This window comes from Streptosporangium oxazolinicum, assembly GCF_039537505.1.
Lineage (GTDB): Bacteria > Actinomycetota > Actinomycetes > Streptosporangiales > Streptosporangiaceae > Streptosporangium > Streptosporangium oxazolinicum.
Window position 1 is genome coordinate 621856 of the sequence record NZ_BAABAQ010000001.1, and the last position, 114975, is coordinate 736830.

Annotated in this window: 98 protein-coding genes, 1 tRNA gene and 2 pseudogenes (2 of these 101 cut by a window edge); 46 read left to right on the forward strand and 55 right to left on the reverse strand. The window is 70.9% G+C overall.

The window, feature by feature from the left end; all coding sequences use genetic code 11:
- The 4 genes from ABD817_RS02955 to ABD817_RS02970 all read left to right on the forward strand — a co-directional run.
- Positions 1-133, forward strand: the 3' portion of a protein-coding gene (locus ABD817_RS02955) for an S-adenosylmethionine:tRNA ribosyltransferase-isomerase (RefSeq protein WP_344914665.1). The gene continues 917 nt to the left of window position 1, outside the view; only the last 133 of its 1050 coding nucleotides appear in the window; the start codon falls outside the window, past its left edge; the stop codon is at positions 131-133.
- A 91-nt stretch (positions 134-224) separates the two neighbouring features.
- Positions 225-764, forward strand: a complete 540-nt coding sequence (locus ABD817_RS02960) for a hypothetical protein (protein ID WP_344914667.1) — start codon at positions 225-227, stop codon at positions 762-764.
- A gap of 202 nt (positions 765-966) precedes the next feature.
- On the forward strand, positions 967-1107 hold the full coding sequence (locus tag ABD817_RS02965; RefSeq protein WP_344914669.1) for a hypothetical protein: 141 nt from the start codon (positions 967-969) through the stop codon (positions 1105-1107).
- 317 nt (positions 1108-1424) lie between these two features.
- On the forward strand, positions 1425-2105 hold the full coding sequence (locus ABD817_RS02970) for a response regulator transcription factor (RefSeq protein WP_344914671.1): 681 nt from the start codon (positions 1425-1427) through the stop codon (positions 2103-2105).
- Positions 2106-2265: 160 nt separating this feature from the next.
- Here ABD817_RS02970 and ABD817_RS02975 read toward each other — a convergent pair whose 3' ends face one another.
- A complete protein-coding gene (locus ABD817_RS02975; RefSeq protein WP_344914673.1) occupies positions 2266-3135 on the reverse strand; it encodes a lysophospholipid acyltransferase family protein in 870 nt (289 codons plus the stop codon).
- The gene (locus tag ABD817_RS02980) at positions 3132-3977 is read right to left on the reverse strand and encodes a GNAT family N-acetyltransferase (RefSeq protein ID WP_344914675.1); all 846 of its coding nucleotides are present in this window, start codon (positions 3975-3977) and stop codon (positions 3132-3134) included. The genes ABD817_RS02975 and ABD817_RS02980 overlap by 4 nt, the downstream gene beginning before the upstream one ends.
- A gap of 115 nt (positions 3978-4092) precedes the next feature.
- Here ABD817_RS02980 and serB point away from each other — a divergent pair, with 115 nt between their 5' ends.
- A complete protein-coding gene (serB, locus tag ABD817_RS02985) occupies positions 4093-5316 on the forward strand; it encodes a phosphoserine phosphatase SerB (protein ID WP_344914677.1) in 1224 nt (407 codons plus the stop codon).
- 62 nt (positions 5317-5378) lie between these two features.
- On the opposite strand, the gene ABD817_RS02990 is transcribed toward serB, so the two are convergent.
- The 5 genes from ABD817_RS02990 to ABD817_RS03010 all read right to left on the reverse strand — a co-directional run bounded on the left by ABD817_RS02990 (position 5379) and on the right by ABD817_RS03010 (position 12165).
- Positions 5379-7490, reverse strand: a complete 2112-nt coding sequence (locus tag ABD817_RS02990; RefSeq protein ID WP_344914679.1) for an FUSC family protein — start codon at positions 7488-7490, stop codon at positions 5379-5381.
- Positions 7491-7565: 75 nt separating this feature from the next.
- The gene (locus ABD817_RS02995; protein ID WP_344914681.1) at positions 7566-8039 is read right to left on the reverse strand and encodes a SixA phosphatase family protein; all 474 of its coding nucleotides are present in this window, start codon (positions 8037-8039) and stop codon (positions 7566-7568) included.
- A gap of 181 nt (positions 8040-8220) precedes the next feature.
- Positions 8221-10551 (reverse strand): sodium-translocating pyrophosphatase, encoded by a 2331-nt coding sequence (locus tag ABD817_RS03000; protein ID WP_344914683.1) that lies wholly within the window; start codon positions 10549-10551, stop codon positions 8221-8223.
- Positions 10552-11365: 814 nt separating this feature from the next.
- Positions 11366-11812, reverse strand: coding sequence for an ATP-binding protein (locus ABD817_RS03005; protein ID WP_344914685.1), 447 nt, complete (start codon positions 11810-11812; stop codon positions 11366-11368).
- 2 nt (positions 11813-11814) lie between these two features.
- Positions 11815-12165, reverse strand: a complete 351-nt coding sequence (locus tag ABD817_RS03010; protein ID WP_030916965.1) for an STAS domain-containing protein — start codon at positions 12163-12165, stop codon at positions 11815-11817.
- A gap of 254 nt (positions 12166-12419) precedes the next feature.
- Here ABD817_RS03010 and ABD817_RS03015 point away from each other — a divergent pair, with 254 nt between their 5' ends.
- A complete protein-coding gene (locus tag ABD817_RS03015; protein ID WP_425583236.1) occupies positions 12420-14873 on the forward strand; it encodes a DEAD/DEAH box helicase in 2454 nt (817 codons plus the stop codon).
- Between the two features lie 45 nt (positions 14874-14918).
- Here the strand turns inward: ABD817_RS03015 and ABD817_RS03020 are convergent, their stop codons facing one another.
- The 8 genes and pseudogenes from ABD817_RS03020 to ABD817_RS03055 form a co-directional block, all read right to left on the reverse strand.
- A complete protein-coding gene (locus tag ABD817_RS03020; protein ID WP_344914687.1) occupies positions 14919-15560 on the reverse strand; it encodes an Rv3654c family TadE-like protein in 642 nt (213 codons plus the stop codon).
- A gap of 194 nt (positions 15561-15754) precedes the next feature.
- Positions 15755-16087, reverse strand: a complete 333-nt coding sequence (locus tag ABD817_RS03025; protein ID WP_344914689.1) for a TadE family type IV pilus minor pilin — start codon at positions 16085-16087, stop codon at positions 15755-15757.
- A 140-nt stretch (positions 16088-16227) separates the two neighbouring features.
- Positions 16228-16464, reverse strand: a complete 237-nt coding sequence (locus ABD817_RS03030) for a DUF4244 domain-containing protein (RefSeq protein ID WP_329088924.1) — start codon at positions 16462-16464, stop codon at positions 16228-16230.
- 285 nt (positions 16465-16749) lie between these two features.
- Positions 16750-17388: a type II secretion system F family protein gene (locus ABD817_RS03035; protein WP_344914692.1), complete on the reverse strand. Its 639-nt coding sequence runs from the start codon at positions 17386-17388 to the stop codon at positions 16750-16752.
- 510 nt (positions 17389-17898) lie between these two features.
- Positions 17899-18603, reverse strand: coding sequence for a type II secretion system F family protein (locus tag ABD817_RS03040; RefSeq protein ID WP_344914694.1), 705 nt, complete (start codon positions 18601-18603; stop codon positions 17899-17901).
- A gap of 419 nt (positions 18604-19022) precedes the next feature.
- Positions 19023-20186 (reverse strand): annotated as a pseudogene (locus tag ABD817_RS03045) (TadA family conjugal transfer-associated ATPase); the annotation flags it as partial.
- Positions 20183-21229 carry a septum site-determining protein Ssd gene (ssd, locus tag ABD817_RS03050; RefSeq protein WP_344914695.1) on the reverse strand — a complete coding sequence of 349 codons (1047 nt, stop codon included), beginning with the start codon at positions 21227-21229 and terminating at the stop codon, positions 20183-20185. The gene ssd and the pseudogene ABD817_RS03045, both read right to left, overlap by 4 nt.
- A 1656-nt stretch (positions 21230-22885) precedes the next feature.
- Positions 22886-23677, reverse strand: a complete 792-nt coding sequence (locus ABD817_RS03055) for a Fic family protein (RefSeq protein WP_344914697.1) — start codon at positions 23675-23677, stop codon at positions 22886-22888.
- A 438-nt stretch (positions 23678-24115) separates the two neighbouring features.
- On the opposite strand from ABD817_RS03055, the gene acs reads away from it, so the two are divergent.
- The 5 genes from acs to ABD817_RS03080 all read left to right on the forward strand — a co-directional run bounded on the left by acs (position 24116) and on the right by ABD817_RS03080 (position 29647).
- A complete protein-coding gene (gene acs, locus ABD817_RS03060; RefSeq protein WP_344914698.1) occupies positions 24116-26101 on the forward strand; it encodes an acetate--CoA ligase in 1986 nt (661 codons plus the stop codon).
- Between the two features lie 892 nt (positions 26102-26993).
- Positions 26994-27461: a phage holin family protein gene (locus ABD817_RS03065; protein WP_344914700.1), complete on the forward strand. Its 468-nt coding sequence runs from the start codon at positions 26994-26996 to the stop codon at positions 27459-27461.
- Positions 27458-28381, forward strand: coding sequence for an alpha/beta fold hydrolase (locus ABD817_RS03070; RefSeq protein ID WP_344914702.1), 924 nt, complete (start codon positions 27458-27460; stop codon positions 28379-28381). The genes ABD817_RS03065 and ABD817_RS03070 overlap by 4 nt, the downstream gene beginning before the upstream one ends.
- Positions 28382-28508: 127 nt before the next feature.
- Positions 28509-28949: a DUF309 domain-containing protein gene (locus ABD817_RS03075; RefSeq protein ID WP_344914704.1), complete on the forward strand. Its 441-nt coding sequence runs from the start codon at positions 28509-28511 to the stop codon at positions 28947-28949.
- Positions 28950-29158: 209 nt separating this feature from the next.
- Positions 29159-29647, forward strand: coding sequence for a GNAT family N-acetyltransferase (locus tag ABD817_RS03080; RefSeq protein ID WP_344914705.1), 489 nt, complete (start codon positions 29159-29161; stop codon positions 29645-29647).
- Between the two features lie 64 nt (positions 29648-29711).
- Here the strand turns inward: ABD817_RS03080 and ABD817_RS39530 are convergent.
- Positions 29712-29813, reverse strand: a pseudogene (locus tag ABD817_RS39530) (IS5-like element ISMt1 family transposase); the annotation flags it as partial.
- 96 nt (positions 29814-29909) lie between these two features.
- Entirely contained in the window at positions 29910-31109 is a 1200-nt protein-coding gene (locus tag ABD817_RS03085) for a MarP family serine protease (RefSeq protein ID WP_344914707.1), read from the reverse strand.
- Positions 31110-31181: 72 nt separating this feature from the next.
- On the opposite strand from ABD817_RS03085, the gene ABD817_RS03090 reads away from it, so the two are divergent.
- Positions 31182-31709: a HEAT repeat domain-containing protein gene (locus tag ABD817_RS03090; protein ID WP_344914709.1), complete on the forward strand. Its 528-nt coding sequence runs from the start codon at positions 31182-31184 to the stop codon at positions 31707-31709.
- Positions 31710-31722: 13 nt separating this feature from the next.
- On the opposite strand, the gene ABD817_RS03095 is transcribed toward ABD817_RS03090, so the two are convergent.
- Complete coding sequence (locus ABD817_RS03095) at positions 31723-32367, reverse strand: NUDIX hydrolase (protein ID WP_425583237.1); 645 nt, start codon at positions 32365-32367, stop codon at positions 31723-31725.
- 119 nt (positions 32368-32486) lie between these two features.
- On the reverse strand, positions 32487-33206 hold the full coding sequence (gene nth / locus ABD817_RS03100) for an endonuclease III (protein ID WP_344914711.1): 720 nt from the start codon (positions 33204-33206) through the stop codon (positions 32487-32489).
- A gap of 45 nt (positions 33207-33251) precedes the next feature.
- Between nth and ABD817_RS03105 the strand changes: the two genes are divergently transcribed.
- Positions 33252-33974 (forward strand): Crp/Fnr family transcriptional regulator, encoded by a 723-nt coding sequence (locus ABD817_RS03105; RefSeq protein WP_344914713.1) that lies wholly within the window; start codon positions 33252-33254, stop codon positions 33972-33974.
- 161 nt (positions 33975-34135) lie between these two features.
- Here the strand turns inward: ABD817_RS03105 and ABD817_RS03110 are convergent, their stop codons facing one another.
- The 4 genes from ABD817_RS03110 to sp36 form a co-directional block, all read right to left on the reverse strand.
- The gene (locus tag ABD817_RS03110; protein ID WP_344914715.1) at positions 34136-34942 is read right to left on the reverse strand and encodes an MBL fold metallo-hydrolase; all 807 of its coding nucleotides are present in this window, start codon (positions 34940-34942) and stop codon (positions 34136-34138) included.
- Complete coding sequence (locus tag ABD817_RS03115; RefSeq protein WP_344914717.1) at positions 34939-35775, reverse strand: NUDIX hydrolase; 837 nt, start codon at positions 35773-35775, stop codon at positions 34939-34941. Before ABD817_RS03115 ends, ABD817_RS03110 begins: the two co-directional genes overlap by 4 nt.
- 367 nt (positions 35776-36142) lie before the next feature.
- Complete coding sequence (locus tag ABD817_RS03120) at positions 36143-36613, reverse strand: RidA family protein (RefSeq protein WP_344914719.1); 471 nt, start codon at positions 36611-36613, stop codon at positions 36143-36145.
- Positions 36610-36765 (reverse strand): Sp36 family protein, encoded by a 156-nt coding sequence (gene sp36 / locus ABD817_RS03125; protein ID WP_344742745.1) that lies wholly within the window; start codon positions 36763-36765, stop codon positions 36610-36612. The genes ABD817_RS03120 and sp36 overlap by 4 nt, the downstream gene beginning before the upstream one ends.
- 460 nt (positions 36766-37225) lie before the next feature.
- On the opposite strand from sp36, the gene bagA reads away from it, so the two are divergent.
- Both bagA and bagB read left to right on the forward strand, forming a co-directional pair.
- Positions 37226-38230, forward strand: a complete 1005-nt coding sequence (gene bagA, locus ABD817_RS03130; protein ID WP_344914721.1) for an ATPase BagA — start codon at positions 37226-37228, stop codon at positions 38228-38230.
- Positions 38227-39354, forward strand: coding sequence for an ATPase BagB (bagB, locus tag ABD817_RS03135; protein WP_344914723.1), 1128 nt, complete (start codon positions 38227-38229; stop codon positions 39352-39354). Before bagA ends, bagB begins: the two co-directional genes overlap by 4 nt.
- Positions 39355-39532: 178 nt before the next feature.
- Here bagB and ABD817_RS03140 read toward each other — a convergent pair whose 3' ends face one another.
- Positions 39533-39829, reverse strand: a complete 297-nt coding sequence (locus tag ABD817_RS03140) for a WhiB family transcriptional regulator (protein ID WP_012887233.1) — start codon at positions 39827-39829, stop codon at positions 39533-39535.
- Positions 39830-40146: 317 nt separating this feature from the next.
- Here ABD817_RS03140 and ABD817_RS03145 point away from each other — a divergent pair, with 317 nt between their 5' ends.
- Positions 40147-42366, forward strand: a complete 2220-nt coding sequence (locus ABD817_RS03145; RefSeq protein WP_344914725.1) for a transglycosylase domain-containing protein — start codon at positions 40147-40149, stop codon at positions 42364-42366.
- Between the two features lie 264 nt (positions 42367-42630).
- On the opposite strand, the gene ABD817_RS03150 is transcribed toward ABD817_RS03145, so the two are convergent.
- Positions 42631-43089: a GatB/YqeY domain-containing protein gene (locus tag ABD817_RS03150; RefSeq protein WP_344914727.1), complete on the reverse strand. Its 459-nt coding sequence runs from the start codon at positions 43087-43089 to the stop codon at positions 42631-42633.
- A gap of 80 nt (positions 43090-43169) precedes the next feature.
- Here ABD817_RS03150 and ABD817_RS03155 point away from each other — a divergent pair, with 80 nt between their 5' ends.
- Positions 43170-44093: a metallophosphoesterase gene (locus ABD817_RS03155; protein WP_344914729.1), complete on the forward strand. Its 924-nt coding sequence runs from the start codon at positions 43170-43172 to the stop codon at positions 44091-44093.
- A gap of 35 nt (positions 44094-44128) precedes the next feature.
- Positions 44129-44202, forward strand: a tRNA-Pro gene (locus tag ABD817_RS03160).
- Between the two features lie 242 nt (positions 44203-44444).
- Here the strand turns inward: ABD817_RS03160 and ABD817_RS03165 are convergent.
- The 4 genes from ABD817_RS03165 to ABD817_RS03180 all read right to left on the reverse strand — a co-directional run bounded on the left by ABD817_RS03165 (position 44445) and on the right by ABD817_RS03180 (position 48592).
- A complete protein-coding gene (locus ABD817_RS03165) occupies positions 44445-44945 on the reverse strand; it encodes a GNAT family N-acetyltransferase (protein WP_344914731.1) in 501 nt (166 codons plus the stop codon).
- A 397-nt stretch (positions 44946-45342) separates the two neighbouring features.
- Positions 45343-46512 carry an NAD-dependent formate dehydrogenase gene (locus ABD817_RS03170; protein WP_344914733.1) on the reverse strand — a complete coding sequence of 390 codons (1170 nt, stop codon included), beginning with the start codon at positions 46510-46512 and terminating at the stop codon, positions 45343-45345.
- A 112-nt stretch (positions 46513-46624) separates the two neighbouring features.
- Complete coding sequence (locus ABD817_RS03175) at positions 46625-47575, reverse strand: LysR family transcriptional regulator (RefSeq protein ID WP_344914735.1); 951 nt, start codon at positions 47573-47575, stop codon at positions 46625-46627.
- A gap of 93 nt (positions 47576-47668) precedes the next feature.
- On the reverse strand, positions 47669-48592 hold the full coding sequence (locus ABD817_RS03180) for a cation diffusion facilitator family transporter (RefSeq protein ID WP_344914737.1): 924 nt from the start codon (positions 48590-48592) through the stop codon (positions 47669-47671).
- 89 nt (positions 48593-48681) lie between these two features.
- Between ABD817_RS03180 and cmtR the strand changes: the two genes are divergently transcribed.
- The 4 genes from cmtR (at position 48682) to ABD817_RS03200 (ending at position 52213) form a co-directional block, all read left to right on the forward strand.
- Positions 48682-49014, forward strand: coding sequence for a Cd(II)/Pb(II)-sensing metalloregulatory transcriptional regulator CmtR (gene cmtR / locus ABD817_RS03185; protein WP_344914739.1), 333 nt, complete (start codon positions 48682-48684; stop codon positions 49012-49014).
- Between the two features lie 130 nt (positions 49015-49144).
- Positions 49145-49603 (forward strand): hypothetical protein, encoded by a 459-nt coding sequence (locus ABD817_RS03190; protein ID WP_344914741.1) that lies wholly within the window; start codon positions 49145-49147, stop codon positions 49601-49603.
- Between the two features lie 148 nt (positions 49604-49751).
- Positions 49752-50939, forward strand: a complete 1188-nt coding sequence (locus ABD817_RS03195) for a PLP-dependent cysteine synthase family protein (protein ID WP_344914743.1) — start codon at positions 49752-49754, stop codon at positions 50937-50939.
- Positions 50936-52213, forward strand: a complete 1278-nt coding sequence (locus tag ABD817_RS03200) for an MFS transporter (protein WP_344914745.1) — start codon at positions 50936-50938, stop codon at positions 52211-52213. The genes ABD817_RS03195 and ABD817_RS03200 overlap by 4 nt, the downstream gene beginning before the upstream one ends.
- Positions 52214-52310: 97 nt before the next feature.
- Here the strand turns inward: ABD817_RS03200 and ABD817_RS03205 are convergent, their stop codons facing one another.
- On the reverse strand, positions 52311-53111 hold the full coding sequence (locus tag ABD817_RS03205) for a methyltransferase domain-containing protein (protein ID WP_344914747.1): 801 nt from the start codon (positions 53109-53111) through the stop codon (positions 52311-52313).
- A gap of 28 nt (positions 53112-53139) precedes the next feature.
- Between ABD817_RS03205 and ABD817_RS03210 the strand changes: the two genes are divergently transcribed.
- Positions 53140-53547: a MerR family transcriptional regulator gene (locus ABD817_RS03210; RefSeq protein ID WP_344914749.1), complete on the forward strand. Its 408-nt coding sequence runs from the start codon at positions 53140-53142 to the stop codon at positions 53545-53547.
- 45 nt (positions 53548-53592) lie between these two features.
- On the opposite strand, the gene ABD817_RS03215 is transcribed toward ABD817_RS03210, so the two are convergent.
- From ABD817_RS03215 to ABD817_RS03230, 4 genes are all read right to left on the reverse strand, one after another.
- Positions 53593-53874 carry a metal-sensitive transcriptional regulator gene (locus ABD817_RS03215; protein WP_329088848.1) on the reverse strand — a complete coding sequence of 94 codons (282 nt, stop codon included), beginning with the start codon at positions 53872-53874 and terminating at the stop codon, positions 53593-53595.
- A 79-nt stretch (positions 53875-53953) separates the two neighbouring features.
- The gene (locus ABD817_RS03220; RefSeq protein WP_344914752.1) at positions 53954-54652 is read right to left on the reverse strand and encodes an isochorismatase family protein; all 699 of its coding nucleotides are present in this window, start codon (positions 54650-54652) and stop codon (positions 53954-53956) included.
- 57 nt (positions 54653-54709) lie between these two features.
- Positions 54710-55858, reverse strand: a complete 1149-nt coding sequence (dhbC, locus tag ABD817_RS03225; RefSeq protein ID WP_344914754.1) for an isochorismate synthase DhbC — start codon at positions 55856-55858, stop codon at positions 54710-54712.
- Between the two features lie 83 nt (positions 55859-55941).
- Positions 55942-56706 carry a 2,3-dihydro-2,3-dihydroxybenzoate dehydrogenase gene (locus tag ABD817_RS03230; protein ID WP_344914756.1) on the reverse strand — a complete coding sequence of 255 codons (765 nt, stop codon included), beginning with the start codon at positions 56704-56706 and terminating at the stop codon, positions 55942-55944.
- A 453-nt stretch (positions 56707-57159) separates the two neighbouring features.
- Here ABD817_RS03230 and ABD817_RS03235 point away from each other — a divergent pair, with 453 nt between their 5' ends.
- Positions 57160-58074 carry a hypothetical protein gene (locus tag ABD817_RS03235; protein WP_344914759.1) on the forward strand — a complete coding sequence of 305 codons (915 nt, stop codon included), beginning with the start codon at positions 57160-57162 and terminating at the stop codon, positions 58072-58074.
- A gap of 223 nt (positions 58075-58297) precedes the next feature.
- Here the strand turns inward: ABD817_RS03235 and ABD817_RS03240 are convergent, their stop codons facing one another.
- Both ABD817_RS03240 and ABD817_RS03245 read right to left on the reverse strand, forming a co-directional pair.
- On the reverse strand, positions 58298-59218 hold the full coding sequence (locus ABD817_RS03240; RefSeq protein ID WP_344914761.1) for a DUF1996 domain-containing protein: 921 nt from the start codon (positions 59216-59218) through the stop codon (positions 58298-58300).
- Between the two features lie 96 nt (positions 59219-59314).
- Positions 59315-61042 (reverse strand): discoidin domain-containing protein, encoded by a 1728-nt coding sequence (locus tag ABD817_RS03245; RefSeq protein WP_344914763.1) that lies wholly within the window; start codon positions 61040-61042, stop codon positions 59315-59317.
- Positions 61043-61471: 429 nt separating this feature from the next.
- On the opposite strand from ABD817_RS03245, the gene ABD817_RS03250 reads away from it, so the two are divergent.
- Together ABD817_RS03250 and ABD817_RS03255 are read left to right on the forward strand one after the other, a co-directional pair.
- A complete protein-coding gene (locus ABD817_RS03250) occupies positions 61472-62467 on the forward strand; it encodes a LacI family DNA-binding transcriptional regulator (protein WP_344914765.1) in 996 nt (331 codons plus the stop codon).
- 1439 nt (positions 62468-63906) lie between these two features.
- Entirely contained in the window at positions 63907-64248 is a 342-nt protein-coding gene (locus ABD817_RS03255; RefSeq protein ID WP_344914767.1) for a hypothetical protein, read from the forward strand.
- Positions 64249-64420: 172 nt separating this feature from the next.
- Here ABD817_RS03255 and ABD817_RS03260 read toward each other — a convergent pair whose 3' ends face one another.
- From ABD817_RS03260 to ABD817_RS03270, 3 genes are all read right to left on the reverse strand, one after another.
- Positions 64421-64822 (reverse strand): hypothetical protein, encoded by a 402-nt coding sequence (locus tag ABD817_RS03260; protein WP_344914769.1) that lies wholly within the window; start codon positions 64820-64822, stop codon positions 64421-64423.
- Between the two features lie 195 nt (positions 64823-65017).
- Positions 65018-65242, reverse strand: a complete 225-nt coding sequence (locus ABD817_RS03265) for a hypothetical protein (protein WP_425583239.1) — start codon at positions 65240-65242, stop codon at positions 65018-65020.
- A 259-nt stretch (positions 65243-65501) separates the two neighbouring features.
- The gene (locus tag ABD817_RS03270) at positions 65502-66779 is read right to left on the reverse strand and encodes an aspartate aminotransferase type Ic (RefSeq protein WP_344914770.1); all 1278 of its coding nucleotides are present in this window, start codon (positions 66777-66779) and stop codon (positions 65502-65504) included.
- A 342-nt stretch (positions 66780-67121) separates the two neighbouring features.
- On the opposite strand from ABD817_RS03270, the gene ABD817_RS03275 reads away from it, so the two are divergent.
- A complete protein-coding gene (locus ABD817_RS03275; RefSeq protein ID WP_344914772.1) occupies positions 67122-68009 on the forward strand; it encodes a DUF4429 domain-containing protein in 888 nt (295 codons plus the stop codon).
- Positions 68010-68116: 107 nt separating this feature from the next.
- On the opposite strand, the gene ABD817_RS03280 is transcribed toward ABD817_RS03275, so the two are convergent.
- The 4 genes from ABD817_RS03280 to ABD817_RS03295 form a co-directional block, all read right to left on the reverse strand.
- On the reverse strand, positions 68117-68842 hold the full coding sequence (locus ABD817_RS03280; RefSeq protein ID WP_344914774.1) for an HNH endonuclease family protein: 726 nt from the start codon (positions 68840-68842) through the stop codon (positions 68117-68119).
- A gap of 106 nt (positions 68843-68948) precedes the next feature.
- Positions 68949-69617 (reverse strand): response regulator, encoded by a 669-nt coding sequence (locus tag ABD817_RS03285; RefSeq protein ID WP_344914776.1) that lies wholly within the window; start codon positions 69615-69617, stop codon positions 68949-68951.
- Positions 69614-72223, reverse strand: coding sequence for a sensor histidine kinase (locus ABD817_RS03290; RefSeq protein ID WP_344914778.1), 2610 nt, complete (start codon positions 72221-72223; stop codon positions 69614-69616). Before ABD817_RS03290 ends, ABD817_RS03285 begins: the two co-directional genes overlap by 4 nt.
- A 128-nt stretch (positions 72224-72351) precedes the next feature.
- Complete coding sequence (locus ABD817_RS03295; protein ID WP_344914780.1) at positions 72352-73317, reverse strand: magnesium transporter CorA family protein; 966 nt, start codon at positions 73315-73317, stop codon at positions 72352-72354.
- A 222-nt stretch (positions 73318-73539) separates the two neighbouring features.
- On the opposite strand from ABD817_RS03295, the gene ABD817_RS03300 reads away from it, so the two are divergent.
- Entirely contained in the window at positions 73540-74013 is a 474-nt protein-coding gene (locus ABD817_RS03300) for a hypothetical protein (protein ID WP_344914782.1), read from the forward strand.
- A 13-nt stretch (positions 74014-74026) separates the two neighbouring features.
- Here ABD817_RS03300 and ABD817_RS03305 read toward each other — a convergent pair whose 3' ends face one another.
- Positions 74027-75265 carry a benzoate/H(+) symporter BenE family transporter gene (locus ABD817_RS03305; protein WP_344914783.1) on the reverse strand — a complete coding sequence of 413 codons (1239 nt, stop codon included), beginning with the start codon at positions 75263-75265 and terminating at the stop codon, positions 74027-74029.
- A gap of 92 nt (positions 75266-75357) precedes the next feature.
- Here ABD817_RS03305 and ABD817_RS03310 point away from each other — a divergent pair, with 92 nt between their 5' ends.
- Positions 75358-76221: a helix-turn-helix domain-containing protein gene (locus ABD817_RS03310; protein ID WP_344914785.1), complete on the forward strand. Its 864-nt coding sequence runs from the start codon at positions 75358-75360 to the stop codon at positions 76219-76221.
- Between the two features lie 61 nt (positions 76222-76282).
- Complete coding sequence (locus ABD817_RS03315; RefSeq protein WP_344914787.1) at positions 76283-77506, forward strand: MFS transporter; 1224 nt, start codon at positions 76283-76285, stop codon at positions 77504-77506.
- A 99-nt stretch (positions 77507-77605) separates the two neighbouring features.
- On the opposite strand, the gene ABD817_RS03320 is transcribed toward ABD817_RS03315, so the two are convergent.
- Positions 77606-78352, reverse strand: a complete 747-nt coding sequence (locus tag ABD817_RS03320) for an MBL fold metallo-hydrolase (RefSeq protein ID WP_344914789.1) — start codon at positions 78350-78352, stop codon at positions 77606-77608.
- Positions 78353-78510: 158 nt separating this feature from the next.
- Between ABD817_RS03320 and rho the strand changes: the two genes are divergently transcribed.
- The 3 genes from rho (at position 78511) to ABD817_RS03335 (ending at position 82577) form a co-directional block, all read left to right on the forward strand.
- Positions 78511-79743, forward strand: a complete 1233-nt coding sequence (rho, locus tag ABD817_RS03325; RefSeq protein WP_344914791.1) for a transcription termination factor Rho — start codon at positions 78511-78513, stop codon at positions 79741-79743.
- Positions 79744-79803: 60 nt separating this feature from the next.
- Entirely contained in the window at positions 79804-80634 is an 831-nt protein-coding gene (locus ABD817_RS03330; RefSeq protein ID WP_344914793.1) for a putative RNA methyltransferase, read from the forward strand.
- A gap of 176 nt (positions 80635-80810) precedes the next feature.
- Positions 80811-82577 (forward strand): S9 family peptidase, encoded by a 1767-nt coding sequence (locus ABD817_RS03335; protein ID WP_344914795.1) that lies wholly within the window; start codon positions 80811-80813, stop codon positions 82575-82577.
- Between the two features lie 255 nt (positions 82578-82832).
- On the opposite strand, the gene ABD817_RS03340 is transcribed toward ABD817_RS03335, so the two are convergent.
- Positions 82833-84371, reverse strand: coding sequence for a PP2C family protein-serine/threonine phosphatase (locus ABD817_RS03340; RefSeq protein WP_344914797.1), 1539 nt, complete (start codon positions 84369-84371; stop codon positions 82833-82835).
- Between the two features lie 120 nt (positions 84372-84491).
- On the opposite strand from ABD817_RS03340, the gene ABD817_RS03345 reads away from it, so the two are divergent.
- Positions 84492-88664 (forward strand): HAMP domain-containing protein, encoded by a 4173-nt coding sequence (locus ABD817_RS03345; protein WP_344914799.1) that lies wholly within the window; start codon positions 84492-84494, stop codon positions 88662-88664.
- Positions 88665-88667: 3 nt separating this feature from the next.
- Positions 88668-89300 carry a response regulator gene (locus ABD817_RS03350; RefSeq protein ID WP_344914801.1) on the forward strand — a complete coding sequence of 211 codons (633 nt, stop codon included), beginning with the start codon at positions 88668-88670 and terminating at the stop codon, positions 89298-89300.
- A 194-nt stretch (positions 89301-89494) separates the two neighbouring features.
- Here the strand turns inward: ABD817_RS03350 and ABD817_RS03355 are convergent, their stop codons facing one another.
- Positions 89495-90739 carry an NYN domain-containing protein gene (locus ABD817_RS03355; RefSeq protein ID WP_344914803.1) on the reverse strand — a complete coding sequence of 415 codons (1245 nt, stop codon included), beginning with the start codon at positions 90737-90739 and terminating at the stop codon, positions 89495-89497.
- 398 nt (positions 90740-91137) lie between these two features.
- Positions 91138-93873: a zf-HC2 domain-containing protein gene (locus ABD817_RS03360; protein ID WP_344914805.1), complete on the reverse strand. Its 2736-nt coding sequence runs from the start codon at positions 93871-93873 to the stop codon at positions 91138-91140.
- 176 nt (positions 93874-94049) lie between these two features.
- On the opposite strand from ABD817_RS03360, the gene pyrE reads away from it, so the two are divergent.
- Complete coding sequence (gene pyrE, locus ABD817_RS03365) at positions 94050-94586, forward strand: orotate phosphoribosyltransferase (protein ID WP_344914807.1); 537 nt, start codon at positions 94050-94052, stop codon at positions 94584-94586.
- 125 nt (positions 94587-94711) lie between these two features.
- Here pyrE and ABD817_RS03370 read toward each other — a convergent pair whose 3' ends face one another.
- Positions 94712-95137 (reverse strand): hypothetical protein, encoded by a 426-nt coding sequence (locus ABD817_RS03370; RefSeq protein WP_344914809.1) that lies wholly within the window; start codon positions 95135-95137, stop codon positions 94712-94714.
- A gap of 329 nt (positions 95138-95466) precedes the next feature.
- Here ABD817_RS03370 and fbaA point away from each other — a divergent pair, with 329 nt between their 5' ends.
- From fbaA to ABD817_RS03390, 4 genes are all read left to right on the forward strand, one after another.
- Positions 95467-96489 (forward strand): class II fructose-bisphosphate aldolase, encoded by a 1023-nt coding sequence (gene fbaA, locus ABD817_RS03375; RefSeq protein WP_344914811.1) that lies wholly within the window; start codon positions 95467-95469, stop codon positions 96487-96489.
- Between the two features lie 101 nt (positions 96490-96590).
- Positions 96591-97010 (forward strand): DUF3151 domain-containing protein, encoded by a 420-nt coding sequence (locus ABD817_RS03380; RefSeq protein ID WP_344914813.1) that lies wholly within the window; start codon positions 96591-96593, stop codon positions 97008-97010.
- Between the two features lie 307 nt (positions 97011-97317).
- A complete protein-coding gene (locus ABD817_RS03385) occupies positions 97318-98601 on the forward strand; it encodes an adenylosuccinate synthase (protein ID WP_344914815.1) in 1284 nt (427 codons plus the stop codon).
- Positions 98602-98685: 84 nt separating this feature from the next.
- Complete coding sequence (locus ABD817_RS03390) at positions 98686-99612, forward strand: glycerophosphodiester phosphodiesterase family protein (RefSeq protein ID WP_344914817.1); 927 nt, start codon at positions 98686-98688, stop codon at positions 99610-99612.
- Between the two features lie 68 nt (positions 99613-99680).
- On the opposite strand, the gene corA is transcribed toward ABD817_RS03390, so the two are convergent.
- Positions 99681-100865, reverse strand: a complete 1185-nt coding sequence (gene corA / locus ABD817_RS03395) for a magnesium/cobalt transporter CorA (protein WP_344914819.1) — start codon at positions 100863-100865, stop codon at positions 99681-99683.
- 497 nt (positions 100866-101362) lie between these two features.
- Between corA and purD the strand changes: the two genes are divergently transcribed.
- From purD to ABD817_RS03420, 5 genes are all read left to right on the forward strand, one after another.
- A complete protein-coding gene (gene purD / locus ABD817_RS03400; RefSeq protein WP_344914821.1) occupies positions 101363-102595 on the forward strand; it encodes a phosphoribosylamine--glycine ligase in 1233 nt (410 codons plus the stop codon).
- Positions 102596-102691: 96 nt separating this feature from the next.
- Entirely contained in the window at positions 102692-103726 is a 1035-nt protein-coding gene (locus tag ABD817_RS03405) for a hypothetical protein (protein ID WP_344914823.1), read from the forward strand.
- A gap of 298 nt (positions 103727-104024) precedes the next feature.
- On the forward strand, positions 104025-105293 hold the full coding sequence (murA, locus tag ABD817_RS03410; protein WP_344914825.1) for a UDP-N-acetylglucosamine 1-carboxyvinyltransferase: 1269 nt from the start codon (positions 104025-104027) through the stop codon (positions 105291-105293).
- Between the two features lie 225 nt (positions 105294-105518).
- Positions 105519-106808, forward strand: coding sequence for a GTP cyclohydrolase IIa (locus tag ABD817_RS03415; RefSeq protein ID WP_344914827.1), 1290 nt, complete (start codon positions 105519-105521; stop codon positions 106806-106808).
- Between the two features lie 425 nt (positions 106809-107233).
- A complete protein-coding gene (locus ABD817_RS03420; protein ID WP_344914829.1) occupies positions 107234-108175 on the forward strand; it encodes an EamA family transporter in 942 nt (313 codons plus the stop codon).
- A 102-nt stretch (positions 108176-108277) separates the two neighbouring features.
- Here ABD817_RS03420 and hisC read toward each other — a convergent pair whose 3' ends face one another.
- Entirely contained in the window at positions 108278-109339 is a 1062-nt protein-coding gene (hisC, locus tag ABD817_RS03425; RefSeq protein ID WP_344914831.1) for a histidinol-phosphate transaminase, read from the reverse strand.
- Positions 109340-109419: 80 nt separating this feature from the next.
- On the opposite strand from hisC, the gene ABD817_RS03430 reads away from it, so the two are divergent.
- On the forward strand, positions 109420-110055 hold the full coding sequence (locus ABD817_RS03430; protein WP_344914833.1) for a Uma2 family endonuclease: 636 nt from the start codon (positions 109420-109422) through the stop codon (positions 110053-110055).
- A gap of 33 nt (positions 110056-110088) precedes the next feature.
- On the opposite strand, the gene ABD817_RS03435 is transcribed toward ABD817_RS03430, so the two are convergent.
- From ABD817_RS03435 to ABD817_RS03450, 4 genes are all read right to left on the reverse strand, one after another.
- A complete protein-coding gene (locus ABD817_RS03435; protein WP_344914835.1) occupies positions 110089-110757 on the reverse strand; it encodes an NUDIX hydrolase in 669 nt (222 codons plus the stop codon).
- 19 nt (positions 110758-110776) lie between these two features.
- Entirely contained in the window at positions 110777-112609 is a 1833-nt protein-coding gene (locus ABD817_RS03440) for a DUF4434 domain-containing protein (RefSeq protein ID WP_344914837.1), read from the reverse strand.
- Positions 112610-112687: 78 nt separating this feature from the next.
- Entirely contained in the window at positions 112688-113776 is a 1089-nt protein-coding gene (locus ABD817_RS03445) for a glycosyltransferase (protein ID WP_344914839.1), read from the reverse strand.
- A gap of 19 nt (positions 113777-113795) precedes the next feature.
- Positions 113796-114975: the 3' portion of a nucleotide sugar dehydrogenase gene (locus tag ABD817_RS03450; protein ID WP_344914841.1), read on the reverse strand. Its footprint extends 86 nt past the window's final position; the window shows 1180 of its 1266 coding nt (coding positions 87-1266); its start codon lies beyond the right edge, outside the window; it ends in the stop codon at positions 113796-113798.

Genomic DNA, 114975 nt, shown 5'->3' on the forward strand with positions numbered 1-114975 from the left:
GCCGCGCTCCAGCCACCTGCTGATGCTGTCGGCGATCGCCGGTCGCGACCTGCTCTCGCGGTCGTACGCGGAGGCGCTCGGAGAGGGCTATCTCTGGCACGAGTTCGGCGACGTCCACCTGATCATCGGCTAGCCGGCCAGTCAGTCACAAGGGTTTTCCAAGTCGGGTCTCGCATGCTGACCGGTATTCGACGGGATCGACGAAATCCGACTGGAGTAAAGAAATGCGCCGGCACCTGACCGCCTTCGCCGCCTTCGCCCTGGCGGGAGGCATGCTGCTCACCCCCGGGACCGCGAACGCCGAGGCTCCCCGGATCACCGCGCCGCAGGAGGCCGCGAACCAGCCGCTCGCGCCGCTGAAGACGACCGTCTTCTACCCGCGCAGGGCCTGGGCGGGTGACTCGTACGTCTACACGCTCAAGATCAAGAACGTCGGCAGGTGGTACACCGACATCGCCTACGTCGGCGGAGACCTTCCCTCGCAGGTCTCCCGGGTCCGCATCACGGACAAGCCCTCCGGCTCGTACTGCGAGGTCTCGGGGCGCGAGGTGGGCTGCCTGCTCGACACCCTGAACCCCGGCAGGACGGCCACCCTCACGGTCAGGGTCTGGCTGAAGAACGGCGCCCGGGGCACCGCGACCGCCAATTTCGGTTCGGTCTCGATCGACGTCCCCGCGGGCGGGCTGGAGACCCTCGACATCCACGGCATCGACATCGGCACCGACGTCAAGTACGTGCGGGTGAAGACCCGGGTCCTCCGCTAACCGCATATTTCATGCGCGACCTTCTGACCAGGGGCGATTACCGAAATCCAGGAAATCGCCACCCCCGGAAACGCTCGGAAACGTCCCGGGCGGTAACGACGCGGCCACGCGGGACGCGCTCGCGTGAGGCCTCATACCGTTCGGTGAGGACGGGTTCTGGTGCTGGGCTCCCAACATCGTGGGGGTCGGCGACTACGAGACCATGGCGATCACGGTGAAGCTCGGCAAGAAGTCGGGCCGGACCGCCGAGGCCATCCTCGGCGTCGACAGCTATGACGTCCCGACCGGCGCCGAGACCCTCTCCAGGGACGGGCTGGAGCGCATGGGCCTCAAGCACTGGTAGTTCGTGAAGAAGGTCAAGACCCAGATCACGCGCTGACCCCGTCCTTCAAAAGGCGCCGTCTCAGGAGGCCCTGTCCTACAGCAGGCCGGGGCCTCCGCCCTTTTCTGGCCCCTCTCCCTCCGGGCCCCTTCGCGCTCTTGGACTTTTCGCTCGGGAACGTCACCCTCGTCCCCCGCGTTCGGTTCAGCGTCCGGATCCGCCGGAAAGCCGCTGTCCGTGGCCCCGGTCTCCGGCAACCGTGCGGGCAACCTCATATACGCCGCGCCCGTGGACCGGGCAGGATCTCCCCATGGCGAGTTCAGGACGGTACGCGATCCATGGCTGAACTGAGAGTCGTCCTGGCCGAGGACCACTACCTGGTACGTGAGGGCACCCGCAGGCTCCTGGAGACCTCCGGCGAGATCGAGGTGGTGGCCGCCGTGGGCACCGCGGACGAGCTGCTCGACGCCACCAGGCGGTTGCGTCCCCACGTGGTGGTGACCGACATCCGGATGCCGGGATCGGCCGATCTCGTCCGCCCGGGGATGGAGGGCATCGACGCGGCACACCTCATCCGCGCAACCTCACGGGACATCGGGGTCGTGGTGCTCTCCCAGTTCTCCGACGCGATGTTCGCCCTGGACCTGTTCAGGGACGGCACCGAGGGGCGCGCGTACCTGCTCAAGGACCGGGTCGGTGACATCGACGAGCTGCTCGGCGCGATCAGGTCGGTGGCCGGGGGCGGCTCGGTGATCGACCCCAAGGTGGTGGAGGGCCTGCTGGCCAAGCGCGGGGTACGCGGCAATCCTCCGCCCGCGGAGCTGACGCCCAGGGAGCTGGACGTGCTCAGGGAGATGGCGCACGGCCTGTCCAACGGGGGCATCGCCCGCGCCCTGCACCTGTCGGTCTCCGCGATCGAGAAGCACGTCAACTCGATCTTCATGAAACTGGCCCTGGAGAACAGCCCCGACACCCACCGCCGGGTGGCGGCCGTCATCACCTACCTGGGCTCGGCTTAGCCAGGGCCGGGACGCTCTGGGCTCGGCTCGACCGGGACCGAGGCATGGGACCGAGACATGGGGACCGACGCGGAAACGATCCGGTCACCACATGCCGGTACGCGCCGTGAGCACCGGTACGCAGCGGTACCCGCCGGTGGAGACCGGTCCGCCGCGCGGTTCAGGCGGCGACGGGGAGGCCGTGCGCGGCTCCGGCGACCAGCACCGAGGCGACGGACGACTCGGCCGCCCAGGCCAGTTCCCTGCGGTCGCGTCCCCGGACGACGGGCAGCATCGTCACCTCCACCGTCAGCCGCCGGACGGCCACCACGCGGCGGATCGAGGCCCACAGAAGGTCGTCACCGACATAGGCGGGCCCGCTGGCCAGGCCGTCCTCCCCTTCCAGATACCTGATCGCCACCGGCCTGACCGGGGCCCCGGCGTCCAGGGCCGCCTGGAACACGGCGGGCCTGAAGGAACCCATCCCGCGCCCGCACCAGGTCGTCCCCTCGGGGAAGGCCCCCACCGGATGACCGTCGGCGAGCGCCTCGGCCACACCGCCGACGGCCTTGGGCAGCGCGAAGAGCCGCTCCCTGTCGATGAACAGCACGCCCGCGCCCGCCGCCAGCAGGCCGACCACCGGCCACGCCCGGACCTCGTGCTTGGCGAGTACGCGACACGGCAGGACCGCCGCCATGACGAGCGGGTCCAGCCACGACACGTGGTTGGCCACGATCAGCGGAGCGGCCCCGGACGGCCCGTCGACGACCGGACGGGACCCGGAGACCGAGCCGGCCATGAACGCGAACCCCCGCCGCACCTCGACCCGTACGCCGACGGCCCGCAGCACCAGCCGGGACCAGGCACTCGTCAGCCGGATCCTGCCCGTCGTACCGAGCCCTCGGGCCGCGAGCGCGAGCGCCACCCCGGCCAGGACCACCAGTACGGCCGCCACCAGCCGCAGCGCCCTGCGCGGCCCGGTGGCCCTCGATCCCGGCGGGAACAGGCAGGTGGCGGGCGTGCACGGCGCCACCGGCACCCACGGGCTCACGATGTGGCTCCCAGGAAGTAGCGCAGGTAGCGGGGGTCGGCCTCGGCCATCGAGAGCAGAACGAAGAAGTCGGCCGTACCGAAGTCGAGGTCGTGGGCGGGCGGGCCGCACACCCAGGCGCCCAGCCGCATGTACCCGCGCAGCAGCGGCGGCAGCGGCGTCCGTCCCGGCCTCGCGGCGGCCGTACGCTCCGAGGTGTCCTCCCGCTGCGGCGGCACGGCCCCGGCCCCGACCGGGGGTGCCGCAACGAACCCGGAGCCGGCCGGGAGAGCCGAATCGTCTCCCCTGCGCGAAGGGCCGGAGGCCGGGTCCGCCCGCCAGGGGCGGTGCGGCGTGACGCGGTAGCCCGGCGGGGAGAGCGGCACCCGCTCCATGATCCCGGCGGCCTCGGCCACCGGTACCGAGCAGCTCCCGGCCAGCCAGCCGTACCCCCCGGCCACCATGTAGCGGGCGATTCCCGCCCACATCAGCCCGAGCACCGCGCCGCCCCGGTGGCTCGGGTGCACGCAGGCCCGCCCGGCCTCGACCATGTTTCCCCGGATACCGGCCAGCGCGCCGAGATCGAACTCGGAGTCGGAGTAGAGGCGATCGGCCCGCCGGGGGCCGAGCAGCCGATAGGTGCCGACGACCTCACCCGTGTCGTCGCACCTCACCAGAAGGTGATCGCAGTAGGCGTCGAGCGGATCGACGTCCAGGCCGGTGATGGGACTGTCCAGCCGGGCGCCCATCTCCTCGGAGAAGACGCGGTGGCGCAGGCGCTGGGCCTCACGCATCTCGACGGCGGTAGCGGCCAGCCCGACGCTGTAGCGGGCGAGGCGCGGCTCCATGGGAAGGGTCGTCATGGGTTCATGAAGACAGTCGCAGGTGACACGGGACCGGAGGGCCCCGCGAACTCCAGGCGTCCGGATGATGAACCGCATTCACGGCCGAATCCAGAGCCAAGTACCGTAGGAACCGATGAACCAGCGCACGCTTCTGATCACGTTGAACGGCCCCGATCGACCAGGCGTGACCTCACGCCTCTTCTCGGTCCTGGCCGGCTTTCCCGTCATCGTCGCCGACGTGGAGCAGGTCGTCATCCGCGGCCGGCTCACCCTCGGCGTCCTCGTCTCGTACGCGGGCGACACGCCGACCGGCACCGGCGGCACCCTCGGCGCCCTCTGGACCGCCGTCGAGCGGACCGCGGAGGATCTCGGGTTGCAGGTGGAGCTGTCCACCGGCTCCGACCCGAAGGAGAAGCGGCGCAGGGGGCGGCTCGACGTCACCGTGCTCGGCTCGCCGCTGCAGCCCGCCGCCATGGCGGGCATCGCGGGGCGGATCGCCGCGGCCGGTGCCAACATCGACAGGATCGAGCGCCTGTCCAGCTACCCGGTGACCTGCATCGAGCTGTCCCTCTCCGGCGCCGACCCCGACACCCTCAGGGCGGAGCTCGCCGTCGAGGCGCACGCCCAGCAGGTCGACGTGGCCGTGCAGCGGACCGGCCTGCACCGCAGGGCCAAGCGCCTGATCGTGATGGACGTCGACTCGACGCTCATCCAGGCCGAGGTGATCGAGCTGCTGGCGGCGCACGCCGGCTGCCTGGAGGAGGTCGCCAGGGTCACCGAGGAGGCGATGCGCGGCGAGCTCGACTTCGCCGAGTCGCTGCGCCGCCGGGTCGCGCTGCTCGAAGGTCTCTCGGAGGAGGTCTTCGAGAAGGTACGCAAGGAGCTCGTGCTGACTCCCGGCGCCCGGACGCTGGTACGGACGCTCAAGCGGCTCGACTACCGGTTCGCGATCGTCAGCGGCGGGTTCACGCAGCTCACCGACGCTCTCGTGGAGGACCTCGGGATCGACTACTCCGCGGCCAACACCCTGGAGGTCGTCGACGGCGTGCTGACCGGGCGGGTCGTCGGCGAGATCGTCGACCGGCCGGGCAAGGCGCGGGCGCTGGAGCGCTTCGCCCGCGAGGCGGGGATCCCGATCAGCCAGACCGTCGCCATCGGCGACGGCGCCAACGACCTCGACATGATCGCGGCGGCCGGTCTCGGCATCGCGTTCAACGCCAAGCCGGTGGTCCGCCGCGCCGCCGACACCGCGGTCAACGTGCCCTACCTCGACTCGATCCTCTACCTGCTCGGTATCCCCCGCGCCGAGGTGGAGGACGCCGACGCCGAGGACGGTGTCACCCCGGCGGACCGCTGACCGGACCGGGCTCCCGGAATGATCACGGCCACCGGCTTACCTGATCAACCGGCTTCTCCGGGCTATCGACTCCTCGGGGTGGTGAGGGAGGCCAGCCGTACGGCCTCGGCGCCGATACCCCGCAGGGCGGGCTGCGCGGCGGCGGCGTGCCTGATGCGCCGGCGCAGCCCGGTCATCCTGTCGGCCGCGTCCCCGTGCAGATCGGCCAGCTCGGCGAGCTCGTCCAGGCGGCGGGCGGCCAGCGCGTCCACGTGCGCGCCGAGCTCGTCGAGCACGGCGTCGAGATCGTCGGGCGGCACTCCGGCCCTCTCCGTCCTGACCGCCTCGGCGACCTTCTCCAGCCGGTCGGCGACGAGGTCGAGGACCGTCACCGTGGGCCCCGCCCCCTCCTCGGGCGGCGGCACCGCCATCAGCGCGAGCGCGTTGTCGCGCAGCCGCCTGGCCGCCGTCAGCGCCTCCCTGAGCCGCCACGGCGCGCTGCCGCCCGGTTCCTTGTCCAGCAGGTCCAGGGAGTCGGCGAGCCGCCCGGCGGCGTCGGCCGCGGCGAAGCCCCGGGAGTCCACCTCGGCGGGGTCCTGGTCGATCAGCGACCGTACCAGGGCGGCGTGGCTGTCGAGCATCTCCGCGATACCGGTGGTCAGCCGGGCCCGGTGCCCCCTCGGCCACAGCAACCGGGCGAAGAGCAGCGCCAGCGCGCCGCCCGCGACCGTGAACCCCACCCTGGCCGTGGCCGCGCCCCAGTCGAGCGGCAGGGAGAAGTCGGACAGCAGCAGCGAGAGCGGCGTGGAGAAGATCGCCCAGTATCCGTAGCCGGACCCGCGCAGCGCGAAGCCCAGCGCCGCGCAGACGGAGATGAAGAGCGTCAGGTACAGGTGACCCGGCGCGACCGCCAGCACCACCGCGGCGGCCACCGCGCCCACGGCCGTGCCCAGCACCCGCAGCAGCACCCGTTCCACCGTGTCGCGGTAGGCGGGGCGGAGGCTGACCGCCACGGTCACCACGAACCACTTCGCGTAGTGCTCGTGGGCCAGCACCATCAGCGTCATGGCCGTGACCACCGCCAGCCCCACCCGGACCGGGTGGTGACCGGCCATGATCTCCGGCTTGCGGGGCCGTACGAGCCTCGGCGGGCGGAGGCCCACCTCGACGCCCCCGGCGGCCTGCCGCGCCACCGAGCGCACCGCCATCGTGATCCGGTCCACCCCCCGGCGGATCTGCCCCAGCAGCACGGCCGCGGGCAGCGGTGCCTCGCCCGCGCGGGCGGTTCCGCGGATCTCGTCCACCCGATCGGCGAACCGCCCGATGGCGGCCAGCGCCTCCTGGAGCTCCGGCGAACCGCCGGGCAGCACCGCCTCCCGCAGCGCGCGGGCCAGCACCCCGACCGCCTCGTCCAGCTCCCGCTCCCACTCGGTCCCGACGCCCGTCTCCACGACCGCCGCGCGCAGTACGCGCAGCGCGATCGTCTGCTGGAAGACGCGGGTCAGCGCGGCAGGTAGCCGCTCCGGCGACCGGTCGTCCTCCACGGAGATCCGGTAGAGGGAGAGCGCCCTGTCCAGGTCCTTCAGCGCGGTGACGGCCCGCCGGCGCAGCGGCTCCCAGCTCTCGTCCGCGAGCGGCGCCCTTCCCCCGGCGGCCAGGAGGTCGGCCAGCGCCGTACCGGCCTCCTCCACGGCCCTGCGGAGCGGCCGGAGCCGCCGTACCGGCCAGACCGCCACGACCAGCAGCACGGCCAGCAACCCGCCGGCGGCCGTGGTCCCCAGGTGGAGCGGCGCGCTCATGCCGGGAGGCGCGAAGTACGTCAGGGTCACGGAGAGCACCGCGGGGGTGCCCAGCGCCGGCCAGTAGACGCCCGCCGCCGCGACCAGGCCGACCACCACGACGGCGACCGGCCAGGGGCCGGGCCGGACGAGCTCGCCGAGACCGACGCCGCACGTGACCGTGGTCGTGGTGACGAGCAGCCTGCGGACGCGATCACCGTACGGCTGTCCCGGTGCGTCGCCGAAGAGCGTGAGATAGCCGCCCAGGGCCACCGAGGCGCCCTCCTGGAGGTGACCGAGGAGGACGCCGAACATCAGGGGGAGGCAGATGACCAGCGCGCACAGCAGGCCGTAGCCCCAGGCCGGACGGCCGGAGAGCCGGAAGTCGGCGCGCAGCGCGCCGATGAGCCCTCGCATGCCACCCCCGATCGCGCCCCTCGCGCCTCCCCTCCCGGGACCGCGCCGGACCTCAGTGCTTGTTGGGGGTCAGTCTCAGTGCTTCTTGGGGTTCCAGTGGGCGATCTCACGACCGGCGTCGAGCCCGGCCCACTCGCCGTCGACCTCGATGACGGCGAACGAGCCGGGCGGGAACCCGGCGTCGCCGTCGACGTCGGCGAGCTGCCTGACCAGCTCGTGGACCCCGGGATTGTGGCCGACCAGGACCAGCGTGCGCACCTCGGGGTCGCTCCGCCGGATCAGCGTGAGCAACTCGTCGGGGTAGGCCTCGTATATGGCCGGTTCGATCAGGGTCTCGGCGTCGGGGAGTGCCAGGTCGGCCGTCTGCCTGGTGCGTACCGACGGCGAGCAGAGCACCAGGTCGGGGGTGAGGCCCATCCCGGCGAGGGCCGCGCCGACCTTGAGCGCGTCGCGCTCGCCGACATCGGTGAGGGGACGCTCGCGGTCGGCGAGGCCGGAGGTGTGAACCGCCTTGGCGTGGCGCAGGACGACGAGTGTGCGCGCCGTCATCGCGACGCCCACACGGCCAGACCCACGATCACCGCGAACACCGCGGCCATCGCCAGCAGGATGAGGACGAGTGTCTTGCCTCCGGAGGGCTGCTGTTCCATACCGGCCAGTTTCCCATCGGGGTGGTCCGCACACGCCGAAGGGGTGCACGCGGCCCGTGCACCCCTTCGTCAAACATTGCTCAGCTGGAGACCTGCTCCGGCTCCCGGTCGGGGTTGACCTCCTCCGTCGGGGCGATGCCCGCCGAACGACGCTTGGAGACGACGACCGCGCCGATGACGACGCCCACCGCCAGCACCGTGATGCCGATGCGGAGCGCGGGGTTGTCGGCGTAGGCCACCACGGCCGGGGCGATCAGCAGCGCCACGAGGTTCATCACCTTGAGGAGCGGGTTGATCGCCGGTCCTGCGGTGTCCTTGAACGGGTCGCCGACGGTGTCACCGATGATGGTGGCCTCGTGGGCCTGCGAGCCCTTGCCGCCGTGGTGACCGTCCTCGACCAGCTTCTTGGCGTTGTCCCAGGCACCACCGGAGTTGGCCAGGAACACCGCCATGAGCGTGCCGCACGCGATGGCACCGGCCAGGAACGCGCCGAGCGGGGCGTACCCGAGGGCGAAACCGACGGCGATCGGGGTGAGCACGGCGAGCAGGCCGGGTGTGGCGAGCTCCCGCAGCGAGTCGCGGGTGCAGATGTCGACGACCCTGCCGTAGTCGGGCAGCTCCGTCCCGGCCATGATGCCCGGCTTGGTGCGGAACTGCTCGCGCACCTCGAAGACCACCCGCCCGGCCGCGCGGCCGACCGCCATGATCGCCAAGCCGGAGAACATGAACACCACCGCGGCGCCGATGACCAGACCGACCAGCACGTTCGGGGAGTCGACGCTCAGGCTGAACGCGCTGAACGAGCCCAGCGCCTCCTTCACACTCGCCGTCGCGCTCGTCAGCTGGGTCTCGACCGCCGTACGGAACGCGCCGAACAGCGCGGTCGCGGCGAGTACGGCGGTGGCGATCGCGATGCCCTTGGTGATCGCCTTGGTGGTGTTGCCGACGGCGTCCAGCGAGGTGAGGACCTGGGCTCCCTCGCCCTCGACGTCGCCGGACATCTCGGCGATGCCCTGGGCGTTGTCGGAGACCGGGCCGAAGGTGTCCATCGACACGATCACGCCGACCGTGGTCAGCAGGCCGGTGCCCGCCAGCGCCACGGCGAACAGCGCGATCGTGACGTTGCCGAAGCCCAGCAGAAAGGCTCCGTAGACGGCCGCTCCGATGATCAGCGCGGAGTAGACCGCCGACTCCAGGCCGACGCTGATGCCGGACAGGATGACCGTGGCGGGTCCCGTACGGGAGCTCTCGCCGATGTCCCGCACCGGACGGCGGTTCGTCTCGGTGAAGTAGCCGGTGAGGATCTGGATGGCACTCGCCAGCACCAGGCCGATGAGCACCGCCCCGACCGCGATCAGGCGCGGGTCCGAGGTGACCGCGGCGATCTCCGGGCTCACACCCGTCAGCCCGGAGAAGCTGGCCGGCAGGTAGAGGTAGGCCGCGACGGCGACGAGGATCGCCGAGATGGCCGCCGAGATGAAGAAGCCCCGGTTGATCGCGGCCATCGCGTTGCGGTCGCCGGCGCGCGGAGCGGTGACGAAGATGCCGATGATCGCCGTGATCACACCGATCATGGGCACGATCAGCGGGAACACCAGTCCCTCGACGCCGAAGGCCACCTTGCCCAGGATCAGGCTGGCGACGAGCATGACCGCGTAGGACTCGAACAGGTCGGCGGCCATGCCCGCGCAGTCGCCCACGTTGTCGCCCACGTTGTCGGCGATGGTGGCGGCGTTGCGCGGGTCGTCCTCGGGAATGCCCTGCTCGACCTTGCCGACCAGGTCGGCGCCGACGTCGGCGGCCTTGGTGAAGATGCCTCCGCCGACTCGCATGAACATGGCGAGCAGCGCGGCGCCGAAGCCGAAGCCCTCCAGCACGGCCGGGGCGTCGCCCCCGTAGGTGATCACCACCACGGCCGCACCGAGGAGGCCGAGGCCAACAGTGATCATTCCGGCCACGCCGCCGGTGCGGAAGGCGATCCGCATGGCGACCTTCTCACCGGCCGTACGGGCCGCGGCGGCGACGCGGACGTTGCCGCGGACCGCCAGCCACATGCCGATGAATCCGGTGAGCGCGGAGAACAGCGCGCCGACGACGAAGAACGCCGACCTGCCGATCCTCACGCTGGTCGTCTCGGCCGGGAGAAGATACAGCAGGAACGGGATCAGAATGACGAACAACGCGAGCGTCCGGAACTGCCGCGCGAGATACGCGGAAGCCCCTTCCTGGACGGCTCTCGCGATGTTCTGCATGCGTTCGGTGCCTTGGTCGGCGGCCAGCACCTCCCGCACCAGTGTGCCGGCGACGGCGAGTGCGAGCAGGGCGACGGCGGCGACCACGATCACGATGGTGGAGTGGTAACCATTCAGGGACACCGCTGGCTCTGCAGCGGCGAGATGGAGCACAGACATCCGACTCTCCTTGGCAAGACGGGAACACGTCCTGCCCGGAGTGCGCTGCGGTGAGTGTTAGGCGGCTGAAGCGGCGCACATCCGGGATGGTTGGCAGTGCCGCTTCCAGTTGCAGACCCCCACGGGGTGCGGCTCGCGTACGGGCCGCTCCGAAGGATAAACCTTGGCCGGTTCCGGGAGTCTACGCAGCGACGACGCGGATATGAAGCCTCTGCCCACGGCCAATTGACGACACGACGGGTGCCTCCCGGTGCCCGACCTGCTTACGAGGTCATTTCACCCGTCACACCTGTCCCTCAGCCCTTGTTTCTCCCCAGTTTCAGGCAAGAAACATCTAAATTAAGCTTTGACCGAAATTGGAATCACCTCGGAGGACCGCCAGGCGCGCCACGGAAGATCCTCCGGCTGACGGTCACCCCGCCGGACGCGTCCGAGTGAACGTCATCGGCGCCCTCCCTGCGATGTCCATGTGGACGTCAGGGACGTCAGGCCGTTCACTCCCGGACCGAACCATGTGATCCGTTCCCGGACCGCACAATGCGAACGGACACCACGCGCACGGACACCTCCGCCCCCGGAGCGCACCGTGTGGACATCACCGGATCGCACCATGTGATTCGCCCCCGGACCGCACCATGTGGACGTCATCGGCGGTCCTCCCGCCGGGCGACCGGGCGGCGCCCCGTTCCCCCGTCGTCCCCGCTCCCCGGCGAACAACCGGGTATGTCCGGGCGGGCTCACCGGCGGCGCACCCTCTCCAACGAACAGCCGGGCGCGTCCACATGGACACGCCCGGCCGCCGAAGTCTTCTTTGTCAGACCGGAGACATCCCGTTCGTCGCCGCCGGCCAGCTCATGCGAATGCACATGCCCTTCTGGCTCGGGTAGACCTGAACGTCGTCGGCCAGCCCCGCGATGACCGCGATGCCGAAACCGGCCATCAGGTCATCGGGAAGCTGCCCGAACGGATCGTCGAACCCCAGAAAGCCGCGATCATGCTCCAGCTCGTCACTGGGGGCGGAGTCGGTGACCGTCACCTCGAAACGCCCCAGATCATCACGTAGCTCGATCCGGATCGGCTCTCCCGGACAGTGGAGGCGATGTGCCTCCACAGCCCGCGAGCACGCCTCTCCAACAGCGAGCCTTACCTCGTCCAGCAGCGACTCCTGCACGCCGGTGCGCCTCGCGATGGCCGTGGCGACCAGGCGCGCCGTCCGCACATGCGCGGGGAGAGCGCTGAACGTCAGCTCGACGGTAGCCACGACTACTTGTCTCGACCGTGAGCTTCCTTGGCCTCGTCGACCGAGGCGTAGATCCCGAAGACCTTCGTCAGCCCTGTGATCCGGAAAATCTTCAGGATGCGCTCCTGGGTGCAGACAAGCTCCAGTGAGCCATCGTGCGCCCTGACTCGCTTGAGCCCGCCGACCAGGACACCAAGGCCCGTGGAGTCAAGGAAGTCGACCTTCTCCATGTTGACGAGCAGGTGGAAATTCCCCTTGTTGACCAGGTCGATCAGGAGCTCACGCAATCTGGGCGCGGTGTAGACATCGATCTCACCCTCGACCTCAACGATGGTGAGACGGTCCTCGGAATGGTGGTCCAACTTCAGATCCACAGATCCTCCAGCGCCTTGCCTGCGAAAGTACCGATTCGAGCATGCCTTCCTGGGACCGGGTGACCCCCGGACGACAAGCCCCGACGCGCGGCATTCAACCATGCGTACGCTCAGTGTCTATACGAAATCACGATTCCCGGCGACTCTGCCCACAGATGTGAGACTGGAAACCAGTGACCCCGCCCTCATCCTCGCCCCTCAGAGCGGGCACCGCCCTCAGCCGCCTCCTCGACGTTCCCGCACGTCGGGAGCGTGTGACCCACGTGGAGCATGTTCCCGCACGTCAGGCGGGTGAGACCCGATGGCCCGACTGGGTCGACCAGCGGCTGGTTACGCGCTGGGCGAACCACGGTATTTCCGGCCTGTGGCCACATCAGGCCGAGGCCGCGGACCTGATCTACCGTGGCCAAAACGTGATCATCTCCACGGGGACCGCGTCAGGCAAGTCCCTCTCCTACCTGGTCCCGGCGCTCTCCTCGACGCTCGACGGCGGCACGATCCTCTACCTGTCGCCCAGCAAGGCTCTGGCCGCCGATCAGCTCCGCGCGCTGCGCGAGCTCGACCCTCCCGGGCTCCGGGCCGCCACCTACGATGGCGACACCTCCTTCGAGGAGAGGGCCTGGGTACGCAAGCACGCCAACTACGTCCTCACCAACCCCGACATGCTCCACCGCGGCCTGTTGCCCCGTCACGCCCAGTGGTCGCTCTTCTGGCGACGGCTCCGGATGGTCGTCGTGGACGAGTGCCACGGCTACCGGGGCGTCTTCGGCTCCCACGTCGCGCAGATCCTGCGCCGCCTGCGCCGGATCTGCGCGCGCTACGGCTCCCAGCCGACGTTTCTGCTCTCCTCGGCGACGGCCAACGAGCCCGGGATCTTCGCGAGGCGCCTGACGGGCCTCCAGATGGCCGAGGTGACCACGGACACCTCACCCCGGGGCGCGACCACCTTCGCGCTGTGGGAGCCACCCCTGACCGACCTGCGCGGTGAGGGCGGCGCCCCCGTCCGTCGCCCCGCGACCGCCGAGAGCGCGGACCTCCTTGCCGACCTCGTCGCCTCCGACGTACGGACCCTGGCCTTCGTCCGCTCCCGCAGGGCAGCCGAGACCGTGGCCCTCACCACGCGGGCCAGGCTCCAGGACCTCGTCGTCGACGGGGAAGTGCCCGCGGACCTGCCCGGCAAGGTGGCGGCCTACCGGGCGGGATACCTGGCCGAGGATCGCAGGAGCCTGGAAAGGGCCCTGCGCTCCGGCGAACTGCTCGGCCTGGCGACGACCAACGCGCTGGAACTCGGCGTCGACGTCTCCGGGCTGGACGCCGTGCTCATCGCGGGATGGCCTGGAACCCGCGCCTCCCTCTGGCAGCAGGCCGGACGGGCCGGGCGCGACGGCCAGGACGCGCTGGCGGTGCTGATCGCCAGGGACGACCCCCTGGACACCTACCTCGTCCACCACCCGGAGGCCCTGTTCGGCCGTCCCGTGGAGACGATCGTGCTCGACCCCGGCAACCCGTACGTGCTCGGGCCCCACCTGTGCGCGGCGGCGGCGGAGATCCCGCTCACCCACGACGAACTGGACATCTTCGGCCCGACCACCAAGGAGGTGCTCGCGGACCTGGTCAAGGACGGCCTGCTCAGAGAACGCGCCGCAGGCTGGTTCTGGACCAGCCGGGGACGCGCCACGGACCTCGCCGACATCCGGGGAGCGGGCGCCGCGCCCGTCCAGGTCGTCGAGATGTCCACCGGGCGACTGCTCGGCACCGTGGACGAGCCCTCGGCTCACTCTGCCGTGCACACCGGCGCCGTCTACGTGCACCAGGGGGAGACGTTCCTGGTGGCCGAACTCGACCTGGAAGCGGGGGTCGCGCTGGTCGAGGCCGGGAGTCCCGACTACACGACCTTCGCCAGGGATGTCACCGACATCTCTGTCATCGAGTCCCTTCGCTCGCACCCCCTCGGGCAGGGAGAGCTCCATTTCGGCGCGGTCGAGGTGACAAGCCAGGTCGTGGCCTATCTCAAGCGCCGGGCCCAGAGCGGCGAGCTCATGGGGGACGAGCCCCTCGACCTGCCCCCGCGCACGCTGCGGACCCGTGCCGTCTGGTGGACGCTGCCCATCTCGGCGATCATCCCCCTGGCCGAGGAGGGCCTAGACCTGGGCGGCGCCGCGCACGCGGCCGAACACGCCTCCATCGGCCTGCTACCGCTCTTCGCGACCTGCGACCGCTGGGACATCGGTGGGGTCTCCACCGAACTCCACCCCGACACCGGGCTGCTCACCGTCTTCGTTTACGACGGCCACGAGGGAGGTGCCGGTTTCGCCGAACGTGGTTACGCCCGCGCGCGCGACTGGCTCACGGCCACCCGCGAGGCCATCGCCTCCTGCGAGTGCGAACGCGGCTGCCCGTCGTGCATCCAGTCTCCCAAGTGCGGCAACGGCAACGAACCCCTCGACAAGGCCGGAGCCCTCCGGCTTCTCGCCGTCCTGCTCTCCCCGGACACCACAGACGCGACCCTACTCCCCCAAGCCACCCCGAACACTGCGGACGCGCCCCCGCTCTCTCAGAACACCACGGACACCACAGACGCGCCCCCGCAGAACATCACGGACACCGCGGACACGACCCCGCTCTCCGCAGGCACCGCGGAGATGACAGACGAGGCTTTGCTCTCCGCAGACACCGCAGACGTGACAGCCGAGAAACCCACCGGGTGACGGGCGGCGGATAAGCCCCTCTCGGCTGTTTTCGTCAGCCCGTCCTCAAGGAGCGGGATCAGCGATGTGAACGGGTCCCGCTCGCGCCCTGGAGGTGATCGCCACCGGCCCCTTCAGGGGGAGCGAGATCTCCATGGCCACCTCGATGTCCGCGATGCCACCATCGCTCAAAGAACAGCGGATGACCCTGGCCTTGTTGTCCGCGGCGAGCGAGGAGGCCCTCAGACAGCTTCGGCCCGGATCCGCGAAGGCCAGCCGGGCGGCGGCGAGCGCACTCAGGTCGGCGGCACTCTGCGCCCGGTGGCGCGCGACCCTGGCCATGCCCGCGAACACGACCGCCGCCGCGACCGCGAAGACCAGCGCCATGAGCCCAACCGTCCAGATCGTCGCCGACCCCCGCTGCGCGTTCTCCCTACCCATGCCATCCTTCCTCCTCGCCCCCGTGCCCGTACTCATCTCCCTCCTCGCACCCATACCTGTCCCCACCTCCCTCTTACCTGTCCTCACCTCCCTCTTCGCGTCCGTGCTCGTACTCATCTCCCTCTTCGCGTTCGTGCCCGTACCGCCCTCTCTCCCTGCATCCACCTCTCCTTGCATCCGCGCCCACACCCACCCTCTCCTCGCATCCGTACCGACCTTTCCGCTCGTGTCCGTACTCGCGCTCGGATCGACTTCCCGCCGTGCCACAGGCATCTCCCCCCGTCTACTACCTGGCCCATCCCCCGGCCTGGTTCTCGCTCGTCCCCCGGCCTTGCCTTCGTCCACGGCCTGATTTCCCTCGTTTCCCGGTTGGCGCATGACTCGCGCCGCCGCAGGCGCGGCCGGTAGCCGCCATGACTGTTGCCGTGGGCCCTGCGAGCCCGGTCGCGATTCCCATGGCCCTACCGCTCCAGCCCCGGCTCGGTGATGGACACCGCTGTCGCGTGAACAGTGACGCCCGGGAGCGAGGCGCCCCAGCGAGGTCTGACGTTCACGGACACCTCCACCCGTGCCAGCTCCGCGCTCCGGGTCACCGCGACCACGGCACCCGCCGGAGCCACGGACAGGACACCGCCTCGGACCCGCTCAAGAGACTCGCCGCGAGAGGCGGCCCGTGCCCCGGCCCGCGCGGCGTCCACACACTCCAGCTGCGCCTCGACCGCCGCCACGGCCCACAGCCCGGCTCCCAGAACGACCATGAGGGCGGGCAGCGCCGCAGCCGTCTCCGCCGTCACCGACCCTCTGGACCGACGGACTCCGGACCAGCGGAAGCCGGACTGACAGAAGCCGGGCCGACGGAAGCCGAACCAGCGAAGACGGGGGCCGGACTGACGGGAGTCAGACCGGAGGGCAACGGTCACCGACGCCGGGAGGATCATCCGGCCACGGTGAGCGCCCGATTGATCAGAGCTGTGATCATCTGTTGAACGTCGGAACTCGTCACCACCTTGAAGAGGAGGGCGGCGAAAGCACAGGCGGCGATCGTTCCGACCGCGTACTCGGCGGTGGACATTCCTCGGTCACGGTGCGCGCCGGTGGTCAGCAGCGCCCATCGGGCACGCGGCCACCGTGACCAGTCGCGCCGCGCGTGAACAGCACTCGTCCGAGCCATTCGCTCCTCCTGGAGATCTCCACCGGACCCACCGCCCGGCATCGGTCACGCCAGGATTCTCCACACGCCCCGGGCGCCGCTGACCCGAACAGCGTTCTGTGGAAGAAGCTCAGGTTGTCCACAGCCTGGAAGCAGAAAATGGCCATGGAAAGCCTGAAGCGGCCCCCTTTGGCGAAAGAGGGCCGCTTCAGGCTCTAGATGGGGAAATTTCCGGAGGTCTATCCACAGGGATCGTCGTTTTCTTGTGGATAACCCTGTGTCGATGGGGGAAAACCTGTGGATAACTCAGGGGAGCAGCACCTCACCTGCGAGACCGGCCACGACAGGGATGATCCCGAGGAAGACGAAGGCGGGCAGAAAACACAACCCCAGGGGAGCGACGGCCTGCACCCCGACCCGCTGGGCGGCCGCCGACGACGCGGCACGAGCGGCACGGCGGGAGTCGTCGGACAGCCTCGTGAGGACATCGGCCACCGGCGCACCGCTCAGCGCGGCCCGGCTCATTGCCCTGGCCAGAGGAGCGAGCGAGCGCTCGGAGGCCAGAGCCCGCCAGGCGCTCTCCGGAGCGGCTCCGAGCCTCAACTGGCCGTTCACCCAGGCCAGCCTCTCGCCCAGAGGTCCGCCGATCGCCTCCACCGTGACGTCGATGGCTCCGGTGACCGGTTGGCCAACGCGCAGGCAGGCGACCATGAGGTCGGCCGCCAGCGGCAGATCCGCCGTCACCCGCCGACGTTCCTCGCGTATTTCGGGTGGTTCCCGTCTCCGTAGAATCACCAGCGCGATCCAGAAACCGGCGATGCCCACGACCGCTCCCGGCAGGCCACCCACGGCCAGGAACGCCGCCAGTCCAGGGGCGAGGGCGGTCGCGAGTTCGCCCCGGCCCAGCCGTCGCCTCTCCTTCGGCTCCCTCGACTCGCGAGCCATCCTTACGGACACATCGCGAGCCCTCTTCTCGAACGCATCACGGGCCCTTTCAGACGCATCGCGAACCGTGCCTGCGGACGTATCGTGAGCCGCACCCGCCGACGCGTCGTGAGCCGTGCCCGCGAACGCGTCGCGAACCATTCGTACAGACGCGTCGCGAACTGTTCGCGGTGGCGCACCGCGAATCGTTCGCACCGACACACCACGAGCCGTTCGCTCCGCCGCACCGCGACCTGTTCGCGGTGGCACATCGCGAGCCGTTCGCGGGGAAAGGGATGGGGAGAGATTACGAGCCGTCCCCGTGGATGAGGAGAACGCGAGTGCTCCGGCCTCCTGGCGCATTTCCGGGAACCTGGCCGGATGGGGTGAGCATCGCACGCGGCGGAGCCGGTCGGCGGGTTCTCTCGGAGTGCTCCACAGCCGACCGGCGATGCCGGCGAGCACCATGGCCAGCAACAAGATGATCACTGTCTCTCCTCCTCACTTCCTGACTTCCTGGCCGCGCGGACGTCAGATCCGCTGGGCACGAGTGACCAGACGGTGGGTCCACCACAGCCCGCAGGCGTCGAGCGCGAGGCCGACAACCAGGCAGCCGACGCCCGCCGGGCTGCCGAACAGGAAGTGCAGCGGACGCATACCGAGACCGGCCGCCATCAGCAGGCCCAGAACGGGTAGACCCGCCAGCAGCCGGGCCGTGGCGCGGGGACCGGCGAGCTGGGCGTCGACGTCGTGACGATGCGCCTGGGCCTCTCGCAGGGAACCGGCGACACGATCGACGAGAACGGCCAGTCCTGCCCCCGCGGTCACGCTCGCCTGCCAGCAGGCGGCCAGCCCCCTGAACGCCTCGCCTCCGTGTTCGGGTGCCGCAGCCAGCAGAGCGGCGGGAACGTCGCCTCCGTCTCTCGCGGCCGCGACCAGCGGACGCAGGGCCACGGGATCGGGAAACCCCGCCGCCCCCACGGCTCGCGCCAGCGCCTCGCCCGCCGTTCGCCCCGCGGCCAGCTCGGCGGCGAGCCCCTGGCACAGCTCGATCGACGCGATCCGCCAGGCGTCCGTACCCTTGGAAGGCCGCGCCCGGACGGTGAACCTCTCACGGAGAGAACCCGGCGCGACCGGACGGCGACACCTCATCCGGCGCAGGCGGGCGGTGCCGGGGTCCACCCCCGCCCACAGCCACGCCGCCAGGGCGGCGAGAACCAGGGCGGTCGCCATCATGGAACCGGCCGTGACATTGGCCGTGACATCGGCTGTGACATCGGCTGTGACATCTGCCGTGGCATCGGCTCGTCGAAGCCCGGACGACCCGTGACGTCCGGTCGAGGCTCCCGACGGTGATGGGGCGCGGACATCGCCGAACATGGATCCGCGGCGCCGGGAGGAAACTCTCGCGGACGTGGAGGATGCGGAGAATGGCGTGAAGGATCCCGGACATCCGGCGGTGGGCCGCTGGGAGGCGAGGAGGCGGCATCTCGGTAAGGGATGCCCCTGGAAGAGGAATGAGCTCCGGCTGAAGAGGCTCCGGCTCGGGATGCTCCGGGGAGTCGGGACGCTCCGGGGAACTCGTACGATCGCGGCAGACGGGAGGAGACGTGATGCCCGTGGCGGGGGGTTGGCGAGGTGTGCACGCCGGGCGCTCGGGCCGCGAGGGCGGGCAGGCCGGGACCGGGGGTCACCCGGCCGTCCGGGGCGAAGGTGAGGGCCGATTCGGCTTCGACCAGCCCCGAAGGGCGGCGGACCATCATGCAGATCTCGGCGACCCGGCGACGGCCGTCGGCACGGTCGCGGGCCAGGTGGATGACAACGTCCAGGGCGGCGGCGATCTGGCTGTGGACCGCCTCCCGGCTGAGACCCGCCGCACACCCCAGCGCTTCCAGACGGGGTGGCACATCGGTCGCGGTGTTGGCGTGCAGCGTGCCACAACCTCCCTCGTGACCGGTGTTCAAAGCGTTTAGAAGATCAACTACTTCGGCCCCTCGGACCTCTCCGACGACAAGCCGGTCGGGGCGCATCCGCAGGGCCTGGCGAACGAGGTCGCGCAGGCCGACACCACCCGCGCCCTCGAGATTGGCCGGGCGCGACTCCAGACGGACGACGTGCGGGTGCAGTGGTCTCAGCTCCGCGGAGTCTTCGACCAGCAGCAACCTCTCACCGGGATGGGCCAGGGAGAGCAGGGCGGAGAGCAGGGTCGTCTTGCCCGTACCCGTACCGCCCGTGACCAGGAAGGCGAGCCTCGACTCGACCACCGCGGTGAGAACGGCGACGCTGTCGGCCCTGATCGCACCCGCTTCGACCAGGTCGGGAAGGGTGAAGGTGCGTCTGGGCGGGAGCCGCAGGGAAAGGCAGGTGCCGTTGGGCGCCACGGGCGGAAGGACGGCGTGCAGCCGGACGCCTCCGGCGAGGCGGGCGTCGACGTACGGGCACGCGTCGTCGAGGCGCCTGCCCGCCGCGGAGGCGAGACGCTGCGCCAGCCTCCGGAGAGCGTCTTCGCCCGGGAAGACGACCGAGGTCAGGCGCAGCCCGCCGCCGTCGTCGACCCACACCTCGCGCGGACCGTTCACCAGCACGTCGGTGACCTCGGCCTCGGCCAGCAACGGCTCCAGCGGACCCGCCCCGATGAGATCGGCGCACAGGACCCGGGCCACCGCCAGGATCTCCGCGTCGCCGAGCATCGCCCGCTCGGCCCGGAGCGCGACCGCGACGTGCGCGGCACTGGGCTCGACACCCGTCCGGGCCAGCCGTACGCGGACCGCCTCCACCAGCTCCGGTGAGACCGTCGCGGCGGTCTCGGCCCGCTTCACGCGTCCGCCCCGAACAGCTCATGCAGGAACGCGGCGCAGAACCGTCCGAGAGAGGTGCGGCGGCCGAGTGGGGGAACGTCCCCCCGGTCGAGGGCGGCGGCGAGACGAGGCTGGTCGGGGAGGCTGCCGCCGTGCGGGATGCCGAGTGAGGTCGTCACCACGTCGTCGTTCAGGACCCCGCTGCGCACGACGGCCCGCACCTCACCCGTGTGCCCGCGCAGCCCGGCGAGCACCTGGGCCGCGGCGAGCACGCCACGCACGTCGGCGGTGACGACCAGAAGGGTCGTGGCGGCTCGTCCGAGCGCCTCCACCGCCGCCTGGTCGAGGTGGCGCGGCAGGTCGACGACCACCAGGTCGAAGCCCCTGCGGCCCGCCTCGAGGACCGAGCGCATCGCCTCGGCCGGGATCGGGTCGACCTCGCCCCGGTGGAAGGAGAGCAACGTCAGCCCGGCGAAGGTCGGCAGGGCCGCCTGGAGCGCGGTGTAGCTGACCCTGCCCTCACGGGCGACCAGGTCGGACCAGCGCGCTCCGTCGGACTCCTCCTGACCGAGCAGGAGATCCAGACCTCCGCCGAGCGGGTCGGCGTCGACGAGGAGGGTGCGGATGCGCCGCCGGGACGCGGCCAGCGCCAGCGAACCCGCCAGGACGCTGGCTCCCGCTCCTCCCCGCCCGCCCGCGACACACACCACGGAGCCGGATCTCGCGGATGGCTCGACGGCGTCGGCGAACTCGTCGACCAGCTGTCGCTCCGCGGCGGGCAACTCCAGCACGCCCTGGGCGCCGACCGCGACGCACTTGCGCCATGTGTCGGGATCCTCGGAGGTGTGGGTGGCCAGGAAGACACGGGAGCGAGGTGGCGGGCCGGTCGCGGCCAGGGCGTCGGCCACGTCGCCCCCGACGACGACCAGCGGCGCACGGTTCCAGTAGGGCCGGGCGTGCGCGGGCACGTGGGCGACATCGAGCTCGGCTCCGGCCGCGGCGGCGACACGGAGCAGGTCGTCGAGCAGATCATGATCTTCGGTGATGACCAGCGGGCGGTCCACGGATGCCTCCCTGGGGTGCGGGGACCCCACTTTCCGTGATGGCCTCCCCTCACCGGGAAACCGAACGCCGTACTGTGGATAACCGGCCGCCAATGGCCCGGCCTGTGGAAAACCAGTGGCCGGGACATCCGCGTACGGCTCCGTACGCGGGGTCCACCGGCACGGGATGAGCCGGACAAACGCGGACGAGACCCGAGAAGCCCAATCAGGCCGGATCAGACTGGGAGATCAGGCGAGAAGCGCGGGTCGTACGCGGGACGAGGGCGCCGAACGCGCCGGAGCCTTGCCACGCGTGCTCACGCCCGGCGGGCCCATCGGGAAGTTCTCCGAGGGAGCCCTGTCGCCGAGGATCTGTGCCTCGAAGGTGATGCACCCCGCCAAAGGTGGCGTACCGCCGAAGACGACGTACCGCTGAAGAGCCGTATCGGGGCGGAGACCGGGAAGGCGTGCCGACCCGGGGCGGAGGACGGCCGGGAAAAGGGGCGACCCCCGCCGGGGGGGAGAGCGGGGGTCGCCAACCGGTCCGGCTCTGGGGGGGTAGAGCCGGTCCCGTTTCAGAAGAAAGCCTTCAACAGCCAGCCGGAGCATGGCAGGAGGATTGCATTGCAACCCATGCGCAGTTACTCCGGTTTGGGGAGATACCACCTCATGCTGCCCGATCAACTCAAGTTTCGTCGAGGAGTAATCCTTGATTTCCACTAGTTTTTTTAATGTAACGGTCCAGTCTCCGGATGCGCCTCCGCCGAGGCGCGTTCCACACACGGACGAACGGTGGTGACGCTCAGTGATCGTCACCGAGGTGCCGTGCCACCAGCCGGACGCCGCGTCGTCCGGGACTCCCAAGGCACAAAACGACACAAGAGGGGATTCGTCCATTAATGCCCCCTGATCCGTAAAGGTCTTGCTCTCAGGGGTTCCCATCAGCACGGATCAGACGTACAAAGGTTTTACGGACCACTTGTCCGGGCACGGCCGCCGAGTACCCACGCGCCGCCAGCCGCGGGAGGCGCGCTGGAGTGGGCTTGTCCCACTCCAGCGATTATCAGGTGCACGCTTGGTAACTCGGTCAGGACGCGTCGGCGGCGGCGCCCCACACCAGGGGCGCCGTCGGTACGTAAGGACACCTTCTCAGGATGTCCGTAATCAGTGACGTTCAGTAGTCAAACGTGCGGCCGGCCATCGCTCAGCGACACGAGTGAGCAGGTGAGCGGGCGGTCCGGAGACGCGCTCCAGCACAGATACCCGGGCGGGCCGAGGACGCGAGCGTACTCTCGGGCGGGTCAAGGACGCGAGCGAACAGGCACAGGAGCACCCGGGCGGGTCAAGGACGTAGGCGAGCAGGCGTGCAAGCACGCGGGGCGGGCCGGGGACGTGGGCGGGTGTCTTCTCGGTGATCCGCCGCCGGATAGCCGGTCACCGCGCGATCGGCCGCCCTCTACCAAAGCGCGATCGGCCACTGTCACAGCCGGTACCCCCGTCATGACCGGCACGTTCCGGCCGACATCCGAGACCAAGCCCCAAGACCCGGGACCCGTCAAGGCTCACCGAGGCCCGCCCAGGCCGACCGCCGACCACTCGCCGACCGGCGTGATCGGCCACCGCCCTCCGGGACGGGCGGTGACCCGCCTTCAGGACGAACGTGCCCCCCGCCCGAGGTCAGCCGCGCTGCATGGCCTCGCAGATCGCCGTGGCCTCGCGTACGCCCAGCGTGACCGCCGACGCGCAGTGCCGCACCCACGCGGCGACGCCTTCGGGGGTGCCGCTCAGATACGACCGCAGCCCCTCCCCATAGGCGGGGCCGAGTTCGAGGTGGCCCACCTCGACGGCCACCAGCGACTTCGGGTCCAGGCCGAACTCCACCAGCGTCAACCGCTCCGCCGCCCGCGCGACCACCCCGTCCGCCGTCCCGAACGGGCGCAGCACGGCCAGTTCCGCGTGTACGACGGCGGCGAGCACCAGCGCCGGGGTCTTCGAGGAGGCCGTCACCAGCTGGACCAGCCCGTCCACCCGTGCCACCGCCTCCTGCGGCCCGGGGGCGGGCCCCAGGCCGAGCGGGTCGGGCGCCCCCTCGGTCGCCCTGGGGCGACCGAGGGCCTCCGCGCCTCCGCCGTCTCCGGTGAGCCCCGAGGCGGCGAGGGTGTGCAGCCTGGCCAGCACCTGGCGGGGCGCCGCACGCCAGGTCGCACCGAGCCGCCCCAGCTCGGCCGAGACGCGCAGCGCGCCCTGCACCACGGGGTCGGTGACCTCGGGAATGACGTCGAGGGGCACGTCCACGCCCTCCAGGGCGGCTGACGCGCGGGCACCGCGCAGCGCGGATCTGGCCGACACCTCCGGACTCTTACGCCGCAGCACGCGGTGCCCGTAGAGCCGGTCGACGGCCTTGCGCGCGTCGGTGACCGCCTCGGACACTCCGGGCATTCCCGCGATGACAGCCAATGGGTCGCTCACGTTGCCCGACCCTATCGGGGACCACCAGGCGAGACTTCGGCCAGACCAAGGGGCACCTGGGTCGCACCCCGGCCTGCCTGAGGCCCTCCTTCGAGGAGCCGCCCTTGAAGACCTCGGAGACCTCGGAGACCTTGGGAGATCGCCTCGGCGAGGCCCCCGGAAGTCGCCCCCGGAAACAGCGGGCGAACCGTTCACCGAGCGCATGACACCGCCCGGCGCACCATCCCGTCAATGCACGTTGAATAACGCCGTCTACATTCCTACGGTGTCGAAAACGCAACGTTTCGAGGGTGATTATCCCCAAAAATAAGGCGTTTTGAATGCATATGGTCCCTCATCACCGATTGGTACAGACCTGTCTAGACCTCTTGTGGCGGGCACCGCTGGCCTGGTGAAGTGGGACACGACCAGTCGATAGCAGTACGTGAGGAGTGCGTAGTGGCCCCGGAGACCCCTGGTTCCGAGTCGCGTGAGACCCAGGAGACGCTGTCGAACCTGCTGCGGGAAACCCGGCGGTTCGCACCTCCTGCCGACCTGGCCGCGGCCGCGAACGTGACCGCCGACGCCTACGCGGAGGCCGAGAGCGACCGCCTGGCCTTCTGGGAGAAGCAGGCCGACCGTCTGACCTGGTCGAAGCGCTGGGACACCACCCTTGAGTGGAACCCGCCCTTCGCCAAGTGGTTCGTCGGCGGCGAGCTCAACATCGCCCACAACTGCGTCGATCGTCATGTGGAGGCGGGCCACGGCGACAAGGTCGCCTACCACTGGGAGGGCGAGCCGGAGGGCGACACCCGTACGCTCACCTACGCCGACCTGCTGCGCGAGGTCTCCAAGGCCGCCAACGCCCTCCAGGAGCTGGGCGTCGGCAAGGGCGACCGGGTCGCGATCTACATGCCGATGATCCCCGAGCTGCCGATCACGATGCTGGCCTGCGCCCGCATCGGAGCGATCCACTCGGTGGTGTTCGGCGGGTTCTCCGCGACCGCGCTGAGCGGCCGGATCCTGGACGCGGACGCCAAACTCGTGGTCACCGCCGACGGCGGCTACCGACGCGGCGCGCCCAGCGCGCTCAAGCCGACCGTGGACGAGGCGGTCAAGGAGTGCCCCGGCGTCGAGCACGTCCTCGTCGTGAGGCGGACCGGCCAGGACGTCGACCAGACCGACAAGGACGTCTGGTGGCACGACATCGTGGACCGGCAGTCCGACGTCCACGAGGCGCGGCCGAACGGTGCCGAGGACCCGCTCTACATCCTCTACACCAGCGGGACGACCGGCAGGCCCAAGGGCATCCTGCACACCACCGGCGGCTACCTCACCCAGGCCGCCTACACCCACAACGCGGTGTTCGACCTCAAGCCCAACACCGACGTCTACTGGTGCACCGCCGACATCGGCTGGGTGACCGGCCACTCCTACATCGTGTACGGCCCCCTGGCCAACGGCGCGACCAGTGTCATCTACGAGGGCACCCCGGACACCCCGCACCGCGGCCGGTTCTGGGAGATCGTGCAGAAGTACGGGGTCACGCTGCTCTACACGGCCCCGACGGCCATCCGTACGTTCATGAAGTGGGGTGACGACATCCCCGCCAAGTACGACATGTCGTCCCTGCGGATCCTGGGCAGCGTCGGCGAGCCGATCAACCCCGAGGCGTACGTCTGGTACCGCGAGCACATCGGCGGCAACCGTACCCCGGTCGTTGACACCTGGTGGCAGACCGAGACCGGCGCCGTCATGATCAGCCCGCTGCCCGGCGTCACCGAGGGCAAGCCCGGCGCGGCCATGCGCCCGCTGCCGGGCATCACCGCCGACGTGGTCGACGACCAGGGGCAGAGCGTGGGCAACGGCGGTGGCGGCTACCTCGCGATCCGCGACCCGTGGCCGTCGATGCTCCGCACGATCTGGGGCGACGACCAGCGCTACATCGACACCTACTGGTCCCGCTTCGAGGGCATGTACTTCGCGGGCGACGGCGCCAAGAAGGACGAGGACGGTGACATCTGGCTGCTCGGCCGGGTGGACGACGTCATGCTCGTCTCCGGGCACAACATCTCCACCACCGAGGTCGAGTCCGCGCTGGTCTCCCATCCGAAGGTCGCCGAGGCGGCCGTGGTCGGCGCGACCGACCCGGTGACCGGGCAGGCCATCGTGTCGTTCGTGATCCTGCGCGGCAACGCCGAGGAGGGCGCGGACATCGCGGCCGAGCTGCGCGCCCACGTGTCCAAGGCGCTGGGCCCGATCGCGAAGCCGCGCCAGATCCTCGTGGTCCCGGAGCTGCCCAAGACCCGCTCTGGAAAGATCATGCGGCGTCTCCTGCGTGACGTGGCGGAGAACCGCAGCGTCGGCGACGTCACCACCCTGGCCGACAGCACGGTGATGAACCTCATCTCGGAGAAGCTGCCCAGCGCCAAGAGCGAAGACTGAGCGGATCGGGACACCCGGGTGGGCCGGAAACGCGGCCCACCCGAAACGGCCGGGTCCGCCGGGCATTCAGAGCGCTCCGGAGCCTCGCGAAAAGCCCTTCGGGAAAGCCTCCCGTGAGCTCCCTTGAGCTTCATTGAGCTCACGCGAACTCGCCTGGGCTCGCCTGCGGCTCTCGTGAGGCCGTGAGCCTGCGGCTCTCGTGAGCTCACCCGTGGCTTTCGTGAACTCACGAAGGAACTCACGAAGGGCCCTTCACCGCGTGGCTCTCCCGAAGGGAGGATCTCCAGCGACTTCCGACGGCGTCTCCCGGATGCCCGGATGTCTCCGGACGATGCTTCCCGGATTCCTGGACCCCCGGACGCCTTCCCGCGATGCCCTCAGTGATCCCCGGACCCCAGGACCCCCGGTGGCCTTCCCCGCGATGTCTCCGGTGACGGAGATTCCCGCTCAGGAGGCTCTTCCCGCCGGTCCGGCGACGTTCACCGGGTCGCCTCCGGGGTAGCTCCCGGCCCGTTGACATCATCCTTCCGGCCGAAGGCCGCCGAAACCGGGGAACTCCCTCCCTCACGGACCGGGAGTCGCCCCGGCGGCCGCTGTCCCGATCAAGGGTCCAACGGTCCCGCACCGGCTCCACACACCACCCGCCCGGTGGTGGACCGGTGGTGCAGGTTCTCCCCACCGGACAGCCGAGACCTCACCAAACCGGTGCAGTCCCATGCCTCTCTTCCTCCCCGGGACTAAAGTCTGAAGTCTTGACGACGCAGGTATTTGATGACACGTACGCGATGACCACCGGCGTGCTCGCGGCGCCGGTTCCGCTGTGGGTGTGCGTGCGCGACCGCCTCAACGCGCAGCATGATGTTCGACAAAGGCCCTCGATAGGAGATCGTCCATGACACACATCCCGCCCGCGGAACCCCAGGAGGAGTCACTGGGCGCGCTGGTCGCCGCCGCCAGCGACCACATATCCACCCTGGTCCGCGCCGAGATCGAACTGGCCAAGGCCGAGTTCAGGTTCGACGCCAAACGGGTCGGTATGGCGGCGGGGCTCTTCGGCGCCGCGGCGTTCATGGCCCACCTGTGCCTGATCCTCGCCTCCTTCACGATCGCCCACGCCCTGGTCGCCGCGGGCCTGTGGACCTGGGCCGCCTTCCTGATCGTCACCGTGCTCTACCTGCTCGTGGCCGGGCTGCTGGTCTTCATCGGCATACGGCGGCTCAAGGGCCTGACCGGGATGAAGCGGACCCTGCGCTCGCTCAAGACCATCAAGAGCGGCGAGCACGACCCCGCTCTCGACGTGGCTCCGATCACGCCCGCCCAGGCGGGTGGCCATCGCGACCCGGTGAGACCCGGCCAGTGAGCAGGCCCGACGAGTCCCTGGTCAGGGTCGAGGGCCCGTGGACCCACCGTTCCGTCCACGCCGGCGGTACCCGCTTCCACGTCGTGGAGGCCGGTACGGGCCCTCTCGTGCTGCTGCTCCACGGGTTCCCGCAGTTCTGGTGGAGCTGGCGCAACCAGCTCGTCTCGCTCCCGGCGGCGGGCTATCGCACCGTCGCCGTCGACCTGCGGGGCTACGGGGCCAGCGACAAGCCTCCGCGTGGCTACGACCTGCACACCCTGGCCGCCGACGCGGCCGGGTTGATCCGGGCGCTGGGCGAGACCGGTGCGATCGTCGTCGGCCACGACTGGGGCGGGTTGCTCGCCTGGACCATGGCCGTGACGGATCCCAAGGCGGTCCTGCGGCTGGTCCCGGTCTCGGCGCCGCACCCCCGCCGTCTCCGCACCACGCTGTTCACGCAGCCCTTCGGCCAGCTCAGGGCGGCCCGCTACGCGCTGGGCTTCCAGCTGCCGCTGCTTCCCGAGTGGCGCCTGACCGCCAACTCCGGCGCCAAGGTGGGGCGGCTGCTCGATCAGTGGTCGGGTCCCGGCTGGCCGGAGGAGGACGTGGCGAAGACCTACCGCGACGCGTTCCGCATTCGCAACGTCTCGCACTGCGCGCTGGAGTATCACCGCTGGTTCGGCCGCTCCCAGATCCGTCCGGACGGATGGCGTTACGCGAGGACCATGCGTACTCAGATCAACGCGCCGACCCTGCAGCTGCACGGCGCGCTCGACGGGCACATCCTGCCGCGCACCGCCCAGGGCTCCGGCCGCTACGTCGCCGCCCCCTACCGGTGGCGGGTGATCGAGGACGCCGGACACTTCCCGCACGAGGAGCGCCCTGAGGAGTTCGACGCCGAGCTCGTCGCCTGGCTGTCCGACCCGGAGCCCGACCGATGAGCGGGCGCGACACGAAGCTCGACCGTGAACGGGCATGCCCCGGAGCCCAGCCGATGAACGGGCCCGGCCGTGAACAAGCACGCCCCGGAACCCGACGGGTGAACAAGCGCACCCCGGAGCCCGGCCGATGAACGGGCGCGACCGGGATCCCGACGGGAGGCCGCGCAACCAGCGTCCCCGCGACGCGTTCGGGCGTCCGCTGCCTCACGGCGCCGAGGGTGTGGAACGCATCCCCGACGACTACGCGCCGAGCGCCGAGGAGGCCGTCTCCGAGGCGCGCCGCCTGCTCGGCGAGGGGCGGCCGTTCCACGCCCACGAGGTGCTGGAGGGCCGCTGGAAGGCCTCCCCCGAGGAGGAGCGCGAGCTGTGGCAGGGACTGGCGCAGATCTGCGTCGGTCTCACCCACCTGCAGCGGGGCAACCGGCGCGGGGCCGCGGCGCTGTTCGCACGGGGCGCCGACCGGATCAGCGGCTACGGCATGCCGTACGAGCGGATCGCCAGGGCCGCCCACGAGCTCGACGACCTGGAGGCCGACGTCGCCATCGCCAGGATCGAGGCCCTTCTCTGACCAGCACGCCTCGTCCCGGCCCGGCCGCGCGACGGGGAGACCCGGCGACGGCCCACGGACGGTTCGCGGGTGCTCCGCGGGCGGGCCGGGGACACCGCGACCCGGACCGGGCGGCGGACGGCCGACGGTGAGAACGCGGGCGGCGCGAGCGGGCTCCGGCGCCGGAAAAGCGTTCGCGCCCCCTGCGACCGTCTCGGCATACTGGGCGGATGCTGATCAGGGAAGCCGTCGTGGACGACTGGCCGGCCATCTGGCCGTTCTTCCGCGAGATCGTCGCCGCCGGTGAGACCTTCGCCTATCCGCTCGATCTCGATCAGGAGACGGGTCGCGACTGGTGGCTGCTGCCCGCCCCGAACCGTACGATCGTCGCGGTCGACGACGACGGCGTGATCCTCGGCACCGCGAAGATGAACAACAACCAGATGGGCAACGGCTCGCACGTCGCGAGCGCCAGCTACATGGTCGATCCAGCGCATTCCGGGCGCGGTGTGGGCCGTGCGTTGTGCGAGTACACAATCGAGTGGGCTCGGGCGGCGGGTTTCCGCTCGATGCAGTTCAACGCGGTCGTGGAGACGAACGAGACGGCGGTGCGACTGTACCGGCGACTCGGATTCGAGGTGCTCGGCACCGTGCCGGAGGGCTTCCGGCACCCGGTGAAGGGCTACGTCGGACTGCACATCATGTGCCGCGCTCTTTGACGGCTTCCCCGGAACGCGCCCGGACGCACCGCGGGCATCACGCGCCCCCGAACGGATGCGGCCGAACCCGGCTCCACGGGCCGGGCCCGTGCCCGGCGGGCGGATCCCGCCACGGGCTGCCGGTACGAAACCGCCACGTCACCGACGTCAGCGCCGGACGATGATCGATAACGTACCGTTCCTCGTCGGCGAGGTCTCCACGCGCCACGGCGACGGCCTACCGGGACCGCGCACCACCGTGTGATCTCCCCCCGCACAGGCCCTAGTTCTGGTCGCACTCCTGGGTGTCGACCTGGTTGAAGAGCTTGGAGCCGTCCTCGGCGTCCGGCGCGACCTCCGCGGCGGTGAGCACGTAGCCGGTCTCCTGCTGGTCGAGGGCGGCGGCGAAGACGACGCCGTAGACCTTGCCGTCGGTGGTGAGCAGCGGGCCGCCCGAGTTGCCCTGGCGGACCAGGCCGCGGATGGCGTACACGTCACGGACGACGGTCTTGCGCTCGTAGATGTTGAGGCCCTTGGCCTTCTGCTGCACCCGGATGCGGGCCACGTTCATGGTGTAGCCGTGGCCGTGCGGGAATCCGGCGACGATCGCGTCGTCGCCCTTCTCCGCGGTGCCGTCGAAGCGCAGGATCGGCATGTTGAGCCCGGTGACGTGCAGGATGGCGATGTCGCGGTCGGGGTTGTAGAGCACGACCTTGGCCGGGTGGGTCTTGTTGAGGTAGTCGGTGACCTGCAGCCCCTGGTTGACCCCGGCGACCACGTGCGCGTTCGTCATGATCTTGTTCTGGGCGTAGACGAACCCGGTGCCCTCGATGTGCTTACGGCAGCTCGTGGCGACGCCCTGGACCTTGACGATGCCCCGGCGCGCCCGCGTGAGCTGCCTGTTGCCCTTCGCCACGCTCTGGTCGGGCGGCGAGACGTCGACGAGCTGGCCGCCCCCGATGGCGTCGAACACCTTGGGGAACCCGGAGGTGTCGATGAAGTTCTTGAACGGCTTCTGCAGGTCCTTGGCCGCGCTGGGCAGCGTCTGGTCGACCGTGCTCAGCAGCAGGGACTTGTTGACCTGCTCGCTGATCAGGGTGAACTGCGACGACGCCAGCAGCGAGCCGATCAGCCACGCGATGATCAGCACGGAGAAGGCGCTCGCGAAGGTGCCGCCGACCGCGTCGACGACCTTGGCGGGCTCCCAGGTGACGTGGCTGCGGACCACCGCGCCGATCGTGGAGGACGCGAACTGCCCGACCGTGGCGGCGAGGAAGACGATGACGATCGCGAGCAGGGCACGCTCGGTCTCGCCGTCGACCACGGCCCCGGCGATGGGCGGGGCGATGAACATGCCCAGCAGCCCGCCACCGACAAAACCGACAAAGCTCAGGGCACCGATGATGAACCCCTGGCGGTATCCCGACACCGCGAAGGCCACCATCAGGGCGATCAGGATGAGATCGAGGAGATCACCGCTCACTCCCTTACGGTATCCAGCCGCCGCCCCGCGCGTGCACACCTTCCCTGAGGTCTCTGCGGTTATCGTGGCCGGATGGCGATGATCGGAGGGGCGGCGGTGGAGTCTCTCATCGAGACCGCGCTGCGGGAACAGGATCAGGAGGGCGCGGCTCGCTGGCGCGCGATCACCCAGTTGCAGGAACGCGGCGATCTGGAGACCTTCACCGCGGCACGGAGGCTGTGCTCGGGGAAGACCACCGCCGAGCGGATGCTCGGGGTCGACATTCTGGGGCGGCTCGGCTTCGTCGACCGGACGCTGCCGGTGCTCCGCGCCATGTCCGTCCGGGAGGACGACTGCCTGGTGCTCTACTCGGTGCTGATCGCCTTCGGCCATCTCAGGGACCGCCGCGCGCTGCCGTCGGTGATCGCCCTCGCCGAACACGACGATCCCCGGATCAGGTACGGGGCCGCCTACGCGCTGCCGAACATCATGGGCAGCCCGCCCGACCCGACGGGCCTGGCCGCGCTGCGGCGGCTCACCCTCGACCCCGACGAGGACGTGGCCGACTGGGCCCGCCTCGGCCTCGCCCTGTCAACGGGACGCGAGGTCGAGGACGTCTGAGGTCAAGGGCTTCTCAACGGGACGCGAGACTGAGGACGTCGGGCGGGATGTCCTCGACCCGTGACCGGTCCCAGGGAAGCTCGAAACCCGAGTCGCCGAGCACCCCGTCGAGCACTCCGGCGGTGAACCCCCACACCAGCAGCCCGCGCACCCGGAACGCCGGTCCCAGATAACCGCTCGGGTGGCGCAGCCTGATCCGGTTGTCCGGGTCGACGAGCTCGCGGATCGGGACCCGCTCCACCGACTCCACCTCGTCGGGAGAGGCCGCGTGCACCACGCAGGGCGTGTGCCACCAGGCCAGCACCGGGGTCACCCGGTTGTCGCTGTGGCTCACGTACAGCTCGGGCATGGTCCCGAGCACCCGGACGCCCACCGGGTCGAGACCGGTCTCCTCGCTCGCCTCGCGCAGCGCGGCGGCGATCGGGCCGTCGTCCTCGGGATCCACCCCGCCGCCGGGGAACGCGGGCTGTCCCGCGTGCCTGCGCCCGCGCGAGCTCCGCTGGATGAGCAGCACATCCGGGCCGAGCGGCCCCTCACCGAAGAGCAGGAGCACCGCGGCCGCCCGCCCTCCGGACGCCGGAGGGCGGAACATCGGGGGCACCGGTGCCCCCGCGACCCGCTCCGCCAGCGTTTCCAACCACCCAGGAACCTCTTCCACGGGCACACCTCCGGCTCTCTGCAACACGGTGCCCCGCCCCGGGCTTCCCGGTGCCCGCGAATCCGCGGGACGGAAAGGCAACCGGCCTGGGCGCTCCTCCGGCGACGGTCAGGAGAAAATCACGAGAAGGGGCCGGGACGCACCAGCTTGGCGGCGAGGACCGGGTCGAGGGGGCCGAGGCCGTACGAGGGGCAGAGCGCGGCGAGCGGGCAGACGCCGCAGGCCGGTTTGCGGGCGTGGCAGACGCGGCGGCCGTGCCAGATCAGGCGGTGGGACATCATCGTCCAGTCGCGCTTCGGGATGAGCCCGGCGACGACCTGCTCGATCTTCACCGGGTCGGTCTCCGAGGTCCAGCGGAAGCGGTGGGTGAGCCGCTGGAAGTGGGTGTCGACGGTGATACCGGGCACTCCAAAAGCGTTTCCGAGCACGACGTTGGCCGTTTTGCGGCCGACTCCCGGCAGGGCCACCAGGTCCTTGAGCCGCTTGGGGACCTCGCCGCCGTGGCGCTCGCACAGGGCCTGGGCCATGCCGACGATGCTGGTGGTCTTGGCGCGGAAGAAGCCCGTGGGCCGGATGATCTCCTCCATCTCGGCCCGGTCGGCACCGGCGTAGTCTTCCGCTGTGGGATATTTTGCAAAAAGGGTAGGAGTGACTGTATTAACCCTTTTGTCCGTGCACTGGGCGGACAGGATCGTCGCGACCAGCAGTTCGAGGGGATCTTGGAAGTCGAGCTCGCAATGGGCGTCAGGATAGGTCTCCGCCAGGATCCGGTCCATTCGACGAGCTCGACGGACCAGGGCAAGCTGGGATTCACCACCGGGGCTGACATTGCGAAGCACTCCGACAGCCTACGCTCAAGGCCCCCCGGAGAGTGGCACGGTGGGATGGGTCACAATGACTGCGTGAGCCGTGAAACAGGAGGCACTGTGAACTCCGATGACGTGCTGGGCAAGGCCCCTCTGTTCGCCGCGCTCGACCGTGAGAGCGCCGCCGCGCTGCGCACGAGCATCTCCGAGGTGGAGCTGGCCAAGGGGCAGACCCTCTTCAGCGAGAACGAGACCGGAGACCGCCTCTACGTGGTGCTCGAAGGCAAGATCAAGCTCTCCCGCACCTCGCCAGACGGCCGGGAGAACCTGCTCAGCGTGCTCGGCCCGAGCGAGATGTTCGGCGAACTGTCCCTGTTCGACCCCCGTCCCCGTACGGCGTCGGCCACCGCGCTGACCGACGTCCTCCTGGCCGGGCTCGGACACGACGACCTGCGGCCCTGGCTGACCGGCCGCCCCGAGGTCGCCCTCCATCTGCTGCGGGCCCTGGCCCAGCGCCTTCGCCGTACGAACGACGTGCTGGCCGACCTGGTCTTCACCGACGTGCCGGGCCGGGTGGCCAAGGCCCTGCTCGACCTGGCCGAGCGCTTCGGCCAGCGGATCGACGACGGCGTGCGGGTCCACCACGACCTCACCCAGGAGGAGCTGGCCCAGCTGGTCGGCGCCTCGCGGGAGACCGTGAACAAGGCGCTGGCCGACTTCGCCCAGCGAGGCTGGCTGCGCATCGAGGCCAAGGCCGTGGTCATCATGGACCTGGAGCGGCTGCACAACCGCTCGCGCTGACCCCCGGGAGAGCTTCCGGATCGGGAGGACGAATCACCCGGAAAAGGACCGTTCCGAAGCGGCCCCTCCGGGGAGCGGGCCGCCTCGGAGGCGGGTCCGGCGACGATCACTCCGCCGCCGTCGCGGGTGCCCAAGGCGCCCAACGGGCCTCGGAGCCGGACCTAACCGTCGAGGTAGGCGAGTTGCGCGCGGACCGACATCTCGGCGGCGGGCCAGAGCGACCTGTCCACGTCCGCGTAGACGATCTCGACGATCTCCGGGGGCGTCGTCGCCCCCCGCCGCCGCGCCTCCCGGATCTGGTCCAGTCTCCGCCGCCGGTGCGCGATGTAGCCGTCGAGGGCGCCGATCGGGTCGGGCAGCACCGGGCCGTGACCGGGCAGCAGCGCCTCGGCCCCGACCCCCTCGGCCCTCGCCCGGAGCCGGTCGAGAGAACGCAGATAGTCGGCCAGGTCGCCGTCCGGGGCGATCACGGTGGTACCTCGGCCGAGCACCGTGTCGCCGGTGAGGATCGCCCTGTCGCGCGGCAGCCAGAAGCAGAGCGAGTCGAACGAGTGACCGGGCGTGCCCACGACGTGCACCTCCAGGTCCCCGGCCGTGACCACGTCGCCGTCGCCGAGCCCCTCCTCGCCCAGCCGGTGCGCCGGGTCCAGGGCCCTGACGGGCGCGCCGACCAGCCCGGCGAACGTCGCGGCACCGCCGCTGTGGTCGTGGTGACCGTGGGTGAGCAGGATGGCGGCGACCCTGCGGCCCGCCAGGTGCCCGGCGACCCGCGCGAGGTGCTCGTGGTCGTCCGGTCCCGGGTCGACGACGATCACCTCCTCCCCGAGCTCCCCGGACTCCGTGGGGCCGATGACCCACGTGTTCGTACCGTCCAGGGTCATCTCGGAGGGGTTGGGGGCGAGGAGGTTGAACGCGTGGTCCGTACCGGCCCCGTCGGGTCCGGAAAGGGGGATCCGCAGCCCGCTCACCGCGCGCCGAACCGGTAGTCGTCGTCGAGCACGATGCGCATCTCCCCGTCCATCTCGGCGATCCTCGGCATGAAGGTCACGATCTCACGCTCGGTCGCGAGCACCTCGGGCACCTTCCCGTAGGCGCTCAGCTCGGTGAGCGTGCGGTGCGTCGGGGGCATCAGGAAGATCCGGCCCGCCCCGCCCTGGTCGAGCGCGTCGGCGGGCCGTACCCAGGCGACCTGGTCGGCCTCGCCGCCGACGTCGCGGGTGAGCTGACCCGGCGGGAGCGCCGCGACGAAGAACCGGGTGTCGAAGCGCCTGGTCTCGACCTCGGGGGTGATCCAGTGCGCCCAGGGACGCAGCAGGTCGGAGCGGAGGACCAGGCCGCGCCTGCCGAGGAAGTCCGCGAAGGACAGGGTCTTGCCGATCAGGGCGAGCCGGTCGGCCTCCCAGTCCTCGCCGGTGGTGTCGGACACGACGGACCCCTCGGACGGCCCGGCCAGCAACACCCCCGACTCCTCGAACGTCTCCCGTACGGCGGCGCACACCAGGCCCCGGGCGGTCCGCTCGTCCGCGCGGAAGATCTCGCCCCAGGCGGCGGGCGAGGGACCGGCCCAGGTGATCACCTGGTCGGTGTCGCGCGGGTCGACCGACCCGCCGGGGAAGACGTAGGCCCCGGCGGCGAAGGCCATGCTCGCCTTGCGCCGCAGCAGGTAGACCTCCAGCCCTCCGGCGTCCTCGCGGAGGACGACCACGGTGGCGGCGTCCCGGGCCGGGACGGGGGCGATCCGCCCGGCCAGGATGTCGCGCGCACGCTCGCCCAGCTCACCGGAAAGCGGAATACCGCCCATTGAGACCCTCCACCAGAACACCGCTCGGTTTCAGGTCCATCATGTGGCACGGTCCCGCCCCGGACAATCACGGATCCGCTCCCGGCGATCACGACCCCGCCTCGTACCGCACCCGTACGACCGCAGACCCCGTGGCGGCGCCTCGTAGCGCGACGTGGCCGGGCGACGTGGCTGGGCGACGCGCTCGCATGGCCCCCGGGGAGCCCCCACGGCACCTGTGCGGCCCCGGCGAACCTCACCCGCCCCGAGCGCCACACCCGCCATCACCGGGCCTCACCGGGCCTCACCGGGCCTCACCGGGCCTCACTGAACCGCCGGGGCTCCGGGGCTACCGGGGTCTTCCCAAGCCCGGGGCGCCCCGGCGACCTCAGCGAACCTCGGCGACCACCTCGACCTCGACCGGCGCGTCCAGCGGAAGGACCGCGACACCGACCGCGCTGCGGGCGTGCCTGCCCGCGTCGCCGAGCACCGCGGCGAGCAGGTCGCTGGCGCCGTTGACGACCTGCGGCTGGCCGGTGAAGCCGGGGGCGCTGGCCACGAAACCGACCACCTTGACGATCCGGACGATGTTCGACAGTCCTCCGGCCGCCGACGCGACCGCGGCGAGGGCGTTGAGCGCGCACACCCTCGCGAGCTCGTAGGCGTCCTCGACGTCCACCTCGGCGCCGACCTTCCCCGCGGTCACCAGCTTGCCGTCCACGATCGGGAGCTGCCCCGAGGTGTAGACGTGATCGCCGGAACGCACCGCCGGGACGTACGCCGCCAGCGGCGGCACCACCTCCGGCAGGGTCAGGCCGAGTTCCGCCAGCTTCTCCTCGGCCGTCGCCCCGGCCGTCACTGCCTGGGCCGCTTCAGGTAGGCGACCAGCTGCTCGGGGTTGGGACCCGGCACGACCTGGACGAGCTCCCAGCCGTCCTGACCCCAGTTGTCGAGAATCTGCTTCGTCGCGTGGACCAGCAGCGGCACCGTCGAGTACTCCCATTTCGTCATGCGGGACACATTAGCGAGACCGCCCCCGGCAAGAGGCCCACCCTGCCCCCTCCGCCCCACCGCGACCCCTCGGACACCCGGCCCTGCTCATGCCCGGCTCCGGAACGGGTACCGGCGTGGGTCCCCCGCCCCCCGCCACCGGAACCGAACCGGTGATCCGGACGGTTCTCTGTGAGAATCTGCATATTTACTTTCCGCATCCGACCGGTTAGCAAGACGGTCGCGCACGGTTCACCGGGCCGCGCGCCGGGCCCCCGGCGGCCCCCACCCGGGCGCGTACGGCCCGAAAGCCCCTGGCGAACAGGGAAAACGGCGGCGGAGACGGCCGCTGGAGGCGTCCCGGACGGGCGCCCGTGACCGGGCGCGCCCACCCCCCGCCCACCGGGGAGCGGTGCCGGAGCGCGGTCTCCGGGGAAGGCGCCGAGGAGTTGTCAAGTACCGGTTGGGTAGCCTTCGAAGGGTGAGAGCTCGCGACACCGATTGGGACGGCGTACGCCTTCACGTCGTCACCGGCAAGGGCGGCACCGGCAAAACCACGGTGGCCGCCGCACTCGCGCTCGCCCTCGCGGCGGGTGGCAGAAAGGTCCTGCTGGTCGAGGTCGAGGGCCGCCAGGGGATCTCCCGGGTATTCGACCTGCCACCGCTGCCGTACGAGGAGCGCAAGATCGCTGTCGCGCCCGGCGGCGGGGACGTCTACGCGCTGGCCATCGACGCCGAGGAGGCCATGCTCGAATATCTTGAGATGTTCTACGGCATGCGCAGGGCGGGCAGGGCGCTCAGCAAGATCGGCATCGTCGACTTCGCCACCACCATCGCCCCCGGCTTCCGCGACGTGCTGGTCACCGGCAAGACGAGCGAGGCCGTCCGGCGCAAGGGCAAGGACGGCAGGAGAACCTACGACGCGGTCGTGCTGGACGCGCCGCCGACGGGCAGGATCGCGCGCTTTCTCAACGTCACCAGCGAGGTCGCGGGGCTGGCCAGGGTCGGCCCGATCAAGAACCACGCCGACCTGGTGAACGGCGTCGTGTCCTCCCCCGAGACCGCCGTGCACTTCGTCACGCTCCTGGAGGAGATGCCGGTCCAGGAGACCCTGGACGGCCTGCGTGAGCTCCGCGCCGCAGGGCTCCCGCCCGGTGGGATCTTCGTCAACATGATCCGCGAGTCGCTGCTCCCCGCTTCCGTCCTGGACGCCGCCGCCGAGGACAGGTTCGACCCGACCGAGCTGGTGCTCGGTCTCAAGGCCGCCGGGCTCACCGACGGCGGCTCCGCCGCGGTCGCCGTGGCCGAGGCCCTGACCGAGGAGATCGCCGAGCACGCCCGCCGCACCGAGCTGGAACGGGACGAGGGGCTGGCGCTGGACAAGGCCGCCCGACCCCGCTACGACCTGCCGCTGCTGGCTGACGGGGTGGACCTGTCGGGGCTGTACGAGCTGGCGGAATCGATCCGCACCCAGGGAGCAGCGTGAAGAAGCCTCCGTTCCTCGACCTCGACGCGATCATCGACGACCCGGGCACCCGGATCGTCGTCTGCTGCGGCTCCGGCGGTGTCGGGAAGACCACCACCGCCGCGGCACTGGGGCTGCGCGCGGCCGAGCGCGGCCGTTCCGCCGTGGTGCTCACGGTCGACCCCGCGCGACGGCTGGCGCAGTCGATGGGGCTCACCGAACTCGACAACACCCCCAGGCCCGTCATGGGCGTCGAGGGGGAGGGCCGCCTGCACGCCATGATGCTCGACATGAAGCGGACCTTCGACGAGATCATCGAGGCGCACGCCGACCCCGAGCGAGCCCGTCAGATCCTGACGAACCCCTTCTACCAGTCCCTGTCGTCCAGCTTCTCCGGCACGCAGGAGTACATGGCGATGGAGAAGCTTGGCCAGCTCAGGCGGTCGGACGACTGGGATCTGATCGTCGTCGACACCCCGCCGTCCCGCTCCGCGCTCGACTTCCTCGACGCTCCCGAGCGGCTCGGCCGCTTCCTCGACGGCAAGCTCATCCGGGTGCTCATGCTTCCCGCCAAGGCCGGGGGACGCGGCGCGTTCAAGCTGTTCAACGCGGGCTTCGGCATCGTCGCCGGGGCGCTGACCAAGCTGCTGGGCGCGCAGGTGCTCAAGGACCTGCAGACGTTCGTGTCCGCGCTGGACGCCGTCTTCGGCGGCTTCAGGGCGCGGGCGGAGCAGACCTACCGGCTCCTGCAGGCCCCGGGGACGGCGTTCGTCGTCGTGGCCTCGCCCGAGCGCGACGCGATGCGCGAGGCGTCCTACTTCGTGGAGAGGCTCGCCGAGGAGCGCATGCCCCTGGCGGGTCTCGTGGTCAACCGGGTGCACCGCTCGCCCGCGTCCATGCTGTCCGGGGCGCGGAGCACCGCCGCCGCGGAGGACCTGGAGTCGCGCGGCGAGCACGAGCTCACCTCCGCCGTGCTGCGGTTGCACGCCGGGCGGATGCAACTGGCCGCCCGCGAGCAACGCGAGGAGGAGCACTTCATCTCCGCCCATCCCACGGTGCCCGTCGCGCGGGTCCCCGCCATGTCGCAGGACGTGCACGACCTGGAGGGACTGCGCGAGGTGGGCGACCTCCTGGCCGCCCGCTAGAAGACGCCGCCCGCCGGAAGACACCTTCCACCGGAAGACGTCGTCTGCTGGAAGACCGGGCGAGACCGGGAACGGGAACGCGCGTGGCGGCACGCGTTCCCCGCCCGTCACACCTACCCGTGACATGCGTGTACGGCTGGCGCCCGGCGCCAGCCGTACGGGATGGATCGGCGCGAACTCAGCCGGCGATCAGCTCATTAGTCCGCTCGTATTCTTCTTTGGCCAACTCCAGCAGGTCCCGCCAGGAGTCGACATCCGGTCGCCGACGCAACAGCGCCCGGCGTTCGCGCTCGGTCATCCCGCCCCACACCCCGAACTCGATGCGATTGTCCAACGCATCGGCGAGGCACTCGGTCCGGACCGGGCATCCTCGGCAGATCAGCTTCGCTCGGTTCTGGGCAGCACCCTGAACGAACAAAGCGTCAGGATCCGCACCCTTACAGGCCGCACGGGAGGTCCAATCCGTGATCCACATTCGACCCCACTCCCCTTTAGGTGGTCAGTCGTGACTTGGGCCGACGGGCGCGGGCGTCGGGCCTCGGTATTCAATTGCTGCAGAAAGAGAACGTACGCAACCAGACGTTCGGGCCGACAGACCCCGGCGGGACCAAATTCTCACATGGTCATCCACGGCCATCTGGCCGGGAATGACTAGTCACCTGCCTGAGATACAGGACAAACCCAAGCGAAGATGGCGATCCGTTACCGTTTGCGTCATCCGCCCGACGTACCCTGGGACTCGTGCAAGCTCAAGGCAAAGACCAGGGGTCTGTCATCGGCGCTATCGGTAATGTGCTGAAGCTGATCGGCGCGGCGGCTGTCACGGGTGTGCTCGTCGCCGCCGTGGCCCTTCCGGCAGTGGGCGGCGCGGGGATGACGGTGAACGCGGCGGCCGACGAGCTGCGCCTTCTCCCCGAGGAGCTCAAGGAGCCCCCCCTCGCCGAGAAGACCACCCTGCTCGACGCCGACGGCAAGCAGTTCGCCCAGTTCTACTTCGAGAACCGCGAGTCGGTGAAGCTGGACGAGGTCGCCGACGTCATGAAGACGGCGATCGTGGCGATCGAGGACTTCCGGTTCTACGAGCACGGGGCCATCGACATCGAGGGCACCTTCCGCGCGGCCGTGAAGAACGTCTCGGGCGGCGGGGTCGTCCAGGGCGGCTCCTCCATCACGCAGCAGTACGTCAAGCTCGTGCTGGTCAACGCCGCGGAGACCAAGGAGGAGCAGGACGCCGCGATCGCCCCCACGCTCTCCAGGAAGCTGAACGAGCTGCGCTACGCGCTGGCCGTCGAGGAGAAGTACACCAAGTCGGAGATCCTCGAGCGCTATCTGAACATCTCCTACTACGGCGCGGGCGCCTACGGCATCCAGGCCGCGTCCAAGCGTTTCTTCAACAAGCCGGCCTCGAAGCTGTCCCTGTGGGAGGCGGCCACCCTCGCCGGGGCCGTGCAGAACCCGAGCGTGACCGACCCCAGCGCGGGCAAGGCCTCCCGCGACCGGCTGCTGGAGCGGCGCAACATCGTGCTGAGCCGGATGGCCGAGCTCGGCAAGATCACGCCGCAGGAGGCCGAGGAGGCCAGGAAGAAGAAGCTCGGCTTCAAGAACATCGAGGCCCCCGGCGGCTGCGAGGAGAGCCCCTACCCGTACTTCTGCCTCTACGTCCGGCAGGAGATCGCGACGAACGAGGACTTCGGCAAGACCCGCAAGCAGCGCGAGAGGCTGCTGCAGCGAGGCGGCCTGGTCATCAAGACGACGCTCGACACGAAGGCGCAGAAGGCCGCGGAGCGGGCGATCAAGGACTACGTCAAGACCAGTGACAAGCCGGTCGCGTCGCAGGCGATGATCGTCCCCGGCACCGGAGCCGTCAAGGCGATGGCCGCCAGCCGCAAGTTCGGCAGGAACAAGAAGAAGAACGAGATCAGCTACAACCTCGTCGGCGACAAGGCCCACGGCGGCGGAGCGGGCTTCCAGGCGGGCTCCACGTTCAAGCCCTTCACTTTGCTGACCGCCCTGGACCAGGGCATGAAGCTGAACGACGGCTTCACCACCGGTTCCGTCTACCACGCGCCCAGCATCGGCTCGTTCCGCGACTGCAAGGGCAACGGGGTCGGCGACCCCAAGCACCCGGTCGCCAACTCCAGCGAAGGCGGCGGCGGCTTCAAGACCCTCACCACCGGCACCCTGGGCTCGGTCAACACCTTCTTCATGCGCCTGCAGCAGGAGGTCGGCCTCTGCGAGACGGTCAAGATGGCCAAGAGCCTGGGCATCAAGCGCGCCGACGGCAAGGCGCTCGGCGAGTTCGAGACCTTCACGCTCGGGATCAACGAGATGGACCCGGTGACGGTCTCCGGCGCCTACGCGACGATCGCCGCCCGCGGCACCTACTGCAGTCCGATGGTGATCACCGAGAGCACCGACCGTGCGGGCAAGAAGACCTCGTACAAGCCGAAGTGCAAGCAGGTCCTGGACGAGGAGGTCGCCGACGCGGCCACCCACATCATGTCCGGGGTCTTCACCAAGGGCACGATGTCCGGGGTCGGCGGCATCGGCCGCCCGGCGGCGGGCAAGACCGGCACCACCGACGCCTACACCGCCGCCTGGTTCGCCGGGTTCACCCCCGACCTCGCCTCCGCGGTCAGCATCGGCGACCCGCGCGGCGCCTTCAAGTACGACCTGACCGGCGTGACCATCGGCGGGCGCTACTACAGCTACGTGTACGGCGCCGAGATCTCCGGGCGGATCTGGAAGGACTCCATGATCGACGCGCTCAAGGGCGTCGAGGCGACCTCCTTCACCCCGGTGAACATGGGGCGCTTCGGCGGCTGCTCCGGCGGCCGGTGCGCGCCCAAGCCCCCGCCGGAGCGCGATGGCGACGGCCCCCGTGACGGCCGGGGCGACAACGGCGACAACGGCGACAACCCGTTCAGGCAGGACGGCGGCGGCCAGGAGGTCAACGACGGCGCCCCGATCGGCCCGTTCGGCGGCGCCCCGATCGCCCCCGCCGTCCCCTAGCGGCGCCGGGGCCCGAAAACACCGGAGCCCTCCTCCACCGGACCCCTCGAAGGTCCCGTGGAGGAGGGCTCTCGCCGTACGGGCCCCTTACCGGGACCTCGCCGTCTCAACGAGGCGGGCCGGTAGCGCCGACGCGGCCTTACGCTCGTTCCCGGGCTACCCGGATCGGCCAGGTCGGCCGGATCCGGCGGATCAGCTCAGCCAGCCGGATCAGCCCGGTTGGGCGGATCAGCTCTGCTGGCCGGATCGGTCAGGTCGGCCGGATCAGGATGACGCCAGGCGGGCCCGTACGGCCTGTGCGACGCGACCGCCCTCGGCGCGGCCGGCGACCTTCGGGTTCACGATCTTCATGACCTGGCCCATGGCCTGCGGCCCGGTGGCACCGCTCTCGGCGATGGCCTCGTCCACGAGCCCGGCGAGCTCCTCGTCGGACAGCTGCGCGGGCAGGTACGCCTCCAGCACGGCCTGCTCGTCGACCTCCGCCTGAGCCTGCTCCACCCGGCCGGCCCCGCTGAACGCCTCGGCGGCCTCGCGGCGCTTCTTGGCCTCCTTGGCCAGCACCTTGACGATCTCGTCGTCACTGAGCTCGCGTGCCGTCTTGCCCGAGACCTCCTCGACGTTCACGGCCGCGAGGGCCATGCGAATCGTGCGGGTGCGGATCTCGTCCCTGCTCTTCATGGAGGCCGTGAGATCGGCCTTCAGCTTGTCCTTCAATGCGCTCATGACGTCCATCTTGCCGCCTCACCAGCCCAGCTGTATCCCGAGTTTCCGTTCGAGGGCCCGATCTCGGGCATGATGAGAAGGTGAGGAAAGCAGCCGCGGTGCCCCTGTCCCTGCTCGGTGTCGGCCTGTCCGGCCTCGCGTACGCCTCGATCGTCGAGCGCAACGCGTTCCGGCTGCGCCGCTTCGACGTGCCCGTTCTGGAGCCGGGGCAGCGGCCGGTGCGCATCCTCCACCTGTCCGACCTGCACCTCACCCCCGGCAGGCGGATGCTCATCGACTGGGTGCGCTCGCTGGGGGCCCTCAACCCCGACCTGGTGGTCAACACCGGCGACTCCATCGCGCACCCCGACGCGATCGCGCCCCTCCTGCACGCCCTGGAGCCCCTGCTGTCCCGGCCGGGCCTGTTCGTCTACGGCTCCAACGACATGTACGAGCCTCGGCCGAAGAACCCCGTACGCTACCTCTGGCGCACATCCAAGACCGACTACGGCCAGAAGATCCCCAACCTTCCCTGGGAGGAGCTGGGCGCCGCCATGGCCGCCGAGGGCTGGCTCGACGTGAACAACACCACTGCCCGCCTCAAGGTCGGCGATCTCGACGTGGCCGTGGGCGGCATCCACGACTCCCACATCAACCTCGACCGCTACGACCTGATCGCCGGTCCCGCCCCCGCCGCGGCCGATCTTCGCCTGGGCGTGATGCACTCGCCGGAGCCCCGCAACCTGACCCGCTTCGCCGCCGACGGCTACCAGCTGCTGCTCGCCGGGCACACCCACGGTGGCCAGCTCTGCGTGCCCTTCTACGGCGCCCTGGTCACCAACTGCGGCATCGACCGGGCCCGCGTCAAGGGCATGAGCCGCCACGACTCCGCCTACCTCCACGTCTCCGCCGGTCTCGGCACCAGCCCCTACGCCCCGGCCCGTTTCGCCTGCTACCCCGAGGCCAGCCTTCTGACCCTGATGCCCCGCCGCCGGGGCGACGCAAGCACCCACGAAGTCCGCTAGACTTTCCCAAGCACGAGCAAGACCGGACGTGCGACCGGGGTGTGGCGCAGCTTGGTAGCGCGCTTCGTTCGGGACGAAGAGGCCGCAGGTTCAAATCCTGTCACCCCGACGTTGAATGTCCCGAAGTGAAAGCCTGGTCACCGGAAATGGTGACCAGGCTTTTTGCTTTGTGGCCGCGATCGGGCCGAGACCGGCCCTGGCCGACCCTGGCTGGCGAACGGCGATTCGATGGAATTCGTTGGTTTTCCCCTGTCGCGTCCGCCCGGCTCAGCCCGTGCGGCCCTGCGAGACCGAGGGCATGAATCGCCCCTGCCGTGACCGGCCGGTGAATCGCTGCCCGGCGGCCCGGGATCAGCCCTCCCCGGGCGCGGGTTCCCCGGGGCCGGCGTGCCGCAGCCAGACGTAGTCGACCGGCTGGGCGACGTTCCACTCCGCCGCCAGGTGGGCGTCGACCAGCAGGAAACCGGCTCCCCGGTAGCACCGCAGGGCTCGGTCGTTGTCCGGGTGCACGCGCATGAAGACGTTCGCGTAGCCCGCTTCCCGCGCCAGCGCGGCCAGTCCTCGCACCAGTTCCCGCCCGATTCCCCTGCCTCGGGCACCGGGGGCCACGATGATCCGGGCGAGTTCGATCTCGTCCTCCTCGGTGTCGACCCACAGCTCCCCGTAGCCGAGCGGGCCCTCCTCCGCGAGGAGCAGGTGGGAGCGAACGTCCTCTCCACGCTGCCAGTCGGCGACGACCCGCGCCGGCAGGGGGAACTCGTGCCGTCCGCACCACATCGCGACCTCCAGCGGCGAGGCGGGCCAGCCCGCGACCGTGGCCGCGTACGTCGCGGTGAAGGGCAGCAGATCCATGCCTGATCCATTCGTCTCCACGGCCGGTGGACACGACCGTGCAGCACGACATCATCCACCGGCGGGTCACCGTCGTGAAGGTCCCCCCTCGCGTTTCCTCCCGGTGACCCGAGCCGGTGACCCGAGCCCGCCTTGCCCACAGATCCCCCGCCCGGCACCCCGTACGCCCGGCGTCGCGAGCGCGGGTCCTCTCCCGGCGGCTCCGGACCGGCACGGACGTCGGCGGGACCCGCCGGGCACCGCGACGAGATCCTCCGGGCCGTCGCACGCGGGCGCGCCACCCGGGGCGACGACCGGGCGACGTGGATCCGCCGCCCGGTGGCCCGGAGGGATCAGGTCCCGTCCGCGGAGAGGGTTTTCTCACCGTCGCGAGTCGACGGGCCGGTCAGAATGCCGCCTATTTGCGGTCCTTGGCCACGGAATAGGAGTGAGCGCCGGTTCCGGCGAGCTTTCCGCCCTGGACGATGAGATATTCGGGGCGAATGGGGGTGCCGTCCAGCCACGACTCCAGGATCTCCCGGGTTCCCGCGGCGTAGCGGGCCTGGGCGGAGAGGGAGGATCCGGAGATGTGCGGGGTCATGCCGTGGTGGGGCATGGTGCGCCAGGGGTGGTCGGCGGGGGCGGGCTGGGGGTACCAGACATCACCCGCGTACCCGGCCAGCTGCCCGCTCTCCAGGGCGCGGACGATGGCGTCGCGGTCGCAGATCTTGGCGCGGGCGGTGTTGATCAGGTAGGCGCCGCGCTTCATGGTGGCGAGCAGTTCGTCGTTGAACATCCCCTCGGTCTCGGGGTGCAGGGGGGCGTTGACGGTCACCACGTCGCAGGCGGGGACCATGTCGGCGGTGGTGGGGTGGAAGGTGAGCCCGAGTTCCTCTTCGACCTCGGCCGGCAGGCGGTGGCGGTCGGTGTAGTGCAGGTGCACGTCGAAGGGCTTGAGGCGGCGCAGCACGGCCAAGCCGATGCGCCCGGCGGCGACGGTACCGACGTGCATGCCCTCCAGGTCGTAGGAGCGGGCCACGCAGTCGGCGATGTTCCAGCCCCCGTCGAGGACCCGCTGGTTGGAGGGCAGGTAGTTGCGGACCAGGGACAGGATCATCATCGCGACGTGCTCGGCGACGCTGATGCTGTTGCAGAAGGTGACCTCGGCCACGGTGACGTCGTGCTCGATGGCCGAGTCCAGGTCGACGTGGTCGGAGCCGATGCCCGCCGTGATGGCCAGCTTCAGGTTGGCCGCCCTGGCGAGCCGCTCGGGGGTGAGGTACGCGGGCCAGAACGGCTGGGAGATGACCACGTCGGCGTCGGGGAGCTCGCGGTCGAACGCGGAGTTCTCCCCGTCCTTGTCGGAGGTGACGACCAGGGTGTGGCCTCGGCTCTCCAGGAAGGCGCGCAGGCCCAGCTCTCCGGAGACGCTGCCGAGCAGGTGCCCGGGGGTGAAGTCGGTCCCCTGGGGAGTGGGCAGGGTCTGGCCGCCGGGGTAGTGCGCGATGTGCGGAAGGTCGTCGCGGGCGTAGGAGGTCGGGTAGCCGTTCTCCGGGTCGTCGTACAGGACGCACAGCACCTTCGCCATGACATCTACTCCTCGTCTTTTTACATACGGATTTCGTGCAGCTACTTTTCACCTTCCTCGCCATTGCCATAAAACGTCAAAATGAAAATTCCTATGTATAGATAGATGATATCTATGTGTCGTTCTTTCGCGCGGGCGGGCCGGACAGGTAGCCGTGCAGCAGCCCGTCCAGGACGGCACGCATGTCGACGCCGCGGGCGGCGTCCAGGAGGGCGCGCGCCAGCACGGGTTCGGGGGTGCGGTCGGCGATGACCAGGCCGACCCGGGGTGCCCGGGACGGGTGCTCCAGCCGGATCACCCGCATCCCCTCGGGCACCCCGAACATGTGCAGCCAGGTGTGCGCGATCACGCTGGACCAGCGGTGGGTGGCGACGTGGGCGTACAGCGCAGAGACGGTGTCGGTCTCGATCGCCGGTACGACGACGGCGCCGGCCTCGGCGAAGATCTCGTCCAGGATGCGCCGGTTCTGCATCTGCGGCGTCAGCAGGCACAGCGCGAGCGTCGCCACCTCGGCCCAGCGCACCACGGCGCGGCCGGCCAGCTCGCCGTCGTCCGGGGTGAGCAGCAGGTAGCGCTCCTCGTACAGCGGCGCCGTCCGCACGTTTCCCAGGGAGTCGCCGTCCAGGTAGGTCATGGCGATGTCGAGATCGAACTCGGCCAGCCTCCGGGTGATCTCGTGCGACGACAGCGATTCCAGCGACACCCGGACGTGGGGGTGGCGTTCGCAGAACGGCGTGGTCAGCAGCGGCGCGACGGTCAGCGCGGTGGGGATGGCTCCCATCCGCAGCGTGCCCGACAGGCTGCCCCGCATCGTCGAGAGATCGTCGAGCAGCGCGTCGCGTTCGGCGAGGATCCGGTGCGCCCACAGCAGCACGCGCTCCCCCTCGGGGGTGAGCCCGGCGAACCGGCGGCCCCGGCGCACGATGGGGACGTCCAGCTCGCGCTCCAGTTTCCGGATCGCCGCCGACAGGGACGGCTGCGAGACGTGGCAGGCGGCGGCCGCCCGAGCGAAGTGCCGCTCGCGGGCCAGCGCGACGAGATACTCCAACTGCCGCAAAAGCACGCCACAGCATGCCCTCATCTCGCCCGTCCCGTCTACACCCCACGCGGCGCCCCGGTCCGTACCGGTGGCATCGCCCGTGCGCGGCACGCCACCTCAGCGGTGCCGGGCGCCCTCGTGGTCGGCGTGGCCCGCGGGTTCCAGTTGCAGCGTGGAGTGCTCGACGTCGAAGTGACCGGCCAGGCACTCGTGCAACCGGTCCAGCACCGGGCCGAAGGAGCCGTCCACCAGGACGCCGTCCGCCATCACGACGTGGGCGGACATGACCGGGAGCCCCGAGGTGATGGTCCAGGCGTGCAGGTCGTGGACGTCGATGACGCCCGGCGTCTCCATCAGGTGCCTGCGGACCTCCTCCAGGTCGACGCCCCGGGGAACGGCTTCGAGCAGGATGTCCACGGCCTCGCGCAGCAGGCTCCAACTGCGCGGCACGATCAGCAGGGCGATGACGACGGAGACGATCGGGTCCGCCGTCGTCCAGCCGGTGAACGCGATGACGACCGCGGCGACGATCACCGCGACCGAGGCCAGCAGGTCGCCGAGGACCTCCAGGTAGGCGCCCCGCAGGTTGAGGCTCTCCGCCTGGCCGGGGCGCAGCAGCCACAACCCGACCGCGTTGGCGGCCAGGCCGACCCCGGCCGCCACGAGCATCACCGTTCCGCCGACCGGCTCGGGATCGACGAAGCGCCGGACGGCCTCGTACAGGATGTAGAGGCTCAGGGCGAGGAGGACGACCGCGTTGATCGCGGCGGCGAGGATCTCCGCCCGCTGGTAGCCGAAGGTCCGCCGGGCACTGGCGGGCTTGCCGGCCATCCAGACGGCGAACAGCGCCAGCGCGATGCCCGCGGCGTCGGCGGCCATGTGCCCGGCGTCGGCGAGCAGCGCCAGGCTGCCCGACAGCGTCGCGCCGACGACCTCGACGACGAGCACGGCGAGGGTCAGCAGCAGCACGACGACCAGGCGCCCGCTGTGTGCCGCCGCCGCCGTCGGCTTCGTGTGCCCGTGCCCGTGTCCGTGCCCCATGACGCTCCATCTCCGTCGTTCGTCGATACAGTCCTCAGTGTTTATACAGCAACCACTGTATATACAGCAACTGATGTATTGTGATAACCATGCTCACCGCCGCGACGCGTCTTGACGCGATGGCCCGCCTTGGAAGGGCACTGGCCGACCCCAACCGCTGCCGGATGCTCATCGCCCTCCTCCAGGGACCCACCTACCCGGCGCGACTGGCCGAGGACCTCGGGCTGACGCGCCAGAACGTGTCCAACCACCTGTCGTGCCTGCGCGGCTGCGGTCTGGTGGTCGCGGTGCCCGAGGGACGCCAGACCCGGTACGAACTGTCCGACCAGCGCCTCGCGCACGCCATCGAGGACCTCGTCCACGTCGTGCTCGCCGTCGATCCCGACCACCACGACGCCCACGAGGCGGGCCCAACGGGGTAGCTCCATACCGGCATCACCGGCTCCTTCAACCTCATAACTGCCCATCTAGCGCTCTTTAGTGGCATAAAGTAACCCCCCGGAGTCGAGTGACGACAGACGGTAATGTACGTTTGTGGTCATGATCGTGTCGATGCGGCGAGTCGCTCAGCACGGAGGCGTCGCCTTCGCGCTAGGGCTGGCCGTGCTCGGTGCCGTCGTGTTGATGCACCTGGCGCTGTGCGTCGTGGTCCCCGCGCATCGGGGACACCTTCACGCGCCCGGCCACCTGCCACCGGCCATCCCGGACAGCGGCGTGATCGCCGCCGACGTGGGGCGCCTCACCCTGATCGGCGCCGAGGTGCCCACGGACCACGTACCGTGCCCGGCGCCGCCGCCTGCCGAGGAGGATCACCACCTGTGCGGCGCGGCGGCCGGGGTGCAGATCACCGGGGCGCGCGCGCCGGTGCCGACCGGCCCGGTCATCGGTGACCCGGTGGCCGCCGAGGACGCCTCGGCGCCCGCACCGCCGCCCGCGCGGCATCGCGCGCGACCGGTCCGCCCGCCCCCCGGGGCGGCGTTACTCCTTCTCAAATCCGTTTCCCGTATATAAGCCCGCCCCGCGGGCCCGCTCTTCAACGACTCCGCGCTCCTCAGAGCTCATCGCGAGGCTCCTCGCGAGCTCCTCACGAGCGGTACGAGCCGTCGCTGACGCGTGCCCAGAAGCGAGTTGATCACATCGCATTCAGGGGAAACGGATCATGACATACACACTTAATTCACCGCAGATCGACACCGTCTCGCTCAGCCGGCTGATCACCGGGGCCACCTGCCACACTCCCGAGCACATGGTCGGCAACACGCCGGTGCTCTGGGTTCCCGAGATCGCCTCGGGGCTGGGGCACGGGTTCTGGGCGAAGCTGGAGGGCGGCAATCCCGGCGGGATCAAGGACCGCTCCGCGCTCCACATCATCGAGCGGGCGCGCGAGCGCGGCCTGCTGCGGCCGGGAGCGCCCATCGTGGAGTCCACCAGCGGGACCTTCGGGCTGGGCCTGGCGCTGGCCGGCGTCGTCCACGGCCACCCGGTGACGCTGGTGACCGACCCGGGCATGGAACCGCTGATGCGCCGGCTGCTGTCGGCCTACGGGGCCCGCGTCGTCCTCGTCACCGAACCGCACCCGGTGGGTGGCTGGCAGCAGGCCCGCCGCCTGCGCGTGCGGGAACTGCTCGGCGAGCACCCGGACGCCTACTGCCCCGACCAGTACAACAACCCCGACAACGTCGCCGCCTACGCGGGACTGGCCGTGGAACTGGCCGGGCAGCTCGGGCGGATCGACGTCCTGGTGTGCAGCGTGGGCACCGGCGGCCACAGCGCCGGCGTCCATCGCGTGCTCCGGCGCTTCTACCCCGACCTGCGGCTCGTCGGCGTCGACACGATCGGCTCGACCATCTTCGGCCAGCCCGCGCGCTCGCGGCTCATGCGCGGCCTGGGCAGCAGCATCTACCCGCGCAACGTGGCGTACGAGGCCTTCGGGGAGGTCCACTGGGTCGCGCCCGCGGAGGCGGTCTGGGCCTGCCGGCGCCTGGCCGCGCTGCGGTACGCCACCGGCGGCTGGAGTGTCGGCGCGGTGGCCCTGGTGGCGTCCTGGCTGGCCCGCGAGCTGCCCGGGCACACCCGGATAGCGGCGATCTTCCCCGACGGCCCGCACCGCTACTTCGACACCGTTTTCAACGACGACTACTGCGCGGAACGCGGCCTGCTCGGCGCGCCTCCGGCGACGGACCCCGACGAGGTCGCCCATCCGGCCGAGCGCGAGCTGGCGCGCTGGACGCGATGCGCGACCGTGCTCGACCCGGCCACCTTCCCGGGAGACGGCTTCACGGGGGATGGCGCCCGCGCCGAGGTCACCGCCGCCGGGGAGACGACCGGGGAAGGCGTCCCGCGGTGAGGAGCACCCTGGCCCTGGCCCGCTCCTTCGACCGGCCGGTGAAGCTGCTGCTGGTCAACCAGCTCACCATCAACACCGGCTTCTACATGCTGATGCCCTATCTGGCCGGTCACCTGTCGGGAACGCTGGCGCTGCCGGCCGCGCTGGTCGGCCTGGTCCTGGGCATCCGCAACCTCAGCCAGCAGGGCATGTTCCTGGTCGGCGGCACCCTCGCCGACAGGCTCGGCCACAAACCCATGATCGTCGCGGGCTGCGGGCTGCGTACGGTCGCGTTCCTGCTGCTCGCCGTGGCCGACTCCCTGCCCGTGCTGGTGATCGCCTCGGCGCTGACCGGGTTCGCCGGCGCGCTGTTCAATCCCGCCGTACGGGCCTACCTCGCCCGCGAGGCCGGGGCGCGGAAGGTCGAGGCGTTCGCCGCGTTCAACGCCTTCTCCCAGGCCGGCATCCTGATCGGGCCGCTCATCGGCCTGCTGCTCAACGCGGTGGCCTTCAGGCTCGTCTGCCTGGTCGCGGGGGTGATGTTCGCGGTCCTGACGGTCGCCCAGACGCGAGCCCTGCCCTCGGGGGCCGCCCGGGAGGACGGGGACGGGCGGGGTGTGCTGCCGGCCTGGCGCGGGGTGGTCGGCGACCGGCCGTTCCTGCTGTTCTCACTGGCCATGATCGGTTCCTACGTGCTGAACTTCCAGGTCTACCTGGGGCTGCCGCTGGAGATCCGCCGGGTGACGGGTGGCGAGCTGGGGATCACCCTCGTGTTCGCCGTCTCGGCGGTGATGACCCTCGCCGGGCAGGCCCGCCTGACGGCGTGGGCGACCCGGCGGTGGCGACCGCCGCGGGCCATCGCGTGGGGCCTGGTCCTGATGGGGCTCGCCTTCGCCCCCCTGGCCCTGGCCGCCCCCTGGGCGGGCACCGTCGCCGTGCCGTCCGGCGGCGCCGCCGGGGTGCTCGCGCTGGTCCCCGTTCTGGGGACGGCGGTGCTGCTCAGCCTGGCCACCATGATCATCTATCCGTTCGAGATGGCGACCATCGCCACCTTCGGCGGCCGGCACATGGTGGGCACGTACTACGGGCTCTACAGCACCCTGGCCGGGGTCGGCGTCGCCGCGGGCAACCTCCTCACCGGGTGGGCCCTGGATCTGGGTGCGCGGACCGGCCTGCCGAGCCTGCCGTGGCTCGCCCTGGCCCTGATCGGCCTCGGCTGCGCCGCGGCCGTCGCCGCCCTGGACCGATCGGGACGCCTCGCGACGTCACCGGAGGCCGCTCCGGCGACGGCATGAGGCACTCCCGGCCGGTCCGGTCCTGACGGTCGGCGGGGACGGGTCCGCCTCACCGAGGTGAGGCGGACCCGCACCCCCGCGGCATCCCCGCCGGTCGTCAGGAGCGGCGCGCGGCCGCGACGAACAGCGGCACGGCCAGGAAGAGCCGTCCGGTACGCGCGCGTTCGGCCTGCTCCGCCATCCACCTATCGGCGTCGTCCCCGGTGACGGCACCCGCGGCACGGGCGGCACCGGCGGTCCTCACGAGCATGGGCAGCGCCGGCGGGCCGTCGAGGACACCGGTGTGGACCTCCACGGTGACGTCGTCGAATCCGGCGTCCAGCAGGAGGGCGCGATAGGCGCGGGCGGCGCGGGGCGCGGGGATGAGGTCGGCGCGGGCGTGCACGATGGTCCGGGTGAGGGCCGGGGTGTCGGAGTCGACGACGAAGGTGTCCCAGTCCTGCCCGATCAGGACGACGCGCCCATCCGCGGCGAGCACCCGTCGCGCCTCGCCGAGCGCCCCGGCGGGGTCGTCGAACTCGTGGTAGAGCTTCTCGGCGCGATACCCGGCCAGTTCCCCGTCCTGGAACGGCAGCTCGCGGGCGTCACCGACGCGGAGATCCGCGCCGGGCTCGCGCCGGCGCCCCTCGGCGACCATCGGCTCGCTGAGGTCGACACCGGTCGCCCGCGCGCCGCGCCGGGTCAGCTCCGCGACGGCCAGGCCGGTCCCGCAGCCGACGTCGACCACGGGGGCCCCGGGCGCGAGGTGGAGCAGGTCGTAGGAGCGGGCGCGCAGCCGGACGGAGTCGGGGAGGGCGTCGAGCGCGTCGAGCATCCGGAACAGCTCGGTGACGGGGTCGCCTTCCGGTGTTGCCCGCTCCAGATGGTCTGCGTGGTCTGTGACGGTGTCATTGGACATGTCATCGAGGATGCGACTTAATGCCGACATGAAGTCAAGCGACGATGACGCGATGATGAGCATCGGCGAGATCGCCCGGCGATTCGGCCTGCCCACCCATGTCCTGCGGCACTGGGAGTCCATGGGACTTCTGACCCCCGCCCGCGTCAGGGCCGACCGTCGCCGCTACGACCGTGACCATCTCTATCGTGTCGCGGTGATCCTGCGCGCCAAGGAGGCCGGGTTCTCCCTCGCCGACATCCGGGAGATGATCGCCACCGGCGACCCGGAGGCGCGGCGCGACATCCTGCGCCGCAGGCACGCGGACCTGACCCGACGCGTCGCCCAGGCGCGGTCGTCGCTCCACATGATCGAATGTGCGCTGAGCTGCGACCACGAGGACTTCACCGGCTGCGCCCACTTCCAGCGCACCCTGGCGGAGAAGATCGGCGTGTGAGCGTGCGCGACGGGGCCGGTGACGGCGACGCCCGTCGCGACACGTTCAGGAACGGACGAGGCGGGCGATGGCGTCGGACGCCTCCCTCACCTTCTCCTCGGCCTCGGCGCCACCCTTGGCGGTGGCCTCGGCCACGCAGTGCGCCAGGTGCTCCTCCAGCAGGGACAGCGCGAAGGACTGCAGCGCCCGGTTGGCCGCCGACACCTGGGTGAGGATGTCGATGCAGTACTTGTCCTCCTCGACCATCCGCTGCAGGCCCCGCACCTGTCCCTCGATCCGGCGCAGCCGCCGCAGATGGTCCTGCTTGCTGGCGGTGTATCCGTGCATCTCTCCCCCTCCGCTCGGCCTCCCCTACCAAAGAATACCCCCCGATAGTATTCAAAACAGCCTCGCGAACCGGGCTCGGCTACCCGCCTCCACCGCCGACCGTCCCGGCGGGCGTCTCAGCCGTCTCGACGGGCGGCGACACGGACGACTCCCACCCGCGCAGCAGCCCCCGGGTGGCGACCGTGACCGCGCAGCGCTGCGCGGCGTACGTGAGGGCCATGGTGTGGTGTTCCGGGGAGAAGTCGGCGACGGCGTCGGCGACGAGGAACGGCTGGAGGTCCTGCATGAAGGCGTCGCAGGCGGTCATGAGGCAGCCGATGTGCGCGTACACACCACAGACGATGATCTGGTCGCGCCCCATGGCCTCCATCCGGGCGCGCAGGTCGGTCCGATGGAAGGCGCTGTAGCGCCACTTGGTGAGCAGGATGTCGGACTCCGCGGGGAGGAGGCTCGCGACGATCTCGCTCTCGCGGAGGCCGGGGATGCCCGAGCCCCAGAAGTCCTGGAGCAGGCCGCGCTCGTGTCTGCTCTGGCCACTGGGCTGCATCGAGTAGACGACGGGGATCCCCAGCCCGGCGCAGGCGTCGCGCAGGAGACCGATGTTGGCGATGAGCCCGGTCAGCGGCGGGGCACCGGCGGCGAAGGGGGCGAGGAAGTAGTTCTGCATGTCGTGGACCAGCAGGATGGCGCGGCTCGGCTCAGGGCGCCAGCTCACCCGGTTCTCGGGAAGATCGTCCTCTCCCGGCAGCGGGTAAGGGGCGATCTGGGGAAGGGCCACGGGCACTGTCTCCTTTCCTGCTTTCCTGCGGTGGCGGATCTCTCCTGCGACGGCGGGTCAGCGGACCTGGTCCAGGCCGACGGCGCGGAGCATGGTCTGGAACTTGGCGGTGGTCTCGGCGAGCTCGGTCTCCGGTACCGACCCCGCGACGATCCCCGCGCCCGCGAACAGCCTCAGGGTCTGGTCGGCGATCTCGGCGCAGCGGATGGTCACCACCCACTCGCCGTCGCCCGTCGCGTCGCCCCACCCGACCAGGCCGGCGTACAGGCCTCGGTCGAACGACTCGATCTCCTCGATCGCCCGGCGCGCGGCCCCCGCGGGCGTACCGCAGACGGCGGGGGTGGGGTGCAGCACGGTGGCCAGCTCCAGCGACGTGACCGCCGGGTCGTCCAGCACGCCGGTGATCCGGGTCGACAGGTGCCACATGGAGGCGGTGGACAGCGGCGAGGGACCGGCGGGAACGGACAGCCTGCTGCAGTACGGGCGCAGTGCCTCCACGATGCTCTCGATCACCAGGGCGTGCTCGCGGAGGTCCTTGTCCGAGGCGAGCAGGGCGCGGGCCCGTTCGCGGTCGACGACGGGGTCCGGGTGGCGGGGCGCGGATCCCGCGAGCGGGTTCGTCGTGATCCGGCGGCCGGAACGGGAGACGAGCAGTTCGGGGCTCGCTCCCAGGAGGGTGCGGGCCGTGCCGTCGCCCGACGGCAGGTCGACCGCGTAGCCGTAGGCCTGCGGGTCGCGCCGGACGAGGTTGCGCAGGACGCGGCCGACGTCGACGGGGGCGCCCATGGTGATGTCCAGGGTGCGCGCCAGCACGATCTTCTGGAGCTCCCCGGTGGTCAGCTTGGCCAGCGCCTTCTCCACACCGCGTACGTAGTCGCCGGGGTCGGAGATCGGGCCGAATCCGGTGAACGTCCCCGCGATCCGTTCGGGGGCGGCGGAGAGACCGGCCGGCGGGCTCGTCCAGCAGACGGCGGCGGGTACCAGCAGGCGCGCGGGACGGTCGTCACGGAAGGGGATCGCGCCCACCACGACGGGGTTGGGGTGACCGGAGTCCCGCGCGTCGCGCAGGGCCGAGGCGACGCGGCCCCGCAGGCTCGTCGTCCCGGAAGCGGGAACCTCCCGGTCCACCCCTCTGGCGAGCAGGGTCCGGGTCGGCGAGGAGAAGAAGAAGGTGCCGGGCTCGTAATCCCCCAGAAGGTCGGGCATTCGAGACATGGTGAGGGCGTCGTTCGGCGACATGGTGAAGAGGTCTCCTGTCGGGAGGGGTCCAGGAACAAGGGGGTGCCGTACTACGACCGGAGCGTGGCGCCCCCGTCGACGTACAGGTCCTGCATGGTGATGTGCCTGGCACGGTCGGAGGCCAGGAAGAGGACGGCGTCCGCGATGTCGGCGGGATCGGCGAGCCTGCCGAGGGGGATGCCCACCCGGAAACTGGCCGGTGAGCCCTCGATGGCCGTCCGGGCGTCGTGGCCGCCGGTCCACAGGGCACGCTGCATGGGGGTGTCGGTGGAGCCGGGCGACACCACGTTGCAGCGGATGCCGTACGGCGCCAGCTCCAGGCCGAGACACTTGGTGAACTGCGCGGCGGCGGCCTTGGAGGCGGCGTAGGCCGACATGTTCGTCCGGGGCACGCCCGCGGCGTTGGACCCCACGGTGACGATCGCCCCGGATCTGCGGGGGATCATCCGGCGGGCGACCGCGCGGGACAGGTGGAAGACCCCGCCGGTGTTGACGGCGAAGGTGCGGGCCCAGTCGTCGTCGCTGATGGCGACGGCCGGTCCTGAGCAGAGCACTCCGGCGACGTTGACGAGCAGCTCGATCGGGCCGAGATCGGCCTCGACCCGCGCGACCACGTCGTCGACGGCGGCGCTGTCGGTGATCTGGCAGGGGTAGGCGACCGCGGCGCCGAGCCCGGCGGCGACCCGCTCGACCCGCTCCGCGTTCACGTCGAGGGCGGCGACGCGCGTGCCTGTCGCAGTCAGGGCTCGCGCCACCGCCTCGCCGATGCCCTGTGCCGCACCGGTGACCATGGCCACCGCGCCGTCCGTCACCATGCCCTCACCGTTCTCGCCATCCCTGCTGTCCCTGCCGCGTACGTGGTGTCACCGCGGCTCTCGCCCGGCCCTCGCCACGGTCAGCCTGTGCCGGTAGGCAGGTTAGCCCCATCACTTTGGGTCGCGCAGCAAAAACTTATAGTTACTTTTCACAGATCAGGAGGACATCACGGGGGTTAGTGGGAACACTCCGGACTGCGGGGCCTTGTGATCCGGGGAGACCCCGGGCGGCGGATCGGCCCCGGTGGCGGCTCTTCGGAGCGGAGCCGGTCCCTGTGCTCCCACCCGACTGAGGGGCGAATTGACACGTTTGTGGTTGGTCAACACCGTGTCAACTGACATGACTTAACATCGTCCATCGTGACAAATCAGGATATTTCAGGGCAGCGGACACATCTTCCCCCCGCACCCCCGGCCGAACCCCCCGTAGAGCTTGTGGAGTCCGTGGAGTCCGTGGAGTCCACGGAGGAGGGGAACAACAGCGGCGTCCTGGCGATGATCGAGCGCATCGGCTCGGTCGTCGTCCCGATCGGCGTCGCGCTCTACGCCGTCCTCTACCTCGGCGTGGAGCAGATGTACGGGGTGTTTAACATCAGCCCGCAACAGGCGGGAATCGACCAGTCCGTCCTGCTCGGCCGGTTGATGGGGACGCTGATCCTGCTCCTGCTGGTCGTCGTGCCGCTTCTCGGCCTCGTCGTCGGGATCGGCTGGCTGGCCGACAGGGTGACGCGCGGCGCGGTCGGAAGGATCACGGCGGCCATACGGCGACGGCCCTGGGTGGCCGCCCTGATCGCCGCGCTGTGGTGCGGCGCGACCTACTGGGGCCTGCTGGACCTGCTGGGCGGGCTCGACCTCGCCGCCATGGTCGTCGTGGCGGTGGGACTGGGCGTGCTGACGTTCCTGGTGCCGTTCCGGCTGCTGCGCCGCAAGCCCGTCGGCCGCGCCGGCATGAAGGTGCTCACCGGCGCTCTCACGGGCATCGGCCTGGGGTTCCTGCTGATCCTGCAGATGATGACGGGAGCGGGCAAGGTGCAGGAGACGGGCCAGGCCAACGATCTCCTCCCCTTCGTCGGATTCCAGGACCAGTGGACCGTCATCAAGAACGCCGAGGACGACAAGCCCCTCTACGAGGGCCGGTGGATGATGCTGCTCGGCGAGAGCGAGGGCACGTACGTCTTCTACGACTGCGACAAGCTGGAGACCTTCCGGCGCCCGATCGAGACCACGAACCTCGGCAGCATCCAGCTCCAGCCCAAGCGGGAGGCGGGCTACCGGTGCGGCACCCTCGCCGAGCAGGACGAGCAGGACGGGCAGGACGAGCAGGACGGGCAGGACGAGCAGGACGAGCAGGACGAGCAGGCCGAATAGCCCGAGCGAGCGAGGGCGAGGGCCGGTAGGCGTACCCCGTGCCTCGTTTTCCGAGACGCCCGTGACGGCGGGACCCGATGTTCCGGGTCCCGCCGCCGGGGACGGCACGGGGGGTCGGTGCGAGGAGTCGATGTGGAGTCGGCTCTCGCACCGGTGCCGTCAGACCGAGATGCCGTATCGGCACACCGCTGTCAGGACGGGATGCGAATCCGGCACCCCGGCGTCAGGACGGGGTACCGTCCGCGCCGCACTTGATGACCGGGCGGATGCAGTCACGCACGCGACGCTCCATCTCGGCCACCGGCCAGGCGTTGAAGAAGTCGCCGTGCATGGTGTATCCGCGGCCCGACGCCAACCGGAAGTTGGCCGGGTTCCCGTTCACCGGGTAGCGCAGCACCTGGCGCAGCTTCGGCACCGGCACCGGGTGCGAGGCCGGGCAGGCCTGGTTGACCGGGTAGGCCATGTGGCTCTTGTGGTCGGCCGAGTCCAGGTTCCGGCCGTCCCAGCACTGCGGGAAGTCCAGGTAGGACTCCATCATGGTTCCCGCCGGGCAGGTCACGAAGTCCTTGGACGGCGGGACGTGACCGGCGTGCAGGCACGACCAGCGGGCGTTGCTGGTCGGGTCGTTGGGGGTGGTCGCCTTGGCGTTGCCCGCGACGATCCGCAGGCCCAGCGGGAGCGCCTGGGTCCGCGCGACGATGTCGGAGCGCACGCCCTCACCCAGGTAGTAGAACGTGGTGATGGTCGGCTCCACCGGGGTGTTGCCGTTGTACAGGGTCGGCACCCAGTACGACGACAGGTCGGTGCGCGGGTTGCAGTTGCTGGGGGAGTTCTGCAGGGACGCCAGCGTCGTGTTGGCGTTGGTGGTGGTGCTGCCGAAGAAGCTGTGCATGTGCGACGCGCCGGGCATGCCCGGGAAGATGATCGGGTCGTCGGGCAGCCGGTGGCTGAACGGGCAGTCGGCGAGGAACTCCGCCACCCGTACGACCGCGGCGGACGAACCCCCTGCCTGAGCCTTCGACGTCGCGCTTGCCTGGGTGGTCTGAATGACGAGGGACGTGCCCAGGAGCGCCACTATGGCGGCTACCAGGGTCAGCGGGCGTAACCGGCTTCGTAGACGGGCTGGGGCTAGTGCCGGGTGCATGGATGGACTCCTTTTTGGGGGGACTCCGGCCGGTGGGGCTCCGGTTCTGGGGAGGCTCCGGCACGGCTCTCCCGAGCCGTGCCGGAGCGGAGGGGGTTACTTGTAGACGCGCACATAGTCGACGAGCATCTGCTTGGGGAAGCCGGTGCTGGCGTCCGGCGGGCCGGGCCAGTCACCGCCCACCGCGAGGTTGAGGATGATGTAGAACGGGTGGTCGAAGACCCACGGCCCGCGCGTCGCCTCGACCTGCGCCTTGCTCAGGGTGAGGACCGTCCGGCCGTCCAGGGTGTAGACGATGCCCTTGCTGTCCCAGGTCGCGGCCCAGACGTGGAAGTCGTCGGAGAAGTCCGCGCCGTTGGGCAGCGTGTAGGGGGAGCCGATGCCGCCGCCACCGTTGTAGGCGGGGGCGTGGATGGTCGAGTAGGAGGTCTTGACGTCCTTGCCGAGCACCTCGAGGATGTCGATCTCCCCGTTGTACGGCCAGGGCCTGCCGGTGAGGAAGTCGGCGCCCATCATCCAGAACGCCGGCCACAGGCCGTTGCCCTTCGGGACCTTGACGCGCGCCTCGACCTTGCCGTACGTGAAGGTGAACTTGCCGCCGGTGTTGATGCGGCCGGAGGTGTACCGGCAGGGTCCGCCGGGGCAGGACGATCCGGCGGTGGTCTCCTGCCGCGCCGTGATGACGAGGTTGCCGGCGCCGTCCATCGCGGTGTTCTCGGGCTTGTAGTACTCAAGCTCGTTGTTCGGGCCGGTGCCGGGGTCCTGCGTCCACTTGGCCGCGTCGGGCCTGGTGCCCGCGCCACCGTTGAACTCGTCACTCCAGACGAGCGTCGTCGGCGGGTTGGCCGGGTCCGGCGGGAGCGGCGGCGGCGTGATCGGGGCGCCACCGGTGCCCCAGACCTGGAACTCCCACAGCGAGTAACCGTACGGGGTGGCGCGCTGCGTGCCGTACATGCGCACGTAGCGGCCGGTGCCGTTCACGGTCAGCGTCTGCTTGAAACCGGTGCCGGTCGTCGTGGAGTAGATCGGCGTCCAGGTGCTGTTGTTGTCCGAGACCTGGATCTGGAACGCCCTGGCGTAGGCCGGGTCCCACTGGAGGACGACCTGCTTGATCTGCGCTGTCGCGCCGAGGTCGACGGAGATCCAGCCGGGGTCGACCCAGCCGGTGGTGGAGCTGGTCGCCCAGCGGGAGGCGGCGTCGCGGTCGAACGCCCGCGCCGGGGTGCACTCCCAGCAGTTGCCGTCGCTCTGCGAGGTCGAGGCCGCGCCGGGCTTGCCGTAGGACAGCAGCTTGAGCGCGCCCGGGTCGGGGTCGGGGTCGGGGTTGCCGCCGCCGATGGTCCCGTAGACCTGGAACTCCCACAGCGAGTAGCCGTACGCGGTGGCGCGCTGGGTGCCGTACACGCGCACGTAGCGGCCGGTGCCGTTGACGGCCAGCGTCTGGTTGCCGCCGGCGCCGGTGGTCGTGGAGTAGATCGGGGTCCAGGTGGTGCCGTTGGGCGAGGTCTGGATCTGGAAGGCCCTGCCGTAGGCGGCCTCCCAGTTCAGCGTCACCTGCGTGATGGTCGCGCTGGCACCGAGGTCGACCTGGATCCACTGTGGGTCGCTGAACCCGCTGGACCAGCGGGTGCCCGCGTTGCCGTCCACGGCCGCGGACGCGGGGAAGGCCACGTTCTCCGAGGACGAGGCGGTCGCCGTCTTGCCCTGGGAGATCAGGGCGTCGGCCGCCGCCGCGGGCATGACCGCGAGACAGGACGTGACGAGGGTGACTGCCGCGGCTATCAGCAGGGCCATGCGGCGGCCGGGACTTCGGGACGAGGGCATCGCGTCTCCTCGGGGGGTGGGGGGTGCGTACCGGTATCGAGTCGGGGAGCGCTCTCTCAACCAGAGATTGCTCTCGTCCGACAGCGGCTGTCAAGTGTCCGTTTAACCAGGATGAAACGGACTACACACGATCTGGCAATCAACTGCACACCTGGGGGAGCGCTCCCGGATAATCCTTTGCATCGTTACAACACGCTGTGAGCTGGGCCTAAGAAGATCCTTTGCGGGTAGCGCTTTCCCAGATTTCCTCCGCCGTCCGCCGCGAAGGAAAATTCGGCGTCATTCAGGGCATTGACAGAAATCTCCCTTCCGGTCACCCTTTGTGAGGGAGCGCTCTCTTCATGATCACCGAGCTAAGCTTTGGAAAGGGTGGGACCGCACGTTCAGGCACCACCGACCAACCGGCGGTACGAACTGCGGGAGAACCACATGAGACGACCCACCCTGGAGGCTGTCGCCACCCGGGCCGGCGTGTCCAAGTCAACGGTCTCCAGGGTGGTGAACGGCGAGCCGACGGTCGCCACCGACATCCGCGACCTCGTCATGCGGGCGGTGAACGAGCTGGGTTACATCCCCAACGCCGCGGCGCGCAGCCTGGTCACCCGGCGCACCGACTCCATCGCGGTGATCGTCTCCGACCCGTCGGCCGGGCTCGTCTCCGACGACCCGATGTTCTCCATGGTCGTGCGCGCGGCCAGCCGCGAGTTCGAGGCGGCGGGCAAGCAGGTCATGCTCATGCTCGCGGGCTCCGACGACGCCCGCGTACGGGCCCGGCAGTTCGTGGCCGCCCGCCATGTGGACGCGGTCATGCTCGTGTCGATGCACGGCGCCGACCCCCTGCCGGCGGCGCTCGCCGCCACGGGCGTCCCCCTCGTCTCCCACGGCAGGCCCGCCTCCCGGGTGAACGTGCCGTGGGTCGACAACGACAACACCGACGGGGCCGCGCAGGCGGTACGGCACCTGCTGGAACGGGGACGGCGCCGGATCGCCACGATCTCCGGCCCGCTGGACATGTCCGCCGCCCAGGACAGGATCGGCGCCTACCGCGAGGTCCTGAGCGAGACCGGACGGCGCTCGATCGTGGCCATCGGCGACTTCACCCGGATCTCCGGGGCCGAGGCCATGGCGCAGCTGCTTGAGGACGACCCCGCGCTGGACGCGGTGTTCGCCGCCAACGACCTGATGGCGATCGGCGCCATGCGGGCGCTGCGCCGGGCGGGCCGGCGGGTGCCCGACGACGTGGCGGTGGTGGGGTACGACGACATCGAGGCGGCCCTCTACACCGATCCCCCGCTCACCACGGTGCGCAGCCCCATGGGCGAGCAGGCCGCCGCCTCGGCCCGCCTGCTGCTCAGCCTGCTGAGAGGCGAGCCCGCTACCCCGGTGATCCTTCCGACCCAGCTCGTGGTCAGGGAGTCCAGCTAGCTGGACTCCGGCCAGGCGCACGGCGTCCGGCTCGTTCCGACGGTGCGAAGGCGCCTGGAGGCATCGGGCGGGGGGCGGAAGATCAGCGGCGCGCGCCACTGACTTTTATTCGGATAATCATCCAAAAAATCCTTTTCCTCAACGCCGGGACCACCGGAGAAATCGCGGCGATCTCACCGTGGGCCGCGATCGGGGAATCACACCAAAATTCTCGCGACGCCCAAGGGCCCCGAACTCCGGCTATTAATCACAGAACAGGAGACCTCTGGAGCACATGGCTTTCAAGCTCAACAACCCGGACACATTCCCATCGTTGACGAATATGTTTAAACCTCGTTAACCAGGTCTGAGCTTTGCCGTGTCGATCATCGGGTAACTCCTGCTTGCCGCCACCGTCGCGGTTCAAGCAATCCGATTCCCTGGAATCACAAAAGACATGGAATGCGATGACTTCTAGCGGTAAAAGACGGGCTCAAACCATTAATTCCGGCAAATGCGCTCGAAACTGGTCCGTCGCGACAACAGCAATCGGCGCCGTTCTGGCACTTTCCTGCCAGACGCCGGCCAACGCCGTAACCGATACCACAGGCACCATTCTTCTCAACACACGAGACACCGGCGGCGAGACCGTTCCGGTTCGGAGAATGACCGGCGCGCTGGACGACGTGCGTGTCCCCTCGGGGAGAACCCTCGGCCAGAAAACCTGCAAGTGCCGGGGGCAGCTGAACTGCGTGTGCGACCGCGACCGTCCCAGCAGGAACGACCGGGACAGCGGAAAGAGCAGGGGCGGCCGGAACAGCGGAAAGAAGCCGTTGGGCCCCGGGCTGCCGACGGAATCCCCGACCCCGGTGGACCCCACCAAAACGAGCCCTCCGGACGGCCCGCTCGGTCCGCTCGGACTACTCGGCCCCGTGGGTCCGGTGGGACCCGCTGGGGCGGCGGGCCCGGCAGGCGCCAAGGGAATCGCCGGTCCCGCCGGACCGACGGGAGCGACAGGGGCGAAAGGGGACACCGGTGCCCCCGGCGTACCAGGTGCGCCGGGCCCGGCAGGCGCGATGGGACCCGCGGGCGCGACGGGTGCCACAGGCCCGGCCGGGCCGATGGGTCCGGCAGGGCCCGCCGGACCGGTCGGACCCGAAGGGCTCACGGGACCGATCGGGCCGATCGGACCCGAAGGACCGGCGGGACCCCAAGGACCGATAGGCCCGATCGGGCCGGAAGGACCCGCGGGACCGGCGGGACCAGAAGGAGCCATCGGCGCCGCCGGGCCCGCGGGAGCGGACGGCGCGGCGGGACCTGCCGGCCCGGCGGGCGAACCGGGTGCCACCGGACCGGTGGGACCGACCGGTGCCACGGGCGCCGCGGGCGTGCCGGGCGCGGCCGGTCCTGAGGGACCCGCGGGTCCGGCGGGCCCCGCGGCACCGGCGTCCGCCGTGTCCGTGTCGTACCTGCTTTCCGAGCCGATCACCGCGTCGATCCGGAACGACGGGACGGCACATATCCGCGACCCGCGAACGACTCCGTCCTGGCACAGCCTCTCGAAGATCCACGGTCATCCCGCCGACGCCATGGACGTCTCGACGACGATCCTCCAGGACGGCGCCCTTCCGTACCTTCACCTCACGGTCCAGAATTCGGCCGGCCAGGTCGCCCGGACGAAGTGCCTTCTCGGGCGGCCGGTTCCGCTGACGGGGGGCTTCTACGCTCCCGGAACGCCTCTCGGGCCTCCCGCGTACCCCGCGAACTGCGACAGGTTCACCGACGAGACACCCGCGCTCTGAAGTCCTTCGTAGCCCGACGGGACGAGCGCCTGACGTGATAGCGGCGAACGCCGTGCCCGGCACCGGCCGGGCACGGCGTTCGCCATGTCGAATCCCTCGAACGCACCTGTCGCGCGATGCCCCGCGAGCGCGTGAACACGTGAACGCACGGGCACGCGGGCCGTGGAGCGCGTCAGTTCCGGGCGAGGACGAGCAGCGAGGGGTCCTCGCCGGGCAGCGGGACGCGGAGGCGGCGCCTGACGGCGACCGCCCGGCACACGGCGGTGCACGCGTTCGCGCCCAGCGCGACGACGACGAACAGGCCGAGGCGGAGCAGATCCGGCCTGCCGAAGCTGAGCTCCCCGGCAGCGTTGACCAGGAATCCGGTGGCGAAGAACCACGCCATGACGGCCGTCGCCAGCGCGACCCCGGCCCGGACCCCGCAGGCGGCGTAGGCGCACACGGCGACCGCCATGATCAGTACGCGACCGGCGACCTCCGCCGGAGCGAGGAGCAGCGAGGCGGTCGCGGCCGTGACGACGACGGTGACGAACCCCCCGGTGAGCGAGAACCCCACCGGTTCGGACCCGAACATCGCATCCACTCCTTTCACAAAACGGACATTCGTTGCGGAACAGACGTTTGCCGGGGAACAGATCTCTGCCCCTCCATGAAATCCCGGGAAATGCCCGCACGCCAATGTCGATATGCTTTCTTCACCCTTTCCCTACGTTCGTTTACGCTGTTCTCGCCCGCCACCGACCCCGTGGGCCGCCCCCGCAGACCCGCCCTACAGGCCCACGTCGCGGCGCATCAGGTCCTGTTCCACCTCCCTGCGGACGAGCAGCCTCGCCCGGCCGTTGTGCACGGCGACGACCGGTGGCCTGCCCATGAGGTTGTGGGTCGAGGCCATCGAGTAGTGGTGGGCCCCGGTGGCCGCCAGCGCGATGAGGTCCCCCGGGCGCAGGTCGGCGGGGAGCGGCGACGGTGTTTCACCCGCGTGCGAGACGCCCATGCCTCCTCCTGCTTTCGCGGCCCGGCCGAATGGCCGTACACAGGGGACGCTAGTTCGGACAAGGGCGGATCAAGCGGTTCTGGACGACACCCTGACGCTCCTCCGCCCTACCCTGACACCTCCTTGACGGCCGGACACGAAACGTGGGATCGGCGGCACGGACCGTTGCTCCCTCCGGCACGAAGACCCGCCCGGGGGAGCAACGGGACGCGCGGGACCTCCTGCGACGAAACCGACGGAACGACAGGGCGACGGGCACCTAGCCTGCGCGGCCCAGGAGCTTCTCGGTGGCGACGAGGCGCACACAGGTGGCGAGGCCGGAGATGGCCAGCTCCACCTCGTCGAGCTCCGGGTAGGTGGGGGCGATGCGGATGGTGCTGTCGCGGGGGTCCGTCGCGTACGGGTGGGTGGCGCCCGCGGGGGTGAGGGCGATGCCCGCCTCTCCCGCCCGCCGCACCACCTCGCGAGCGCATCCCTCCAGCACGTCGAGGCTGATGAAGTAGCCGCCCGAGGGGCTGGACCAGGTCGCCAGGCCGGTGCCGCCGAGTTCCTTCGTGAGGATCGTCTCGACCGCGTCGAACTTCGGCCGGAGCAGCTCCCGGTGGCGGCGCATGTGCTCGGCCAGGCCGTTCTCGTCGCGGAGGAACTCCACGTGGCGAAGGTGGTTGATCTTGTCGGGGCCGATGGTGCGCTTGGCGGTGTGCCCGAGCAGCCAGGCCACGTTGGTCGGGGACGACCCGAAGAAGGAGACACCGGAACCGGCGAAGGTGATCTTCGAGGTGGAGCCGAAGACGAAGACGCGGTCGGGGTTGCCGTTCTCGGCGCACAGCGCCAGGATGTCGGCGATCTCCGCGGGCGTGTCGGTCAGGTGGTGCACGGCGTAGGCGTTGTCCCAGAAGATCCGGAAGTCCGGGGCGGCGACCGGCATGGCCGCCAGGCGCCGCACCGTCTCGTCCCCGTAGGAGACACCGCTGGGGTTGCTGTACTTGGGCACGCACCAGATGCCCTTGACCTGGGGGTCGTCGAGCACGAGACGCTCCACGACGTCCATGTCCGGCCCTTCGGCGTTCATCGGCACGGGGATCAGCTCGATGCCGAACCGCTCGCACAGGGCGAAGTGGCGGTCGTACCCGGGAACCGGGCACAGGAACGCGACCCTCGGCTCGTCGGCCCAGCGGCGCTCGGCGCCGGGCAGCGCGCCGAGCAGGGCGTGGACGATCGAGTCGTGCATCAGCGAGAGGCTGGAGTTGTCCGCGGCGACGAGCTGCGCGGCGGGCACCTGGAGCGGGCCGCTGAAGATCTCCCTGAGCTCGGCCAGGCCCTGGAGCCCGCCGTAGTTGCGGCAGTCGGTGCCGTCCGCGGCGCTGTGACCGCCGGGCAGGTCCAGCAGCGCCTCGGAGAGGTCGAGCTGCCGCGCCGACGGCTTGCCCCGCGTCAGGTCGAGGGACAGACCGCGCCGGACGAGCGCGTCGTAGTCACGCCGGGCGGCGTCCCGCTGGGCGGTCAGCTCGTCGATGGTGAGGGCCGGAGAGGTCACGGGAGTTCCTTCGCCTGCTGGTGATCGGCTCCGGAGGCGGCCGGCGACCGGCTGGAAAGACGGCGAGGGAGCGGCTCCGAAGGTGGCCTGGGTGACTTCGAAGAATAGAAGACCGCTCCGCCCGACCGGAAGCCGGGCCGGTCACGCCAGACCGGTCACGCCAGCCCGCTCGCACCGGGCCGCTCGCACCGGACCGGTCGCACCGGACCGCTCGCACCGGGCCGGTCGCGCGGGCTGTCCGGGCCGGGCCGGTCGCGCGGGCCGTTCACGCCGGGCCGGTCGGAGATAAATCAGCCGCTCCATCACGAGCGTCGTACCACCGGCTCGCCATACGATCACCGTATGGCGGAGGTCATGGGGCGTGACGGAACCTGGACGTTCGACGGTGAGATCCTGCGGATCGTGCCCGGTCGCGACCGAAGCGTGAAGAAGCTGCGGCAGCTGCTGGGCGAGGTGCGGGTGCCGCTGGAGGCGGTGGCCGGCATCGCGTACGAGCCCGGCAAGAAGGGCGGCAGGCTGCGGTTGCGCCTGCGGGAGGGCGCCGACCCGTTCAACCAGGCGGCACGCGGGCGGATCGCCGACGCCGCCGACCCCTACCAGCTGGCCGTGGACGCCGACCGCACCGGCGTCGCCGAGTACTTCGTCGACGAGGTGCGCAACGCGCTGGTGATCGAGCAGGTGCCGGACGGTCCCTCGGAGCGCTACCTCATGCCGGGCCCGGCGCTGCCCGTGGTGGTTCCCGCGGGCGACGGTACGGCGACGTTCGACGGCGAGTCGATCCGCCTCGAATGGAACTGGGCCACGGAGGAGGGCAAGAAGTCGGCCGGTCCCCAGCGGTTCGCGCTGAAGGACCTGGACGGCGTGGAGTGGTTCCCGACCGCGGGCCTGGAGAACGGCTACCTCCGTTTCCACGTGAGAGGCGCGGCACCGCACAAGCTCGCTCCCAAGCACGACCCGGCCTGCCTGGTCCTGTGGGGTTTCGACAAGGAGACCCGCACGACGGCACTGCTCGTCGCCGCGGTCCTCGCCAGGCTGCCGCACCCCTCGGACGCCCAGCTACCTCCCGCCGCCGAGCCCCTGGCGATCGAGTCCCCCGCGGCCCCCGTCGGCGGTGACGACCCGGACTCGCTCCTGCGCCGCCTGCGCGAGCTCGGCGAGCTGCACAGGGACGGCATCCTCACCGACGAGGAGTTCACCACCGCCAAACAGGCCCTGCTCCGCCGCTTCTGAGCGACACCCACTTCCGACCTCTGCCCTCTGACCTCTGAGCGACACCCGTCCTTCCGGACGGCACCCGTCTCCCGGGCGGCACCCGCCTCCGGACGGCCGCGCGGAGGTCACCGGCACTGGGCGAGCATGACGTTCTTGTCCGCGCGGGTGACCGGCAGGTTGTACTTCAGGGCCACCTGGGCGAAGCGGACGACGTACGCGCAGCGGACCCCGCGTACGGGAGGGAGCCAGGACGCGGGCCCCGAACCGCCCTTGGCCTCGTTGGCGTCGCCGTACACCGGGAGGAGGTTGAGCGGGTCGTTGGCGATGCGCTTCCGCTTGGACAGCGGCCAGCGGGAGGCCCCCATCCGCCACTCGTAGGACAGCGGGACCACGTGGTCGACCTGGATCTCGTCGGAGCGCTTCTTGGTCCAGCGGACGGTCCGGCCGGTGTAGGGGTCGCGCAGCCTCATGGAGACGACCACGCACTCGGATCCGCGGCGGTAGCGCACGTCCTCGCCGTCGCGGGCCAGCAGGTCGTCGCGGGTGCCGCAGCCGTTGCGCGCGTACGGCACCCCCTTGGCGGTGTCGGCCCAGTTCTCGCCGAACCTGGTCCGGCCGTACCCCGCCTTGGAACCCATCGGCCTGACCCGGAGCTTCCCGATCAGCCTGACGGCGGCGCCCCGGTCTCCCGCCGACCTGACAGGCGCCAGACCGGGGCGCAGCCCGTCCGGGTTGTCCAGCGGCGCGACCCGGGCCGGCGCGGCCCGCGCACGCGTGTCGCCACCGTGCGTCGACAGTGAGAAGAGCACCGCGGCGCCGAGCATCACGGTGACCACCCCCCGCGTGCTCACCCATGCCTCCAGAAGGGTCTACGGGCTCATGCTTGACCGATTCCCGGTAATCCAGTGGTTGACACAGGGGTGTCCGCGGGTTGAGACCGTACCCGGAGGGGGCCGGTCAGGGCTGGAAGCGGTAGCCCATGCCCGGTTCGGTGAGCAGATGGACCGGGTGGGCCGGGTCGCGCTCCAGTTTCTTGCGCATCTGGGCCATGTACTGGCGAAGGTAGTTGGTCTCCTTGCTGTAGGAGGCGCCCCAGACATCGTTCAGCAGGCGGCGCTGGGTGATCAGCTTGCCGGGGTTGCGGACCAGGATCTCCAGCAGGCGCCACTCGGTGGGCGTGAGCCGCACGCCGCCCGAGACGGTCTTGCCCGCCAGGTCCACCTCGTGCTCGCCGATCACGAACCGGGCCGGTTCCTCCTCGGGGGCGAAGGTGCGGCGCGACACCGCGCGGATCCTGGCGAGCAGCTCGTCGACGCCGAACGGCTTGATGACGTAGTCGTCCGCGCCCGCGTCCAGGGCCTCCACCTTGTCGTGGCCCTCGACCCTGCCGGACAGCACGATGATCGGGACGCTGGTCCAGCCGCGCAGGCCGTGGATGACGTCCACCCCGTCCATGTCGGGCAGGCCGAGGTCGAGCACGACCAGGTCGGGGTGCCAGTCGGCGGCCTGGCGCAGCGCGGCGGCGCCGTCTGCGGCAACGGCCACCTCGTACCGGCGGGCGGCCAGGTTGATCCGCAGCGCCCGCAGGAGCTGGGGCTCGTCGTCGACGACGAGGATGCGCGTCACGGGTCCTCCACGGGTTCGGGCGCGGCCCGGTGCCGCGGGAAGACGGGCAGGGTCACAGTCATGGTGAGGCCACCGCCCGGTGTCTCGTCCGGTACGAGGGTGCCGCCCATGGCCTCCGCCAGCCCCCGGGAGAGCGCGAGGCCGAGACCGACACCGGTGGCGTTGTCACGGTCGCCGAGCCGCTGGAAGGGCATGAAGACCCGGTCGCGCGCCTCCTCGGGGATGCCGGGCCCCCGGTCGACGACCCTGATCTCCACGTGCTCGCCGTCGTCGCCGCTCACGCCCGCGCCGACCAGCACGGCGACGCCCGGCGGGCTGTGGCGGACGGCGTTGGAGACGAGGTTGACCAGTACGCGTTCGAGCAGCACCGGGTCGGCGGCGATATCCGGGAGGTCCTCGGGCAGGCGGGCGCGCGCCCGGTCGCGGAGCGGGCCCAGGTCGTCGATGACCCGGGGGACGACGTCCTCAAGTGCCGTCGGTTCCAGCGTCAGCCCGAGCACCCCCGCCTGCAGGCGGCTCATGTCGAGCAGGTTGGCGACCAGGCGGTCCAGCTTGGTCAGGGACTCTCCGGCGGTGGCGAGCAACTCCTCCCTGTCCTGCGGCGACCAGTCGACGTCGGTGGCGCGCAGGCCCTCCACGGCGGCCCTGGCCGAGGCGAGCGGGGTGCGCAGGTCGTGGCTGACCGCGGCGAGCAGCGCGGTGCGCATCCTGTCGGCCTCGGCGAGCGGACGCAGCCGTTCCGCCTGCTCGGCGAGGCGCTGGTGGCGCAGCGCCACCGCGGCCTCGGCGGCGAACGCCTCCAGCACCCTGCGGCCGGACGCCCCGGGCAGCCGTCCGCGTACGGCCAGCACCAGATCGTCGTCGACGACCACGTCGGTGTCGGCGACGCCGGGACGGGTGGACGGCTCCCCGCCCCCGGTCGCCACGATCCGCCAGCCGTCCGGATCGTCCGGCCCACCCGGCCCCTCAGAACCGGACGGGCCGGATGGGCCGGATGGGCCGGACGGGTCACCGCTGCGGCGTTCCAGCAGGGTGACGGAGGTCAGCCCGAAGGTCTCCCTTAGCCGGGAGAGCAGGGACGGCAGCGCCGCCTCGCCCCGCAGCACGTACCCGGCGAGGGTCGCCAGCACCTCGGCCTCCGCACCCGCGCGGGCGGCCTCCCTGGCGCGGCGGGCCGCGAGGTCGACGACCGCGCTCACCATGATCGCGACCAGCACGTAGACGACCAGGGCGAGCAGGTTCTCCGGCCGCGTCACGGCCAGCGAGTGGAACGGCGGCGTGAAGAACCAGTTGAGGAGGGCGAAACCGGCCACCGCGGCGGTGATCGCGGGCCACATGCCACCGGCCAGCGCGACGCAGACCACCATCAGCAGGAAGAGCAGTATCACGCTCGGCAGCGTCGTCGCCTGTCTGAACTCCAGGAGGGCGGCGGTGAGCAGGGGGAGTCCGAGCAGTGCCGTCCCCCACCCCGCCAACCTGCGGGAACGGGTGAGCGCGGCGCGCGACGGGCCACGTCCGCCGAACTCCCCCGCCTCCTCGTGGGTGATCATGTGGACGTCGACGGTCCCCGAGTACGCGGCCGTGGTCACACCGACCCCCCGGGAGAGGATCCGGGCGAGCCAGCCGCGCCGGGAGACCCCCAGCACCAGCTGCGTGGCGTTCACCCGCCGGGCGAACTCCAGCAGCGCCCGCGACACGTTGTCGCCCACCACCTGGTGGTAGCTGCCGCCCAGGCTCTCCACCAGCGCGCGCTGCCGGGCCAGGTGCGCCGGGTCGGCGCCCGCGAGCCCGTCGGCCATCGTCACGTGCACCGCCAGCAGGTCCGCCCGGGGGGACCGGGCCGCGATCCGCGCCGCCCGGCGTACCAGGGTCTCCCCCTCCGGGCCTCCCGCCAGCGCCACCACCACCCGCTCCCGGGTCTCCCACACCCCGGCGACGCGGTGCTCGGCGCGGTAGCGGCCGAGCTGGTCGTCGACCTTGCCCGCCACCCACAGCAGCGACAGCTCGCGCAGCGCCGTCAGGTTGTCCAGCCGGAAGTATCTCGACAGTGCCGCGTCCGCCTTCTCCGGCGCGTACACGTCGCCGTGCGCCATCCGGCGGCGCAACGCCTCCGGGGTCATGTCCACCAGCTCCACCTGCCCGGCCCGCCGCACCACCTCGTCGGGTACCGTCTCGCGCTGGACCACCCCGGTGATCTCCTCGACCGCGTCGCGGAGCGACTCCAGGTGCTGGACGTTGACGGTGGAGACGACGTCGATCCCGGACTCCAGGATCTCCTCCACGTCCTGCCAGCGCTTGGCGTTGCGCGAGCCCGGCACGTTGGTGTGGGCCAGCTCGTCGACCAGGACGACCCCCGGCCTCCTCGCGATGACGGCGTCGACGTCCAGCTCGCCGACCACGGTCCCGCGATGCTCCACCGCCACGCGCGGGACGATCTCCATCCCCTCCAGCAGTTTCTCGACGCGCTCCCGCCCGTGCGTCTCCACCAGCCCGATCACCACGTCGGTGCCGCGTTCGCGGCGCCTGCGCCCCTCGGCCAGCATCGCGAAGGTCTTGCCCACCCCGGGGGCCGCCCCCAGATAGACGCGCAGCCGTCCGCGTGCCATGCGGTCTCGTCCTTCGCCGATCACCGATACCTGCCGGGTTGCCGGGCCGGATCCGGCCGTTCTCCCCTGAGGCCAGGCTACGGTGGGCGGCCTTCCGGCCGATCGGGTGACCCGGGACAGCGTCCGGGTCAGAGCCAGTTGCGCTTCTTGAACGCCCGGTAGAGCAGGACGGTGCCCACGATGATCAGGATCGTGGACGTCCAGAACCCGATCGACTGGTCGAAGCCGGGGTAGGGCACGTTCTGCCCGTAGAAACCGGTGATCATCGTGGGCACCGCGATGATGGCCGCCCAGCTGGTGATCTTCTTCATGATGTCGTTGAGCCGGAACCCCTGCTGGTTCATGTGGGCCTCGCGGACGTTGCTCACCAGGTCCTGCAGGGACTCGCTCCACTCCGCGGTGCGCAGGGTGTGGTCGTAGATGTCCTGGTAGTACGGGGCCAGCTTGGGATCCAGGACGTCCTGCCTGCGCAGCAGGCTGCCCACGACCTCGCGCGTCGGCACCGCCAGCCGCCGGAAGCGCACCAGCTTCTTGTGCATCTCGAAGGTCCGGCGCTGGATGTGCGGCATGTCCCCGGGATTGTCCTGGAAGAGATCGTCCTCCAGCTCCTCGACCCGGTCGTCCACCCCCTGCAGCACGTCGAAGTAGCCGTCCACGATGTAGTCGAGCAGGCCGTGCAGCAGGTACGGCACCCCGAACTTGACCATGACGGAGTTGGCGTCCCAGCGCCTGAGCACCGCGTCGATGTCGAACTCGGGGTTCTCCCTCACGGTGACCAGGGCGTTCTTGGTCGCGAAGATCGAGACCTCGATGAAGTCGATCCCCTTCTCCATCAACCTCGTCGCGTAGGTGGTGATGAACAGGTGACTGTCGTAGGTGTCGAGCTTGGGACGCTGGTGACTGTGGAGGGCGTCCTCGACGGCGAGGGGGTGGAGACCCAGCTCTTCGCTGATCTTCGCCAGGTCCGCCTGCGTGGGCGAACAGAGGTCGAACCAGACGACGGCGGACTCGTCCCCCACGTGCTCGGAGATGTCGTCGATGGGAAAGCCCTCGGCCTCCAGGACGCCGTTGCGATACAGGCGGGTACGGTCCATGGGCGTCCACCCTAGACCTGCCGCGACAGCCCGGAAATCATCGGGAAGATCACACTTTCCACCCCTCGCGCGGCGCCCGGCGACGTCTCCAGGTGGCCCGTCCGGCACATTCCCCGACGACCATCGGGATTCGAGGAATAATCCCGCCCGGCGGGGGCAGCAGTGGCTATCACAACAGCCAAAGCCTGAGGTGGTAGCCACATGATAGTGCTGGGACTTCTCTTGATCGTACTCGCGGGTGCGACCGTGATCGCGGTCTCCTGGGACGAGACCGCGGCATCGACCACCACCGCTTCCTTCACCGTGTTCGACCGCCTGTTCCAGTTCACCCAGCTGGAGCTCTTCTTCGCCGGTGTGGCGACGGGAGCGGTCTTCCTGCTCGGCCTGGGGATCGTGTTCTCCGGTATGCGGCGCTCGGCCGCGAAGCGTCGCAGGCTCCGCGCCTCGCGGACGGAGGCGCGTGACCGCGTCACCCGCCTGGAGGAGGAGAAGCGGGAGCTGGAGCGCAAGCTCGAAGAGACCCCCGCGACCCCTGCGGCCCCCGCGACCGCCACGGCCCCCGTGGTCGACCGCGACCGCGACGGCGTCGACGACCGTGTCGAGAACACCGCGCCCCACCCCCGGGTCGAGGTGCCTCGGCAGTCCTCCACCGACCAGCTCGTGGCCGGTCGCCACGGGCGCTCGGACCACCGCTAGTCCACGTCTCCCCTCAGCCGGTGCGCCCCTCGGGCCGCACCGGCTGAGGCATGTCCGGACCCCCCTCGCCATCGGGTACGGTCCCGTCCGCCGGGGTCCCGGAGGATTTCCCGCGACGGTGCAGGAGTGTCATGAGCCCGCCCGCGACGAGCCCCCAGAAGGCGGCGCCCACGCCCAGGAGCGTCAGTCCCGACGCGGTGACCACGAAGGTGACGGCCGCGGCCTCCCTGCCCTCGGGGTCGGCGACGGCGGAGGCGAGGGCCGAGACGAGCGCGCCGAGCAGGGCGAGACCGGCGACGGCCTCGACGAGCAGCGGCGGGGAGAGCAGGACGAGCACGGTGGCCAGCCCCGAGCCGATGCCGAGGACGATCATCGAGACACCCGAGGTGACCGAGGCGATCCACCGGCGGGCCGGATCGGGGTCGGCGTCGGGCCCGGCCGCCAGCGCGGCGCTGATCGCCGCCAGGTTCACCGCGTGGCCGCCCAGCGGGGCACCGAGCGTACTCGCCAGGCCGGTGGAGACGAGGATCCCGCGCAGCGGGGGGCGGTAGCCGTACCCGGCGAGGACCGCCATGCCCGGCACGTTCTGCGAAGCCATGGTGACCAGGAAGAGCGGGAGCGCGATACTGACCATCGCCTGAGCGCTCCAGGAAGGGACGGTCACCTCAAGCACCGGCCGCACGTCCACCGCCCCCAGCCCCGGACCGGTCAGGGCGATGGCCGCGACGGCGACGAGGAGGGCCACCGGGACCGCCCATCTGCGGGCGAACCTGCTCAGCAGCGCCCAGGTGAGCACGACGGGACCCGCCATCAGCGGTATCTCGGCGAGTGCCCTGACCGGCGCGACACACAGGTCGAGCAGGACTCCGGCGAGCATGGCACCGGCGATCGGCGTGGGGATGGCCGCGATCCACCGGCCCAGGACGGGGAAGAGTCCGGCGGCGGTGAGGAGGAGCCCCGAGACCGTGAACGCCCCGACCGCGACGGGGAAACCGCCCTCCACGGTCCCGGTCGCGACCAGCAGCGCCGCCCCCGGGGTGGACCAGGCGATGACGATCGGAACGCGCTGCCGCAGCCCCAGCCAGACGGCCACCGCGCCGTTGGCCAGGCAGAGGACGAGCAGCCCCGACGCCGCCTGCCGCTGGTCGGCGCCCACGGCCCTGAGCCCCGCCAGGACCACGGCGAAGGAGCTGGCGAAACCGACGACCGCGGTCACGACTCCGGCGAGCACGGGTTGAAGCAGTCGTGTCATCTTCGGTCCTCGCGGGGGGAACGGCGCCGGGTGTTCTGCGAACGGCCAGGCGTTCCGTAAACGGAACGGCCCTCGTGCTGCACGATAGCCCCATGGACTCCGGAGCACAAAGCCCCAGGCCCGCCGGGGAAACCGGCACGCCCGGCCGATCCGCCACGGGCGACGGCACCCCCGAACGCCTCACCGCGGACACCGGCACGCCTGAACGCCTCGCCGCGGACACCGGAACGTCCAACCGGCCCGCCACGGACGATGGCACGCCCGACCGGCCCACCGCGGACATCGGCACGTCCGACCGGCCTGCCGCGGACACCGGCACCTCTGAACGCCCCACCGCGGACACCGGCATGTCCGACCGGCCCGCCATGGCGGGCCGTGACGCGCTCGTCAGGCCCGCCGTGGACGGCGGGACGCTCGACATCGGGCGGCGGATTCGCAGGCTGCGCGAGGAGCGCGGCATCTCCCTGTCGGCCCTCGCCCGTGGCGCCGGTGTCGGCAAGGCCACGCTCTCCGGACTGGAGAACGGCACCCGCAACCCCACCCTGGAGACCCTATGGGCGATCACCGCCGAGCTCGGCGTCCCCCTGGCGATGGCCGTCGGCGCGACGCCGGTGGACGCGGGCGGGAGCGAGGCGGCCGAGGCACCCCCCGTCATCCACGGGACGGCCGCCGAGGGGACGCTGCTCCAGGTCTTCGAGGACGAGGGGGTCACGTACGAGCTCTACCGGATGGTGATCCGCCCGGGGGTGACGCAGGTCTCGCCCGCCCACCACGAGGGCGTCACCGAGCACATGACCGTCTTCGCCGGAACGCTCAGCGCGGGACCGATCGGGGCTCCCCTGCGCGCCGGTCCCGGCGAGCACATCTCCTGGCGGTCGGACGTCCCGCACGCGTACGTCGTCCTCGGCGACCAGGAGGTCCACGCCAGCCTGCTCATCCGCTACCCGCGCCGCTGATCCCGGCGCCCCGGACAACCCGATTGCATGCTTAAAGTACCTAAAAAGTAATATTTACCCCATGACACCACGGTCCATGGCGATCCTCTTCTGGGCCACGGGTGTACTCGCCTACGTCGTCGCCGTCTTCCACCGGCAGTCGCTGGGTGTGGCGGGCATCGAGGCGGCGGCGAGGCTCGGCGTCGGGGCGTCGGGGCTCTCGGTCCTGGCCATGTGCCAGCTGCTGGTCTACGCGGGCATGCAGGTGCCCGTCGGGATGCTGGTCGACCGGCTCGGCTCCAAGCGCATGCTGGTCCTGGGAGCCGTGGTGATGGCCTGCGGCGAGCTCGTCTTCGCCCTGTCCGGAGGGCTGCTGCCGGGTATCGCCGGGCGGGCGCTGATCGGGTGCGGGGACGCGATGACGTTCATCAGCGTGATCAGGCTGGTCGGCCTCTCCTTCCCCGCCCACCGCAACCCGCTGATGGTCCAGCTCACCGGCCTGTTCGGCCAGCTCGGCGCGATCGCCTCCGCGGTGCCCCTCATCCACTCCCTGCACGCGTACGGCTGGACGCCGACCTTCGCGGGCGCCGCCGTCGTGGGCCTGGTCTCCGCGTTCCTGCTGGTCACGGTGCTGCGCGACGCCCGCCCCGAGCGTACGGGGGCGCCACCGAGCCTGAAGGCCGCCTGGGCGGAGCCGGGCACCCGGCTGGGCATGTGGACCCACGCGGCCACCCAGTGCTCGGCGGCGTCGTTCCTGCTGCTGTGGGGGTATCCGTTCCTGGTCCGGGGACAGGGGCTGACCCCCGCGACAGCGGGCGTGCTGCTGACCACACTCACCCTGTGCGGCATGGCGTGCGGGCCGCTGCTCGGCTATCTCGCCGGGCGGTTCCCCTTCCACCGCTCCCGGATGGTGCTCATCGTGATCGGCACCACCGCCGGGGCGTGGACCGCCGTGCTGGTCTGGCCGGGACGGGCGCCGCTCTGGCTGCTGGTGGCGCTCGTGGTGGTGCTGGCGGCGAACGGCCCGGGGTCGATGATCGGCTTCGACTACGCCAGGACCTTCAACCCGGCCACCCGGATCGGCGCGGCCACCGGCATCGTGAACGGCGGCGGCTTCGTCGCGTCCGTGTCGGTGATCGCCCTGATCGGCGTCACCCTCGACCTCATGGGCGACAACGGCCTGGACGACTTCCGGTGGGCGTTCGCCGCGCAGTACCCGATCTGGGCGCTGGGCGCCGTCCAGGTCATCCGCTACCGGGGCAAGGCACGGCGGCGCGGGCTCCCGGCCACCTCGACAAACTCCTGACACCCCGAAGAACCCGGTTCGGACGAACCTCGCCAAAGACCCGGTTCAGACGATTCACGCGAAGCGCTCGGCTCAGATAATCCTTGTGGAGGACTCGGCTCAGACGAGCCTTGTGAAGGGCTCGGCGAAGTGGGCGGTGCCGATCGTCCCGCCCTCCGCCCTGACCCGGTCGAGCAGCTCCACCCGCGTGGCCGCGGCCAGCTCGGGGTCGGCGTCGTAGAGGTAGGGCACCCGCGGATCCTCCAGTTGCACCGGGTGCAGCACCACGTCGCCGGTCAGCACCAGGTCACCGACCTGGACGACCTGGTGGCCCGGGGTGTGGCCCGGCGTGAGCAGCACCCGGACGCCGGGCAGCACCTCCGCCCCGCCGTCCACCGCGTGCACCCGCTCGCCCAGCGGCCGGACGACGCGATCGAGGACCGCCTCGTCCGCCGCGTCGATCTCGGCGCGCTGCAGGACGTGCCGGGCGTTGCCGAAGACCGGTGACCCCGCGACCACCGCGCCGCTCGCGTGGTCGCTGTGCAGATGCGTGATGACCACGGCGTCCACCTCTCCGGGAGCCGTCCCCACCCTGGCCAGCTCCGCGTCCAGCGCGCCGGGGACCGGTGCCCAGCTCGCCGCGGGCGAGTCGCGGGGGCCGATGCCGGTGTCGACCAGCACCGTGCGGCCGGACGCGTCGCGCAGCAGGTAGCAGTGGAAGTGCATGATCCACTCGTCCGGCTCGCCGTGGCGGCCCCCGGGGAACATCTGCGACATCGGCCGCCGGATCGCGTCGCCCATCGGCCCCACCGCGTCGCACAGCGGGAACACCTCGACCCCGGCGACTGTTATGGACTGATGTAGCATCCGCTCTCCTGTTCGGGATGAGGCAACGGTGCTACCGTGATACCGGGCGTGACGCACAGCTGGCTAGGCCGCGTGCGGTGATCCGCCCCCGTTTCTCGTTTTCTCTCTCACCGCCCCTGTGTCAGGCGTGCGGTCTCATCTCCCGTGAAAGGTCACTCATGACCGCGGAACCCGTTTTCAAGGAACCCACCATCGAGAAAATCAGCGCGAAGAAGGTGCCGCGCCCCCGAGGAGACGCCCCGGGCGGCACCGGGAAGGCTCCCCGCCGGAACGGCGCGGCCACGACCGGCCGGTCCCCCGGGCGCGACACCCCCGTCGAGACCGTGACCGGCCTGCTCGACATCCGCGACCGCACCGGATATATCCGGACCGGCGGTTACCTGCCGTCCCCTCGCGACGTCCGCGTGCCCCACTCCCAGATCTCCGAGTACGGCCTGCGCCCCGGCGACCGCGTCGTGGCCACCGCACGCGCCCCGTACGAGAGGCTGGAGGGGGTGGAGAGCGTGAACGGCGCCGCCACCTGGCGGCACCGGCCCGACTTCGCGGACATGACCCCGATCCACCCGCGCGACCGGCTCCGCCTGGAGACCGGATCGCTGACCGGCAGGGTCGTCGACCTGTTCACCCCGATCGGCAAGGGCCAGCGCGGGCTGATCGTCGCCCCGCCCAAGGCGGGCAAGACGATGGTCCTGCAGGACCTGGCGGCCGCGATCACCGCCAACCACCCGGACTGCCACCTCATGGTCGTGCTCGTCGGCGAGCGCCCCGAGGAGGTCACCGAGATGCGCGAGTCCATCCACGGCGAGGTCGCCGCGTCCACGTTCGACCGTTCCGACCGCGACCACACCGCCGTCGCCGAACTCGCCGTCGAGCGCGCCAAGCGCCTCGCGGAGGCCGGGCACGACGTCGTCCTCCTCCTCGACTCCCTCACCCGGCTCGCCCGCGCGTACAACAACCTCGCCCCCGGCGGGGGGCGCACCCTCGCCGGAGGCATCGACGCCGCGGCCCTGCTCCCCCCGCGCCGTTTCTTCGGCGCCGCGCGCAACCTGCGCGACGGCGGCTCGCTGACCATCCTCGCCACCGCGCTGGTCGAGACCGGCTCGCGGATGGACGACAGCCTCTTCGAGGAGTTCAAGGGCACCGGCAACATGGAGCTGCGCCTCAGCCGCGCCCTCGCCGACAAGCGCCTCTACCCCGCCGTCGACCTCGACGCCTCAGGCACCCGCCGCGAGGAGATCCTCCTCGACCCCCGGGAGCGGCAGCTCACCTGGCGGCTGCGCCGCACGCTGGGCGGCCTGGAGAGGCAGCAGGCCCTGGAGCTCCTCACCGGCAGGCTCGGCGAGACCCCCTCCAACGCGGTCTTCCTCCAGCAGATCCAGCAGACCGCCTGACCCGCCGTCCCCCGGAGATCCCCGCGATCCGGCCTCGGCGGGACGCGAGATGATGAGGACATGCTGGACGATGTCGTCGAACACCTCGCCTGCCCGGTCTGCGGAGGCTCGCTGGAGCTTGGGGAGCGGGTCCTGCGGTGCGCCCTGGGGCACGGCTTCGACGTGGCCAGGCAGGGATACGTCAGCCTGCTGACCGGGTCGCGGGTGCCGGGAACGGCCGACAGCGCGGCCATGGTGGCGGCCAGGGACGCCTTTCTCGGCGCCGGGCACTACGCCCCGCTGGCGGAGGCGGTCGCCGGTGCCTGCCGTACCGGTGCGAAGGTGGTCGCGGACGCCGGGGCCGGGACGGGCCACTATCTCGCGCGGGCGCTCGACGCGCTGCCGGGGGCCGTGGGAGTGGCGCTGGACGTCTCCAAGCACGCGATCAGGCGGGCCGCACGGGCCCATCCCCGGCTGGGGGCGGTGGTGGCCGACGTGTGGCGGCCGCTACCGCTGGGAGATGGCACGATAGATGTGCTTCTCAATGTGTTCGCCCCTAGAAATGGGGCAGAGTTCGCGCGGGTGCTCAAGGGGGACGGTGAACTCGTAGTGGTCACGCCCACCGCACGGCACCTCGCGCCACTGGTGGAGCGACTGGGCCTCCTGTCGGTGGACGAATCGAAGGAGCGGCGTGTGGCGGAGAGCCTGAGCGAGCACTTCGTCGAGACCGGCCGGAGCACTCTAGCGTTCGAGATGCCCCTGGGGCATGATGCGGTCGAAGCGGTCGTGGGAATGGGGCCCAGCGCCTGGCATACGGAGACGGAAGTTATGCGAAGAAAAGTCGTAGAACTTCCGGAATTGAGCCTTGTAGAGGCTTCTTTCCGTATGTCTATCTTTAAGCGCCACCCGTGAGCAAGCTGTGTGCTTGACAGCCACCTTCGAGACGCCTGTTACTGATGTGACTTTTAGTCCGAAATTCCCAGACATTACTCAAGCAATTAGCCGGTGAAGACGCCATACTGGACCGCAATCCGGCGAGCCCGCGCCTGGACGCGTGAAGCTGACGCCTTGACGGAGGGAAGCGCCATATGAAGGCGGAGGAGCGCTGGCAGGCCAGGTTCCGTGCGCCGCGCGCGACGTTGCCCGTGTGGGCGGCCCAGGCTCCCAGCCGGTCCGTCTACCGCAGCAACGCCTCGGGGGCGTGGGAGGTCTACGCCTGGGACCGCGCGGGTGGCTCCACCCGCCAGGCGACCTCACGGCCCAAGGGCACCTCGCACGGCGCGATCGATCCCACCGGGCAGTGGATCTGGTGGTTCGACGACACCGACGGCGACGAGTGGGGCCGGTGGATGCGCCAGCCCTTCTACGGCGGCCCCGACCAGCCGATCGACCTCGCCCCCGGCTTCCCCGCCGGGCTCGGGCTCTCGGCGACGGGCGACGCGGTCATCGGCATGGCCAGGCCGGGACAGGGCTTCACCATCCATCTCGTACAGCCGGGCGAGCCCGCGCGGACGCTCTACGAGCACGCCGAGGCGGCCGCCGTCTCCGCGGTCTCCCTGGACGGCTCGCTGATCGCGATCAGCCACAGCGAGCGCGGCGACGCCCGGCACCCCGGGCTGCGCGTGCTCCGGCGCAACGGCGAGGTCGTCGGCGACCTGCACGACGCCCCCGGCAAGGGCCTCATCGGCCTGCGTTTCGCCCCGGTGTCCGGAGACCGCCGCCTGCTCACCCTGCACGAGCGCAGGGGCCGTCGCGAGCCCCTCGTCTGGGACCCCGAGACCGGCGACCAGCGGGAGATCTGGCTGCGCGACCCGGGCGAGATCACCGCCGACTGGTACGACGACGGCCGCTCGCTGCTCGTCGTGCGCGGCAACCGGGGCCGCACCTATCTGACCCGCTACGACCTCCCCGGCGGCGGGTTCTTCCCGATCGAGACCCAGCACGGCGTGATCGACGCCGCCGCGCCCCGCCCCGACGGCTCCGTCGAGTACTCCTGGTCCAGCGGGGCCCACCCGCCGCTGATCCGGTCGACCAGCGGCCACGTGGTGATGAACCACGGCGGCCCCACCTCACCCCCGTCGGTCCCGGTCGAGGACGTGGACGTGGAGGGGCCCGGTGGCCGCGTCCACGCCTTCGTCTCACGCCCCGAGCGCGGCTCCGGCCCCTTCCCCACGGTCTTCGTGCTGCACGGCGGGCCCACCGCGCAGGACGACGACTCCTTCGTGCCGCAGGTGGCCGCCTGGGTGGATCTCGGCTTCGCGGTCGTACGGGTCAACTACCGGGGATCCACCGGCTACGGCTCCGCCTGGCGGAACGCCCTGCACGGCGACGTCGGGCACATCGAGCTGGCCGACGTGGCCGCCGTCAGGGACGCCATGGTCGACCGCGGCGTCTGCGACCCCGACCGGCTGGTGCTGTCCGGCGCCTCCTGGGGCGGCTATCTCACGCTGCTCGGCCTGGGCACCCAGCCCAAGATGTGGGCGGCGGGCATCGCCACGGTGCCGATCGCCGACCACGTCGCCACCTACGAGGAGGAGACGGAGGCGCTGCGCTCCTACCACCGCGCGCTGCTCGGCGGCTCTCCCGAGGAGCAGCGCGAACGGTACGTGAACAGCTCGCCGATCACCTACGTCGACCAGGTCGAGGCGCCGCTGCTGATCCTCGCCGGGGAGAACGACCCGCGCTGCCCGATCGGGCAGATCGAGGCGTACGTGGCCCGGCTCGCCGAGCGCGACCACGAGCACAGGGTGTACCGCTACGACGCGGGCCACGGCTCCCTGGTCGTCTCCGAGCGCATCGCGCAGATGTCGGCGCAGCTGGAATTCGCCCGAAAGCACGTGAAGACCGACATTTAGCCCGTATCACCCCGCGAGGGGAGTGACGGTCGCCCGTACGCCCCCCGGGGGACGCGCGGGCGGCCCCGTCCAGCTGGTGAGCGGGCGCGCGGGCGGTCCCGTCCAGCCGATCAGCGGGCGCGTTGCTCCGGCCAGCCGGTGGGCGGGCGCGCGGGCGGTCCCGCCCGGCCGGTGAGCGGGCGCGGGACCGTGGGCGCGCGGCCCGTTCAGCCGATCAGCGGGCGCGCGGGACCGCCCGGTGGGTGGGCGGTCCCGTCAGCGGGCTCGCAGGACCACGATCGCCATGTCGTCGGCGCTCGGCTCGGGGGCGAAGTCCTGGACCGCGCGGCGGATCCGCTCGGCGACCGCCCGCGCCGACAGCCCCGCGCACTCGGCCAGCAGCTTGGCCAGCCCCGCGTCGTCGTCGAGCAGCCGCCCGTCCCTGCGACGCTCGGTGACCCCGTCGGTCACCGCGAGCAGCACGTCACCGGGGTCGAGGTGGACGAGCTCCGCCTTGAAGGTCGCCTCGGGGAAGACGCCCAGCAACGACTGCGAGGTCACCACGGCCTCCACGACGCCGCTGGGCCGCAGCCGCAGCGCCTCCGGGTGCCCGGCGGAGACCATCGCCACGTCCAGGCCGCTCGGCACGGGCGTGATCTCCCCGTGCAGCAGGGTCAGGAACCGGGCGCGCTCGCCCTCGTCCAGGATGGCCTGGTTGAGACGGTCGAGGACGGCCGCCACCCCGTACCCCTCCCGCGCGAGCAGGCGCAGGGTGTGGCGGGCCAGGCCGGTGACCGCGGCGGCCTCGGGGCCGGTCCCGCAGACGTCGCCCACCGCGAACCGCCAGGAGCCGTCACCGGCCGCGAAGAGGTCGTAGAAGTCGCCGCCGACCTCGTTGGTCTCCCCGGCGGGCTCGTAGACCACCGCGGGGTCGAGACCGGGGATCTCGCCAGGCTCGTCGGGAGGGAGCAGGCTGCGCTGGAGCGCCCGGTTCGCCGCCGCCTGGGTGGCGTACAGCAGGGCGTTGTCGAGGGCGAGTGCGGCGCGGCGGCCGATGTCCTCGGCGTACTGGAACACGTCCTCGGCGAACCGGTCGGGCCGCCCCAGGCACATCGCGCCCAGCGTGCGCCCGCGCGCGAGGAGCGGGATGACCAGCATCTGCGAGTCGGCGAGCTGCATGGACCCGCCGCCCTGCGGGATCTGGACGCCGGCGAGCTCCTCCCGGAGTTCGTCGATGCGCCGTTCGTCGGTGTGCCAGAGGTAGGCTGGGCGCTGCGGGCCGCCGCCGTCGCTCCATGTGTAGACGGCACACCAGGTGGCCAGCCGCGGCACCACGATCTGCGAGATGATCGCGGGCACCATGTCAGGGTCGAGGGTGCCCGCCAGGAGATCGCTGGCGTCGGCGAGAAAACCCATCCATATCGGCCCGCGGCTGGGTTCTTCGGCGGCCCACTCCGAGGACGGCCGTCCGGAGGAGCCGGGCAGCCGGATCCTGGCCCAGTGCGTGCGCTGCTGATCGGCGAAGGTGACACCCCATTCCTCCACCGGTACGGACGGAGCGCCGGGGCTCCCCTCGGGGGCCTGCTTCTGGCGCACCTCGATCTGCAGCCCGTCGCCCAGATGGCTCCAGACGATCTCGAAGGGGACGTCGGTCACCTGCGACGACAGGTCGGCGGCCAGCCGCTCGGCGGTCGCCAGGACGGACGCGGCGGCCCAGGCGGTCATCACCTCGATGGTGAACCGCCTGGCGGCAGGGACGGCCGTGTGTCCCGGGGCGAAGGTCGCCGCCAGGACGGCACGTGGAGCACTGGTCACTGTTCCGTGACTACCACACTTCCCGTTGACATGGGGTGAATCGAAGGTGGGACTACACATTGCGCACCGTGACAGACTGGGGTGACTCACGGCTGCGCCCCCGGGAGTCAAGGAGGTCTCATGACCACGGTCAACACCGTGCCCGACGTCGAGGAGCGACGTTACAGCGAATCCGATCTGCGACCGATCCTGCAGACGCTCATCACCTGGCGCGACGGTGACTTCCGCCGCCGGGTGCCGCACGCCCCACCCGGAATCCTCAGCGAGATCCGCCTCCTGCTCAACGAGGTGGCCGATCGCCGCGAGCACCTGGCCAACGAGCTGCACCGGGTCCGCCGCGAGGTGGTCAAGGAGGGCCGCTTCGGCGAGCGCCTCACCCCCGGTCCCGGTGTGGGTTCGTGGGCCGAGAGCGTCGACTCGGTCAACACGCTGATCGACGCGCTCGTGGGCCCGGTCAGCGGGGCCGCGGACGTGATCGACGCGGTGGCCAAGGGTGACCTGTCCCGCCGGATCGATCTCGATCGCAGTGCCAGGGGCGAGGTGCGCCGTCTCGGCAAGGCGATCAACGGCATGGTCGACCAGCTGTCGCTGTTCACGTCCGAGGTGACGCGGGTGGCCAGGGAGGTCGGGACCGAGGGCCGCCTGGGCGGCCGGGCGAACGTGCGCGGCATGTCGGGAAGCTGGCGCGACCTCACCGAGGCCGTCAACACCATGTCCAGCCGTGTCTCCGCGCAGGTCCGCGACATCGCCGCGGTGACCACCGGGGTCGCGCGGGGCGACCTGAGCCGCAAGGTCACCGTCGACGCGGTCGGCGAGATGTTCGAGCTGAAGAACACCGTCAACACCATGGTGGACCAGCTGCTGGCGTTCGCCGAGGAGGTCACCCGGGTCGCCCGCGAGGTCGGCACCGAGGGCCAGCTCGGCGGCCAGGCGCAGGTGCGCGGCGTGTCGGGCGTGTGGAAGGACCTCACCGACAACGTCAACGTGATGGCGGGCAACCTGACCACCCAGGTCCGCGCCATCGCGGCGGTGTCCACGGCGGTGGCGCAGGGTGACCTGTCCAAGAAGATCACCGCGGACGCCCAGGGCGAGATCCTGCAGCTCAAGGACACCCTGAACACCATGGTCGACCAGCTGTCGATGTTCGCCGACGAGGTCACCCGCGTCGCCCGCGAGGTCGGCACCGAAGGCCAGCTCGGCGGCCAGGCCCGCGTACGCGGCGTCTCCGGGGTCTGGAAGGACCTCACCGACAACGTCAACTTCATGGCGAACAACCTGACGTACCAGGTCCGCAACATCGCCGAGGTCACCACCGCCGTCGCCAACGGAGACCTGACCCGCAAGATCGACGTCGACGCGCAGGGCGAGATCCTCGCGCTGAAGACCACGATCAACACCATGGTCGACCAGCTGTCGTCCTTCGCCTCCGAGGTGAGCCGGGTCGCCCGTGAGGTCGGCTCGGAGGGCCAGCTGGGCGGTCAGGCGCAGGTGTCCGGGGTCTCCGGCACCTGGAAGGACCTCACCGACAACGTCAACGTGATGGCGAACAACCTGACCACCCAGGTGCGCCAGATCGCCGCGGTGTCCACGGCCGTCGCCCAGGGAAACCTGTCCAAGAAGATCACCGCGGATGCCCAGGGCGAGATCCTGCAGCTCAAGGACACCCTGAACACCATGGTCGACCAGCTGTCGATGTTCGCCGACGAGGTCACCCGCGTCGCCCGCGAGGTCGGCACCGAAGGCCAGCTCGGCGGCCAGGCCCGCGTACGCGGCGTCTCCGGGGTCTGGAAGGACCTCACCGACAACGTCAACTCCATGGCCAACAACCTGACGTACCAGGTCCGCAACATCGCCGAGGTCACCACCGCCGTCGCGTCGGGCAACCTGACGCGCAAGATCGACGTGAACGCGCAGGGCGAGATCCTCGCGCTGAAGACCACGATCAACACCATGGTCGACCAGCTGTCGTCCTTCGGCGCGGAGGTCACCCGGGTCGCCCGCGAGGTCGGCTCCGAGGGCAAGCTGGGCGGTCAGGCGCGCGTCGAGGGCGCCGAGGGCATCTGGAAGCGCCTCACCGAGAACGTCAACGAGCTCGCCGCCCGCCTCACCACCCAGGTGCGCGCCATCGCCGAGGTCACCACCGCCGTCGCCACCGGCGACCTGACCCGCTCCATCACCGTCGACGCCGAGGGCGAGATCGGCGAGCTGAAGGACAACATCAACATGATGGTGGCGGTGCTGCGCGACACCACCACCGCCAACCAGGAGCAGGACTGGCTGAAGTCCAACCTGGCGAGGATCTCCCGCCTCATGCAGGGTCACCGCGACCTGATGGAGGTCGCCAAGCTCATCATGAGCGAGCTGACCCCGCTGGTGTCGGCGAGCTACGGCGCCTTCTACCTCGCCGAACCCATCGGCGACCGCGACCTGCACCTCATCGCCGGGTACGGCGCCCGCCCCGGCAGCGGCCCCCGGCAGCGGTTCGCGACCGGCGAGGGCATCGTGGGCCAGGCCGCGATGGAGGGCAGGGGGATCATCCTCGGCAACGTGCCCGCCCGCTACCTCACCGTCGACACCGGCCTCAGCACCTCCACGCCCGCGCAGATCGTCGTGCTGCCGGTGCTGTTCGAGACGCAGGTGCTCGGCGTCCTGGAGCTGGCCTCGTTCAGCGAGTTCAGCGAGGTCCACCACGACTTCCTGAACCAGCTCGTCGAGACCATCGGCGTCACGATGAACACGATCATCGCCAACTCCAGGACCGAGGACCTGCTGACCGAGTCGCAGCGCCTCACCACCGAGCTGCAGGAACGCTCCGACGAGCTCCAGCGCCAGCAGGAGGAGCTGCGCCGCTCCAACGCCGAGCTGGAGGACAAGGCCGCGCTGCTGGCCAAGCAGAACCGGGCCATCGAGATCCAGAACTTCCAGATCGAGCAGGCCCGCCGCACGCTGGAGGAGCGCGCCGAGCAGCTCGCGGTCTCCTCGCGCTACAAGTCCGAGTTCCTCGCCAACATGTCCCACGAGCTGCGCACCCCGCTGAACAGCCTCCTCGTGCTGGCCAAGCTGCTCACCGAGAACGCCGAGGGCAACCTCACCGCCCAGCAGGTGGAGTTCGCCAGGACCATCCACGGCGCCGGTTCCGCCCTGCTGCAGCTGATCAACGACATCCTCGACCTGTCGAAGGTCGAGGCCGGCCGGATGGACGTCCACCCCCAGCAGATCTCGCTACCCAAGCTCGTCGACTACTTCGAGGCCACCTTCGAGCCGCTCGCCCAGGACAAGGGCCTGTCGTTCACCGTCGAGGTCGACCCGTCGATCCCGCAGGAGCTCCGTACCGACGAGCAGCGCCTCCAGCAGGTGCTGCGCAACCTGCTCTCCAACGCGATCAAGTTCACCCCCAAGGGAGAGGTGCGGCTGCGCGTGATCCACGCCAGGCGCGCCGTCGCCTTCGTGGACGACACCCTGCGCGGCGCCGACGGCATCCTCGCCTTCGAGGTGGTCGACACCGGCATCGGGATCGCCTCCGACAAGCTGGAGGTCATCTTCGAGGCGTTCCGCCAGGCCGACGGGACCACCAGCCGCAAGTACGGGGGGACGGGCCTGGGCCTGTCCATCTGCCGTGAGATCGCCCGCCTGCTCGGCGGTGAGATCCACGTGGTCAGCAAGGTCGGCGAGGGCAGCACCTTCACCCTCTACCTGCCGCCGTCGTACGGCGGCCCGCTCGCCTCGCGCGACGGCGGGGCGAGCACTCCCTCCTCCCCCCGCAACCCGGCACTCGTCGGCGTGCTGGAGGAGCCCGACGCCCTGCCGGAGCTCACGCTCAACGACGACATGCCCCTGCCGCAGTTCCCGCAGGACGAGGGCAAGCCGTGGAAGGGCGACGACCCGCTGACCGGGGCGAAGATCCTGATCGTGGACGACGACATCCGTAACGTCTTCGCGCTCACCAGCGTGCTCGAACGCTACGGCTCCACGGTGATCTACGCGGAGAACGGCCGCGAGGGCATCGAGCAGCTCGAACGCAACGAGGACGTCGCCCTCGTCCTGATGGACATCATGATGCCGGAGATGGACGGCTGGGCCACCACCTCCGCGATACGCCGGATGCCCCAGTTCGCGGACCTGCCGATCATCGCGCTAACCGCTAAGGTCATGCGAGGCGACCGGGAGAAAAGCATCGCATCCGGCGCCTCCGACTACGTGCCCAAGCCCGTCGACGTCGACCGCCTGCTGGAAAGGCTGCGCGGCTGGCTGACCCGGGGCAAGCCGGCCGGCGACTCCAACGAAGGCGTGTGATCGATGCCGGACAGAGCCAAGATCCTCCTGGTGGACGACCGGGAGGAGAACCTGATCGCGCTTGAGGCCATTCTCAGCTCGCTCGATCTGATACCCGTCCGGGCGAAGTCGGGGGAGGAGGCGCTGAAGGCCCTGCTCGGCACGGAGTTCGCGCTGATCCTGCTCGACGTCCGCATGCCGGGCATGGACGGGTTCGAGACGGCGGCCCACATCAAGCGCCGCGAGCGCACCCGCAACATCCCGATCATCTTCCTGACCGTGGTCGACAGCGCGCCCGACTACGCCTTCCGCAGTTACGCGGCGGGCGCCGTCGACTACCTCACCAAGCCCTTCGACCCGTGGGTGCTGCGGGCCAAGGTCGCGGTGTTCGTGGAGCTCTACAACATGAACCGCAGGCTGGCCGAGCAGGCCACCCTGCTCCGCGAGCGCCTCGCCACGGAGTTGCCGCCCGGTGAGGCGTCCGACCAGGCCGCCGTGCTGCCCGAGCTGTCCAGGCGCCTGACCGCCGTCGAGGAGGAGCTCGGCCGGGTCGTCGAGCTGGCCCGCAAGAGCGGCGACCCCGGTCTCACGGGGCCGATGGCCGACCTGTCCAGCCGCCTCGACCACCTGCGCGCGGGCTTCGACGCCCTCACCTGACGGGCGTTCCCCCGGTACGGTCCCGAGCGCGGTGTGGTCCTGAGCGCGGTGTGGTCCCAAGCACTCCTGAGCACGGGATCCTGGGCACGGCGCTGTGTGCGGTGCCGTGCGATGCGCTGTGCGTGCCTCAACGCGGGGCGCCTCCGGGGACCCGAAGCGCTCGCGCGCTCCAAGGGTCCTGAGCGCCGCGCGTCTCAGCGGCGGGCGCGCTCCAGGGCGTCCCAGAAGCCTCGGCGCAGGGCGTGGCGGACCTCGTCGTGCAGGAGGAAGTCGATCGGCAGGGAGGAGCCCTGGAGCAGGCGCGCCTCCAGGTCCGAGGGCATCCGGGGCTTGCGGGCCAGGACCGCCTCCAGCCACAGGGCGGGCGCGTCCTTGGCCACGGACTCGCCGAAGTCGTGGCCCTCCTTGTGGGCGGCCTGCACCGCGTCGGAGAGGGTCGTCGCGGCGCCGGTCCCCGTGCCGGTCCCGGTGCTCTGCAGCGGCACCGGGGCCGGTTGGGGACCGGTGTAGGCGCCCATCTGCGGCGGGGACTGGTAGCTCGGCATGCCGCCGGTGTTGCCCAGCGAGTACTGCGGCGCGGCCGGCAGCGGGCCCGTCTGCGTGCTGACGGCGGCGTGCGAGGGGGGCGTGGAGGCGGGCGGGGGCGGCGGGGATGGCGGCGGCGGGGGTGAAGGCGGCGCGGCGGGAGTGACCGGGGGGATCGGCGACTCCTGGGTGTAGCTCTGGTAGGCGGAGGGCAGCGCGGGCTGGGCGTGGGCCGCGCGGGACGTCTGGACCGCGGGGATGGGGCTGGTGGCCGGGGCTCCGTTGCTCCCGCCGAGGCCGCCGGTGCCGCGGGAGGTGACGGGCTGGCCGTTGGTGGCGCCGTGCTGGTGGCCGTTGGCCGCCAGGACGGGGGGCTCACCGCTGAGCAGGCTGACGTGCGGGCGCAGATGACCGGCGCCGATCTCGATCAGGTCGTCGCACTCCTGGCGCAGCGTACGGGAGACGGCCCAGCCGCCGTCGGCGCTGATGTGCACCACGGTGACCCGGACGCCGAGGTCCTGGGCGTCGCAGACGACCTGTGCCAGGTCCTCGTCACCGCTGACCACGACCGCGTCGCAGACCGCGCCGTTGCGGGCCAGCGTCATCAGGTCGCGGTGGACCTGGGCGTCGACGCCCTCGCGGCGGCCGGGGCGGATGCGCGACAGGCGGAGCTTGAGGCCGGGGATGTCGGCCAGCGTGTCGTGCTCCGGGGTGCGGCGGCCCTCCACGGTCGCCTCGTACCAGTAGCAGCGCAGCAGCGGCAGGCCGGTGCGCTCCCTCGACAACTTGTTGAGCAGCTGGAGCAGCCCCGGGTAGTCCCAGGAGACGGACTCGCGGTGGCGGGTACCGTGCACCGCCATCGCGCCGTCGGCCAGCAGGTAGCCGGCGTCCACGAACAGCGCGCAACGATCCACACGACACCGCCCTTCCTACGTAGCCCGATCCTTCGGTTCAGACAAGCCTGAAAGAACCCCTCAGAGACCGGACAGACGGCCCTTCCTCAGGGTAATCAAGCAGCTGACCATCCGAGGGTGAATCCCGACGATTCCACCCGCGCTCGACCATACGCTGGATCGTTCACGCAGACCGTACCAGTTTGTCCCGTTCGTGAACCCCCTCGGCGAGGTGCCGCTCGTTCGGGTTTCCCGCCGTCCCGCCACCGGTGTCCCCGGGCTCCGCGTGGCCCCCTCACCGCACAACGGACCCGGGCGGACTGTGCGTCCCTCTCCCACCGTCAGCAGCGAACCGGACGTCTCCTCCACGGCACCGCCGACACCTCAGGCCGTCACGGGATCCGTTACGGGGTGGTTCGTTACGGGGTGGTTCGTACGCTCACCGCCACCACGCCGAACAGCAGGACGTCCTGGCGCGTGCTGAGCTCCAGCACCGGGTCACGGCCGAGGGGCGACCGGAAGCGGTCCACGTCCGTACCGAAGGTCGTGCCGGTGCCCCGAGCCCCGGCGGCGGACCCGTCGAAGGGGTTGCGCGGGTCCCGCTCCCCACCGGCGGGCCGCAGGGTCCGGCCGCCGAGCCTCACCCGATCACCCGTGACGCCCGCGTCGCCCTCCCAGGTCACCAGGGCCATCCTCGCGGGCGCGCCGGAGGGCGTCAGCCCGCCGAGCGGTATCCGCGCCGAACGGCGCCCCCCGTCCAGCACCGTCGCGGTGTCGACGACGACGGCCTGGCTGTACGGCCGGCGCGGGTCGGCCACGATGACCACCAGGCTCCAACCGGCATGGCGCGCCACCCCGGACCGCACCGAGGCGTCGGCCACCCAGTACGTCCCTCGGACCGCGCCCAGCAGACGCGTCACGTCGGCGAACGCCTGGTAACCGCGCCCCGCAGGCAGCTCCCTCTCCACCACCTGCGTGGCCCTGACCTGCCGGTATCGTTCCTCCCCCGGCACCTTGAGCTTGACCCGCCCGCTGGGGGGCGCGCTCGCCGACCAGTACAGGCCCGCCCACACCACCTTGCTCGCCGCAGGCAGGACGAGCCGGGCGGCGCTCGAACTGCCCGTCGACGGATCCCCGTCCCGGTCGAGGGGACGCATCTCCCAGCTGTTGTTGTCGCGCCTGCCGCCCCGCCGTGACCGGGCGGCCTCGCACGCGGGCTCCGAGGGCGCGCAGCTCACCAGGGTGTTGCCGATCGCGGAGACGGCCACCCGGCCGTCGGTGGCGAACCGGGCCGGGGCTCCCGTCGCCCGTACCCCGCCGCGCGACCTGGCCGCCACCCGCGTCCCCGCGGTGGAGACCGTGACCGAGGGCGACGCCCCGTACGTCGCGTCGCCCGACACCAGGACCCTCAGGAAGACCGCCGTGGCCCGGCCCGCCGGTAGTGGGCCCCGGACGCACCGGGCGCCCCGGGTCAGAGCCCGGCAGGACCAGCCGTCGACCGTGCCGACGGGCGTGACGCCGCCGACGGCGTTGCCCCGGCGGGACCCGGAGGGCAGCGTCACGCCCCGTGGCAGGCCGACGTCGGCGACGACCTCCTCGCTCTGCCCTCGGCCCGCGTTGCGCAGCCGCACCACCACGATTCCGGCCTCGGACCTGACCAGGGCGCCGAGCGCGTCGATCCTGGCCACGAGGCGAGGGGCGAGCGGGGAACCCGTCCGGCCCCCCTGCCCCGTTCCGGCCGGGTCGCCCCCCTCGGACGCACCGGCCCCGCCCCCGCCCCCGGACCCCGTCCCGCCGGACTCGCCCTCGAGGCCCGTCCCGCCGGTCCCGCTCCCGGGTCCCGTCTCGCCATCCTCGCCACCGGGGTTCGTCCCGGCGCCGGATCCGGGTGCCGCTCCGGTGTCGCCGGGTTCGCGGCCGGGTCCCGTCGGCCGTCCCGAGAGCGACGGTACGGGAGGCCCCGAGGTCCCCGGACCTGCCGAGGACTCCCCCGACTCCCTCGAGGACTCCTCCGGGGATTCCCCCGAGGCGGAGGAATCGGGCACCGGGGCCACGACGATCGGCTCGGAGGCCGTGCTGGGCCGGTTGACGGGCTCCTCGGCCGCCACCAGCACGAGGGCCGAGGCCACCGCGACCGCGGCGGCCGTCACACCGGCCACGACGGCGCGGCGTACGGATCGGGGAGCCCTCCGCCAGCGGGCGGCCAGCCCGCCCCCCGCCGTGACGCCCATCCTGGCGAGCGCCGTCAGGTAGGCGGGGAACGCGGGACCGGCGACGAGCGGGCCGATGACGGAGCGGACGCCGTGGCCGATGCCGGTCAGCTCCGCGAGCACCGCGCGGCAGCCGGAGCAGCCCTCCAGGTGCCGGTCGATGACCCTGGCCTGTTCCCTGGCCAGGCCGCCGCGCGTGTAGGGTCCCAGCCTGGTCAGCACGGGCCGGCACTCGGGGGCGGACGTCTCGGCCAGGTGGATGCGCAGGCACGCCTGGCGCATCCCCTCCCGGGCCCGGTGGGCGAGCGCCGCCGCGCCGTTGACCGTCAGGCCCAGCAGGAGCCCGACGTCCTCGCCCCTGAGCCTCTCGACCTCGGCGTGCCACAGGACGAGCTGCCACCGCTCGGGCAGGGAGAGGAACGCCCTGGCCACCGGGGAGCGTTCCAGGCCCTCCAGCGACGGGTCGACGAGAAACGCGCGTGGACCGAAGGGGTCGAGCTCCCCGTCCGCCCGCTCGTCGATCTCCCCCTCCCCTTCATCGGCTTCACCGGTCTTCCCGTCGGCCCCTTCATCGGCTTCGCCGGTCTCGCCGGTCTCCTCGTCCGTCCGCTCGACGGCCTCCGGTAGCGGCCGCCCGGTGGCCCGCGGGCCGCTCGCCGTACCGGAGCCACTCGCCGTACCGGAAAGGTCGCCGACGGTGCGGCGCAGGACGGTGAGCAGGTAGGCGCGGAACGCCTGTTCCGGGCCGTCTCCCCGGGCGATCACGTGGTGGACCCTGGCGAACGTCCTCTCCACGACGTCCTCGACCTCGGTCCCGCCCGGCAGGAGCAGGCGGGCGAGGGCGTACGTCGCGGGGGCGTGCCGCTGTTGGAGCAGCCGGTAGGCGGCCACGTCGCCGCTCCTGGTGGCAGCCAGCAGTTCAGCGTCGCCTTGAGATGTTTTCACACTCATTGTGACCTCACCATTACCCGGAGTTGCCTGCCGGATAATCCCGCAGTACGCGCCGCGAGTAAACCCGGATCGCACTTTTGCCACCCCCGGCCCGAAACCGGCGTTACGGCGGACCTGTTTTCCGACGGGGCCCGATCGGGCGGGTTCCGAAGTCGCCCTAACCTTGTGCCATGAGCGATCGCGAGAGCCTGTTGACGGAGATCAAGGGCAAGGCCGTGGTGCACGGCAAAGTCGTGCTGTCCTCGGGCAAGGAGGCCGACTTCTACGTGGACATGCGCAGGGTGACCCTCGACGGGCAGGCGGCGCCGCTGGTGGGGCGGGTCATGCTGGACCTCACCGAGGACCTCGACTACGAGGCGGTCGGCGGCCTGACGCTGGGCGCCGACCCGGTGGCGTCCGCCATGACGCACGCGGCGGCCGCGCGGGGCGGGCGGCTCGACACGTTCGTGGTCCGCAAGGCGCAGAAGACCCACGGCATGCAGCGCAGGATCGAGGGGCCGGACGTGTCGGGGCGGCGGGTGCTGGTGGTGGAGGACACCTCCACCACCGGTGGATCCCCGCTGACCGCGGTGGAGGCGCTGCGCGAGGCGGGCGCCGAGGTCGTGGCGGTCGCCACGATCGTGGACCGGGGAGCCGCCTCGGCGATCGCCGAGGCCGGGCTGCCGTACCTGACCGCCTACACCCTGGCCGACCTCGGCCTGGCCTAGAGACCAGAGAGCCTGGAGACCGGAGAAAGGCCCTGGTCGGAAGATTCTTCCCAGGAGGCTCTTTTCCGGAGGGGGCCCGAGCTTCCAGAGGGGTCCCGCGCAGGAGGAGAGCGGGAGAGGCGGCGCTAGTCGCGGGAGACCGTGAACTCCTGGCGCTCCCCCGCCTTGCCCGGGGAGCGGACGGCACCGTTCACCTGGACGCGGACGGCGGCGGAGTCGGCCAGGACGACGTCGACCTTGGGGTCGAATGACCGGAACCGCTCGCCGAGGGCCATCTCCCGGTCGAGAAGCACGTCACCCCCGGTGACCTTCAGGAAGACCGTGGGGCACTGCTCCCGCAGGCACTCGACGAGGACCGTCGGGACGCGTTCGGGGGTGGCGGAGGGGGCCGGTGAGGCGGCGGCGGACGACGCGGCGGCCGAGGGGGCGGACGACGGGGCCGTCTCCGCGCCGGAGCCCAGGCCGCCGACGAGCGAGAGGACTCCCAGCACGACCAGGGCGACGACCACCAGCACCGCCAGTCCGACGAGGACCAGGCGGGCGATACCCATCGGGTCAGACCTGTGGCGTCCCACAGTGTGGAGATTAGCGGTTCGTGAGGAGATTTCACGACCGACCCGGTGGATCCGGCAGGAGCAACACGCCCGGGAAGCAGGAGGAGCGCGCCCAGGAAGATCGTCCGTACCCCCTCCGGCTCGCCCCGACGACCCCGGCGTCTCCGGCCGGGGAGGGGGCGGGGATACGGTGGGAGACACACCGGCACGGACCGAAGTGGTATTGGAGCTGTCCGGCCGGGCAAAAACCCGGGATACTGGCCTACGGGCTATGTCCTCATAGCCGTGCGCCAGCTTTTCACAGCCGTCTCCAGGGAGATGACACGATGCCTATCGCTACTCCAGAGGTCTACGCCGAGATGCTCGACCGGGCTAAAGCAGGCGGTTTCGCCTACCCGGCCATCAACGTGACCTCATCACAGACCCTCAACGCGGCGCTCAGGGGGTTCGCCGAGGCGGAGAGCGACGGCATCGTCCAGGTGTCGACCGGCGGCGCCGATTTCCTCTCGGGCACCACGGTGAAGAACATGGTGACCGGCTCGGTGGCCCTGGCGGAGTACGCCCGGGTCGTCGCGGCCAACTACCCCGTGACGATCGCCCTGCACACCGACCACTGCCCCAAGGACAAGCTGGCCGGTTTCGTGCGCCCGCTGCTCGACATCTCCCTTGAGCGGGTGGCCAGGGGCGAGGACCCCCTCTTCCAGTCGCACATGTGGGACGGCTCCGCCGTGCCGCTGGACGAGAACCTGGAGATCGCCAAGGAGCTCCTCGAGAAGACCGCCCGCGCGCGGATCGTCCTCGAGGTGGAGATCGGCGTCGTCGGCGGCGAGGAGGACGGCGTCGTCGGCGAGATCAACGAGAAGCTCTACACCACCACCGAGGACGCCCTCGCGACCGCCGACGCCCTGGGCCTGGGCGAGCGGGGCCGCTACATGCTCGCCGCGACCTTCGGCAACGTGCACGGCGTCTACAAGCCGGGCCACGTCAAGCTCCGTCCGAGCGTGCTCAAGGAGATCCAGGACGCGGTCAGCGCCAAGTACGGCACGGAGAAGCCGTTCGACCTGGTCTTCCACGGCGGCTCCGGCTCGCTGCTGGAGGAGATCCACGAGGCCATCTCCTACGGCGTGGTGAAGATGAACATCGACACCGACACGCAGTACGCCTTCACCCGCCCGATCGTCGACCACATCTTCAAGAACTACGACGGTGTGCTCAAGGTCGACGGCGACGTCGGCAACAAGAAGGCGTACGACCCCCGCTCGTACGGCAAGGCCGCCGAGACCTCGATGGCGGCGCGCATCGTCGAGGCCGCCCAGCACCTGAAGTCCGCGGGCACCAAGATCTCCTAAGGCCCGGAAAGGGGCACGGAAGAGAGCGAGAGATCGGCCTCCGGAAAGACTCCGGGGGCCGATCTTGGCCTGACGCGGGTCCACCGGGTAGGACTGTCGTTATGGAATCGCACGAGAACCTCCTCGCCGGCCCGCCGCCCACCCTGCTCCCGGACCTGCCCGAGGCCCGGGAGGCACTGGAATCCGGCGCCCAAGCATCCGACGTCGCCGCGCGTTTCCCCGCGTACCCGGCCGTCTGGGCCGTGCTCGCGGACGAGTACTTCGCGGCGGGGCACGCCGTGACGTCGTACGCCTTCGCCCGCACCGGCTACCACCGCGGCCTGGACCAGCTGCGCAGGGCGGGCTGGAAGGGGCACGGCCCGATCCCCTGGGAGCACCTTCCCAACCAGGGGTTCCTGCGCTGCCTGCACGCGCTGGCCCGCGCCGCCCAGAGCATCGGGGAGAAGGAGGAGGCCGAGCGGTGCTTCCAGTTCCTGAAGGACTCCAGCGCCGAGGCGTCCGAGGAGCTGACCAGCCGCTGACCCGCCGGCGCCCGGCCACCGGTCCCGCCCCCGGCCCGTCCGGCCGAGCCACTGCTCCCGTCCCCGACCCGCCCCGCTGAGCCGCCCGGTCCCGCCCTTGGCCCGTCCGGCCAAGCCACCGGCTCCGTCCCCGACCCGCCCCGCTGAGCCGCCGATCAGCTTCCGATCCGTCTCCGGGATCTCCCACCTCGCCCTCTTTCGCGAGGTGGGAGATCCCCATTTCGGATGCGGTCGGGTATTCTCTCCACGCAAGAGCCCCTGTCGCGATTGCGCCAGGGGTTTTCGTTTTTGTGGTGGGAGACTCACGATGCCGGCTGTCGTTCTCGTTGGTGCCCAGTGGGGCGATGAGGGCAAGGGTAAGGCGACCGACCTGCTTGGAGACCAGGTCGACTACGTCGTCAGATACCAGGGAGGCAACAACGCGGGCCACACGGTCGTCATCGGCGACCAGAAGTACGCGCTGCACCTGCTGCCCACGGGAGTGCTCTCCCCGAACGTCGTCCCCGTGATCGGCAACGGTGTCGTCATCGACCCGGGCGTGCTGCTGGGCGAGATCGACGGGCTCCAGGCCCGGGGGGTCTCCTCCGAGCGGCTGCTGATCTCCGCCAACGCGCACCTGATCATGCCCCACCACAAGGCCCTCGACAAGGTCACCGAGCGCTACCTCGGCAAGGCCAGGATCGGCACGACCGGGCGCGGCATCGGCCCCGCGTACGGCGACAAGATCTACCGGATGGGCGTGCGGGTCCAGGACCTGCTGGACCCGGGCATCCTGCAGAAGAAGATCGAGGTCGCGCTGGGGGAGAAGAACCAGATCCTCACCAAGATCTACAACCGCCGGGCGATCGACGCGGGCAAGGTCCTGGAGGAGTATCTCGGCTACGCCGAGCGCCTCAAGCCGCACATCGCCGACACCTCGCTGATCCTCAACAGGGCGCTGGACGAGGACAAGGTCGTGCTGCTGGAGGGCGGGCAGGGCAACCTGCTCGACATCGACCACGGCACCTATCCGTTCGTCACCTCCTCCTCCCCGACGAGCGGCGGCGCCTGCTCGGGTTCGGGCATCCCGCCGACCCGGCTCACCCGCGTGATCGGCATCCTGAAGGCGTACACCACCCGCGTCGGCTCCGGCCCGTTCCCGACCGAGCTCGACGATGAGATGGGCGAGTGGTTGCGCACCACCGGCGGCGAGTACGGGGTGACCACCGGGCGCAACCGCCGCTGCGGCTGGTTCGACGCGGTGATCGCCCGCTACGCCACCCGGATCAACGGCGTCACCGACTACTTCCTCACCAAGCTGGACGTGCTGTCCGGCCTGGACACGATCCCCGTCTGCGTCGCCTACGAGGTCGACGGCGTCCGCCACGACGAGATCCCGATGACCCAGACCGACTTCCACCACGCCAGGCCGGTGTACGAGGAGTTCCCCGGCTGGAAGGAGGACATCACCGGTGCCAGGAGCTTCGAGGACCTGCCCGCCAACGCCCAGGCGTACGTGAAGGCCCTGGAGGAGATGAGCGGCTCCAGGATCTCGGCCGTCGGGGTCGGTCCCGGGCGTACCGAGACGCTCCAGATCCACTCGATGATCTAGTTTCTCCCGGTACGGCCCGCATCCGCGTCACCGGGGCGCGAGCCGTACCGGACGATCGGCGCGCGGGGTGGATAAGGTCCCTGTGTGCATGTCGAGATTCACGGTCATCGCGGCGCCCGCGGACTCCGTCCCGAGAACACCCTGCCCGGTTTCGCCCACGCCCTGGAGCTGGGCGTCGACGCGCTTGAGCTCGACGTCGCGCTCACGGCCGACCGGCGGCTGGTGCTCACGCACGATCTCACCGTGTCGGCGGTGACCAGCGCCGACGTCCGTCCCGCCTTCCGCGACGACCCCGTCTTCCCGTACGTGGGCCGGCCCGTCGGCGCGCTCACGCTGGCGCAGCTGCGCACGCTGGAGTGCGGGATACGGGTGCCGCGCCACCCCGGCGACCGTTTCGCCCCGACGCAGGTGCCGGTGCCGAACACCCGGATGCCGACCCTGGGCTCCGTGCTGGGGCTGATGGACGCGTACGGCGCCGACGGGGTGCGGGTGCACGTGGAGCTGAAGTCCGATCCGACCAGGCCCGACCTGAGCGCCGACCCCGCCGAGTTCACCGAGATGGTGGTCGCCGAGCTCGACCGGCACCGCAGGCTGGAGCGGGCGGCGATCCTCAGTTTCGACTGGCGCGTCCTGCGGATCGCCCGCTCGCTCATCCCCGCGACCCCGCGGTACGCCCTGATCGAGCGCGCCACCATGGACGGCGCCTGGCTCGACGGCCTCCGCCTGGAGGACTTCGGCGGCGACGTCCCGGCCGCCGCCGCCGAGGGCGGGGGCACCACGCTCTCCCCCGAGCACGTGATGGTCGACCAGGAGTTCGCCCGGCGGGCCGAGAAGGCGGGCCTGCCGCTCGCCGTGTGGACCGTGAACGAGCCGGGACGGGCCGCGGAGCTGCTCGACCTCGGGGTGGCCGCGATCGTCACCGACTATCCCGACCGGATGATCGCCCTGTGGGCCGAAAGGAGCATGCCCGTCCCCCGGCCGATCACCCCCGCGCGTCCCCTGAGCGCCTGAGCGCCCGGGAGGACGCGGGTCGCGTCAGTCACGCGCGCGTCCCCTCGGGAGCGGTGAGAGGACCGCGGTCACATCCAGCCGTTGCGGCGGAAACCCCGGTAGAGCAGCGTGCAGGCGACGACCATCACGCCGATCACCAGTGGGTAGCCGAAGACGGAGTGGAGCTCGGGCATGTGCTCGAAGTTCATGCCGTAGATGCCGGCGATCATCGTGGGGACGGCCATGATGGCGACCCACGAGGAGATCTTCCGCATGTCCTCGTTGGCGAGCGCGTTGGAGCGGGCGAGCGCCGCCTGGAGGATGGAGTTGCAGAGCTCGTTGGACGACTCGACCTGCTCGCAGACGCGGGCCAGGTGGTCGACGACGTCGCGGAAGTACTCGCGCATCTCGGAGGGGATCATCCGGCGCTGGGCCAGCGTGGACATCGGCGACTGGAGCGGCATGACGGACCGCTTCATCTCGATCATCTCGCGCTTGAGGTTGTAGATCCGGCCGATGTCGCGGGCGCTGACGTCGGCGAAGACCATGGCCTCGACGTCCTCCAGCTCGGCCTGCATGCGGTCGGCCACGCTGAGGTACCTGTCGACGACGTGGTCGGCGATCGCGTGCAGCACGCCGGTGGGGCCCCGGTTGAGGAGCTTGGGCTTGTCCTCGAGGCGTGCGCGCACCTCCGAGAGGGGGCAGTGGCTGCCGTGGCGCACGGTCACCACGAAGTCGGGGCCGACGAACACCATGAGCTCGCCGGTGCCGATGATCTCGCTGGTGGCGGTCAGCACGTCGTGGTCGATGTAGGCGACGGTCTTCAGGACCACGAACACCGAGTCGCCGTAGCGCTCGACCTTGGGCCGCTGGTGAGCCTTGACGGCGTCCTCGACGGCGAGCGGATGCAGGGCGAAGACCTCCGCGAGCCACTCGACCTCGGGGGCGTCGGGCTCGTGCAGGCCGACCCAGACGAAGGCGTTGCCCCCTCCGGAGCCTCCGCCGGAACCCTTGCCGGAGCCCCCTTCCGAGGCGGTGCCGGAGGCCGCGTCGTGGGCCGCGTTGTGAGCACGGACGAGCTCCAGGGCGTCGGGGATGCCCAGGGCGTCGATCTTCTTGCCGCCGACGTAGGCGGCGTACTCGACGAGCGAGTCGCTCGGCGGGACGCAGACGCCGGTCATCCGCTCACGGAGCGAGACGGCGGACGTGGACGTGTGCGCGGCACGGATCGTCCGGGTGTGCTTGATACGGGGAAAAAGAAGCGAGGAGCGCATGGCGAGCCTTTCCCGCCCAACCTGGCGGGATCCACACGCGATGCGATGTCACCCCCGGTGAAGGAGGTGACGCGTGCGGCGCCGGTCGGGCACCGAGATGGGGTGGTCGAGGGTGCGCACAGCAGGCGTGCGCGAGCACGTACTGCTGGGATCGCCAGAGGACATCCCGAACCACCTCCAATCAGCAAGAGACACGCAAAGCCACCCAAAAGCTAACACGATTGAGGGGATGCCTCTCAGTTTACTCCCAGGTTCAACTGTTGATCATGCACAACCAGACAAAATTCACACGGCCTTTACAGCACCTTCCCCGCCGGCAGGCCTTCGAGGTTGTCCACAGCCTGTGGACAACCTCGCGGGAATCGGGATTCCGGCCCGGGACCGGGACCGGGTAAAGCATGGCGGACGCGAGCCCGGGAAGCCGTCTGAGCCGCGAGACCCGGGGGTGGCGGGCGCGGGCCCGAGGGGGACGCCGGGGGGACGATAGGCTCTGACGAGTGCGCGTTCTTGTGATTGGATCCGGCGGGCGTGAGCATGCCCTGTGCCGGTCGCTGGCGGCGGACCCCCAGGTCACCGAGGTTCACTGTGCTCCCGGAAACGCGGGTGTCGCGCGGGTCGCGACCCTGCACCCGGTGGCGCCCACCGACCCGGCCTCGGTCACCGAGCTGGCCGGGAGACTCGGGGCCGACCTGGTCGTGATCGGCCCGGAGGCGCCCCTGGTCGCCGGGGTCGCCGACGCCGTCAGGGAGGCGGGGATCCCGTGCTTCGGGCCCTCGCGGCAGGCGGCGCTGATCGAGGGCTCCAAGGCCTTCGCCAAGGACGTCATGGTCGCGGCGGGCGTTCCCACCGGGCGGTCGCGCACCTGCGTCACGCCCGAGGAGGCCGCCGCCGCGCTCGACGAGTTCGGCACGCCGTACGTGGTCAAGGACGACGGCCTCGCCGCCGGCAAGGGCGTGGTGGTCACCGGCGACCGCGACGAGGCGCTCCGGCACGCCGCCGCCTGCGGGCGGGTCGTCATCGAGGAGTTCCTCGACGGCCCCGAGGTGTCGCTGTTCGCGCTCTGCGACGGTTCCACCGCCGTGCCGCTCCAGCCCGCCCAGGACCACAAGCGCGCCTACGACGACGACCAGGGCCCCAACACCGGCGGGATGGGCGCCTACACACCGCTGCCGTGGGCGCCGGACGACCTCGCCGACCAGGTGATGGCCGAGACCGTCATGCCGACCGTGACCGAGCTGGCCAGGCGCGGCACACCGTACACGGGGGTGCTGTACGTGGGGCTCGCCCTCACGTCCAAGGGCCCGAAGGTGATCGAGTTCAACGCGAGGTTCGGCGACCCGGAGACCCAGGTCGTGCTGGACCGGCTGGAGACGCCCCTCGCGGCCCTGCTGCTCGCCTGCGCGAACGGGACGCTCGACCGGTTCGGGCCGCTCACCTACCGCGACGGCGCCGCGGTGACCGTGGTGATCGCCGCGGAGAACTACCCGGCCGAGCCGGTGAGGGGCGACGTGATCGAGGGGCTGTCCGACCCGGTCGAGGACGCCTACGTGCTGCACTCGGGCACCGCCCTCGACGGCGACCGGATCGTCTCCAACGGGGGCCGGGTGCTCAGCGTGGTCGGCACGGGGCCCGACGTCCCCTCGGCGCGAGCGGCGGCCTACGAGGCCGTGGAGCGCATCCGGATGCGCGGCTCGCACCACCGCACCGACATCGCGGGCCGAGGCGCCTGACCCCGGCTTTCCGGGAGGCGTAGCGCTTGATCGGCATGTCGCGATAAGCCTGGGGCAGTCATGTGCCCGTCCCAGGCCGCTCCCCCCGGAGGAACGATGTCGCTTGACCCCGCGATCCCCCCAGAGCGGATCGGCGACACCGGCGTGCTGCGCTGGCCCGGCACCTGGCGGGTGTACGTGGCCACCCGGAGCGAGGAGATCAGGGCCGACGCCGAACGGGCCCTCACGATGCGCGACGAGGCGGGCCAGCTGGTCTCGGTGGGCGAGGGCATCGGCACGCACCTGGCCCGCGCGGAGACGTACGCGCGCAGCAGGCACGGCGTGCGGCGCTGGCTGACCGGCCAGGCCATCGAGGGCGCCTGGTCCAACATCAACAGCGCGACCGTGATGCTGTACGGCGTGCTGCCGACGGCGGAATTGTGCGGGCGGGCTCCGGAGGTGGCGGCGATCGGCCGGGCCTACCTGCCCGGCGACGACCCCCGGCTGGTCCACCTCCAGGCCAGGCTGGCCGCGGGGGACCTGGCGGAGGACGACCGGCCGCTGATGCAGTCGGTGCTGCGGGCGGCGTACACCGCGCAGGCGATGGAGACCGGGCGGGTCCGCAGCTTCCGCAACCTGCTGCTCGGCGGGGTGGTCATGCTGAGCCTGATCGTGCTGGGCGTGGTGGTCATCGGCGCGATCTGGCCGAACGCCATCCCGATGTGCGGCAACCAGTCGGTGATCCGCACCCAGGGGCTGATGCCCGCCCAGATCTGCCCGACGGGCGGCCTGCAGCCCGGCCACGGCGACGTCCCGCTCGTCGCCCTGATCGGCATGCTGGGCGCGGCGCTGGCCACCGCGGCCTCGCTGTCGACCCGCTCGGAGCTGTCCACCCGCTACTCGCTCGCGGTCGTCCAGAACCTCCTCAAGGCGCCCGCGGGGGTGGCCACCTCGGTGCTCGGGCTGCTCATCCTGAACTCGGGCTTCGTGCCCGGCTTCGCGGGCCTCGGCTCGCAGCCCGCGATCCTGGTCTGGGCGATGGCGTTCGGGTACGGCCAGCAGGTCGTCACCCGCTTCGTCGACCAGCGGGCCGACACCCTCCTGTCGGCCGCCTCCCCCCTCACCACCGCGGGCGGCGCGAAGCACAGGTAGCGTCCGTGACGCCGCCTCCGTGTCCCACGGCCGGCCATGAGATCATCTTCCGTACGACCCGGCCGTGAGCGGTGCCGGGACACCTGGCCGAGGGGGCGCGGAGACACCGGGGAACACGGGCCGGGCGGGCTGTCGTCGCCCGCCGCCGCGAAGGCCGACGATTACCGGCCATCCGAGGGGTAGTTCCCCCCTGAAGTGGCCGGTTCAGGGGCATCTAACGACTACTGTTGGCCCGATAAACCTCGGCTGCCGCCCCGCGCCACACGAATCACCCGAATCACTTCAAGGAGCATGACGCATGGTCCGTTACCGCGTGCGCGGTGGCAACCCACTTCGTGGAACCGCCTTCATCCAGGGTGCCAAGAACGCCGTGCTGCCCATGATCGGCGCCGCACTGCTGGCGGCCAGAGGCCGTACGGTCCTGCGCAACGTCCCGATCATCGAGGACGTCCGCCGCGCGGTCGAGCTGGCCCAGACGGTCGGCGCCACGGTCGAGCTCCACGAGGCGGAGCGCACGCTGGTGATCGACGCCTCGACGCTCAGCAGCCCGGTCCTGCCCGCCGAGATCGCCCGCCGCTTCCGCGGTTCGGTGCTGTTCGTGCCCGCCCTGCTGCACCGCCTCGGTGAGGCGATCATCGAGGGCGTGGGCGGCTGCAACCTGGGCAGCCGCAACCTCGACTTCCACTACCTGGGCTACAAGCGCCTGGGCGCGATCGTGGACGAGGGCGACTCGGTCATCCACGTCAAGTCGGCGGGTCTCACCGGCGCCACCCTGTACCTGGACACCCCCTCGCACACCGGCACCGAGAACCTGATCATGGCCGCCGCCCTCGGGCGCGGCACCACCGTGATCGAGAACGCGGCGCTGGAGCCCGAGGTCCTCGACGTGATCGAGATGCTGACCCGGATGGGCGCGAAGATCAGCGGCGGCGGCACGGGGTTCATCACCGTGGAGGGCGTGGAGGAGCTCCAGGCCGTCGAGCACACCGTGATGCCGGACCGCCTCGACGCGGGCGTGTTCGCCATGGCCGCCGCCGTCACCGGCGGCGAGGTCAACCTGGTCGGCGCCGACCTGGACCACCTCGGCGTGGTCCGCTACAAGCTGGAGCAGATGGGGGTGGAGTTCGCCGACCACGGCGCGGTGCTCCACGTGCGCAGGGACCGCCCGCTGCGCCCGATCAACGTGATCACCGACACCTACCCCGGCTTCGCCACGGACCTGCAGTCGCCGATCATGACGGTCGCGTGCCTCGCCGACGGTGCCAGTTACATTCATGAACGCATCTTCGACGGGCGTTTCGCTCTGGCCTCAGAACTGAACAAGATGGGCGCCGATATTGAAGTGAAAGAGAACAGCGCTGTCGTTCGCGGCGCTACTCCGCTCACCGGGACAGAGGTGACCGCCCACGATCTGCGCTCGGGAATCGCGCTCGTGCTCGCGGGTCTGGCCGCCGAGGGGGAGACCGTGATCGGATCGGGATATCTCATCGACCGCGGGCACTCTTATCTGGCCGAGCGTATGCAGGCGCTGGGGGCCGACGTGCGGCGAGAGATTTCAGCTTCATAATCAGCGGGTTTGAGACGCTCAAAAACCGCTCTGACCTGTGTAAACGATGCCAGTCATGGCTTTAACCCGGAAGTGGCTTCCGGAATTGGCCGCAAATCGGGCGTGACATTACGGCCCTCGCAAGCGATCGTTCCAAAAGAGAGCCGAAAACAAACGGACGGCATGATGGGACGAACATTGGTCGAGCGGGCCGAAGAAGCGCCACGAGTGTCACGCCCGGGTGCCATGACACCGGACCTCACTATCGGTGTGGTGGGCCCCCATGACCTCGTCGAACGGGTGATGTTGATGGGGCATGCGGCCGCCCCGTTACCCTGCCGCCTGGTGGCGGCGGCATACCGCGACGAGCAGGAGGCCGCCGACAAGGTCACCCGCCTGGGAGCCGGGGTGGACGCGTGCCTGTTCGCCAGCCCGGTCCCCTACGATCTGGCCCGGCGATCGGGGGTGCTGACGATGCCCGCGACGTATGTCCAGCTCGGCGGCGCCGCGCTGATCGCCGCGCTGGCGAGGGCCGCGCTGGACGAACGGATAGACCCGCGCAGGGTCAGCATCGACGTCCTGGGCAGGGCGGAGGTCGAGGAGGCGTACAACGATCTGAGCCTTCCCTCGGGGGATGTGCAGAGCCGCGACGAACCGGGCGCCACCGGGACGATCGCGGCCTTCCACGAACGCCTCGCCCGCCAGGGCAGCACGAGCGGGGCGCTCACCTGTCTGCCCGCGGTCGCCGACCGCCTTCAGACGGCAGGGGTGCCCGTGGTCAGGATCCGCCCCACCTCCGCCGCGGTGCGCACGGCGCTGCACACGGCGGCCCTGCTGGGCGCGCACCACCGGCTGGAGGAGTCGCAGCTCACCGTGGTCCTGGTGGAGGTGCCCACGCTGCGCGAGCCGGTTCGCCGGGCCGCGCCACGTTACTGGCGCGACGAGCTCCGGCTGTCCCTGCACCGGTTGCTGGTGCAGGAGGCCAACCGGATCAACGCGTCGGTCACCACGGTCGACGACCACAGCTACATGGTCACCGCGACCCGCGGCTCGGTGGCCGCGGCCACCGAGGGCTTCCGGGTCCTGCCGTTCGCCGCGCGGGTCCGCGACGAGCTGGGCCTGGCGGTCGAGGTGGGCGTCGGCATGGGCCGTACCACCCACGACGCCGAGTCGCACGCCAGGGCCGCGCTGGCGCGCACCCAGGCGGGCAAGCAGGCCCAGGGCTTCGCGGTCGACCGCGAGGGCAGGGCGCTCATCCCGGCCCCCAGGATGCCCCCTCAGGGCGCCGGACCGCTGAAGCCGAAGGGTGTGGAGGTCCTGGCCCGGCTGGCGGCCAAACTGGAGGGTGGGGACACGGTGGTGGACGCGGAGGGCGCGGGCAAGATGCTCGGCGTCACCCCGCGTACGGCACGGCGGTTGCTGCGCACGCTGGTAGACGAGGGACTCGCGTGGCCGCTCCCGCCGAACCGGACGCCGCAGCCTGGGCGTCCCCGGCAGCTGTACCGGCTGATCGTGGAGAAGCTCGGCGCCCGCTGAGCCCTCTCGACGCCTCGGCCGACCTGGAGGCTTCCGCCGCACCCGGGCGGCGGAACCTCCCAGGTCACGGCACGCCGATCCCGGCGTGGCGTGACCTGACGGCGCCCGGCGCGCCCGTCGTGGCGTGTTCACCGCTGCCTGTTCACCACGGCCCGTTCGTCCGGGCGTGTTCACTGCGGTTTGTTCATTCCGGCCTGCTTGTTTTGGCCTGTTCACAGCATCCTGTTCATTCCGGCCCGGTCATTACGGTCCCCCGCCCCGATGCGGCGAGGCCCCCGGGCCGCGATCCCCGCGGCGCGATCCGCCGGAAGCGGTGCCAACGCGATGTCATGGGGCACCCTCCCGATCCATGCTTCGCCGCGCCACGTCTCAGGGTCCGAAACCCGCGAGCGAAATGTCGGTTTCAACCGCTATTGTCATGAGCTATGCGCCAAGACAGTACTGACAGCCGCAAGGCGCTCCTCGTCTGGGGGGCGCTGGCGATCGTGTACGTGGTGTGGGGTTCCACGTACCTGGCGATCATGATTACGATCGAGACGATCCCGCCGCTGCTCAGCGGGGCTGTCCGCTTCGTCACGGCCGCGCTCGTCCTGGGCGTCGCGGTGTACCTGCTGAAGGGACGGAGCGCCTTCCGGATGACCTGGAAGGAGGCGGGCGGGGCGGCCCTGGTCGGCCTGCTGCTGCTGAACGGCGGCAACGGCATGGTCGCCGTGGCCGAACAGCACATCTCCAGCGGCCTGGCGGCACTGCTGGTGGCCTCCACACCGCTGTGGCTGGTCGTCTTCAGGATCCTGTTCAGGGACCGGCCACGGGCGCTGACACTCGTGGGGGTGCTCATCGGGTTCGGCGGCGTGGCGGTGCTGTCGCTGAGCGGCGGAAGCGAGGTGGCCGACGGCTCCGGAGTCGTGACCATCCTGCTGGCGTCGCTGTCGTGGGCGGCCGGATCGTTCCTGGCGTCCCGCATCCCGATGCCCGCGAACCCCTTCTCCGCGAGCGCCGTGGAGATGGCGGCGGGCGGCGCCGGGCTCGCCGTGACCGCCGCCGTGATGGGCGAGCGCCTCGACGTCGCCACCGTCTCCACGCGGTCGTGGACCGCGCTGGTCTACCTGATCCTGATCGGGTCGCTGGTCGGCTTCACCGCGTACGCGTGGCTGCTCGGCAACGCCCCGATCTCGCTGGTGTCCACCTACGCCTACGTCAACCCGGTCGTGGCCGTCGTGCTGGGCGCCCTCGTGCTGAGCGAGCCGGTCACCGGTTCGATGGTCGCGGCCGGTGTGGTGATCGTCGTCGGTGTGGCCCTGGTGGTCTCCACGGAACGGCGCCGGAAGCCGGAGCCCGTACCGGAGCCGGAACCCGCGCCCGCGTAGGCCACGGGCACCCGGCGTCGGTGCGAGCCCGGCGGACGGCGTCCCGGGCTCCCGCCGCGAAGCCCGCCGAGAGAGATCGCGGGGCGCGGCGGGACGGCCGGGTCAGGCGCTCCCGAAGGCCGCAGCGGCGGCCAGGAAGGTGTCGTTGGCCTCGGGGTCGCCGACGGAGACCCGGGCGCCCTCCCCGGCGAAGGGCCGCACCGCGACGCCCTCGGTCGCGCACGACGCGGCGAATTCGAGCGTGCGCTCGCCCAGCCGCAGCCAGACGAAGTTCGCCTCGCTCACCGGCACCTCCCAGCCCTGGCGGATCAGCGCCTCGCGGACCCGCTCGCGCTCCTTGACCACGGCGTCGACCCGCTCCATCAGCTCGTCCTCGGCGGCGAGCGAGGCGATCGCGGCGGCCTGGGCGAGGTGGTTGACCGCGAACGGCACGATCGTCTTGCGGACGGCGGTCGCCACCGGCTCGTTGGCGATCATGTAGCCCACCCGGAGCCCGGCCAGGCCGTACGCCTTGGAGAAGGTGCGCAGCACGGCCACGTTCGGCCGGTCGCCGTAGACGGTGAGCCCGTCGGTGACCCCGGCGTCCCTGACGTACTCGCGGTAGGCCTCGTCGAGCACGACGAGCACGTTCTCCGGCACCCGGTCGAGGAAGGCCGCGAGCTCGGCGGCGTGGACGACCGTGCCGGTGGGGTTGTTCGGGTTGCAGACGAAGATCATCCGGGTGTGCGGGGTGATCGCGTCGGCCATGGCCTCCAGGTGGTGCGTCTCGCCCAGGAGCGGGACCCGCACCGAGGTCGCCCCGGCCAGGTCGGCCAGGAGCGGGTACGCCTCGAAGGACCGCCACGCGTAGATCACTTCGGCGCCCGGCTCGCTCACGGTCTCGAAGAGCTGCTGGGCCACCGTCACCGAGCCCGCGCCGAGCGCGATGTGCTCGGCCGGGACGCCGTATCTCCCGGCGATCGCCTCGGTCAGCTCCGTGGCCGCCGGATCGGGATAGCGGTGCATCTGGGCCGCGGCCCTGGCGACCGCCTCGACGACCGAGGGCAGCGGCTCGTAGGGGGATTCGTTCGAGGAGAGCTTGTAGGACCGGCCGTCGGCGGACACCACGGCCTTGCCCGCCCGGTAGGCGGGCATCGTGTCCAGGATCGCGCGGAAACGAGGCATGGTCTTACTTTATGAGCAGCGAGCGGGTAGGGCATCCTGTAACACTGGAGGTGAGAGGCGTGCCCGACCGGGAGGACGACATGAGCATCGCACCGCTGGCCGAGACGCCGAGCGCCGGGGCAGGCGAGACGGGGTCACCCGAGCTGGAGCCGTTGCCCAGTTGGGTGTTCCCTCCCAAAGAGGGCTTCTCGGCCGAGGACCTCGACCGGCTTCGAGGGATCCCTCCTCACACGGAACTCATCGATGGCACTCTCGTCTTCGTAAGCCCCCAGACCCGTTTTCACGCTCTCGTGTTGTTCCTCCTGCACAAAGAGCTTGATCAGGCGGCACCGGCCCATCTCCGGGTGGAGCGGGAGATGACGGTGAAGCTGGGGCGACGTCAACGACCGGAGCCGGACCTGGTGCTCCTTCACGCGCACGCGCCCTCCGACCTGACGCGGACCTTCTACGAGGCGGCGGACGTGCTGCTCGCTGTCGAGGTCGTCTCCGCCGAGTCGGAGACCCGCGACCGGGAACGCAAGCCGGTCCTGTACGCCCAGGCGGGCATCGAGCACTTCTGGCGGATCGAGGAGAAGGACGGCCGCCCGGTCGTCTACGTCTACGAGCTGGACCCGGCCACCATGACCTACGCGCTCATGGGGATCCACCACGACCGGCTGAAGATCAGCGTTCCGTTCGACGTCGACGTCGACCTGACGGAGATCGACGACCTCTGATCGGGAGGGAATCCCACGACGGCCCGTCCCCGGCTACTCCTTGAGGGAGCGGAGCATCGGGGGGTGCAGCGCCACGGCGGGGCCTCGGCGGTAGAGCTTGGCGGGGCGGCCGCCGTCGCGGGTGGTGGTCCCGCCGGTGGGCACCAGGAAACCCTCGGCCTTGGTGACCTTGCGGTGGAAGTTTCGCGGGTCGAGGGCGCGCCCCCAGACGATCTCGTAGACCCGGCGCAGCTCGGCGACGGTGAACTCCGGCGGGCAGAAGGCCGCGCCCAGCGGGGTGTACTCCAGCTTGGCGCGGGCCCGCTCGATCCCGTCGACCATGATGCGCCGGTGGTCGAAGGCCATCTCGCCCAGCAGCGAGGAGACCGGCTGCCAGCTCATGTGCACCTCGGTGGAGGTCGGCAGGTGCGGGGCGAGACCGAGGTAGGCCACGCTCAGCACGCGCTGGCGCGGGTCGCGGTCGGGGTAGCCGTAGGTCCGGAGCTGCTCCAGGTGCACGGGGGCGCCCGGCAGGCCGGCCCGTTCGGCGAGGACCCGGGCCGCGGCCGCGGGCAGGTCCTCGTCGAGCTGGATGAAACCGCCTGACAGGGCCCAGCGTCCCTCGTACGGCGGATTGTCGCGCCGCCAGACGAGCGCGCTCAGCGCCTGGCGGCGCACCGTGAGGACGACAAGGTCCACGCTGACGGGAATGCGCGGCACCATGGCAGGCACGTTACACCGGTCAGACCCGCACGCGGACGTGCAGCGTCTCGGTGGCGGCGCGTCCGTCGGCCGCCGCGACCGAGACCTGGATCCAGGTGTCCTCCGGCACCTTGGTCCAGTCGAACGGGATCCACGCCGTCCCCATCCGCACCGGCAGGTCCGGTGGCGGTTCGGTGAGGTTCACCCCGGCCACGTCGACGACGCGGGGCTCCTCCTGACCCTCCCAGGTGATCGTCACCTTGGAGCCCATCGGGATGTTGTAGCCGCGGATCTCCATGCCGTCCTGGATGTCGCGCTGCATGCGGATCGCGTCGGCCGCGATGGGCCGGTTGTAGTCGCGGGCGATCTCCTCGGCGAGGGACGGGGAGCCGCAGGTGTAGAAGTCGCTCCACATGTAGGAGACGACCTTGGAGACGTAGCGCCCGACCTGCGCCACAGCCGTGTCGAGCCGCTCCTTGTCGGTGCGCCCCCGGTCGGAGCCCGCGGCGCACCGCTCCTCGCCGGACGGCTCGAAGGCCTCGACGTTCGCCCAGAGCTGCACGTTGAAGCCCTGCTCGACCATCCTGGTCCTGGCGAGGGACATCTCGCGGTAGTAGTCGCGGGTCGAGCCGTGGTACGCGTCGCCGTTGGTCTCCTCCTCGACGACCGGGCGCAGCCGCTCGTCGATCTCGTCCTCGCGCTGGTCGGCCCAGAACAGCCCGACCTTGCCCGTACCCCGGCTGTCCTGCGGGGCGATGATCCCGACGCCGGTCCTGGCGAGAGCCTCGAAGCCCTTGGCGACCTGCTTGGGGGTGGCGCTGAACGGCCGCTGCTTGCGGGCGTCGAGGTAGGGGCTGACGAGGACGGGCCTGCCGGGCATCTCCTGCTCGACGATCTCGTGCTGCGAGGCGTAGACCCTGAGCGTCGGGTGGTCGTCGTCGGAGTCGCCGAGATACTCCATCTCGCGCATCTGCAGCTCGAACGGCTGGTAGAAGCCGCCGAGCGAGGTGCGGTCCTGGAAGCGCGCCCCGTAGTCCTGCATGATCCGCCGAGTGAGCGTGGTGAGCGTGTCCGTGCCCTGCTTGGCGGCCCGGGTCTTCTGCGCCGGGTCGCGGGGGGCGAGCGGCAGCGCGGGGTAGACCTTCACCCCGAACCGGTCGCCGAGATCGAGCAGCTCGGTGAGGCTGTCCTCGTGCGCGGCCGCGACCAGGATCACGTGGTAGCCGCGCCCCTTGGTCCGGATGTTCGAGCAGCTCGGGTCGTCGGTGCCGTTGTCGGTGGCGACGATCCGGTAGAAGACGGTCTTCTCCGTGACGATCTTCCGCTCGAACTCGGGGCAGCGGAACAGGCCGGGGCCGAACGCCTCGTCGGTCCGGTAGACGAACGTCCAGCTCACCCGGTTGCCGGGGTTGGCGGCCTTGAGGTCGTTCTCCGCCGCGAGCGCGCACGGGACCCCGTCCTCCTCGCACGGCTCGTAGCGGGCGTCGACGTTCCCCTCGCCGTCGAGGATCCGGCCGTCGTCGTCGAGGCTGCGGGCCTGAAGGCCCCAGCCGATCCGGATCACCGTGTCGCCGCCCACCTCGTGGATGGCGCCGAACTGCCGCCGCCAGGTGCAGTGGTCGGTGGTCGGGACGAGCCAGTAGCCGGTGATCGCGTACGGCCAGCGCATCGTGGTGTCGAACGTTCCACACGGGTCGGTGAACTCGGCCACCTCCGGCACCGGCACCGAGGGGGTTCCGGACGAGGTGGAGGGCGATGTCGCGAGCGACGAGCCTCCCGCCGTCGGGGAGTCGTTCCCGGCGGACGTGGTCATCACGAACGCCGCCACACTCGCGAGGATCACCACGCCCAGGAAAGCGATGAGCCAGCGCACGTTCAGGACACTACCGTTCTTGTGATCAGGCAGACATAAGGAGCCTGGCGGACACCGCGAGCCCCTCCGTACCGGAGATCAGCTCTTGACGCCCGCCCACGCCTCCAGCTGGGCGACGAAACGGCGGGCCGAGTTGGGCCAGTGGTGGTTCGCACGGGCCGCCGCATACCCTCGGGCGCCCCGGGCATACCGCTCCCTGGCGTCGTCTCGCAGGAAGAGCACGGCCTGGGCCACGGCCTTGGGATCCCGCCAGGGCACGACCATGCCGCTGTCGTAGCGTTCGACCAGCTCCACCGCCCGGGGCGAGGGAGTGGTGATCACCGGGATGCCGTGCGCCATGTACTCCACGATCTTCGTGGGCATGGAGTGCCGGTAGTTGGGCTCGTCGTGCAGCAGGGAGAGCCCGGCCAGCGCGCCGTCGAGCCGCTTGAGCGCCTCGTCGTTCGGCATGAAGTCGCGCCACTCCAGCACGCCCTCGGCCACCGCCTCGTTCAGCGTCGGCCGCGACTGCGGGTCGGCGTAGCCGATCAGCTCGACCGCCACCCGGTACGGCTGGAGCAGCCGGGCCACCTCGATGGCCTCGCGCACCCCGCGCGCCCCCGACAGCCAGCCGAGGTAGACGACGCGGTCGTCGCCCGGCGGGGTCACCTCGTCGGGCACCCAGGTCTCGTTGGGCACCACCAGGTGGGCCTGGCGGAACCTTCCGGCGTACGCGGTCTCGGCCAGCAGCAGATGCAGGTGCCGCTCGGCCGTGCCTTCGAGCAGGCGGGCCAGGAACCGCACCGGCGGGCGCAGGAAGGCGGGCAGCCAGGGCTTCAGCGACAGCGTCGCCGGGGTGTCCTCGTGGACGTCCCAGACGACCGGGGGCCGCTTGCGCACCCCCACCACCGCGAGCAGCAGCTCCGGGTCGTGGATGACCACGAGGTCGACCTGACTCCGCATGCGCTTGAACACCTTGCGCGCGGCGCGCACCGCGGCGAACCGCTTGCGCTCCGCGGCGCGGGGGAGGTCGACGCCGTTCACCCAGGAGCGGGCCATCACGCCCCGCGCCGTGTACGGGGCCGCGTACGTGACCTCATGACCGGCGTCCACGAGCGCGCGGATCTGCCGGTGCAGGATCCGGGCGTCCTCGGGGTGATGCACCACCGTCATGACGAGCACGTGCACTGCGCGCAGCCCTCCGTCGCTAGAGCCGCTCGACGCGTTCACCCTCGGCGAGCACGCCTCGGGTGTCGAGCACGAGCTTGCCTTGGTCCTCGACAATCGACAGGTCGAAGGCGGCGTGCTGCTGCAGCAGCAGCGTCACGTCGGCTTCGGCCACTCCCTTGGCGAGGTCTTCCTCACGCGGCACGTCGACGTCGTCGACCCGCCACTCCTTGACGTACGGGTCGGCGAAGACGAGCTCCGCGCCCAGATCCAGCAGCGCCCGCGCGACCGGCAGGGCCGGGGTCTCGCGCTCGTCGGCGATGTCGGGCTTGTACGTGACACCGAGCAGCAGCACCCTGGAGCCGTTGACGGGCTTCCGCTGCCGGTTGAGCAGGCGCTGCACGCGGGCCACCACGTACGACGGCATCCGCTCGTTGATCTCCTGGGCCAGCTCGACGAAGCGGAACGGGTAGCCCAGCTTGCGCACCGTGTAGGAGAGGTAGGACGGGTCGACGGGGATGCAGTGCCCGCCGACGCCGGGTCCGGGCAGGAACTTCTGGAACCCGAACGGCTTGGTGGCCGCGGCCTCGATCGACTCCCAGAGGTCGACACCGAGCTCGTCGCAGAAGATCGCCATCTCGTTGACGAGGGCGATGTTGACGTGGCGGTAGGTGTTCTCCAGGAGCTTGGCCATCTCGGCCTCGCGGGTGCCGCTCACCGGCACGACCTGCTCGATGAACTGGGAGTAGAACCCGACCGCGCGGTCCTTGCAGGCCGGGGTGTAACCGCCGACGACCTTCGGGGTGTTGCGCAGGCCGTACTTGGGGTTGCCCGGGTCGATGCGCTCGGGCGAGAAGGCGAGGTGGAAGTCGGTGCCCGCGGTGAGGCCCGAGCCCTTCTCCAGGATGGGCCGGGCGACCTCGTCGGTGGTGCCGGGCCAGGTGGTGGACTCCAGGACCACCAGCGTGCCGGCGCGCAGGTTGCGGGCGACGGTGCCGGTGGCACCCTCGACCGCCGACAGGTCGGGGCGGTGGTCCTCGTCCAGCGGGGTCGGCACGCAGATGACGACGGTCCGGCTGTCGGCCAGGACGGATTCGTCCAGCGTGGCGGTGAAGCCCCCCGCCAGCATGTGCTCAAGGTCGGCGTCGGTCAGGTCGTCGATGTAGGAGGTGCCCGCGTTGAGGGACTCGACCTTCACCGGGTCGACCTCGAAACCGACG

Excerpts from the sequence above, each read along its gene's own strand:
- ABD817_RS03195 (WP_344914743.1), top strand. The coding sequence starts at position 49,752 with ATGACATACACACTTAATTCACCGCAGATCGACACCGTCTCGCTCAGC.
- ABD817_RS03260 (WP_344914769.1), bottom strand. The coding sequence starts at position 64,822 with ATGTTCGGGTCCGAACCGGTGGGGTTCTCGCTCACCGGGGGGTTCGTC.
- ABD817_RS03040 (WP_344914694.1), bottom strand. The coding sequence starts at position 18,603 with ATGATGGCGACCGCCCTGGTTCTCGCCGCCCTGGCGGCGTGGCTGTGG.
- ABD817_RS03105 (WP_344914713.1), top strand. The coding sequence starts at position 33,252 with ATGGGTCACAATGACTGCGTGAGCCGTGAAACAGGAGGCACTGTGAAC.
- ABD817_RS03115 (WP_344914717.1), bottom strand. The coding sequence starts at position 35,775 with ATGGGCGGTATTCCGCTTTCCGGTGAGCTGGGCGAGCGTGCGCGCGAC.
- ABD817_RS02980 (WP_344914675.1), bottom strand. The coding sequence starts at position 3,977 with ATGACGACCCTTCCCATGGAGCCGCGCCTCGCCCGCTACAGCGTCGGG.
- ABD817_RS03170 (WP_344914733.1), bottom strand. The coding sequence starts at position 46,512 with ATGGCGAAGGTGCTGTGCGTCCTGTACGACGACCCGGAGAACGGCTAC.
- ABD817_RS03335 (WP_344914795.1), top strand. The coding sequence starts at position 80,811 with ATGAAGGCGGAGGAGCGCTGGCAGGCCAGGTTCCGTGCGCCGCGCGCG.
- ABD817_RS03320 (WP_344914789.1), bottom strand. The coding sequence starts at position 78,352 with ATGCTACATCAGTCCATAACAGTCGCCGGGGTCGAGGTGTTCCCGCTG.
- ABD817_RS03205 (WP_344914747.1), bottom strand. The coding sequence starts at position 53,111 with ATGTCCAATGACACCGTCACAGACCACGCAGACCATCTGGAGCGGGCA.
- cmtR (WP_344914739.1), top strand. The coding sequence starts at position 48,682 with ATGCTCACCGCCGCGACGCGTCTTGACGCGATGGCCCGCCTTGGAAGG.
- rho (WP_344914791.1), top strand. The coding sequence starts at position 78,511 with ATGACCGCGGAACCCGTTTTCAAGGAACCCACCATCGAGAAAATCAGC.
- dhbC (WP_344914754.1), bottom strand. The coding sequence starts at position 55,858 with ATGCCCGACCTTCTGGGGGATTACGAGCCCGGCACCTTCTTCTTCTCC.
- sp36 (WP_344742745.1), bottom strand. The coding sequence starts at position 36,765 with ATGACGAAATGGGAGTACTCGACGGTGCCGCTGCTGGTCCACGCGACG.
- ABD817_RS03230 (WP_344914756.1), bottom strand. The coding sequence starts at position 56,706 with ATGGTGACGGACGGCGCGGTGGCCATGGTCACCGGTGCGGCACAGGGC.
- ABD817_RS03380 (WP_344914813.1), top strand. The coding sequence starts at position 96,591 with ATGGAATCGCACGAGAACCTCCTCGCCGGCCCGCCGCCCACCCTGCTC.
- ABD817_RS03435 (WP_344914835.1), bottom strand. The coding sequence starts at position 110,757 with ATGGTGCCGCGCATTCCCGTCAGCGTGGACCTTGTCGTCCTCACGGTG.
- ABD817_RS03345 (WP_344914799.1), top strand. The coding sequence starts at position 84,492 with ATGACCACGGTCAACACCGTGCCCGACGTCGAGGAGCGACGTTACAGC.
- fbaA (WP_344914811.1), top strand. The coding sequence starts at position 95,467 with ATGCCTATCGCTACTCCAGAGGTCTACGCCGAGATGCTCGACCGGGCT.
- ABD817_RS03180 (WP_344914737.1), bottom strand. The coding sequence starts at position 48,592 with ATGGGGCACGGACACGGGCACGGGCACACGAAGCCGACGGCGGCGGCG.
- ABD817_RS03420 (WP_344914829.1), top strand. The coding sequence starts at position 107,234 with ATGCGCCAAGACAGTACTGACAGCCGCAAGGCGCTCCTCGTCTGGGGG.
- ABD817_RS03190 (WP_344914741.1), top strand. The coding sequence starts at position 49,145 with ATGCGGCGAGTCGCTCAGCACGGAGGCGTCGCCTTCGCGCTAGGGCTG.
- ABD817_RS03310 (WP_344914785.1), top strand. The coding sequence starts at position 75,358 with ATGGACTCCGGAGCACAAAGCCCCAGGCCCGCCGGGGAAACCGGCACG.
- ABD817_RS02965 (WP_344914669.1), top strand. The coding sequence starts at position 967 with ATGGCGATCACGGTGAAGCTCGGCAAGAAGTCGGGCCGGACCGCCGAG.
- hisC (WP_344914831.1), bottom strand. The coding sequence starts at position 109,339 with ATGCCTCGTTTCCGCGCGATCCTGGACACGATGCCCGCCTACCGGGCG.
- ABD817_RS02995 (WP_344914681.1), bottom strand. The coding sequence starts at position 8,039 with ATGACGGCGCGCACACTCGTCGTCCTGCGCCACGCCAAGGCGGTTCAC.
- ABD817_RS03265 (WP_425583239.1), bottom strand. The coding sequence starts at position 65,242 with ATGGGCGTCTCGCACGCGGGTGAAACACCGTCGCCGCTCCCCGCCGAC.
- ABD817_RS03215 (WP_329088848.1), bottom strand. The coding sequence starts at position 53,874 with ATGCACGGATACACCGCCAGCAAGCAGGACCATCTGCGGCGGCTGCGC.
- ABD817_RS03315 (WP_344914787.1), top strand. The coding sequence starts at position 76,283 with ATGACACCACGGTCCATGGCGATCCTCTTCTGGGCCACGGGTGTACTC.
- ABD817_RS03030 (WP_329088924.1), bottom strand. The coding sequence starts at position 16,464 with ATGGCTCGGACGAGTGCTGTTCACGCGCGGCGCGACTGGTCACGGTGG.
- ABD817_RS03150 (WP_344914727.1), bottom strand. The coding sequence starts at position 43,089 with ATGAGCGCATTGAAGGACAAGCTGAAGGCCGATCTCACGGCCTCCATG.
- ABD817_RS03295 (WP_344914780.1), bottom strand. The coding sequence starts at position 73,317 with ATGGACCGTACCCGCCTGTATCGCAACGGCGTCCTGGAGGCCGAGGGC.
- ABD817_RS02990 (WP_344914679.1), bottom strand. The coding sequence starts at position 7,490 with ATGCGAGGGCTCATCGGCGCGCTGCGCGCCGACTTCCGGCTCTCCGGC.
- ABD817_RS03430 (WP_344914833.1), top strand. The coding sequence starts at position 109,420 with ATGAGCATCGCACCGCTGGCCGAGACGCCGAGCGCCGGGGCAGGCGAG.
- ABD817_RS03370 (WP_344914809.1), bottom strand. The coding sequence starts at position 95,137 with ATGGGTATCGCCCGCCTGGTCCTCGTCGGACTGGCGGTGCTGGTGGTC.
- ABD817_RS03350 (WP_344914801.1), top strand. The coding sequence starts at position 88,668 with ATGCCGGACAGAGCCAAGATCCTCCTGGTGGACGACCGGGAGGAGAAC.
- ABD817_RS03035 (WP_344914692.1), bottom strand. The coding sequence starts at position 17,388 with ATGGCTCGCGAGTCGAGGGAGCCGAAGGAGAGGCGACGGCTGGGCCGG.
- ABD817_RS03290 (WP_344914778.1), bottom strand. The coding sequence starts at position 72,223 with ATGGCACGCGGACGGCTGCGCGTCTATCTGGGGGCGGCCCCCGGGGTG.
- ABD817_RS03245 (WP_344914763.1), bottom strand. The coding sequence starts at position 61,042 with ATGCCCTCGTCCCGAAGTCCCGGCCGCCGCATGGCCCTGCTGATAGCC.
- ABD817_RS03075 (WP_344914704.1), top strand. The coding sequence starts at position 28,509 with ATGAACGGGCGCGACCGGGATCCCGACGGGAGGCCGCGCAACCAGCGT.
- ABD817_RS03090 (WP_344914709.1), top strand. The coding sequence starts at position 31,182 with ATGGCGATGATCGGAGGGGCGGCGGTGGAGTCTCTCATCGAGACCGCG.
- serB (WP_344914677.1), top strand. The coding sequence starts at position 4,093 with ATGAACCAGCGCACGCTTCTGATCACGTTGAACGGCCCCGATCGACCA.
- ABD817_RS02960 (WP_344914667.1), top strand. The coding sequence starts at position 225 with ATGCGCCGGCACCTGACCGCCTTCGCCGCCTTCGCCCTGGCGGGAGGC.
- ABD817_RS03330 (WP_344914793.1), top strand. The coding sequence starts at position 79,804 with ATGCTGGACGATGTCGTCGAACACCTCGCCTGCCCGGTCTGCGGAGGC.
- ABD817_RS02970 (WP_344914671.1), top strand. The coding sequence starts at position 1,425 with ATGGCTGAACTGAGAGTCGTCCTGGCCGAGGACCACTACCTGGTACGT.
- ABD817_RS03210 (WP_344914749.1), top strand. The coding sequence starts at position 53,140 with ATGAAGTCAAGCGACGATGACGCGATGATGAGCATCGGCGAGATCGCC.
- ABD817_RS03250 (WP_344914765.1), top strand. The coding sequence starts at position 61,472 with ATGAGACGACCCACCCTGGAGGCTGTCGCCACCCGGGCCGGCGTGTCC.
- corA (WP_344914819.1), bottom strand. The coding sequence starts at position 100,865 with ATGCGCTCCTCGCTTCTTTTTCCCCGTATCAAGCACACCCGGACGATC.
- ABD817_RS03165 (WP_344914731.1), bottom strand. The coding sequence starts at position 44,945 with ATGGATCTGCTGCCCTTCACCGCGACGTACGCGGCCACGGTCGCGGGC.
- pyrE (WP_344914807.1), top strand. The coding sequence starts at position 94,050 with ATGAGCGATCGCGAGAGCCTGTTGACGGAGATCAAGGGCAAGGCCGTG.
- ABD817_RS03415 (WP_344914827.1), top strand. The coding sequence starts at position 105,519 with ATGACACCGGACCTCACTATCGGTGTGGTGGGCCCCCATGACCTCGTC.
- ABD817_RS03000 (WP_344914683.1), bottom strand. The coding sequence starts at position 10,551 with ATGTCTGTGCTCCATCTCGCCGCTGCAGAGCCAGCGGTGTCCCTGAAT.
- murA (WP_344914825.1), top strand. The coding sequence starts at position 104,025 with ATGGTCCGTTACCGCGTGCGCGGTGGCAACCCACTTCGTGGAACCGCC.
- ABD817_RS03065 (WP_344914700.1), top strand. The coding sequence starts at position 26,994 with ATGACACACATCCCGCCCGCGGAACCCCAGGAGGAGTCACTGGGCGCG.
- ABD817_RS03275 (WP_344914772.1), top strand. The coding sequence starts at position 67,122 with ATGGCGGAGGTCATGGGGCGTGACGGAACCTGGACGTTCGACGGTGAG.
- ABD817_RS03080 (WP_344914705.1), top strand. The coding sequence starts at position 29,159 with ATGCTGATCAGGGAAGCCGTCGTGGACGACTGGCCGGCCATCTGGCCG.
- ABD817_RS03240 (WP_344914761.1), bottom strand. The coding sequence starts at position 59,218 with ATGCACCCGGCACTAGCCCCAGCCCGTCTACGAAGCCGGTTACGCCCG.
- ABD817_RS03385 (WP_344914815.1), top strand. The coding sequence starts at position 97,318 with ATGCCGGCTGTCGTTCTCGTTGGTGCCCAGTGGGGCGATGAGGGCAAG.
- ABD817_RS03140 (WP_012887233.1), bottom strand. The coding sequence starts at position 39,829 with ATGTGGATCACGGATTGGACCTCCCGTGCGGCCTGTAAGGGTGCGGAT.
- ABD817_RS03405 (WP_344914823.1), top strand. The coding sequence starts at position 102,692 with ATGTCGCTTGACCCCGCGATCCCCCCAGAGCGGATCGGCGACACCGGC.
- ABD817_RS03305 (WP_344914783.1), bottom strand. The coding sequence starts at position 75,265 with ATGACACGACTGCTTCAACCCGTGCTCGCCGGAGTCGTGACCGCGGTC.